At 60.2% G+C, this 114,448-nt stretch carries 107 protein-coding genes, 1 tRNA gene, 2 pseudogenes and 2 riboswitches (1 of these 112 running past the window's edge); of the genes and pseudogenes, 60 read left to right on the plus strand and 50 right to left on the minus strand.

Annotation, left to right across the window (positions count from 1 at the left end; all coding sequences use genetic code 11):
* The 4 genes in view from ilvA to GSQ77_RS22575 are tightly spaced (at most 40 nt apart) and all read left to right on the plus strand, a layout consistent with a single transcriptional unit that may run on beyond the window.
* Positions 1–753, plus strand: partial view of a threonine ammonia-lyase, biosynthetic gene (gene ilvA, locus GSQ77_RS22560; protein ID WP_158905008.1) — the final stretch only. The gene continues 768 nt to the left of window position 1, outside the view; only the last 753 of its 1,521 coding nucleotides appear in the window; the start codon falls outside the window, past its left edge; the stop codon is at positions 751–753.
* 40 nt (positions 754–793) lie between these two features.
* Positions 794–1,759, plus strand: coding sequence for a 5'-nucleotidase (locus GSQ77_RS22565; protein WP_158905010.1), 966 nt, complete (start codon positions 794–796; stop codon positions 1,757–1,759).
* A gap of 37 nt (positions 1,760–1,796) precedes the next feature.
* On the plus strand, positions 1,797–2,621 hold the full coding sequence (gene queF, locus GSQ77_RS22570; protein ID WP_158905012.1) for an NADPH-dependent 7-cyano-7-deazaguanine reductase QueF: 825 nt from the start codon (positions 1,797–1,799) through the stop codon (positions 2,619–2,621).
* Positions 2,622–2,633: 12 nt separating this feature from the next.
* On the plus strand, positions 2,634–3,917 hold the full coding sequence (locus GSQ77_RS22575; protein ID WP_158905014.1) for an amino acid deaminase: 1,284 nt from the start codon (positions 2,634–2,636) through the stop codon (positions 3,915–3,917).
* On the opposite strand, the gene GSQ77_RS22580 is transcribed toward GSQ77_RS22575, so the two are convergent.
* The 5 genes from GSQ77_RS22580 to GSQ77_RS22600 form a co-directional block, all read right to left on the minus strand.
* Positions 3,918–4,397, minus strand: a complete 480-nt coding sequence (locus GSQ77_RS22580; RefSeq protein WP_158905016.1) for a MarR family winged helix-turn-helix transcriptional regulator — start codon at positions 4,395–4,397, stop codon at positions 3,918–3,920.
* A 2-nt stretch (positions 4,398–4,399) separates the two neighbouring features.
* The gene (locus GSQ77_RS22585; RefSeq protein WP_158905018.1) at positions 4,400–6,010 is read right to left on the minus strand and encodes an MDR family MFS transporter; all 1,611 of its coding nucleotides are present in this window, start codon (positions 6,008–6,010) and stop codon (positions 4,400–4,402) included.
* 111 nt (positions 6,011–6,121) lie between these two features.
* On the minus strand, positions 6,122–7,141 hold the full coding sequence (locus GSQ77_RS22590; protein WP_158905020.1) for an alpha/beta hydrolase: 1,020 nt from the start codon (positions 7,139–7,141) through the stop codon (positions 6,122–6,124).
* Between the two features lie 23 nt (positions 7,142–7,164).
* Complete coding sequence (locus tag GSQ77_RS22595) at positions 7,165–8,031, minus strand: slipin family protein (protein ID WP_158905022.1); 867 nt, start codon at positions 8,029–8,031, stop codon at positions 7,165–7,167.
* Between the two features lie 259 nt (positions 8,032–8,290).
* On the minus strand, positions 8,291–8,722 hold the full coding sequence (locus GSQ77_RS22600) for a CHRD domain-containing protein (RefSeq protein WP_158905024.1): 432 nt from the start codon (positions 8,720–8,722) through the stop codon (positions 8,291–8,293).
* Between the two features lie 288 nt (positions 8,723–9,010).
* Here GSQ77_RS22600 and GSQ77_RS22605 point away from each other — a divergent pair, with 288 nt between their 5' ends.
* Complete coding sequence (locus GSQ77_RS22605; protein ID WP_158905026.1) at positions 9,011–9,835, plus strand: alpha/beta fold hydrolase; 825 nt, start codon at positions 9,011–9,013, stop codon at positions 9,833–9,835.
* Between the two features lie 106 nt (positions 9,836–9,941).
* Here GSQ77_RS22605 and GSQ77_RS22610 read toward each other — a convergent pair whose 3' ends face one another.
* From GSQ77_RS22610 to GSQ77_RS22625, 4 genes are all read right to left on the minus strand, one after another.
* Complete coding sequence (locus GSQ77_RS22610; RefSeq protein ID WP_158905028.1) at positions 9,942–10,691, minus strand: glycosyltransferase family 25 protein; 750 nt, start codon at positions 10,689–10,691, stop codon at positions 9,942–9,944.
* Between the two features lie 329 nt (positions 10,692–11,020).
* Positions 11,021–12,499: a monocarboxylate uptake permease MctP gene (gene mctP / locus GSQ77_RS22615; protein WP_158905030.1), complete on the minus strand. Its 1,479-nt coding sequence runs from the start codon at positions 12,497–12,499 to the stop codon at positions 11,021–11,023.
* Positions 12,499–12,702 carry a DUF3311 domain-containing protein gene (locus tag GSQ77_RS22620; protein WP_158905032.1) on the minus strand — a complete coding sequence of 68 codons (204 nt, stop codon included), beginning with the start codon at positions 12,700–12,702 and terminating at the stop codon, positions 12,499–12,501. The genes mctP and GSQ77_RS22620 overlap by 1 nt, the downstream gene beginning before the upstream one ends.
* Positions 12,703–13,067: 365 nt before the next feature.
* Complete coding sequence (locus tag GSQ77_RS22625; RefSeq protein WP_158905034.1) at positions 13,068–14,075, minus strand: sodium:calcium antiporter; 1,008 nt, start codon at positions 14,073–14,075, stop codon at positions 13,068–13,070.
* A gap of 81 nt (positions 14,076–14,156) precedes the next feature.
* Positions 14,157–14,336: riboswitch (yybP-ykoY riboswitch) on the minus strand.
* 415 nt (positions 14,337–14,751) lie between these two features.
* On the opposite strand from GSQ77_RS22625, the gene GSQ77_RS22630 reads away from it, so the two are divergent.
* Together GSQ77_RS22630 and GSQ77_RS22635 are read left to right on the plus strand one after the other, a co-directional pair.
* A complete protein-coding gene (locus GSQ77_RS22630; RefSeq protein WP_158905036.1) occupies positions 14,752–16,353 on the plus strand; it encodes a peptide chain release factor 3 in 1,602 nt (533 codons plus the stop codon).
* A 161-nt stretch (positions 16,354–16,514) separates the two neighbouring features.
* The gene (locus GSQ77_RS22635) at positions 16,515–17,723 is read left to right on the plus strand and encodes a glycosyltransferase family 87 protein (protein WP_158905038.1); all 1,209 of its coding nucleotides are present in this window, start codon (positions 16,515–16,517) and stop codon (positions 17,721–17,723) included.
* Positions 17,724–17,782: 59 nt separating this feature from the next.
* Here the strand turns inward: GSQ77_RS22635 and GSQ77_RS22640 are convergent, their stop codons facing one another.
* From GSQ77_RS22640 to GSQ77_RS22675, 8 genes are all read right to left on the minus strand, one after another.
* Entirely contained in the window at positions 17,783–19,342 is a 1,560-nt protein-coding gene (locus GSQ77_RS22640; RefSeq protein WP_158905040.1) for a sensor domain-containing diguanylate cyclase, read from the minus strand.
* A 158-nt stretch (positions 19,343–19,500) separates the two neighbouring features.
* Entirely contained in the window at positions 19,501–21,363 is a 1,863-nt protein-coding gene (gene atzF, locus GSQ77_RS22645) for an allophanate hydrolase (protein WP_158905042.1), read from the minus strand.
* A gap of 23 nt (positions 21,364–21,386) precedes the next feature.
* Positions 21,387–25,094 (minus strand): urea carboxylase, encoded by a 3,708-nt coding sequence (gene uca / locus GSQ77_RS22650; protein ID WP_158905044.1) that lies wholly within the window; start codon positions 25,092–25,094, stop codon positions 21,387–21,389.
* A gap of 170 nt (positions 25,095–25,264) precedes the next feature.
* Positions 25,265–25,918, minus strand: a complete 654-nt coding sequence (locus tag GSQ77_RS22655) for an urea amidolyase associated protein UAAP2 (RefSeq protein ID WP_158905046.1) — start codon at positions 25,916–25,918, stop codon at positions 25,265–25,267.
* Between the two features lie 15 nt (positions 25,919–25,933).
* Positions 25,934–26,644 carry an urea amidolyase associated protein UAAP1 gene (locus GSQ77_RS22660; RefSeq protein WP_158905048.1) on the minus strand — a complete coding sequence of 237 codons (711 nt, stop codon included), beginning with the start codon at positions 26,642–26,644 and terminating at the stop codon, positions 25,934–25,936.
* A 10-nt stretch (positions 26,645–26,654) separates the two neighbouring features.
* Positions 26,655–27,491, minus strand: a complete 837-nt coding sequence (locus tag GSQ77_RS22665) for an ABC transporter ATP-binding protein (protein WP_158905050.1) — start codon at positions 27,489–27,491, stop codon at positions 26,655–26,657.
* A complete protein-coding gene (locus tag GSQ77_RS22670; protein ID WP_158905052.1) occupies positions 27,491–28,306 on the minus strand; it encodes an ABC transporter permease in 816 nt (271 codons plus the stop codon). Before GSQ77_RS22670 ends, GSQ77_RS22665 begins: the two co-directional genes overlap by 1 nt.
* Before the next feature lie 29 nt (positions 28,307–28,335).
* On the minus strand, positions 28,336–29,406 hold the full coding sequence (locus tag GSQ77_RS22675; protein ID WP_158905054.1) for a putative urea ABC transporter substrate-binding protein: 1,071 nt from the start codon (positions 29,404–29,406) through the stop codon (positions 28,336–28,338).
* Positions 29,407–29,464: 58 nt separating this feature from the next.
* A riboswitch (guanidine-I (ykkC/yxkD leader) is annotated at positions 29,465–29,564 on the minus strand.
* 405 nt (positions 29,565–29,969) lie between these two features.
* Between GSQ77_RS22675 and GSQ77_RS22680 the strand changes: the two genes are divergently transcribed.
* The gene (locus GSQ77_RS22680) at positions 29,970–31,358 is read left to right on the plus strand and encodes an FAD-dependent oxidoreductase (RefSeq protein ID WP_158905056.1); all 1,389 of its coding nucleotides are present in this window, start codon (positions 29,970–29,972) and stop codon (positions 31,356–31,358) included.
* A gap of 45 nt (positions 31,359–31,403) precedes the next feature.
* On the opposite strand, the gene GSQ77_RS22685 is transcribed toward GSQ77_RS22680, so the two are convergent.
* Positions 31,404–31,730, minus strand: a complete 327-nt coding sequence (locus tag GSQ77_RS22685) for a YnfA family protein (protein WP_158905058.1) — start codon at positions 31,728–31,730, stop codon at positions 31,404–31,406.
* 174 nt (positions 31,731–31,904) lie between these two features.
* On the opposite strand from GSQ77_RS22685, the gene GSQ77_RS22690 reads away from it, so the two are divergent.
* From GSQ77_RS22690 to GSQ77_RS22700, 3 genes are all read left to right on the plus strand, one after another.
* Positions 31,905–33,056: a patatin-like phospholipase family protein gene (locus tag GSQ77_RS22690; protein ID WP_158905060.1), complete on the plus strand. Its 1,152-nt coding sequence runs from the start codon at positions 31,905–31,907 to the stop codon at positions 33,054–33,056.
* A 143-nt stretch (positions 33,057–33,199) separates the two neighbouring features.
* A complete protein-coding gene (locus tag GSQ77_RS22695) occupies positions 33,200–34,291 on the plus strand; it encodes an alpha/beta hydrolase (protein WP_158905062.1) in 1,092 nt (363 codons plus the stop codon).
* 91 nt (positions 34,292–34,382) lie between these two features.
* Positions 34,383–35,567 carry a DSD1 family PLP-dependent enzyme gene (locus tag GSQ77_RS22700; protein ID WP_158905064.1) on the plus strand — a complete coding sequence of 395 codons (1,185 nt, stop codon included), beginning with the start codon at positions 34,383–34,385 and terminating at the stop codon, positions 35,565–35,567.
* 80 nt (positions 35,568–35,647) lie between these two features.
* Here GSQ77_RS22700 and GSQ77_RS22705 read toward each other — a convergent pair whose 3' ends face one another.
* Positions 35,648–36,550, minus strand: coding sequence for an alpha/beta hydrolase (locus GSQ77_RS22705; RefSeq protein ID WP_158905066.1), 903 nt, complete (start codon positions 36,548–36,550; stop codon positions 35,648–35,650).
* 208 nt (positions 36,551–36,758) lie between these two features.
* Between GSQ77_RS22705 and GSQ77_RS22710 the strand changes: the two genes are divergently transcribed.
* Positions 36,759–37,691, plus strand: a complete 933-nt coding sequence (locus GSQ77_RS22710) for a LysR family transcriptional regulator (protein WP_158905068.1) — start codon at positions 36,759–36,761, stop codon at positions 37,689–37,691.
* Positions 37,692–37,708: 17 nt separating this feature from the next.
* Here the strand turns inward: GSQ77_RS22710 and GSQ77_RS22715 are convergent, their stop codons facing one another.
* The 9 genes from GSQ77_RS22715 to GSQ77_RS22755 all read right to left on the minus strand — a co-directional run bounded on the left by GSQ77_RS22715 (position 37,709) and on the right by GSQ77_RS22755 (position 48,108).
* Positions 37,709–38,728, minus strand: a complete 1,020-nt coding sequence (locus tag GSQ77_RS22715) for a LysR family transcriptional regulator (RefSeq protein ID WP_158905070.1) — start codon at positions 38,726–38,728, stop codon at positions 37,709–37,711.
* Positions 38,729–38,811: 83 nt separating this feature from the next.
* Positions 38,812–39,783, minus strand: coding sequence for an alpha/beta hydrolase (locus tag GSQ77_RS22720; RefSeq protein ID WP_158905072.1), 972 nt, complete (start codon positions 39,781–39,783; stop codon positions 38,812–38,814).
* A 7-nt stretch (positions 39,784–39,790) separates the two neighbouring features.
* Positions 39,791–41,029 (minus strand): NAD(P)/FAD-dependent oxidoreductase, encoded by a 1,239-nt coding sequence (locus GSQ77_RS22725; protein WP_158905074.1) that lies wholly within the window; start codon positions 41,027–41,029, stop codon positions 39,791–39,793.
* A 3-nt stretch (positions 41,030–41,032) separates the two neighbouring features.
* The gene (locus tag GSQ77_RS22730; RefSeq protein ID WP_158905076.1) at positions 41,033–41,416 is read right to left on the minus strand and encodes a VOC family protein; all 384 of its coding nucleotides are present in this window, start codon (positions 41,414–41,416) and stop codon (positions 41,033–41,035) included.
* Between the two features lie 200 nt (positions 41,417–41,616).
* Positions 41,617–42,648 carry a porin gene (locus tag GSQ77_RS22735; RefSeq protein ID WP_301951180.1) on the minus strand — a complete coding sequence of 344 codons (1,032 nt, stop codon included), beginning with the start codon at positions 42,646–42,648 and terminating at the stop codon, positions 41,617–41,619.
* Between the two features lie 115 nt (positions 42,649–42,763).
* Complete coding sequence (locus GSQ77_RS22740; protein ID WP_158905080.1) at positions 42,764–44,251, minus strand: SLC13 family permease; 1,488 nt, start codon at positions 44,249–44,251, stop codon at positions 42,764–42,766.
* Between the two features lie 278 nt (positions 44,252–44,529).
* Positions 44,530–45,240 (minus strand): response regulator transcription factor, encoded by a 711-nt coding sequence (locus GSQ77_RS22745; RefSeq protein WP_158905082.1) that lies wholly within the window; start codon positions 45,238–45,240, stop codon positions 44,530–44,532.
* A gap of 10 nt (positions 45,241–45,250) precedes the next feature.
* A complete protein-coding gene (locus GSQ77_RS22750) occupies positions 45,251–45,622 on the minus strand; it encodes a response regulator transcription factor (RefSeq protein ID WP_158905084.1) in 372 nt (123 codons plus the stop codon).
* A complete protein-coding gene (locus GSQ77_RS22755; protein ID WP_158905086.1) occupies positions 45,622–48,108 on the minus strand; it encodes a PAS domain-containing protein in 2,487 nt (828 codons plus the stop codon). The genes GSQ77_RS22750 and GSQ77_RS22755 overlap by 1 nt, the downstream gene beginning before the upstream one ends.
* A gap of 279 nt (positions 48,109–48,387) precedes the next feature.
* Between GSQ77_RS22755 and GSQ77_RS22760 the strand changes: the two genes are divergently transcribed.
* The 5 genes from GSQ77_RS22760 to GSQ77_RS22780 all read left to right on the plus strand — a co-directional run bounded on the left by GSQ77_RS22760 (position 48,388) and on the right by GSQ77_RS22780 (position 53,093).
* A complete protein-coding gene (locus GSQ77_RS22760) occupies positions 48,388–49,083 on the plus strand; it encodes a dienelactone hydrolase family protein (protein WP_158905088.1) in 696 nt (231 codons plus the stop codon).
* Between the two features lie 392 nt (positions 49,084–49,475).
* Positions 49,476–50,525 (plus strand): alpha/beta fold hydrolase, encoded by a 1,050-nt coding sequence (locus GSQ77_RS22765; protein ID WP_158905090.1) that lies wholly within the window; start codon positions 49,476–49,478, stop codon positions 50,523–50,525.
* 289 nt (positions 50,526–50,814) lie between these two features.
* A complete protein-coding gene (locus GSQ77_RS29995; protein ID WP_367889697.1) occupies positions 50,815–51,039 on the plus strand; it encodes a DUF4148 domain-containing protein in 225 nt (74 codons plus the stop codon).
* 273 nt (positions 51,040–51,312) lie between these two features.
* A complete protein-coding gene (locus GSQ77_RS22775; protein WP_158905094.1) occupies positions 51,313–51,732 on the plus strand; it encodes an organic hydroperoxide resistance protein in 420 nt (139 codons plus the stop codon).
* A 323-nt stretch (positions 51,733–52,055) separates the two neighbouring features.
* A complete protein-coding gene (locus GSQ77_RS22780; protein ID WP_158905096.1) occupies positions 52,056–53,093 on the plus strand; it encodes a D-cysteine desulfhydrase family protein in 1,038 nt (345 codons plus the stop codon).
* A 41-nt stretch (positions 53,094–53,134) separates the two neighbouring features.
* On the opposite strand, the gene GSQ77_RS22785 is transcribed toward GSQ77_RS22780, so the two are convergent.
* Entirely contained in the window at positions 53,135–53,692 is a 558-nt protein-coding gene (locus GSQ77_RS22785; protein WP_174246478.1) for a thioredoxin family protein, read from the minus strand.
* Between the two features lie 266 nt (positions 53,693–53,958).
* Here GSQ77_RS22785 and GSQ77_RS22790 point away from each other — a divergent pair, with 266 nt between their 5' ends.
* The 7 genes and pseudogenes from GSQ77_RS22790 to GSQ77_RS22815 all read left to right on the plus strand — a co-directional run bounded on the left by GSQ77_RS22790 (position 53,959) and on the right by GSQ77_RS22815 (position 58,577).
* Positions 53,959–54,330 carry a GFA family protein gene (locus GSQ77_RS22790; protein ID WP_158905098.1) on the plus strand — a complete coding sequence of 124 codons (372 nt, stop codon included), beginning with the start codon at positions 53,959–53,961 and terminating at the stop codon, positions 54,328–54,330.
* Between the two features lie 126 nt (positions 54,331–54,456).
* A complete protein-coding gene (locus tag GSQ77_RS22795; protein WP_158905100.1) occupies positions 54,457–55,197 on the plus strand; it encodes a response regulator in 741 nt (246 codons plus the stop codon).
* A complete protein-coding gene (locus GSQ77_RS22800) occupies positions 55,194–56,513 on the plus strand; it encodes a HAMP domain-containing sensor histidine kinase (protein ID WP_158905102.1) in 1,320 nt (439 codons plus the stop codon). The genes GSQ77_RS22795 and GSQ77_RS22800 overlap by 4 nt, the downstream gene beginning before the upstream one ends.
* Positions 56,514–56,525: 12 nt before the next feature.
* Positions 56,526–57,434 carry a cation diffusion facilitator family transporter gene (locus GSQ77_RS22805; protein ID WP_158905104.1) on the plus strand — a complete coding sequence of 303 codons (909 nt, stop codon included), beginning with the start codon at positions 56,526–56,528 and terminating at the stop codon, positions 57,432–57,434.
* A 202-nt stretch (positions 57,435–57,636) separates the two neighbouring features.
* A pseudogene (locus tag GSQ77_RS30000) lies at positions 57,637–57,723 on the plus strand (hypothetical protein); the annotation flags it as partial.
* Positions 57,724–57,748: 25 nt separating this feature from the next.
* Complete coding sequence (locus tag GSQ77_RS29645) at positions 57,749–58,036, plus strand: hypothetical protein (protein WP_254067743.1); 288 nt, start codon at positions 57,749–57,751, stop codon at positions 58,034–58,036.
* A gap of 109 nt (positions 58,037–58,145) precedes the next feature.
* Complete coding sequence (locus tag GSQ77_RS22815) at positions 58,146–58,577, plus strand: hypothetical protein (protein WP_216854928.1); 432 nt, start codon at positions 58,146–58,148, stop codon at positions 58,575–58,577.
* A gap of 126 nt (positions 58,578–58,703) precedes the next feature.
* Here GSQ77_RS22815 and GSQ77_RS22820 read toward each other — a convergent pair whose 3' ends face one another.
* The 3 genes from GSQ77_RS22820 to GSQ77_RS22830 all read right to left on the minus strand — a co-directional run bounded on the left by GSQ77_RS22820 (position 58,704) and on the right by GSQ77_RS22830 (position 62,096).
* The gene (locus GSQ77_RS22820) at positions 58,704–59,753 is read right to left on the minus strand and encodes a Fic family protein (protein ID WP_158905108.1); all 1,050 of its coding nucleotides are present in this window, start codon (positions 59,751–59,753) and stop codon (positions 58,704–58,706) included.
* 534 nt (positions 59,754–60,287) lie between these two features.
* On the minus strand, positions 60,288–60,800 hold the full coding sequence (locus GSQ77_RS22825; RefSeq protein WP_158905110.1) for a single-stranded DNA-binding protein: 513 nt from the start codon (positions 60,798–60,800) through the stop codon (positions 60,288–60,290).
* An 81-nt stretch (positions 60,801–60,881) separates the two neighbouring features.
* Positions 60,882–62,096, minus strand: a complete 1,215-nt coding sequence (locus tag GSQ77_RS22830; RefSeq protein WP_158905112.1) for an MFS transporter — start codon at positions 62,094–62,096, stop codon at positions 60,882–60,884.
* A gap of 245 nt (positions 62,097–62,341) precedes the next feature.
* Between GSQ77_RS22830 and uvrA the strand changes: the two genes are divergently transcribed.
* On the plus strand, positions 62,342–65,203 hold the full coding sequence (uvrA, locus tag GSQ77_RS22835) for an excinuclease ABC subunit UvrA (RefSeq protein WP_158905114.1): 2,862 nt from the start codon (positions 62,342–62,344) through the stop codon (positions 65,201–65,203).
* Positions 65,204–65,328: 125 nt separating this feature from the next.
* Positions 65,329–66,393: an AI-2E family transporter gene (locus GSQ77_RS22840; RefSeq protein ID WP_158905116.1), complete on the plus strand. Its 1,065-nt coding sequence runs from the start codon at positions 65,329–65,331 to the stop codon at positions 66,391–66,393.
* Positions 66,394–66,430: 37 nt separating this feature from the next.
* Here the strand turns inward: GSQ77_RS22840 and purU are convergent, their stop codons facing one another.
* Together purU and GSQ77_RS22850 are read right to left on the minus strand one after the other, a co-directional pair.
* Positions 66,431–67,345, minus strand: coding sequence for a formyltetrahydrofolate deformylase (gene purU, locus GSQ77_RS22845; protein ID WP_158905118.1), 915 nt, complete (start codon positions 67,343–67,345; stop codon positions 66,431–66,433).
* Between the two features lie 192 nt (positions 67,346–67,537).
* Positions 67,538–68,416 carry a DUF4743 domain-containing protein gene (locus GSQ77_RS22850; RefSeq protein WP_158905121.1) on the minus strand — a complete coding sequence of 293 codons (879 nt, stop codon included), beginning with the start codon at positions 68,414–68,416 and terminating at the stop codon, positions 67,538–67,540.
* A gap of 112 nt (positions 68,417–68,528) precedes the next feature.
* On the opposite strand from GSQ77_RS22850, the gene GSQ77_RS22855 reads away from it, so the two are divergent.
* Positions 68,529–68,993: a GNAT family N-acetyltransferase gene (locus tag GSQ77_RS22855; RefSeq protein WP_158905122.1), complete on the plus strand. Its 465-nt coding sequence runs from the start codon at positions 68,529–68,531 to the stop codon at positions 68,991–68,993.
* Positions 68,994–68,999: 6 nt separating this feature from the next.
* Here GSQ77_RS22855 and GSQ77_RS22860 read toward each other — a convergent pair whose 3' ends face one another.
* The 5 genes from GSQ77_RS22860 to phnF all read right to left on the minus strand — a co-directional run bounded on the left by GSQ77_RS22860 (position 69,000) and on the right by phnF (position 71,916).
* Complete coding sequence (locus tag GSQ77_RS22860) at positions 69,000–69,332, minus strand: type II toxin-antitoxin system HicB family antitoxin (protein ID WP_158905123.1); 333 nt, start codon at positions 69,330–69,332, stop codon at positions 69,000–69,002.
* Positions 69,329–69,583, minus strand: coding sequence for a type II toxin-antitoxin system HicA family toxin (locus GSQ77_RS22865; protein ID WP_158905124.1), 255 nt, complete (start codon positions 69,581–69,583; stop codon positions 69,329–69,331). The genes GSQ77_RS22860 and GSQ77_RS22865 overlap by 4 nt, the downstream gene beginning before the upstream one ends.
* A 114-nt stretch (positions 69,584–69,697) precedes the next feature.
* Positions 69,698–70,261, minus strand: a complete 564-nt coding sequence (phnN, locus tag GSQ77_RS22870; protein ID WP_158905125.1) for a phosphonate metabolism protein/1,5-bisphosphokinase (PRPP-forming) PhnN — start codon at positions 70,259–70,261, stop codon at positions 69,698–69,700.
* Entirely contained in the window at positions 70,258–71,019 is a 762-nt protein-coding gene (locus tag GSQ77_RS22875; RefSeq protein ID WP_158905126.1) for a DUF1045 domain-containing protein, read from the minus strand. Before GSQ77_RS22875 ends, phnN begins: the two co-directional genes overlap by 4 nt.
* 66 nt (positions 71,020–71,085) lie before the next feature.
* On the minus strand, positions 71,086–71,916 hold the full coding sequence (phnF, locus tag GSQ77_RS22880) for a phosphonate metabolism transcriptional regulator PhnF (protein WP_254067744.1): 831 nt from the start codon (positions 71,914–71,916) through the stop codon (positions 71,086–71,088).
* A gap of 148 nt (positions 71,917–72,064) precedes the next feature.
* Here phnF and phnG point away from each other — a divergent pair, with 148 nt between their 5' ends.
* The 7 genes from phnG (at position 72,065) to GSQ77_RS22915 (ending at position 78,262) form a co-directional block, all read left to right on the plus strand.
* Positions 72,065–72,574: a phosphonate C-P lyase system protein PhnG gene (phnG, locus tag GSQ77_RS22885; protein WP_158905127.1), complete on the plus strand. Its 510-nt coding sequence runs from the start codon at positions 72,065–72,067 to the stop codon at positions 72,572–72,574.
* Positions 72,574–73,206, plus strand: coding sequence for a phosphonate C-P lyase system protein PhnH (gene phnH / locus GSQ77_RS22890; RefSeq protein ID WP_158905128.1), 633 nt, complete (start codon positions 72,574–72,576; stop codon positions 73,204–73,206). The genes phnG and phnH overlap by 1 nt, the downstream gene beginning before the upstream one ends.
* Position 73,207: 1 nt before the next feature.
* A complete protein-coding gene (locus GSQ77_RS22895; protein ID WP_158905129.1) occupies positions 73,208–74,383 on the plus strand; it encodes a carbon-phosphorus lyase complex subunit PhnI in 1,176 nt (391 codons plus the stop codon).
* 35 nt (positions 74,384–74,418) lie between these two features.
* Complete coding sequence (locus GSQ77_RS22900) at positions 74,419–75,372, plus strand: alpha-D-ribose 1-methylphosphonate 5-phosphate C-P-lyase PhnJ (protein ID WP_158906493.1); 954 nt, start codon at positions 74,419–74,421, stop codon at positions 75,370–75,372.
* Positions 75,372–76,142: a phosphonate C-P lyase system protein PhnK gene (gene phnK / locus GSQ77_RS22905; RefSeq protein ID WP_158906495.1), complete on the plus strand. Its 771-nt coding sequence runs from the start codon at positions 75,372–75,374 to the stop codon at positions 76,140–76,142. The genes GSQ77_RS22900 and phnK overlap by 1 nt, the downstream gene beginning before the upstream one ends.
* 94 nt (positions 76,143–76,236) lie before the next feature.
* Positions 76,237–77,082 (plus strand): phosphonate C-P lyase system protein PhnL, encoded by an 846-nt coding sequence (locus tag GSQ77_RS22910; protein ID WP_254067825.1) that lies wholly within the window; start codon positions 76,237–76,239, stop codon positions 77,080–77,082.
* Between the two features lie 46 nt (positions 77,083–77,128).
* Complete coding sequence (locus tag GSQ77_RS22915) at positions 77,129–78,262, plus strand: alpha-D-ribose 1-methylphosphonate 5-triphosphate diphosphatase (protein ID WP_158905131.1); 1,134 nt, start codon at positions 77,129–77,131, stop codon at positions 78,260–78,262.
* 44 nt (positions 78,263–78,306) lie between these two features.
* Here GSQ77_RS22915 and GSQ77_RS22920 read toward each other — a convergent pair whose 3' ends face one another.
* Both GSQ77_RS22920 and GSQ77_RS22925 read right to left on the minus strand, forming a co-directional pair.
* Entirely contained in the window at positions 78,307–78,873 is a 567-nt protein-coding gene (locus tag GSQ77_RS22920; protein ID WP_158905132.1) for an adenine phosphoribosyltransferase, read from the minus strand.
* Positions 78,874–78,976: 103 nt separating this feature from the next.
* Entirely contained in the window at positions 78,977–80,977 is a 2,001-nt protein-coding gene (locus GSQ77_RS22925; protein ID WP_158905133.1) for a cation:proton antiporter, read from the minus strand.
* 253 nt (positions 80,978–81,230) lie between these two features.
* Between GSQ77_RS22925 and GSQ77_RS22930 the strand changes: the two genes are divergently transcribed.
* The 11 genes from GSQ77_RS22930 (at position 81,231) to GSQ77_RS22980 (ending at position 91,148) form a co-directional block, all read left to right on the plus strand.
* On the plus strand, positions 81,231–82,214 hold the full coding sequence (locus GSQ77_RS22930) for an SIS domain-containing protein (RefSeq protein ID WP_158905134.1): 984 nt from the start codon (positions 81,231–81,233) through the stop codon (positions 82,212–82,214).
* Positions 82,214–82,765 carry an HAD family hydrolase gene (locus GSQ77_RS22935; protein ID WP_158905136.1) on the plus strand — a complete coding sequence of 184 codons (552 nt, stop codon included), beginning with the start codon at positions 82,214–82,216 and terminating at the stop codon, positions 82,763–82,765. Before GSQ77_RS22930 ends, GSQ77_RS22935 begins: the two co-directional genes overlap by 1 nt.
* Before the next feature lie 13 nt (positions 82,766–82,778).
* Positions 82,779–83,384, plus strand: coding sequence for an LPS export ABC transporter periplasmic protein LptC (gene lptC, locus GSQ77_RS22940; protein ID WP_158906497.1), 606 nt, complete (start codon positions 82,779–82,781; stop codon positions 83,382–83,384).
* A 20-nt stretch (positions 83,385–83,404) separates the two neighbouring features.
* Positions 83,405–84,067, plus strand: coding sequence for a lipopolysaccharide transport periplasmic protein LptA (gene lptA, locus GSQ77_RS22945; RefSeq protein ID WP_158905137.1), 663 nt, complete (start codon positions 83,405–83,407; stop codon positions 84,065–84,067).
* Positions 84,068–84,165: 98 nt separating this feature from the next.
* Positions 84,166–84,906 carry an LPS export ABC transporter ATP-binding protein gene (gene lptB, locus GSQ77_RS22950; protein WP_254067826.1) on the plus strand — a complete coding sequence of 247 codons (741 nt, stop codon included), beginning with the start codon at positions 84,166–84,168 and terminating at the stop codon, positions 84,904–84,906.
* A 353-nt stretch (positions 84,907–85,259) separates the two neighbouring features.
* Entirely contained in the window at positions 85,260–86,789 is a 1,530-nt protein-coding gene (locus GSQ77_RS22955) for an RNA polymerase factor sigma-54 (RefSeq protein ID WP_158905139.1), read from the plus strand.
* Positions 86,790–86,980: 191 nt separating this feature from the next.
* The gene (gene raiA / locus GSQ77_RS22960; RefSeq protein ID WP_158905140.1) at positions 86,981–87,337 is read left to right on the plus strand and encodes a ribosome-associated translation inhibitor RaiA; all 357 of its coding nucleotides are present in this window, start codon (positions 86,981–86,983) and stop codon (positions 87,335–87,337) included.
* Positions 87,338–87,753: 416 nt separating this feature from the next.
* Positions 87,754–88,209 (plus strand): PTS sugar transporter subunit IIA, encoded by a 456-nt coding sequence (locus GSQ77_RS22965; RefSeq protein ID WP_158906499.1) that lies wholly within the window; start codon positions 87,754–87,756, stop codon positions 88,207–88,209.
* A 163-nt stretch (positions 88,210–88,372) separates the two neighbouring features.
* The gene (hprK, locus tag GSQ77_RS22970) at positions 88,373–89,341 is read left to right on the plus strand and encodes an HPr(Ser) kinase/phosphatase (protein ID WP_158905141.1); all 969 of its coding nucleotides are present in this window, start codon (positions 88,373–88,375) and stop codon (positions 89,339–89,341) included.
* 175 nt (positions 89,342–89,516) lie between these two features.
* A complete protein-coding gene (rapZ, locus tag GSQ77_RS22975) occupies positions 89,517–90,473 on the plus strand; it encodes an RNase adapter RapZ (RefSeq protein WP_158905142.1) in 957 nt (318 codons plus the stop codon).
* Positions 90,474–90,521: 48 nt separating this feature from the next.
* Positions 90,522–91,148, plus strand: a complete 627-nt coding sequence (locus GSQ77_RS22980) for an LON peptidase substrate-binding domain-containing protein (RefSeq protein WP_158905144.1) — start codon at positions 90,522–90,524, stop codon at positions 91,146–91,148.
* 11 nt (positions 91,149–91,159) lie between these two features.
* Here GSQ77_RS22980 and mutY read toward each other — a convergent pair whose 3' ends face one another.
* On the minus strand, positions 91,160–92,239 hold the full coding sequence (mutY, locus tag GSQ77_RS22985) for an A/G-specific adenine glycosylase (protein ID WP_158905145.1): 1,080 nt from the start codon (positions 92,237–92,239) through the stop codon (positions 91,160–91,162).
* 12 nt (positions 92,240–92,251) lie between these two features.
* A complete protein-coding gene (mutM, locus tag GSQ77_RS22990) occupies positions 92,252–93,082 on the minus strand; it encodes a bifunctional DNA-formamidopyrimidine glycosylase/DNA-(apurinic or apyrimidinic site) lyase (protein ID WP_158905147.1) in 831 nt (276 codons plus the stop codon).
* Positions 93,083–93,191: 109 nt separating this feature from the next.
* Between mutM and GSQ77_RS22995 the strand changes: the two genes are divergently transcribed.
* The 7 genes from GSQ77_RS22995 (at position 93,192) to pth (ending at position 99,330) form a co-directional block, all read left to right on the plus strand.
* The gene (locus GSQ77_RS22995) at positions 93,192–95,039 is read left to right on the plus strand and encodes a tetratricopeptide repeat protein (protein WP_158905149.1); all 1,848 of its coding nucleotides are present in this window, start codon (positions 93,192–93,194) and stop codon (positions 95,037–95,039) included.
* The gene (lolB, locus tag GSQ77_RS23000) at positions 95,039–95,668 is read left to right on the plus strand and encodes a lipoprotein insertase outer membrane protein LolB (protein WP_158905151.1); all 630 of its coding nucleotides are present in this window, start codon (positions 95,039–95,041) and stop codon (positions 95,666–95,668) included. Before GSQ77_RS22995 ends, lolB begins: the two co-directional genes overlap by 1 nt.
* Before the next feature lie 34 nt (positions 95,669–95,702).
* Positions 95,703–96,644, plus strand: coding sequence for a 4-(cytidine 5'-diphospho)-2-C-methyl-D-erythritol kinase (ispE, locus tag GSQ77_RS23005; protein ID WP_158905153.1), 942 nt, complete (start codon positions 95,703–95,705; stop codon positions 96,642–96,644).
* Between the two features lie 54 nt (positions 96,645–96,698).
* A tRNA-Gln gene (locus GSQ77_RS23010) sits at positions 96,699–96,775 on the plus strand.
* 68 nt (positions 96,776–96,843) lie between these two features.
* Positions 96,844–97,803 (plus strand): ribose-phosphate pyrophosphokinase, encoded by a 960-nt coding sequence (locus GSQ77_RS23015; protein ID WP_158905155.1) that lies wholly within the window; start codon positions 96,844–96,846, stop codon positions 97,801–97,803.
* 177 nt (positions 97,804–97,980) lie between these two features.
* Complete coding sequence (locus GSQ77_RS23020) at positions 97,981–98,604, plus strand: 50S ribosomal protein L25/general stress protein Ctc (RefSeq protein WP_158905157.1); 624 nt, start codon at positions 97,981–97,983, stop codon at positions 98,602–98,604.
* Positions 98,605–98,727: 123 nt separating this feature from the next.
* Positions 98,728–99,330 carry an aminoacyl-tRNA hydrolase gene (pth, locus tag GSQ77_RS23025; protein ID WP_158905159.1) on the plus strand — a complete coding sequence of 201 codons (603 nt, stop codon included), beginning with the start codon at positions 98,728–98,730 and terminating at the stop codon, positions 99,328–99,330.
* 68 nt (positions 99,331–99,398) lie between these two features.
* Here the strand turns inward: pth and GSQ77_RS23030 are convergent, their stop codons facing one another.
* The 3 genes from GSQ77_RS23030 to rsmD form a co-directional block, all read right to left on the minus strand.
* The gene (locus tag GSQ77_RS23030) at positions 99,399–99,653 is read right to left on the minus strand and encodes a YfhL family 4Fe-4S dicluster ferredoxin (RefSeq protein ID WP_158905161.1); all 255 of its coding nucleotides are present in this window, start codon (positions 99,651–99,653) and stop codon (positions 99,399–99,401) included.
* Between the two features lie 84 nt (positions 99,654–99,737).
* Positions 99,738–100,232 (minus strand): pantetheine-phosphate adenylyltransferase, encoded by a 495-nt coding sequence (coaD, locus tag GSQ77_RS23035; protein ID WP_158905163.1) that lies wholly within the window; start codon positions 100,230–100,232, stop codon positions 99,738–99,740.
* Between the two features lie 194 nt (positions 100,233–100,426).
* Positions 100,427–101,080 (minus strand): 16S rRNA (guanine(966)-N(2))-methyltransferase RsmD, encoded by a 654-nt coding sequence (rsmD, locus tag GSQ77_RS23040; RefSeq protein ID WP_254067827.1) that lies wholly within the window; start codon positions 101,078–101,080, stop codon positions 100,427–100,429.
* 612 nt (positions 101,081–101,692) lie between these two features.
* Here rsmD and ftsY point away from each other — a divergent pair.
* The 3 genes and pseudogenes from ftsY to tssC all read left to right on the plus strand — a co-directional run bounded on the left by ftsY (position 101,693) and on the right by tssC (position 105,925).
* Complete coding sequence (gene ftsY, locus GSQ77_RS23045; RefSeq protein WP_158905167.1) at positions 101,693–103,036, plus strand: signal recognition particle-docking protein FtsY; 1,344 nt, start codon at positions 101,693–101,695, stop codon at positions 103,034–103,036.
* A gap of 472 nt (positions 103,037–103,508) precedes the next feature.
* Positions 103,509–103,985: pseudogene (locus GSQ77_RS23050) on the plus strand (Clp protease N-terminal domain-containing protein); the annotation flags it as partial.
* Between the two features lie 149 nt (positions 103,986–104,134).
* Positions 104,135–105,925, plus strand: a complete 1,791-nt coding sequence (gene tssC, locus GSQ77_RS23055; RefSeq protein ID WP_174246481.1) for a type VI secretion system contractile sheath large subunit — start codon at positions 104,135–104,137, stop codon at positions 105,923–105,925.
* 36 nt (positions 105,926–105,961) lie between these two features.
* Here tssC and GSQ77_RS23060 read toward each other — a convergent pair whose 3' ends face one another.
* From GSQ77_RS23060 to GSQ77_RS23070, 3 genes are read right to left on the minus strand one after another with little or no spacing between them, the layout of a single operon-like run.
* Positions 105,962–106,591, minus strand: a complete 630-nt coding sequence (locus tag GSQ77_RS23060; protein WP_158905168.1) for a LysE/ArgO family amino acid transporter — start codon at positions 106,589–106,591, stop codon at positions 105,962–105,964.
* A gap of 12 nt (positions 106,592–106,603) precedes the next feature.
* Positions 106,604–107,248, minus strand: a complete 645-nt coding sequence (gene maiA / locus GSQ77_RS23065; RefSeq protein WP_158905170.1) for a maleylacetoacetate isomerase — start codon at positions 107,246–107,248, stop codon at positions 106,604–106,606.
* Positions 107,249–107,295: 47 nt separating this feature from the next.
* On the minus strand, positions 107,296–107,994 hold the full coding sequence (locus GSQ77_RS23070; RefSeq protein ID WP_158905172.1) for a fumarylacetoacetate hydrolase family protein: 699 nt from the start codon (positions 107,992–107,994) through the stop codon (positions 107,296–107,298).
* Between the two features lie 299 nt (positions 107,995–108,293).
* Between GSQ77_RS23070 and GSQ77_RS23075 the strand changes: the two genes are divergently transcribed.
* The 3 genes from GSQ77_RS23075 to ybiB all read left to right on the plus strand — a co-directional run bounded on the left by GSQ77_RS23075 (position 108,294) and on the right by ybiB (position 111,914).
* Positions 108,294–108,959: an ANTAR domain-containing response regulator gene (locus GSQ77_RS23075; RefSeq protein WP_158905174.1), complete on the plus strand. Its 666-nt coding sequence runs from the start codon at positions 108,294–108,296 to the stop codon at positions 108,957–108,959.
* A gap of 380 nt (positions 108,960–109,339) precedes the next feature.
* Positions 109,340–110,629, plus strand: coding sequence for a CmpA/NrtA family ABC transporter substrate-binding protein (locus GSQ77_RS23080; protein WP_158905176.1), 1,290 nt, complete (start codon positions 109,340–109,342; stop codon positions 110,627–110,629).
* Between the two features lie 298 nt (positions 110,630–110,927).
* Positions 110,928–111,914 carry a DNA-binding protein YbiB gene (ybiB, locus tag GSQ77_RS23085; RefSeq protein ID WP_158905178.1) on the plus strand — a complete coding sequence of 329 codons (987 nt, stop codon included), beginning with the start codon at positions 110,928–110,930 and terminating at the stop codon, positions 111,912–111,914.
* 41 nt (positions 111,915–111,955) lie between these two features.
* Here ybiB and GSQ77_RS23090 read toward each other — a convergent pair whose 3' ends face one another.
* A complete protein-coding gene (locus tag GSQ77_RS23090; protein WP_254067745.1) occupies positions 111,956–112,513 on the minus strand; it encodes an acyloxyacyl hydrolase in 558 nt (185 codons plus the stop codon).
* Positions 112,514–112,915: 402 nt separating this feature from the next.
* Here GSQ77_RS23090 and rpoH point away from each other — a divergent pair, with 402 nt between their 5' ends.
* Positions 112,916–113,815: an RNA polymerase sigma factor RpoH gene (gene rpoH, locus GSQ77_RS23095; protein WP_158906505.1), complete on the plus strand. Its 900-nt coding sequence runs from the start codon at positions 112,916–112,918 to the stop codon at positions 113,813–113,815.
* 312 nt (positions 113,816–114,127) lie between these two features.
* Entirely contained in the window at positions 114,128–114,292 is a 165-nt protein-coding gene (locus tag GSQ77_RS23100; protein ID WP_158905180.1) for a hypothetical protein, read from the plus strand.
* Positions 114,293–114,448: the final 156 nt, after the last annotated feature.

Genomic DNA, 114,448 nt, shown 5'->3' on the forward strand with positions numbered 1-114,448 from the left:
GTGCTCGTGGATACCGACGCGTTGTGCGCCGCGATCAAGGATATCTTCCAGGAAACGCGCAGCCTCGTGGAGCCGGCGGGTGCGCTGGCGGTGGCCGGTATCAAGGCTTACGTGGAGCGCGAGCAGGTGCAGGGCCGCACGTTTGTCGCGGTCACCTCAGGTGCCAACATGAACTTCGACCGCATGCGTTTCGTGGCCGAGCGTGCGGAAGTGGGTGAAGAAGGCGAAGCGGTATTTGCCGTCACGATCCCCGAAGAACGCGGGAGTTTCAAGCGTTTTTGCGAGCTGGTGGGCGAGCGCAGCGTAACCGAGTTCAGCTATCGGATTGCCGATGCGCAAAAAGCACACCTGTTCGTGGGCGTGCAAACCCGCAAGCGCGACGAAGATGCGGTGATTGCGGCCACCTTCGAGAAGCATGGCTTTGCCACGCTCGACTTGACGCACGACGAGCTGTCCAAACAGCATATCCGCTACATGGTGGGCGGGCGTTCGCCGCTCGCGCACGACGAACTGCTGTACCGCTTCGAATTCCCGGAACGCCCGGGCGCGCTGATGCGCTTTCTGTCGTCGATGGCGCCCAACTGGAATATCAGCCTGTTCCACTATCGCAACCAGGGCGCCGACTACAGCAACATCCTCGTCGGCATCCAGGTTCCGGAAAATGAACAAAGCGCCTTCGAACAATTCCTGAAGACGCTGGGCTATGCTTACTGGAACGAGAGCAACAATCCGGTCTATTCGCTGTTTCTATAGCCGCTCTTACTGTAATCATTTCTGGACGACCGCTGACCGTATGGCTTATTCGCTCGAAGACAAGCTGGTGGTAGCAATTTCCTCGCGTGCATTGTTCGACTTCGAGGCTGAAAACCGCGTCTTCGAGGAGGGCAACGACCGCGAATACCAAGCCCTGCAGCTCGAACGCATCGACGTGCCGGCCGCCCCTGGCGTGGCTTACCCGTTGATACGCAAGCTGCTCACGCTCAACGGGGTAGCTGCCGACAGCGAGCGGCGCGTCGAAGTGGTAATCCTGTCGCGCAACGATCCGGTCAGCGGCCTGCGCGCCTTCCACTCTTGCCGTGCGCTGGGGCTGAAAATCGAGCGCGGCGTGTTCACGGGAGGCCGCGCGCCGTTTCGTTATCTCGAATCGTTCCAGGCGGGACTGTTTCTGTCGGTAAATCCCGATGACGTCGGCAATGCGCTGGCCGCGGGCTTTCCGGCCGCTCGGGTCTACCCCGAGTCGGTCAAGATTGCGGAGAAGTATCCGAACGAAATCCGCATCGCCTTCGATGGCGACGCGGTGATTTTTTCCGACGAGGCCGAACGCGTTTTCAAAGCGCAGGGCTTGGACGCGTTCATCCAGCACGAGACCCGCAAGGTCAACCTGCCGCTCAAGGAAGGGCCGCTGAAGCCGTTGCTCGCCTCGCTGCATCGGCTGCAAAAAGCGGCTGATGCGACCACGCCCATGCGCATACGCACGGCGCTGGTTACCGCACGCTCGGCGCCGGCCCATGAACGCGCGATACGCACGCTCATGGAGTGGAACATCGAGATCGACGAAGCAATGTTCCTTGGTGGTCTGGACAAAGGCCGTTTCCTGCGCGAATTCGAACCCGACTTTTTCTTTGACGATCAGATCAGCCATTGCGAAGCCGCGCTCGGCGTGTCGCCGACCGGCCATGTGCCCAACGGCATTGCCAATATGGCGCCCGAATTTGATTCCCCGAGCTTGTTTGATACCCGAGTTGATACCTCGAGTTGATGCCTCGAATTTGATACCCCGAATTTAGTACTTGAAAATGACGCCTGATAATTCTCCGCTCGGACAATCCGTCCAATATCGCGATCAGTACGATCCCTCGTTGCTCTTTGCGATTGCGCGCAGGCCGGGGCGCGACGAGATCGGCGTGCCCGCCGCGCTGCCGTTTTTCGGCGCCGACATCTGGAATGCCTATGAACTGTCGTGGCTCACGCCGCGCGGCAAGCCGCAGATCGCGGTCGCGACCTTTATCGTGCCGGCCGACAGCGCTTTTATCGTCGAATCCAAATCGTTGAAGCTGTATCTGGGCTCGTTTGCGCAGACCCGTTTCGAATCGACCGAGCTGTTGCGCGACACCCTGCTGCGCGACTTGAGCGCGCTATGCGGCGCCTCGGTGCGCGTCACGCTCACGCAGCCATTCGAATTCGGCACGCTCACTCTTGAAGAACTGTCGGGTACCTCGCTCGACCGACTCGACCTGGACACTGAGATCTATCACCCCGATCCGGGCTTGCTGCGCGTGGACAGCACATCCGCACCGATGGATGAAACCGTCGTGTCCAACCTGCTCAAATCGAATTGCCCGGTGACGGGACAACCCGATTGGGCCAGCGTGCAGATCCGTTACGTGGGCGCACCGATAGACCACGCCGGGCTGCTGCGCTACATCATTTCGTATCGCAGCCACAGTGGCTTTCACGAACAGTGCGTTGAGCGTATTTTTATGGATATTGCGCGCACCTGCCACCCGCTCAAGTTGGCGGTCTACGCGCGCTACACGCGGCGCGGCGGCATCGATATCAACCCGTTTCGCACCAATTTCAACCTGCCGTTGCCCGACAACGCGCGCACGGCACGTCAATAGCCGGGGTACGCCGTGCAAACATTACAAACCCTTAGCGCAATCCGGCAACTCGATCCACTGGGCAAAGGGCTCGGCCCGCTACCAGCAAACTCAGTGCCGACCGGCGACGTCATTCATCTCCACTGGAACCTGCTGCGCGAAGACGTCTCGCTGCCCGCCGCAGTCCTCTATGCCGACCGGCTCGCGCACAATCTGCACTGGATGCAGCAGTTCGTTGCCGAATACGGCGTGCAATTGGCCCCTCACGGCAAAACCACCATGGCGCCGCGGCTGTTTCGCATGCAACTGGCAGCCGGCGCCTGGGGCATCACGCTCGCGACCGCGCCGCAGGTTCGAGCCGCTTATGACGGTGGCGTAAGACGCGTGCTGATGGCTAACCAACTGGTCGGTCGGCAAAACATGGCGTTGATCGCCGATCTATTGGTCAACCCCGGGTTCGAGTTCTTTTGCATCGTCGATTCCGCGGCCAATGTTGACCAGCTCGGCGCGTTTTTCCAGAAGGCGGGACGCTCGCTAAACGTGCTGCTCGAGATTGGGCTGCCCGGCGGGCGCTCGGGCGTGCGCGATCTCGCGCAACGCGACGACGTACTGGCTGCGCTGGCGCGCTGGCCGCGCGTGCTGAAACTGGCCGGCATCGAACTCTATGAAGCGGTGGTCGACGATGAGGCTGCCGTGCGCGCCGTATTGCGCCAGGCGGTCGCCTGGACCGGCGAGCTGATACACGCAGGGCGCTTCGCGCGCCAGCCGGCGCTGCTCTCGGGCGCGGGATCGGTCTGGTACGACGTGGTGGCGGAAGAATTCAAACGTGCGCACGCATGCGGTGCCGTAGAGATCGTGCTGCGCCCCGGCTGCTATCTGACTCACGATGCAGGGGTTTATCGCCAAGCGCAGGTGGGGGTCGAACAGCGCAGCGCCGTAGCGCGCCGCCTGGGCGCCGGCCTGCAGCCGGCATTGCAGGTTTGGGCTTATGTGCAATCGCGGCCGCAAGCCGATTGCGCGATCGTCGGTCTGGGACGGCGCGATGCCGGCAGCGCTTCAGGCCTGCCCTCGCCGGCACGCCAATACCGCCCAGGCGAAGCGGCGCCTCGCGATATCGACCCTGCGCTCGGTTGGGAAGTGTTCAAGATGATGGATCAGCACGCGTTCCTGAAGATCGCGCCGCACGACGATCTGCAGGTCGGCGACATGATCGCCTTCGACGTCTCGCACCCTTGCCTGACCTTCGACAAGTGGCGCCAGTTGCTGGTGGTGGATAGCACCTATCAGGTGACCGAAGTGATCGACACCTGCTTTTGACTAGCGCTTTTCAGTCGGCTGACGTTCGGAGCCAACAGGCGGAGTGCCGCCCGCGCTAGCCTCGACGATATGACGTTCCAGCAGATCCAGTCCTTGCGACAAGGATTTGAGCAAACTCTCGGGAAAATCATCGAGCACGGCGTCGAGAAAACGATTGCGCAGCGGCATCCCCTGCGCTACGACAGTGCGACCGGCGTCGGTCAGTTGGACATTGGTGACGCGGTTATCGCGCTCGTCGACGCTACGCGCGATCCAGCCCAGCGCTTCAATGGATTTCAACTGACGTGTCAACGCTCCTGCGTCGATCTGCAGTTTCTCGACCAGCAATTTCTGCGACACACGACCGCCATCCGACACGGCGAGCAAAATGCGCCAACGCGGCATCGGCTGCCCGACCTGGGCCTCGAATGCTGACAAAAAACTGCGATAGGTGCGACCGAATTGATGCACTACAGCGATCCTTTCCTGCTTATCGGACATCCCTACTCTCCGGCAGGCAAGCTTACAGGCGCGTCGCCCGCAGCCTGCCTGGTAAACGAAATCGGCGGCACGCGCCGCGACTGCCAAAGCCCCACGATGGCGACCACCACGGCCAGTGCCACGCCCAAATGGATTGCACTGACCAGTGTCTCACGAGCCGCTTCCAGCAGTGAGGCACCGTTATGCCCTTGGGTCGTCATTTGCGCCAACAGACCCGTTTGGGCGTCGTGGTTGATCAGAATTTGCGGATCGCTGAACTGTTCGCTCCACTGCGTTGCATGATCGGAGCGCAACGCAACGTTCACCCCGTGCGCATACTGGCGGGTAATCAGACTCCCCGTGATAGCGGCGCCGAACATGCCGCCTATCATCCGCATCGACTGCAATAGCGCCGTAGCGATACCCAAGTGCTCGCGCCCCGCCGATTGCTGCGCAAATACGGTCAGATTGGGCAGCACGAACCCTAGCCCGAGACCACCCGACAACATGAACACAAGCAACAGCGCGCGCGGCATCGAGCGCGTCGCCATCGAGAGCCCCAGACAGGCCAAAGCCAATAGGATAAAGCCAAGCTGCAGCATAATATTGGGATTGCGTACCCGCGTAATCACTCGGCTGTTGAAGATGCTACCCACCGTAATGAAAGCCACCAACGGCGTGATGAGCAGTCCAGCATCGCGCGGCGACAAGCCGAAGCCACCTTGCAACAGCAGCGGCGCATAAAAGAGTACGGAAAACATCGCGAAGCCGCTTAGCACGGCAAGCGTGAAGAGCGGTGCGAGCGCCGGGTTGCGGAACATCTCGAAAGGCAGCAAAGGCTGCGCGCATCGCTGCTCCCAGCGCCAAAGCGCATAACCGGCGACCAAACTGAATACCAGCAGCAGTGCGGTGACCGGCGTCACGCCATGCTTGGGCACCATCTCGACGAATAGTTGCAGACTACCCAAGGTCAGCGCAATCAGCGCCGCACCGGGCCAGTCGAGCCGCATCTTGAGCGCGGTTGCGGTGTGTCGCAAATGCGGCAAGAATCGCCCTACGAAAATAAGCGACAGCAAGCCGATAGGCAGGTTGACGTAAAACACCGAACGCCAACCGTAGTATTGCGTCAGCACGCCGCCCAGCGACGGCCCGACCGCGGTCGCGATACCGAATGCGGAGCTCATCATGACCTGCCAGCGCAGTCGCACACGCGGCTCCGGGAACAGGTCCGGAATGCACGCGAACGCGGTGCCCACCAGCATGCCGCCGCCGATGCCTTGCAAGGCGCGCGCTATCACCAGGAACAGCATGCTATTGGCCATTCCGCATAACACCGAGGCTGCGGTGAACACGACAATGGAGGCGATCACGAATGGCTTGCGCCCGTAAAAATCGCCGAGCCGGCCAAAGATCGGTACCGTGACGACGGAGGTCAACAGATACGACGTGGCGACCCAGGCGTATAGCTCAAAGCCCTTGAGCTCGGCCACCACGGTCGGCAGCGCCGTGCCCACGACGGTCTGGTCCAGGGCCACCAGCATGACCACGAATGAGATCCCGAACATCGCCATGAGCGATGCGCGAAACGGTAGGACCTGCCCGCTGGAGTGCGCTGCGGAAGTATGAACAGCCATGTTTGTCGGTACAACTATTGCCTTATCAACTAATAGTTTAACACGGCCGCGCGATGACTTCTACTCGGCGGACTGCAAAAACCAAGGTCGGCTCGCGTGCCCCCGCAAGAATCAGTTGGCGCGCCGCTTCTCTACGGTCGTCGAACTGGAACGCTCGGTCGAGCGTTTGATGAACGTGCAGGCGCGTCCGAGCGCCGTGCGCGCTTCCGGCAACCATTGCGCGAAAATCTGCCACGCGTGCGGCGTGTCGGGCCAGGTTTCCAATTGCACCTCCACCCCAGCTTCGCGCGCACGCTCGGCAAAACGCAACGCATCGTCGCGCAAGACTTCGCTATCGCTGGCCTGGATCAACAAAGGCGGCAGACCATGCAGATCGGCGTACAACGGCGAGGCGAGCGGATCCGTGGCGCTGGCGTCGCCCAGATAAATTTGCGCGGCCGGCCCGACGGACACGCCGTGGAACATGGCATCACGCTCAGTGTTACTGATCAGGGAATGTCCGGTGGCGGCCAGGTCCGTCCATGGCGAAAACACCACCGCGGCGGCCGGCAAAAGGTCGCCGGCGTCGCGCAGAGCGACCAGCGTCGCAAGCCCCAGGCCACCACCTGCGGAGTCTCCCGCCAACACAATGGACGTATGCGCGATGCCCTGCTCCAACAACGCCCGATAAGCGGCCAGCGCATCGTCGACGGCAGCCGGAAACGGGTGCTCCGGCGCTAACCGATAATCGAGCGCGAAGACGCGGGCTTGAGCCCCGGTGGCCAAGGCATAGGTAATTGGACGATGCGTGCGGGGCGAACAGAAGTAGTAGCCGCCGCCGTGCAGGTAAAGCACGGTCGGCCGTGTACCCGCAGAGGACTCAGGGTGGATGGGTTCTATCCATTCACCGCTGAGGGCTAAGCCCCCCCTGGAATCACCCCTGGAATCACCCCCGGAGTCATCGCCGGAGCCACTCACGCGATAGCCGTCGTGGCGCCGCCAGCCGGACGGTAACTTCGGAGAAGGGAAAAAGCCCTGGGCACGCTTCCTGAGAGCCGCGATGTCGATCGGGCCGCTGTTCGAGCGGGGTTTGGAATGAGGCTTAAAGCGGTGTCGCAAAAACCACGACAGCGCAGTATTTTGCCAGCTCATGGGTCAGCCCCCCTTGCTCGAATTTACAGTGTTCCCCCGCCGCCCTCCGGCGACTTCGACTTGGCGAGCGCCGCGATCGATAACGCGGATGCCGGATTCAGGCTGTCGACCATGGAGCTCGGGATCAGTATCGTCGTGCCGCGCTCTTTGGTCGTTTCGTAAATGATGTTCATCGCACGCAATTGCAAAGCGGCGGGATTATTGGCGTAAATATTCGCCGCCTCCACAAATTTCGAGGCGATGGCGGCTTCGGCCGAACCGAGAATCACGCGCGCCTCTTTTTCGCGTTCCGCCTGGGCTTGGCGCGACATCGCATCTTGCAGGGCGACCGGAATCGCGACATCACGGATTTCCACCGAACTGACCGAGACGCCCCACTTTGTGGTCTTTTCGCTAATGGTCTCGCGCAGCCGCGCGTCGGCCGCCTGGCGATCCGACAACAGCGCAGCCAGGTGCGAAGAGCCGATCATCTCGCGCAGCGAGGTTTGCGCCACGCGATCGATCGCCTGGCGATAGTCGGTGATCTGCAAAGCGGCACGCTCGGCGTCCTCGACGCGCCAGAAGATGATGGCGTCGACATTCACCGGCACGGTGTCGCGCGTCAACGCCTGCTCGGCGTTGAACGCCGTGGTCTGGATGCGCTCATCGATGATGGCTGCGACCCGATCGAGTACGGGAACGATCCAGAACAGGCCGGCGCCGCGCACGCTCTGCAATTTACCGGCGCGCAGGATGACGAAGCGCTCCCACGCGTTGGCCATTTTTAGCGACGTGGCAATGATCAGTGCCAGCACCACAAACAACGGCATCAGCAACGGACTGACAAGACGGCTCACCAGCGCACCGACCAGCAGTACCACGATGGTGAAAAACAGTGAGATCGGATTCATGATGGTTCTCTGTGCAACAGCCGCGACTCGACGCGCACACGCTGGCAAAAGCGGTGGGCCGGGGTGAACCGCGCAGATCGTCGCGAACACCGCGCGGGATTAATGCTCCGGAAATGCTCCGGATGATGCGTCGCGAGCGCCACGTCACGCAACCGAGGCGAGCGGGGGCACACAGGGTAATCACGCGCTTGAGTTCACATCCTTTAGTTCGCGCTCGTGCATCCCCGCTATCCGGCCCCCTTGCAGAAGTTCACCGCGTTCAGTTCGCTCCCACCACCTGGCCGCGAATTTCGCCGCCGGGGTTCTGCGCGGTGTGAACGTTGAAGTAGTACTTGCCGCTGAGCAAGTCCGCGGCCTGGTCAGCCGTGAGGGTAGCCGTACCGTCGATCGGGCTGACGATAGGCGACGTCGTGACCGGAACCTGAACCTTCGCGTTCACGCCTACCGCAGCCGGCCCATGGAAGTGAGCCATGGTGGCCGGACCGCTGAGCTGGCTGAACACCGCGTGGTACGTCAATACGTTGGTGGCGGTATCGAACGTGGCGGTCACGGTGCCGTGCCCTTTGCCTGAATGCGGCGGCACTTCGGACGAGGTCTTCATATTGGCGTGCAGCGAAATGGTCGCCGCTTGCGCGCCGAACGCGACCAAAGTCAATGCCGACGCTGCCACCAGGGTACGAATCAATTTCATCGAAAATCTCCAGAGAGTCATTAATCCGGTATCGCCCGCAATAACTTTGGCGTGGCCGGCCCTTACAGCGAGAGGCGGGAGCGCCCCAAAGGGATCGGTCCCTCACTTAGTCTAATTGAAATCCGACACGTGCGGGATTCTGCTTGGAGTCTGACGAAAAACCCGACTTGGGTACCGTGCAAGGCCTGTGACGTTTATTTCGACACTCCCGGGTATCTACGTGCCCTACCGGGTGCCGGTTCGCACGCGAATCGTGTAAGGTTCGGTTACACCGTCGCGGAGGTGCAGATGAATAGCCAATTTGCCGACTTGCCAGGACTCGGGCCCGCGGGCCGCCCGCTGCGTATCGAATACCGCTGGATCAACCCGGAGCGCCGCGATGCCCCTTTGCTCGTGTTCCTGCACGACGGGCTGGGCTCCATCGCAATGTGGAAAAGCTGGCCGCAAGATTTATGCGACGCCGGCGACTTTCGAGCTCTGATTTATTCACGCCCCGGCTACGGTCGCTCCACACCCCGTGCGCATGACCAACATTGGACGCCCGACTTTCTGCACCGTCACGCAGCCGATGTTTTCCCCGCGTTGCTGGAGCACCTGCGTATCGGCATGCACCGGCCTATCTGGCTGGTAGGACACAGCGACGGCGCATCGATCGCGCTATTGTTCGCGGCAGCTTTTCCCCATAAGGTGGCCGGCGTGATCGCACTGGCCCCGCACGTATTCATCGAAGATCATTCGCTAGAGGGCATCCGCGTCATGCGCGCGGCCTACCTCGAAAACAGTCTGCGCAACAAGCTGTCGCACTATCATGACGACGTCGATTCGGCATTCTGGGGCTGGACCAATCTCTGGCTGGATCCGGCATTCGGCAATTGGAGTATCGAGGAGGAGTTGTCCGCGATCCGTTGCCCACTGCTCGTCATTCAAGGCAAACGTGACGAATATGGCAGCGTCGCGCATCTGGAGCGCATCGTCCGGCGGCTACCGCATGCCAACGCGCTCGAACTGGACAATTGCGGACACTCGCCGCACCGCGACTGCTCGCGTCAGGTCAATTCCGCGATCCAGGACTTCATTCTCGAACATCGAAGCGCCGAGCGTCGCGCCGGCTAGAGATGCGCCGGACACGCGTTTGACATGGCTTTGACATTGGCTTGACACGGAATGCATCGGCCAACATATTGCGGCGTGCCCGATGTCGACTTCAGGCTGGTAAATCTCAGGAAAAACGCACGCGCAATTTGGCTAGCCAAGCGCGCAAGCGCCGACGTTGAAATCGATTCCAACGGTAACGCATCCGGTTATAGAACGGCGAATGCTTCAAGCGATGCTGGTCCAGCTTGCTGGCAAACATGCCGAACACACTGCCCTGCTCGACAATCGGCTCACGCAGCCAATATTGCGCGATGTCGCACGCGCGGTCGATCTGATTGATCAGATGATCCGCGGGCAACCGTACCCGGTGCTCAGCCAACCATGCCACACGTCTCCGCAGGGCAGTCGCGTCCGACAGGTAGCCTTCTGCGGTAGGCAGAGGCAGCGGAAATAGCGGACCGTCTGCGAGAAAGAAAGCATCCGGCACTTTGGTATCCGCACCACCAAGGAAGATGAGGTAACCAGGCTCGAGCTTTTCGGCAGCGGCTAGCGCCTGTGCGATGCCGTCCATGAAACGCGGCGCGAGCAGGACATCGTCTTCCAGCACCAGGATCCGTTGCTGACCGCGCGCGAGTGCCAGCTTCCAGGCCTGCGCATGCTTGAGTACCAGCGAGCGGTGCGGCAAGCCGAGTTCGCCCGGCTCGAATACCTGCGCCATATCGGCATCCTGCAATTCATTCGCATCGTGGTCGAAAATAAATTCAAATCCGATTTGATGGCGCCCCAATTCCTGCTTTATGTGCGCAATACGATCGGTGAAGGTTTTCACCGTCAGAACATATACCGCGTCGAGTCCTTGAATGCCCGTTTCCACGAAATCCCCGATTCGATGCGCCGCAGCGCTGTTATTCGAAAAAGCGAAACAGCTTATTGCGAGATTTGAACTTAAATCTTAAGGGGAAACCCTATAGTATTCTTCTTGCGAGAAGAGAGTTTTCCATCGAATGGAAATCTCCAATTTACAGCGCGGCCCTCGAGCCGCGCTTTTTTTTTGCCTGTGCGCTCTGGCTTCGCTCTTTGGCTCAGCGTTTTGCTTCAGCTTTTTGGTCACGCTCTCAGATGGCGCTTTTGGGTTCGCTTTCGGCTTATCAAGCGCCGGGACTCGCCCAGCGCCCATTCTCACCAACAACTACGCCCGCACGCTCACCGCGCCGCGAGCGCTGGCCGTGCCGGCAGCACCACCGACAGCGCCAACGTCAACACGATATTAAGCGCCAGCGCAATCAGCCCGATATACATCGGATAGCTCGCATCGCCCAGGTGCAGCACATAAATCGGCTTGAGCTCCTGCGCGAACGCAAGCGTCGTCCCTAAGCCTATCCCTGCGGCCCAACCGATAAACAGTGCCGGCAACTTCAACCAGCGTGTGTAAAGCGAAAACACCACGGCTGGGAACGTCTGCAAAATCCACACGCCGCCCAGCAACTGCAGGTCGATCGCAAACTTCGTCGGCAGCACAATGATAAACACCAGCGCGCCCAACTTGACCACCAGAGAGACGATCTTCGCGTTGCTCGCCTCTTGCGACGGCGTGATGTTGGGCTGAACCAGCGGCTTCCACAAGTTACGCGTGAACAGGTTGGCCGAGCCGATCGACATGATCGCCGCAGGCACCAGCGCGCTGATTGCGATCGCCGCCGCCGCAAACCCGACGAACCACGACGGGAACAGTTGCAGGAACAGCGTCGGCACCACATCGTTGTTGTTCGTGACCTTGACCCCGGCCGCAATCGCCATATAGCCGAGTAGCGCAATCAAACCGAGGAGCAGCGTGTAAGCCGGCAGGAAAATGGCGTTCTTCTTCACCGTCTTGGCGCTCGCCGAACTCAGCACGCCGGTCAACGTATGCGGATACATGAACGCCGCCATCGCCGAACCGAATGCCAGCGAAGCGTAAGCCGTGAACTGGCTAGGCTTGAGGATGATGCCGGTGGCGCCGCCTTTGGCGGTGAAGAAATGATCGGCCGCATCGAACACCGATGCGTAACCACCCAGCTTGCTCGGAATCAGCCAGATCGCCGCGATCACCACGATATAAATCATGATGTCCTTGACGAACGCGATCATCGCCGGCGCGCGCAGGCCGCTCGCGTACGTGTACACCGCGAGGATCAGGAACGCGATCACCAGCGGCGCCTCGCCCGATACGCCCAGGCTCTTGATCACCACCTGCATGCCCACCAGTTGCAAGGCGATATATGGCATCGTGGCAACGATACCGGTCAGCGCGATGGCAGCGGCAAACCAGCGGCCACCATATAGGCCTTGCACGAAGTCCGCCGCGGTAATGTGGTTACCCTTTTGGCATGCGGTCCAGAGTTTGGGCATGACCGCAAACACGAACGGATAGACGATGATCGTGTACGGCAGCGCAAAGAAACCGTAAGCGCCCACTGCATACACCAGCGCCGGCACGGCAATCACCGTGTAGGCCGTGTAGAAATCGCCGCCCACCAGGAACCAGGAAATCACGGTGCCGAACTGGCGACCGCCCAGACCCCATTCGTGCAGTTGCGTCATGTCGCCAGCCTTCCAGCGCGCAGCCACGAAACCGAGCACCGTCACCAGCGCGAAAAACCCGATAAATACTAGACCTGCGGTCCAATTAAATGTTGTTGGCATTATCGGACCCACCTATAAACGACGAACAAGATCAGCGAGGTCAGCGGCACCCACAAGAGCTGATACCAATAGAAGAACGGAAAGCCCATCAATGACGGGTGCACGTCGTTGTAAAACGGCAGCCACAGCAACGCCAGATAAGGGATCAATAACAGGAACTTGAGGGCTGAGCCTCGGGTCGGAGGAGTGTCGTCGGGTCTCATAGTCGGATCTTTTTGGGTCATCGGACGCCGCTTTGCAGATAGGCAAGACGGCTTCGTTGCAGGGGCGAGAAAATCAGCACCGGATCGGGCTGCCACCTGAACTCCATCGCGCCAGACTCGGTAACCGGGCCCGGCGCGACGCCGCCGGTTCTATCGACCGGCTAGCGGAGCCGGCCGAATTATGCAGGAAAAGTGACAACACTGCATTCCAAGGCTGTGCCCTGCAATTGCATGAATCATGCGCCTAGGTCGGCATTGGGGTTAGCCCACGAGTTGGCAACTTATTGGCCGGCTCGCTTACCACCACATTTACCACCACATTTACCACCGTATTTGCCACCTTAGCCACCTTATTTACCACCTTTTCAGCGCAGGAGCGTAATCGCCAAATAGGCGACGTAAAGCAGGCCGTTACCCATCAACGCCCACACCGCTATGCCCTTCGTCCTGGCGTTAAGACGCGTCCAGAACGCCGCAAGCAAGGTGACGATAATGCCGGTGGCGACCTCGATGCGCGGCTCCCACGGCGTGAGCAAGATACCGAGCGCCGGCAACAGCGTGCCCTGGAACACCATCGCCCCGGTAATGTTGCCAAAAGCCAGCGTATCTTTGCCGCGACGTATCCACAGTATGCTGTTGATCTTTTCGGGCAGCTCGGTCGCAATCGGAATGATCAGCAATGACAGCAACAATGCCGATACCCCGAACCGCTCCGAAACGCCGCGCACGCCTTCGATAAAGCCCTCGGCGCCCCATATCAGCAAGCCGACTGCCAGAATCAGCTGCACCGTGATAGTGAGCAAATTGGTCGGCACGCGCAGCCGCGAGAGCAGCATGATGCCCGGCGCTTCGGTACCGTGGCCGCCCGCCACTAGGCCGCGCGAAGCGCGTACAGTCATCACGATATAAGTGACATACAGGGCCACCAGACCCAGGCTGAACAAGGCACGCACGAATAAATGCTCGTGCGGCACATACATTGCGACGGCCGCCAGCACGAAGGCCGCCAGGAAGAAATTCAGATCGCGCCTGAAGCCCGTGGACTCGGGCTTCAACATGCCACCCGGCCCGCGCGATCGCAACACGGCCAACGCCATCAGGCAGGTTGACAGCGTCGAAAGCATCAAAGGCGCGCCGAGAATCGCGCCGACGCCGATCTCCTGATTCACACTGACCGCGCTACCGCCGGCGATCGCCAGCAAAGGCACGAGGGTTTCGGGCAAAGCCGTACCAACCGCCGCGAACAAGGAACCGGTAACGCCTTCGGAGATGCGCAAGCGCTCTCCCAAGTGTTCCAGGGCATTGGTGAACAGTTCGGCCGCGACCAGAATGATCAGCAGCATTGCAGCGAGTTCGAGCAGGTAGAGGGTCATGCAGCGCTCCACAGGACACCACAGCGCGGCGCCCCCTGAATCAGGCAGATCGGGAAGAAATACGACGGAAGCAACATCGGGGAATCTCCGGGGTCGGACGCAAGAACCATGACGCACCGCTCGCGTCCGACCCGGACCTCGGCAGTACGTCAATGGTCTCGCCAAACCGATCAGGTCGAACGCGCCATGGCACATGGGCCAGGGTATGTTGGCGCGCTCCCCTCCCAAGCAGGAGGAAGGCTACTCCCCAGTGACCGGCGAAGTTTAGCTTTATCCGGGCATTTGAACAAGGGCGGCACGGTGAGCGGAGCCGAACCGCTTGCGGCACTTGTTTGGATCATTCCCGGTGCTTGTTTGGGTCATTGACTGCGCTTGGGGCCTGCTCATTGAGCGTGTTCTTACCCCGAGATTCGCAACGAGCGGACGCGACCAGAGCAAACCCTGGGCCGTGTCGTGTAAACTGCCGGTCTTGCGCGCGTAAACCCAAGGGCCATCAAACAGATGCGCAAACACGACGCGCGCTACACGTAACGCAGAATCGCATCGCAGAATCGCAGGGGTGCGGCGCGCCAGGTTCGCCGGTATAAGTCGCATGCCGCAGCCGATCGCCTGGCCGTTCGCCCAAGCACAACTACGTGTGTATCGCTGCGTGTGTATTGCAGGTTACGGAGCAGGCATGTCTATTTCTGAAGCAAACCGACGCCGCACTTTTGCGGTGATCTCCCACCCTGACGCGGGCAAAACCACGCTGACCGAAAAGCTGCTGCTGTTTTCGGGCGCGATCCATATTGCCGGTACCGTCAAGGGCCGCAAGAGCAACCGCTACGCCACCTCCGACTGGATGGAGATCGAAAAGCAGCGCGGCATCTCGGTGGCGAGTTCGGTGATGCAGTTCGAATACGGCGATGCCGTCATCAACCTGCTCGACACCCCGGGTCACCAGGACTTTTCCGAAGATACCTATCGCGTGCTGACGGCGGTCGACGCGGCGGTCATGGTGATCGACGGCGCCAACGGTATCGAATCGCAAACGCTCAAACTGCTCGAAGTGTGTCGCAGCCGCAATACGCCCGTGCTGACCTTCATCAACAAGCTGGACCGCGATGTGCGCGAACCGCTGGAGCTGCTCAGCGAAGTCGAGGAACACCTCGGGGTGGCGGCGATTCCGTTTTCCTGGCCGATCGGCACCGGGAAAGACTTCAAGGGCGTGTACGACCTCACGCTCGACCAGGTACGCGTGTTCCGCCCCGGCGACAGCACGATGGGCGGCGAAGTCGAAACCCTGCACGGCCTGGACGATACGCAGGCGCTGGAACGCTTTGGCGAGGTTTGGTTGCGCGCCAAAGAGGAAATCGAACTGGTCAAGGGTGCTTCGCCCGCCTTCAGCCGCGAGGCGTTTCTGGCCGGAACCCAGTCGCCTGTGCTATTCGGCTCGGCAATTAACAACTTCGGCGTGAAGGAAATTCTCGATGCGCTGATCGAACTCGCGCCGCCCCCCACGGCGCGGATGACCACCGTGCGCGCCGTCGACCCGGCGGAGACTGCATTTACCGGCATGGTCTTCAAGGTGCAAGCCAACATGGATCGCGCTCACCGCGACCGCGTCGCCTTCATTCGGGTGTGCTCAGGTCACTTCGAGCGCGGCATGGCCTTGCAAGTGACACGCTCGGGCCAAAAACTGCGCGCCAACAATGTCGTGACCTTTCTGTCGCAGCGCCGAGAGACAGTGACCGAAGCGTATCCGGGCGACATCATCGGGATCCCGAACCACGGCAATCTGAGCCTGGGCGACACCCTGACCGAGGGCGAACCCCTGCAATTTATCGGGCTGCCGTTCTTTGCGCCGGAGATTTTCCAGAACGTCGAAGTGACCGATCCGATGCGCGCCAAGCAACTCGGCGAAGCGCTCAAGCAACTCGGCGAGGAAGGCGCCATCCAGGTGTTCAAGCCGGTCGGTGGCGGGATGATGCTGCTCGGCGCGGTGGGCGCACTGCAGTTTGAAGTGGTCGCGCATCGGCTAGCTGCTGAATATAAGGTGGAGGTGCGCATGTCGCCGTCACGCTATCGGATTTCACGCTGGGTCACGGCCAAGGATCCCGCGGCATTGAAACGCTTTATCGATTTCAATACCGCCCGCATTGCAACGGACGCGTCCAACGCGACCACCATGCTCGCGGTTCATCAAGGCGAAGTGGCTGCGGCCCAGGAAGCGTGGCCGGATATCACTTTCCATGAACTGCGCGAACATGCCGGATCGCCGTTCAGTAAGTCGAACTAGGCTTGGTCCGGTCTGGCCCGAGCCGTTCACACAGATTTCCAGCGAGAATGTATAGCGAAAAGCGATGAGGTGCCTGGAACACAGGCTTCGATCGCCGTAGTTGCGTCACGGCGTATGTCGGCAAAACATGGAATACGTGGTCTACATAAAATAATTTCCCTATGTCCGACTTCAAAGCACATTGGCTTAATGCGGCGCGTGTCCGAATTTACAGTGCGACGATTTTTATCGCATTGTTCATTTACGCGGCTCGCTGCGCGCGTCTCAATTGGAAATCGAGCGGCATGCCCAACGGCTTTGATTTTGTGACGTTTTGGGCCGCGTCGCACTTGAGTCTTGAGGGCCGGCCGCTACGTGCATATTCATTCGATGCGATCGTCAGCACCGCGAAGCTGATTTCCGTGAACATCGTGACGCCCGGCCCATGGTCCTACCCGCCTACTTTCCTGTTGGCGATACGGCCGCTAGCCCTGTTGCCCGCAGTCGTTTCCTACGCTCTGTTCGCCCTCGCCACCGGCACGCTGTTCGTGTGCTTGCTGCGCAGAATTTTGCCTATGTCCGCTGCATGGTTGCCGATCCTCGGATTTTCCGGGCTTTGGCTCAACTTGGCGCAGGGGCAAAATGGCTGCCTTACCGCAAGCTTGGCACTGGCGGCCTTGCTGCTCTTAAAACGCCGCCCCGCTCTCGCCGGCGTATGCATCGGTTTGTTGGCGATAAAACCTCATCTGGGTATTTTGTTCCCGCTGGCTCTCGCGTGCGCGGGTATGTGGGTCGCCTTTATGGCAGCGGCAGTGACCGTCGTACTCTTTACCGGCGTGTCGATCGCCGTCTATGGGATGCACAGCATCACATTATTTCTATCGAGTATCCAGGAAGCCAATTCTTACGTTGCGCAAGGCTTTCTTCCCTGGGAGCAGATGGCCAGCCTGTTTGCCATGCTGCGTCAAGCACACCTGGGCATCGAGCCGGCTTACGTGCTACAGGCCTGTTTCGCGCTTGTAGGCGCAGGAACAGTCGCCTGGGTATGGCGTAATTCGCAAGCGCTGGAGACCCGCGCCGCGGCACTGGTCGCTGGCACATTCATGGTCAGCCCCTACATTTTCAACTATGACGCGGTATGGCTGGGCATTCCGATTGCATTGCTCACTGTGAAAGGGCTGCGCGATGGTTGGTTGCGCTGGGAGCGGGAAATATTGATCGCTTGTTGGTTGTATCCGGTTTTGGGCGACCTTTCGGGCTTTCAGCTACACATCGGATTTGGCCCCCTCGTTTTTGTGGCCTTGCTGTTTGTCGCGGTACGACGCACCTCTTGGGAAAAGTCCATGTCGGACACCGCTCAGGGGACATTAAGCGTAGTACCCACGCGCTAGAAGAAGCGCGTGGTCACGGCGCGCAGACGCTGAGCCAGCGCGAGGTCGCGCGCACCACCTCACGCCATCCAAGGCGTGGGCGGCGCATCCAGTGGCGTCGAATCCGGTTCGCTCCATATCTCGATCCGGTTTCTGCCGCGCGCTTTCGCCTCATACACGGCTTGGTCGGCCGCATGAATCAGCGCATGGCCATCGAGCAAGGAATCGCGACCGCGCGTGGCAACCCCCAGACTGATCGTGATGCGGGCGTAGTCGCTGCCGGCATGCTCCATCGCCAGATCGCGCACGGCCTGCAGCATGCGTTGCGCGATCTTGTAGGCTGCCTTCGCGCCGGTTTCGGGCAGCAGGATCACGAACTCTTCGCCGCCGTAGCGGGTCGCAGCATCGTCAGGCCGCTGCAGACACTGACCTATGCAGCCTGCAACGGCCACCAGCACCCCATCGCCTGCGTGGTGCCCATACGTGTCGTTATAGGCCTTGAAATGATCGATATCGACAAAGATCATCGACAACTCCGTGCCGTCGCGCTTGGCCGCACGCCATGCGCGCCCAAGCAGCTCGTCGAGCGTGCGGCGATTGCTCAGTCCCGTCAGGCCATCCGTTTGCGCCAGCAGGCGCAACGCGTGCTCAGCGCCCAAGCGCTGCTTGATTTGCCTGACGAACATCACCGACAAACCGATAAACGTCAGGCCGAAAACGACGATCACCGTGCCTATCCACAGCGCGCGCTTTTGCCACGCCTCATAGATCGAAGAATAGGTCGTGCCTACGCTCAAGATCAGCGGCAGATTCGGAATTTTCTGGAAGACATAAAGGCGGTTCGCACCGTCCGTGCCGCTGAGTGCGGAAAAACTGCCTTGGTCGGCCAGTAGCAGGCGGCCGAGGTTTTGGCTCCTCAGCACCACCCGCCCCGTATCGCCACGGCGCGATGGCTCTCGCGCCATAAACATGCCCTGCGTATTGACCAAGGCAACAACGCTTTGCGCGCCTAGCGACAACCCCGAAAAAAGATCGTGAAAATACTGCAGCTTCACCGCGACAAAAACGACCCCGCCAAAGGAGCCGTCCGCATGCGACAACCTGCGGCTGAGTACGATGCAATCGTCTCCGACTTGCCACTGCGCGCTGAGCGGACGACTGACGTACAAGCCGGTGTCAGGATGATCGCGCTGCACCATGAAAAATTCACGATCGCCCACATAGGCGCCGACCGGCATTTTTCCGAGCGCATCGATGCGCATGCGCCCGTGCGTGTCAGCCACCACCATCGCGCCCAGATATTTGGCGGTAGCGGCGCGGTCGAACAGCACGGCACGCTGCAGATCGACGGGCAGTTTTTTCAGTTGCGGGTCATCGAACGTGTCGACGACTTGCTGCAGCGATAGCGCATACAGCTCGAAATTGCGCGTGATATCACGCTCGATCAGGGTGAGCGTGTTGCGCGACTCTTCTTGGCCGTGCTCATAAGCGTCCACGCGGCTTTCGAACAAAATGAAAATGCACAGGCTGATCATCGCCAGGGCGACGATTACGCCGCCGGCGATGATAAAGCGCGGCGAGTTCATGATCCAATCGATCAGGCGGTCGAGGCGCGATGTCGGAAGGGTGCTTTTGTCCACTCGGCAATCGTGGGTAGAGTCGACCTAGACCATACCCGAAGCGAGTGGGCGCGACCACTAGAGCTTCCCCCTCTTCCGTCAGAAAAGCAGAGCGCACTCAAAAATCGGTACTTGCCAGATAAGTGTGTGTGCGGCGCACTGCACGAAGTCCACGCGACTCACCGGGCTAGCCACGCACGCCAGCCGCCGAACTCGGTAATGTCGGTCGCTCCTTCGAGGCCATAGTCCTCGCAGACAAATCCCGTCTCCCAGGTTGCATCCGCCAGTTCGACCCGGCCCAAAGCAAGGGGAGCCGAAATACCGGTCAGGAACGAGCCGAGTTCCGCGCTCGGCAACTCCCAGACTTCGATGGCGATCGCGGCGCCCGCACGGGCCACGCGCTGCATACCCGGGCGCTGAACTTCGCCGGCGCCGCACGCCAGCACATGCAATCGATAGTTCGGTGCGGTCGCGCCGGAGGTGATCCATCGCGCGCCACGCCGCGTGAGTTGATGGTTGAGCGGCAGGCCATCGAGATGCGCGCCGCATACGACGATGCGCACGCGATCGTTACGCGCTTTCGCTTGCGCGGTCGGTGCGGTCGGTGCGGTCGGTGCGGTCGGTGCGGTCGGTGCGGTCGGTGCGGTCGGTGCGGTCGGTGCATCGAGCATGCCACCGCCCACGAGCGGCTGCGCCCTCACCCGCTGCAAGGTATCGGCGACGCTGAGCAAATACTGATCGGAAAATGCTCGGCCAAATACCGTTACACCCCATGGCAATCCGTTCGCCATGAACGCGCTCGGTACCGCCACCGCCGCGTAGTCCAGCAGATTCATGAAGTTCGTGTAATAGCCAAGTAACGAGTTGGGTCCGATCGGATCGCGTTCGAGTTCGGCCAGCGTCACAGGGCGCGGGTAGCTCGGCGTCAGCACGAAATCGAGCTGATCGAGCACCGCGTCGCAAAGCTTCTTGAGCGCCTGCAAACGATATTGCGCGCGAAACAGCCCTACTGCGGTCGTACCGGGCGCCTTCGCCAGTACATCGCGAATAACCGGCAGCACGGCGTCCGGCTGAGCCTCCATCAGCTCGCCCGCCACGCTGTAGCGCTCCGCTACCCAGGGTCCTTCATAGAGCAGTTTCGCGGCTTCGATAAACGGCGCGAGGTCGATTTCGACAGCCGTGCCGCCCGCCGCTTCGAGCGCCGCTCGCGCCTGCGCGAACAGCACGGGGCTTTCTTTGCAGCCGCCGAATTCAAGTGTCGTCGGTACGCCGAATTTAAATGCGCCCACTCGGCCGAACGCACTTGCGTCGTTCCATTGCGGGTTGGCGCGGCTATACGCATCATCGCGATCTTCCTGCGCAGTGAGCGCAAGCAACGTACTCGCATCGCGCGCAGTCACCGCAAGATAGGTCACGCAGTCGAGTGTACGGCATGCGGGCACGACGCCGGCGGTGGAGAGCAAACCTCGCGTACCTTTAAGCCCGACAAGATTATTCAACGCGGCAGGCACGCGCCCGGAGCCGGCGGTATCGGTGCCCAGCGCGAAACTTGCGACACCGAGCGCCACGGCCAGCGCCGATCCGGCGCTCGACCCACCCGACGGATAGTCGGGATGGACGCTGTTGCGGCATTTGCCGTATGGCGAACGCGTGCCATTCAGACCTGTCGCGAACTGATCGAGATTGGTCTTGCCCATAGGCACGGCGCCCAGCGCAACGAGCTGTGCAACAAGCGTGGCGGACGCGTCCGGCGTGTAGGCGAAAGCGGGACACGCAGCAGTGGTCGGTATGCCGGCCAGATCGATGTTGTCCTTGATCGCGAACGGCACGCCGTAAAGCGGCAGCGACTCGATATCCAACTGCTCCAACGCATCCAGATAAGGCGCCAACTCGGCCTCTGTGAGCAAATGGATAAACAGATGAAACTCAGGATTGAGCGCCGCGGCCTTCGCGCGCAGCTCGCCGATCAATTGCCGCGGCGTGGTCGCCCCCGACCGATACGCGGCGCGCAATGTAGACAAACGTAAATCGAATGAGGCCATAACAGTTTTCTCTAGTTGCTGATTCAGTTTCTATCGATGACGACCAGACGCTGGCCCGCGCGCACCGGCGAACCCGGCGCGACATGAAGCTCGCTGACCTTGCCGGCGCAAGGCGCGCATACGGCAATCTCCATCTTCATCGACTCGATGATGAGCAGCACATCCCCCGCTGCAACGCTCTGCCCGACCGATACGGGCACCTGCCATAGATTACCGGCGAGCTCGCTATCCACGGCGACCTGGCCATCCTGCAAAGGCGCGACTTCGCTGTCCACGACCGCGGGCGGCTCGAAGCTTTCTTCCAGTGCACCGGCCTCGCGCCAGCGCTCGCGCTCGGCCTGGAACGCCGCTTGCTGCTTCGTGCGGAATTGCTCGATGCCGTGTGCCTCGCGCTCGAGAAACGATTGATACTCGAACAGGGAAAGCTCGGTTTCCTCGATCTTCAGCGGATAACGACCGAGCGGGAAATCCGCGCGTATGCGCAGCAGTTCGTCCGCCGGCACTTCGTAGAAGCGAATCTGGTCGAAGAACCGCAGCAAATAGGGACGTCCAGCGAAGTCTGCGGTCTGCCGATAACGATTCCACATCTGCAACGTACGCCCGACGAATTGATAGCCGCCCGGACCTTCCATACCGTACACGCACAAATACGCGCCGCCGATGCCCACCGAATTTTCAGCGGTCCAGGTGCGCGCCGGGTTGTATTTGGTGGTGACCAGCCGATGACGCGGATCAAGCGGCGTCGCGACCGGCGCGCCGAGATACACGTCGCCCAGCCCCATCACCAGATAGCTGGCATCGAAGACGATCTGCTTGACCGCGTCGATTGAATCGAGATCGTTGATGCGCCGGATGAACTCGAGATTGCTCGGGCACCATGGCGCATCTTTGCGCACGGTGGTCATGTACTTGTCGATGGCGAGCCGGCAGGCCGGGTCGTCCCACGACAAAGGCAGATGGACGATCCGCGAAGGCACACGCAGGTCGCGTTGCTGTCGCACCTGTTGCCAGGCGCGTTCTATCGTTTCGAGCAGGGTCGCCAGTGGCAAGAGCTCCGGCTTGTAGTGAATCTGCAGGGACCTGATGCCCGGCGTGAGGTCGATCACTCCAGGCAGTGCCAGCGTTTCGAGCGCTTGCATCAGCGCGTGGCCTCTGAAGCGCAGTACAAGATCGAGTTCAGCGGGTCCGAGTTCGAGCAGCAAATGCGTGTCGCCGGACAACCGCGCGACGAGTCGATCATGATCGGCACCGCTGTCCAGCACGATCGGTGAATGTAGCGCTTGGTGAACTGCTGCGGTTGTTGCTGCGGTTGTTGCTGCGGTTATTGCTGCGGTCGAACCTGGCGCCGTGGAGGGTATCGGTTCTGCCGCCAACGTATCCTCTACGCCGGTAATCGACGTCCTCGCACCGCTTACCGTAAGCGTTTCGATTTCGCGCATACGTGCCACCGCTGCGGAGCGTGCCGTGTCAATATCCACCGGCTTGAAGCAGAGTTTGTCCCCGGCCTTCAGTTGCCCAATTTGCCAAAGGTCCGCTTCGATGATGGTCACGGGGCAAACGAAACCACCGAGGCTGGGCCCGTCTGGTCCAAGTATCACCGGCATGTCGCCGGTAAAATCGACCGCGCCGACCGCGTAAGGGTTGTCGTGAATATTCGAAGGATGCAGCCCAGCCTCGCCGCCATCCTCGCGAGCCCATTCCGGCTTGGGTCCAATCAAGCGCACACCGGTACGACTCGAATTGAAGTGCACCTCCCACTGCGTGTCGAGAAACTGTTCGATATAGCGAGCGCTGAAATATTCCGGTGCGCCGTGCGGTCCATAGATCACGCGCAACTCGCGCACCGTGTCCAGCACCGGCGTCAACGGCGTTGCAAGTACCTCACCGGCGTGCGTGCTCGTCAGCGTATGCAGATGCAGGATATCGCCCGCGCGCAGCGCACGTCCGCCGTGGCCGCCGAACTGGCCGAGCGTGAACGTGCTGCGACTGCCCAGATAGCTCGCAACGTCGAGACCGCCGCGCACGCAGACGTAGGCACGTGCGCCCGCGCCGCGGATCGTGCCCAACGCCAGGGTCGAACCCGCAGCGACGAACAGCGTCGTGTTCATCGGCTGCGCTACGTCGTTGAGCATCACCGGCAACGTCGCGCCCGTCACGGCGATCACCGCGTCGGTATTGAAGCGCAGCGTCGGACCGCTCATCGTGATTTCGATAGCGGCGGCATCTGCGTCGTTATCGAGCAGACGATTGCCCAGCCGCAGCGCGCGATCGTCCATCGGTCCGGACGGGGGGATACCCACAGCCCAATAGCCCAGACGCCCCGGGTAATCCTGCACGGTGGTCTGCGTGCCGCCGCTCACCACCTCGAGCGTGGTCGCGCGATAACGCAGGCCTTCGAGACAACGGGTCCACGGCTCGCCACTCGCGAACGGCACATCGTCGAGGATCTGCCGCAGATAGTCGCGGTTCGTCTCCACGCCATAGATGCGCGTGCCCGCCAGCGCATCACCGAGCGCGGCACGCGCGGCCTCGCGTGTCGGTTCCCAAGCGATCAATTTCGCGAGCATCGGGTCGAAGTACGGCGGCACCTCGCAACCGGCTTCAATCCAGGTATCGATGCGCAACGCGCGACCGTCGGCCGCAGGAAATGCGACATCGGTCAGCAAGCCCGGGCTAGGCTTGAAGTCACGGCCCGGATCCTCGGCATACAAGCGCGCCTGGATGGCATGTCCAACTGGCTTCAACCCCTGCGCAAGCTCATCGAGCGGCGCCAGCGTTCCTGCGGCGAGTTCGATCATCCACCGCACCAGGTCGACGCCCCACACCTGCTCCGTCACTCCATGCTCGACTTGCAAGCGCGTGTTGACTTCGAGGAAATAGAATTGCTGCGCACCGCTGTCGTACACGAACTCCACGGTGCCGGCTGATCGATAGTTCACAGCCTTCGCGAGCTGAAGCGCTGCTGCGCACAGCGCTTCGGCCATGCCCGCCGGAAGGTTAGGCGCAGGCGTTTCTTCAAGCACCTTCTGGTTGCGCCGCTGCACCGAGCAGTCGCGCACGCCCAACGCCAGCGCCCCGCCGCGACCGTCGCCGAAAACCTGCACTTCGAGATGCCGTGCGCGCTCGATATATTTCTCGAGAAACACACCGGCGTCGCTGAAATTGTTCTGGCCCAGGCGCTTGACGACTTCGAACTGCGCCGTCAATTCGGCGGCGTCGCGGCATACGCGCATGCCGATTCCGCCACCGCCCGCGGTGCTTTTGAGCATGACGGGATAACCGATACCGGAAGCGGCTTGCAATGCCGCGTCGAGATCGTCGAGCAACCCCGTGCCGGCCAGCATCGGCACGCCCTGCTCGGCCGCAATCGCGCGAGCGGTGTGCTTAAGCCCAAACGCGCGCAGCTGCGCCGGGGTCGGCCCCACGAAGGCGATGCCTGCGGCTTCGCACGCTTCGCCGAACTCCGCGTTCTCCGACAAAAAGCCGTAGCCCGGGTGTATCGCTTCGACGTTTTCCGCGCGGGCGATCGCGAGTATCTTCGCGATGTCGAGATAAGTCGCCGAGGCCGGCCCGTCACCCAGCCCATGCGCGACCGACGCCTCGCTGACGTGGCGGCTCGCCCGATCGGCTTCGCTATACACGGCGACACCCGCGATATCGAGCTCGCGCAAGGTTCTAAGGATGCGGCAAGCAATCGCGCCGCGGTTGGCAATCAGAACTTTCTCGAACATGAGAGGAGGCTAGCTGCGTGGGCGGGCCGTCCCGCCACGTGATAGATACATACCGCGGTCGTCCACGGCTGCACATTTTTTTAGTCATTCAGGCGCTATCGTTTGCCGGCCCGCGCGGCACCCAGACTAGCGTTCGTGCGGTGAAATCACAAGCCTGGCACGACGATGCATCAGTCCCATATCAACAATTCGGCGGGCGTTGGGTTATACGCGTTACAGGGATTGTTCAATTGCGGACAATTCGAAATCAACACGATCACATCCATTTCCGCGCGCAATTCGACGTACTTGCCCGGTGCCGAAATACCATCTTCGAAGGTCAAGCCGCCCGAGGCCGTAACCGGCACGTTCATGAAGAAATTCACGTTCGCACTGATATCGCGCTTCGAGAGCCGGCCGTCGTGCGCGCAGGCGCACAGGTAGTTATCGCGACAGCTATGCATATAGCGCTTTTCGAGCGCATACCGTACGACGTTGCTCTCCTGCGCACACGCGCCGCCCAATGTGTCATGCCGCCCGCAGGTATCGGCCACGATGGTCAGCATGGGATTGCCCAGGTTCGAATACAGCACCGTACCCGTGGTCAGGTAGATGTTCTGCTGGCGACGCAAAGTGCGCTGCACGTCATAGCGCTCGCGCGGCTCGGCGGCGCTGTAGAACAAAGTATCGACGGCCTGGTTGCCTTCGAGATCGTGGATGCGCAGCGTTTGGCCCGCTTTGAGTTCTTTCAGCCAGGGCTCGCCCGCGGCCAACGTTTCGCGATAGATCGCGAGTGCCGGATTTTTATCGCTGGCAGTAAGGGACTCGTTCAGAGAAAGATTCATTTTGACGAACTCCACTCAAAGAAAAAAGCGGTCGGTATTGATAAAACCGCGCACGTTTTCGTCGTGCGAAGTGCGGCAAACCTCGGCTACCTGCCGGTCCGCTGCGCTGAGCGTCAGCTTGACCGGCTTGGGTGCATATTCCGGGTTGGGGTCGAGCGGATGCTGGATCGCCGTGAGCACGACCAGCGTGTTCATCGGCGCGTAGAGTTCGACGTAGTCGCCCGCGCTCGAATTGCCCGCTACGAATTCAAGCCGGCCCGTATCGGTCACGTCGACCCGACTGAACAGGTTGAGCGTCATGAGCAGATCGCTCAGGCCCAAGCCCCATTTGCCGAGCTCGACCACCAGGTTATCGGTGCCGTTGCGGTAAAACGCGTTGCGCAGTTCCTGATAACGGCCGACGCCGTACTTCTCGGCAACCTCTTGCTGGTTCGATACACCGCCAAGGCTGTCGTGCCAACCGCAGGTATCGGCCACGATCGCGGCCAGTATGCGGCCCATGTCAGAATACAAACAATGACCGGTCGTCAGTTTGGCGGTGTGCTGGCATTTCAGCGTGTCGGGAAGATTCAGCCGCTCGGTCTTTTCCGCAGCGTTGAAAAGCATCAGGCTGACGTTGGCGCCGCCGCGCAGATCGGTCAGTCGCAGCAATTGGCCGCGCTTGACGATCAGCGACGCATGGCCGCCACCGGGGACGGTTTCGTCCAGAAGTAAAGATTCGTTCATGTCGGGTTTCTCATGTCGGGGCTTCGGATCGGATCGCTCGAGCCGCAACGGCGCGGTCTGTGCGACTGATTGCGCTTTGCGCCGCGCTATGTTCCGCGCTGTTGGCCAAAGCGGGCGCTATGGCCGAAGGGCCGCCGTGATTCAATGGAATGTTGTAGGTAATGCGCGCGCCATAAGCACCAGGCGCCTGCGGGTCGATGCGCACTTTATCGAAGACAAGTACGCGGCTACCCAGCGTGAAGCCTTCCTTCAGATCGTGCGTCACCATGAAAATGGTCAGGCCCGACTCGCGCCACAGTTTCAGTAAAAGGTCATGCATATCCTTGCGGATACCGGGGTCCAGCGCGCCGAACGGCTCGTCGAGCAGCAACACGCGTGGGCGCATCACGAGCGCCTGAGCGATCGCCAAGCGCTGTTGCATGCCGCCCGACAGTTGCTGCGGATATTTGTCGAGCACCGTGCCCAAGCCCACGCGCTCCAGCATCGCCACCGCGTCGTCGCGCGCTGCGCGGCGACGTGCACCGAACAGGCGCCCGAAGAGTTTGGCCTGCGGCAACTCGAAGCCGAGCAGCACGTTACCGATCACGCTCAAATGCTCGAACACGGAATAGCGTTGGAACACCACGCCGCGATGCGCATCGGGCTCGCCCGGCAACGGCTTGCCATCGAGCAAAATTTGACCGCGGGTCGCGCGCTCCTGGCCGAGCAGCAGACGCAGGAACGTGGACTTGCCGCAACCCGAAGCGCCGACCATCGAACAGAATTCGCCCTCTTCGATTTTCAGGTTCACGCGCTCAAGCACTACCTGCTCACCGTATTCCTTCCAGACGTTACGTACTTCGATCATCACCGGTCTCCTCCCACGTACCACGGGAAAGCCCAGCGCGTGAGCCGGCGCAGCGCTTCGTCGATCAGCCAGGCCAACAGCGTGATCCACATCACATACGGCAGGATCACGTCCATCGCCAGATAGCGGCGCACCAGGAAAATCCGGTAACCGAGGCCGTCGGTCGACGCGATCGCTTCAGCGGCAATCAGGAAGAGCCACGCGGAACCGAGCGAGAGCCGCATGGCGATCAGCAGACGCGGCAACAACTGCGGCACGATCATGCGCAAAATCAGCGTCCAACTGGTGGCGCCCAGCGTCTGCGCCTTCACCCACAGTTCGTTGGGAATTTCCCGCGTGCGTTGCTGCAGATCGCGGATGATCATCGGCGTAATGCCGACCACGATCAGCACCACCTTGGACAATTCGTCCAGGCCGAACACGATGAAAAGAATCGGTAGTACGGATAAAGGTGGAATCATCGATACCACCTTGATGAACGGCGAGAACACCGCGCCGATGAGCGGGATCGTACCGGTCGCGATCCCCACCACCAATGCGAGTGAAGCGCTCACGACCAGGCCTATGCCCAATCGTTTGAGACTTGCCTCGGTGTCGCTCCACAGCAGATATTCGCCGGTGCGCTTATCCTCGGTGAACGCGAACTCCTTGACGGCGTTGCCCATCTGCGTAGCACTGGGCAACAGCTTGTCCTCCGGGTTGACCGCAAGACGCAGCGACGAACTGGTGAAGTAGACCACCACCAGAACAATGAACGGCAGTAGCAGCAACATCAGCGAGCCGCCTGCGCTGGGGTGTCGATTGATAAGTCGCATAGTCTTGCGTCAAAAAGGTCCGGTTACGATTACAGCTTGCCTGCAGCGGCCATCCGAACGTAGGTCGGATCGAAGCGCAGCTTGACGTTGCTCTTGTTGCCGATCACTACGCCCTTGTCGAAAGTCATGCCGACGGCATCCGCGCTCGGGGCGCCTTGACCGAGCAAGCCATGATCGAACGAGAACTGCGCAACGTGCGTCATGATCTTCGGCAGGTCGGGGTTCGTCGCGAAATCGAGTGCGGCTTGCGGCGTATAGAACAGCGCGGTGGTCGAGAGCTGACCTTGGAAACCGGCGAGATCGGTGCCGGATGCTTTGGCCATCGACGTCAGGGCCGCGGTGCTGGCTGCGCTTTTCTCGTGCATCAACGCCATCATTTCAAACCAGGCACCCGTGAGTGCTTTGCCCAGTGCAGGGTTGTCTTTCAGCGTCTGGGTGTTGACTACCATGATGTCCATGATTTCTCCGGGGATCTTGCTGGAGTCGAATACTTCGCTCACTTTCGGCTGCGATTTCAGGTCGGCCAGCATCGGGTTCCAGGTCACGACCTGTTGCACGGCGGGGGTGGCGAACGCGGCCGAGATGTCAGCGTCCGACGTGTTCACGACCTTGAGATCGCGCTCGCTCATGCCAGCCGTTTCAAGCCCGCGTGCGAGCAGGTAATGCGATACCGAGAACTGTACCAGGTTGATCTGCTGGCCTTTCAGATCGGCGAGCGTCTTGCCCGTGCCCTTGATCAGGATGCCGTCGTTGCCGTTGGAGTAATCGCTCACGATCAGCGCAGTCGAATCGACGCCGCCTGCGGCCGGAATCGTCAGCGCATCCATGTTGGTCATCGCGCAGCCGTCGAACTTGCCGGCCGTGTACTGGTTGATCGATTCTACGTAGTCGTTCAGTTGCACGACATCGACGTTGATGCCGTATTTCTTGGCCCACTTCGAAACGATGCCTTGTGTTTTGGCTTCGCCCCACGGCATCCAGCCCGCGTATATGGTCCAGCAGACCTTGAAGTCTTTTTTACCCGCAGCGAAGCTCGGGGTTGAGGTCAGAGAGGCGAGGGAGACTACGGCGACGGCTAGGAGACGGTATAGCTTGCGCATAAAAATGACCTCTACGGATGGTTTATCGGCGGCAGGGAGCAGCGCGATCTCTCGCGTTCTCTCCCGGGCTTTTATCCCGCCGTGTAACCTCACCTGAGGTCGGCAACTCTCGGTCCAGCATCCGCATTGCGCAGACCGGAACCCTAGTCGCCTATTTCCAAATTGTGGCTTGAACCGAATACCGCACGGCTCCTTGCGAGCTTATCTAAGCGATAACTGTGCCACCCGCGTTAGTCGCCACGCTGGCCTTGATCTCGCAGCGCGCCGCGAACCATCGAGCACGGATTTGATGCATCGCAGCACCGAGATTGTGCATGCGCGCTCGCAAGCGGTGCTCGCGCCACATTGCGCCGCGGGCCTCTCTAACGCTCGACGCGTACCACCAGCCCCGCTCCATCCGCGATGGCAGCCCGATAGAGAATGAGAGCAACGAGCAATTTTATGTCTGCCCTGGACACTGCAATACCCAATTCCAACGACTAACATGAATCCATCAACACGCAGCATCGCGTCGCAGCAAGCAATGCGAGGTCTCAAAGCACTTTGGTTATTGGAGTATAAAAATGGCAACGACTGAACGGTTCGAATATGTGTTTCTCGGCGGCGGCAAAGGCGGCAAGACGCTCGCCACGGAATTGGCCAACGCAGGAAAGCGCGTCGCGGTGGTCGAGCGCGGCATGATAGGCGGGTCATGCATCAACGTCGCATGTATTCCGACGAAAGCGCTGATTCATAGCGCGCGGGTCGTTCATGCGGCAGCCGAGTCGCGCAACTATGGTGTGCCGGCCGACACGTCAGAGGTGGACATGCAAGGCGTGCAACGCCACGTGCGCAAGGTCGTCGACGAGTTGGTCGATATCAACTTCAACGCGTTTCGCGCATCGGGCCTGGAGCTGGTGTTGGGCAACGGACGGTTTGTCGCACCGCGCACGCTTGAGGTGGCGCTTGTCGAAGGCGGCACGCGCGTGATCGAAGGCGAACACGTCTTCATCAACACGGGCACACACGCCGCGATTCCTCCGGTTCCCGGTCTGGCCGATGCGCGGCCGATGACGCACGTGGAAGCACTGCGACTGGAACGGCGTCCGGAACACTTGATCGTTATCGGTGGCGGCTATGTCGGCTTGGAAATGGCACAAGCGTTTCGTCGCCTGGGCAGCCGCGTGACCTTGTTGCAAGACGGGCCGCGGGTCGCGAGCCGCGAAGACCAGGACGTCACGGACGCGATCGAAGCCGCGTTCGCGCAAGAGGGTATCGAGATCCGTACGGGCATCAAGATTCGCGAGGTCACGGGTGCTTCCGGCGAACGTGTCAACGTGGCGCTGGCCGACGGCACGGTGATCACCGCGACCGACATTCTCGTTGCCGCAGGGCGCACGCCGAACACGCGTGAGATCGGGCTGCATCTCGCCGGCGTCGAGGCCGACGCGCGAGGTTTCCTCAAGGTCGATGAGCATCTGGCGACCACTGCGCCGAACACCTGGGCAATCGGCGAAGTCGCCGGTACGCCGATGTTCACGCATGCATCATGGGACGACTACCGCGTGTTGCGCTCGCAGCTTAACGGCGGTGATCGGTCGACGAAGGGGCGGCTCGTGCCGTATGCGATGTTCATCGAACCCGAGTTGGGTCGAGTCGGCTTGAGTGAAATCGAAGCGGCTGCGTTGGGCATCGAGGTGCGTGTCGCAAAGATTCCGATGGCGGTAGTGCCGCGTGCTCGTACGATCGCGGATACGCGTGGCTTCATGAAGGCGTTGGTCGCAAAGGATACCGACGAGATTCTGGGCTTCACGATGCTGGGCAGCAATGCGGGCGAGGTGGTGGCGGTGGTGCAGATGGCGATGCTCGGCAAGCTGCCGTACACTGCAGTGCGCGATGCAATCATTGCGCACCCGACCATATCGGAAGGACTTAACTTGCTGTTCGGCAAAGTGCCGGCACGCACGGTTTAAGACGTCGGTGCACGGCGGCCTTCGGGCCGCCTGACTCTCTCGCTGCTAGGGCTGCAGTACGATAATGGCCATGCCCGTCAGTGCCATGCCCGCGCCGGCCAGGTCCCACCGCGTCAGCGCGACACCATCGACAAATCGCAGCCATAGAAGTGCAACGGTGATGTACATGCCTCCGTACGCGGCGTAGGTTCTGCCGGCCGCTGTCGGATGCAGCGTGAGCAGCCAGGCAAACACCGCGAAGGAAACGGCCGACGGCAGCAGTAGCCACGCGCTGCGTCCTTCCTTGAGCACGAGCCAGGGTAGATAACATCCGAGAATCTCGGTTACGGCGGTGAGCGCAAATAGCGCGCTTAATTTAAACAGTTCAACCATACGCCATTCCTTTTTAGTTGCAGCGCGAGCATACGCCGCTAGCCACACGTCTGCCAAAAAAAACGGCTATGCTCCACCAACACACTCGTGTATTGACGCGAGGCCACACGACGACGGTAATGGTTTCAGCGCAACGTGAGTCAGCGTTGAGTCGTTACGCGAAGGAAGGGAGAAATGGCAAACGCTCGCAGCAAATCGATCGCGAAGCATGATGCGAAATCGGCACCCAACAAAAAAGCAGCCACCGATCTGCCTGGGCAAGTGGTGCTCGTGCTGCAAGGCGGCGGCGCGCTGGGAGCCTATCAGGCCGGTGTGTATGAGGCACTCCACGAAGCGAACATCGAACCCGATTGGATCGTGGGGACTTCGATAGGCGCGATCAACGGCGCGCTGATTGCGGGCAACGCGCCGGAAAACCGCGTCGCGCGCCTGCGGCAGTTCTGGGAAATGGCGTCCAGTTCGACATGGTCCACGCAGTACTGGGATGCGCTCAATCTCGGCCGGCTGATTCCTAATCTGGGCACGGTGTCACAGGGCGTCCCGGGATTTTTCTCGCCGAAGTCGGGTGCCTGGTTCAGCTCGCACATGCCGGTAGGCGTGAGCGATGCGGCCTATTACACCACCGATCCGCTGCGTAACACGCTCAAGGAATTGGTGGACTTCGAACGCATCGCCAAGGCAGAAATGCGACTCACGCTCGGCGCCGTCAATGTTCGTTCCGGCGGCATGCGTTATTTCGACAGCCGCGATGAAATCGTGGGCGTGGACCACGTGATGGCTTCCGGCGCGCTGCCGCCCGCCTTTCCCGCGGTGATGATAGACGGCGAACCGTATTGGGACGGCGGCATCTACTCCAACACGCCGATCGAAGTGGTCATGAACGACAACCCGCGTCGCGATGCCATCATCTTTGCCGCCGAACTTTGGCAGCAGGAAAGCCTGGACCCGGATTCCATACTCGAAGTCATGGGCCGTCAAAAGGACATCCAGTACGCCAGCCAAGCCGAGAGCCACACGAAACGGCAACAGGAGATACACCATTTGCGCCATATCGTGCGCGAACTCGGCAAACTGCTGCCGGACGATGTTCGCAGCCGCAGCGAGACCCGCGAACTGCTCAGTTGGGGCTGCGGCACGCTGATGCACGTGGTGCCGCTGCGGGTGCCGGCCGTGAAAGGCGAAGATCACACCAAGGATATCGACTTCACACCTGCCGGTGTTCGCGCCCGCTGGGATGCGGGACGAGAGCAGACTCGGCGGGTGATTGCGCGAGCGCCCTGGAACGCAGCGATTGACCCGGCCATTGGCATCTTCGTGCACGCCTGATTCGTTGCCGGTTTGCGGCATGAGTTGCCCTCATCGCCGCAATCGCTCCCATACATCCCGCATATGGGAAATACATGAACTATGTATTTTACATTTAGCGAGTGCAGCCCTACGATCTGGACCACCGCATCGGAGCATGGTTCATGACCTTCAAGTTATCTCGCATCATCCGGATTCTGAGCGCGACACTTTGCGTGGCGCTTGGCGTGGCTACCTCGATGTCTGCATGGGCGCAACATCGCTACACGCCGAATCTGAAACCGGTTTCCGTCATCTCCGATACGCGGCTGACGATAGCCACGCCTGAGGGCCATGCGCAATTCCCGCTGTACCTGTCGAGCGACTGGAATGTTGCGCAACCGCAGATCGTGCGCGCGGTCATCGTGATTCACGGCAAGCTACGCAATGCCAATGTCTATTTCAACACCGCGCAGAAAGCGCGCGCGGCAGCGGACACCTTGACGGGCACCGATGCCAACGCCACGCTGCTGATCGCCCCGCAGTTCCTGGCCTCGATCGATACCGACGTGCATACGAGCCAGCCGGGCGACCTCTTGCGCTGGAATGACAACGCGTGGATGGGTGGCGAGACGGCTGAAGGCGGCGCGTCCATCAGCTCCTATACGGTGCTCGACGCCATCGTCGCCCGACTGGCCGATCGCCGCCTGTTCCCTAACTTGCAGCACATCGTGTTCGCCGGCCATTCGGGCGGTGCACAGGTGGTGCAACGCTATGCGGTGGCCGCCCGCGGCGTCAAGGAACTCGCCACCGAAGGCATCGACGTGCGCTACGTGGTATCGAGCCCGTCGACGTACGCCTATTTCGATGCGCAACGCCCCGACGCCAACGGCATGCCCGCGCCATTCGACGCGGCACGGTGCACCGACTTCAATGCATGGAAATACGGCATGCAAAGCCGGCCTGCCTATTTGAGCGATCGAACGCCGACGCAGCTTGAACAAGCGTATGTCGAGCGCCAAGTCGACTATCTCGTCGGCGCCAACGACAACGATCCTCAGAATGCCGCGCTCGACAAAAGTTGTCCCGCACAGGCCCAAGGCCCCGAGCGCGTCGCGCGAGCGCAGGGCTACTACCGGTATTTACAAATGCGCCATCCTGCCGGCCTGAACCAATCCTTCCATATCGTGCCAGGCGTGGGTCATAACGGCGCTCGTATGCTGACGTCTCCCTGTGCCCTTGCGGCAATGTTCGGCACGGACACCTGCAAGAACTGAGGTGGGTTGTCATGACGGTGGGTGTCATATGCGTCGATAGCGCCTGCGAAACCTTATAATTGGCGCAGGCACACTCACTACCGTTACCCTCATGACGCTCGACACTCTCGACACGCCCGCGGCGCTGATCGACATACCACGGATGGAAAAGAATATTGCGCTCATGCAAGAACGCATGAACGCGCTCGGCGTGAAATTTCGCCCGCACGTGAAGACCACCAAGTGCCTCGACGTGGTGCGTGCACAAATCGCGGCGGGCGCCAAAGGCATCACCGTTTCGACGTTGAAAGAAGCAGAAGAATTTTTCGCCGCCGGCGTGACCGATATTCTCTACGCCGTAAGCATCGTGCCCGCAAAACTACCGAGAGCAATGGCGCTGCTAAGCCAGGGGTGCGATCTGAAACTGGTGGTAGATAACACGATCGCGGCAACTGCGATTGCGCAATTCAGTCGCGAGCATGAACAGACCTTCGAGGTCTGGATCGAAGTCGATACCGACGGGCATCGATCGGGCATCACGCCGGAACAGGACACGCTGCTGCAGGTCGGCCGTATTCTGCATGACCATGGCGTGCGCGTCGGCGGCGTAATGACCCACGCGGGATCCAGCTATGACCTCGATACGCCGCAAGCCTTGGCCGCGCTGGCCGAGCAGGAACGCGCCGGGTGTGTGCACGCCGCGCAGCGTCTGCGCGCCGCCGGCATTCCCTGCGTGGGGGTCAGCGTCGGTTCGACGCCCACTGCCCTCGCTGTCGAGAAACTCGACGGCGTGACCGAAGTGCGGGCCGGCGTTTACGTCTTTTTCGATCTCGTGATGCACAACGTCGGCGTATGCGCGCTCGGTGACATCGCCTTGAGCGTACTTACCACTGTCATCGGCCACCAAGTCGAAAAGGGCTGGGCGATACTGGACGCGGGCTGGATGGCGATGAGCCGTGATCGCGGCACGTCGAAGCAGGGTCACGATTTTGGATATGGCCAACCGTGCGAGCTCGATGGCACGTTGCTGACCGACTACGTGCTGAGCGCGGCCAACCAGGAACATGGCATCCTCTCGCCACTGCATCCTGCGGTCGCGGGTGAATCGCATGCCGTCGCGACAGATGACCTCGCTGCTGCCGCGGCCGCCAACAACGTGGTCACGCGCTTTCCGATTGGAACGAAGTTGCGCATCTTGCCCAATCATGCCTGCTCAACAGGCGCTCAATTTCCCGAGTATCACGCTCTCTCGGCTCGTGGCGATGTCGCCGTTTGGAGGCGTTTCCACGGTTGGTGAGTCTGATGCCGGCGTGCCAGAATAGGCGGCACGCCGGGTCTAGCCGCCTCTTACCGGGTCTCACATAACTCGTCGTCAGCTCAATCCGACTGCAGCGGCATCTCCAGGAACGCCTTAAGCGCGTGATAGAACTTCTTGCGATACACGCCCATCATCGGATTGTGAGCGATGCCGGCGAGCGCAACGAATTGCTTGTCCTTGTTCGGCAGCCTGGCGAAAAAATCGAGTAGATCGGGCTCGGCTGCGATACCGTCGTACTCGCCTCGGATAATCATCACGGGGCACACGATCTGAGCCGGATCGACCGCTGGAAGATTGACACACATGTCCACATAGGTGCCGGTCGGTACTTCACTCACCAATGGCAACTCGGCCGCGGCGATCGCTTGCGGTACCAGCGCCTCACTCGTGCCAGGTTTGTCACGATTGAACATACCCTCGTAAAACGCCAGATTGACCTTACGGCGGGGGCTAGCCGAGTACTCGGGCAATTTCGTGCGACGCTGCTCCAGGGTCGGCGAACCCGCGCCCGTGTAGACCAACGCCGCCATGCCCAACCGGCTGACCTTTTCCGGGTTTCTCGTCGTGAACAGCGATGCACGCAACGCACCCGACGAAGAGCCGAACATCGACAAGGTGGAAACGCCCGTGGTCTCGAGCACGAAGGGCACTGCCAGTTGCAGATCGTCGGCGCCGGACTGTATGCCTGAGTTCGAGCCTTCGGTCCAGCCGGAGCGGCCGTAGCCGTCGTGGTCCATCGTCCACACGTCGTATCCCAGCGCCGCAAAATGGTCCATCACCGAGTAGTCGTCGCGCCCCGGCACCTGCAGGTCGTATGTGTTGCGACCCGACACGGTCGACCCGTGCACCAGGAACAAAACCGGCAGTGGCGCCTGGCCGGCAACCGGTGGCGTGGCGCGTTTGCGGTACACATAGAGTCGCACCGGACCTTTGTTGACGTAATATTCGGCATTCCAGTTCATATCGCTTCCTTGGTCGTATAGTCGCGCAGCCGCGTAGGCGGTACAGCGTGGTAAATGAGGCTATGAGATCGGGCTATGAGGCAATGGCCCAATCGTGAAGGCATAATGCCTACACGGCGTGGTTTGCATTATCGTCATTCGCCTCGATCGATTGAACCGCTTTTGATGAACAGACAATTCACCAACGTCACTCCCAGCCTGGCAACCCATGCGTGACCTGAATGCATTAGCGACCTTCGTGGCCGTTGTCGACCTGAATAGTTTTTCGCTGGCAGCCGAACGCTGTGGCATTTCGAAAGCGCTCGTCAGCAAGCATATCCAGACGCTCGAAGCGTCCATGGGCGTCAAGCTGTTGAACCGGACCACCCGTAAATTGGGGCTCACGCAAGCCGGCGAGCGGTTTTACGAGCGTTGCGCGCGGGTGATCGCCGACGCCGAGGATGCCGTGCGCGACCTTGAGGACGCCTCGCCCGATGCCCATGGCCTGATACGCGTAAGCACCGCGATGTCCTTCGGGCGGTTGCACTTGTTGCCGGCGATTGCCGACTTCCTGCGTGAACAGGCGTCGATACAAATCGACGTCACGCTGTCGGAACATTTTGTGGACCTGATCTCGGGCGGTGCGGATATTGTGGTGCGCATGGCCGATGAGCCGCGCCTGAGCAACCTCGTGGCGCGCAAACTGGCCCCTGTGCATCACGCGTTGGTGGCCTCCCCCTCGTACCTCGCATCGATCGGCATGCTGGCCTGCCCCGCCGACCTGCTGCGGTGCAATTGCCTGATCTATGCCGGCACCGGCAAGCGGGAATGGCAGTTGAGCGGGCCCGATGGCGAACATCGGATCAAAGTGTCGGGCAATTTTCGCGCGAACAACGGCGATGGGATCGCTGAGGCGGCGCTTGCCGGTTTGGGCGTGGGCATCTTGCCCTCGTTCATCGCGAGCCCTCATCTCGTCGCAGGCCGGTTGATCCACGTGCTACCGCAATATCGGCCGCCCCAGCGCACCTTGTATGCGGTGTTCCTGCCCGATCGACATTTGCCCAAGCGAATCCGGGAATTCGTGCGTTTCCTCAGTGAGCGCTTTGGGCCCGAGGCGTATTGGGACACTGCGCTGCGTGCTGCCGAGCACCAGCACCGATAGCCCGTCGCCGCGCCGACCTAGCCCTTGATCGGATCGACCTCCTGACCGACGGCTTGCAGATCCGGCAGGTCGTCGTCCAGCAAGGTAAACGCATCCGGCAGACCAGGCAGTAATGCGGCTACCCGGGGCACCAGTTCGTCGCGCAGCACGCGACGGAACAGAGTGGATAGCTGCGTCGCCACATTGGAAAATTCGCCCTTGCGGGTGATCAACGTAATGTTGCGGCTCAGCCCGGGCGCCGGGAATGGCAGCGTCTCGACCTGCCGATTGGGCCCCAGCGAATAAACCAACTGCGATGGCGCCACGACCGACCAGCCGTACCCCGCCGCAACCGCCGCGATCAAATCCTGGGGCGATTCGAATGCGAACTTCGACGTGATATCAAGCTGCAGCCGCCGGAAGTGGCGCTCGACGAGTTGGCCGGACTGGATCCGCGAGGTATAGCGGATATATGGCAACTTGCTTGCGATCACGCGCAGATCGGTGCTGCCCGCTGAGGTACCGCGTGGCAGCAGGACGATATATTGTTCGCGCACCAGTTCATGGCGTTCGATGCCTTCTTGCTGATAGAGCGCATCCGACGTCACGGCAATATCGATTTCGCGATTGATCAAATCCTGGATATGACTGCGCGAAACGCCCCGCATGATCGAAAGGGTCTGGACTGCCAGCGTGCCGGCATCGGACGCCGCGGTCAGCGCGGGCACCAGTGAGGCGGCCAATGTAGAGAACATGGCCACGCGCAAGTGCGGCAACAACATGTCGGAAGCTTGGCGCACCTCAGCCCACGTTTCCCTCGCATCCAGCACCAAGCGCCCGCCGCGCTGATACAGCGCGATGCCGGCCGCGGTAAGCACCAGAGGGCGGCTTTGTCGATCGAACAAAGCGGAACCGAACTCCGCTTCAAGCAATTTGATTTGCTGCGAAATCGCCGACTGCGTAACACCGAGCCGACGCGAGGCCGTCGTCATACTCCCGGCGTCTGCAACATTCAGAAAGACATCCAGCAGTTTGAGAATATCGAAGTTGGTTGTCACGCTAGTCCCGTCCCTTGCTGCGAGTCGACAGGATGACGATAGCACGATCTCCACACCTTTCATTAATGGCCGGGCCCGATCTCTCAACCGGCATCTAGCGATGGCGGCAGCTCCGCACGAGCGAGAATAAAGTCGCCTATCGAGCCGATGGCGACCTGCGACGCGGTGGACATCGGGTTCTTCGTAATGAATGTGTGACCTTCGTCCGGGTACTTCTCAAGTGTCACGTCTGCCGATGCGCACGAATATGCCGCGAAGAAGCGCTCTGCCATGTCAGGCGTCAGCACGATATCACGGCCTCCCTGGATGATCAGCAAGGGCGGCAGATGTGTGGCCTCACCTTGCTCCACGATGCGCTGCGGGCTACCTTCGGCCATCGCCGCCACGTCCGGCCAATAGGCATGATGGCTCTGGATGTGAACGTCCATCGCGCGTTCGAGCGCATAGCGATATCGCGCCAGCGGGTCCGATACGGGCCAGCACGCCACCAGATACGCCAGGCTCGCATTGACGCTGTCATCAGTTACATTGTCCACCTCGTCGTCGACCCCGCAGTCACGCTCGTCGCCACCGCCCTCGTCAACCCGGCCTTCAATCCGAGCATGAGCCCCGACTCTGTCGCAACCCGCTTGCAATTCCTCGACTGAATAGCGGGGGTCTTCGGGTAGCAACGCATTCAACAACAATTGATGGCCGCCGCTCGACGTGCCGATCCCACCTATTGCCGCGACGGCTACCTGGTAGTGCGCGGCGTGACGCTTGAACCAACGAATCGCAAGATTGATATCGCCCACAGGTAGCGGATAGCGTGCGGCCGGCGGCAACCGAAAGTCGATCGCCATCACGACGATACCTCGCTGTGCCAGCGCGCGGTCCAGCGCCTGATTGGTATATCGTGTCTCGGCACACCAGCGTCCACCGTGCACCGACACTACGCCCGGGAACGGACCGGGCCCCTCAGGACGATAGATGGTGGCAGCCAGCGGTATCCTGTCCGCGACGTGGTACGTCAGATCTTCGGTGGTAACGGCAAACGCTGTGCGTCGAATACTCATGGCAGGCCTAAAGAATCGCTTCCGCCTCGCGGATGCTGTTCAACAGCGAAGCGCGCAACATGAACTGGCGCGCCAGTTCCGGTTCCGACGCAGCGCGCCGTAGCTCGTCCTGGTTCTTGCGGCGCACAGCCGGGTCCTTCTCGGCGAGGATGCGTTTATTGCGCACTGTCTGGGCCTGAGTATGTTGAATGGCAATCTGGCGACGCTGTCGTTCATAGCGATCGAGTACGCTTTCGTCTGCCTCGTTTCGCGACAGCGCAATCAATTTATCCGCAAGATTGAACGCATCGTGGATGCCGCTGTTCATTCCCATCCCGCCGATCGGGCTGTTCACATGCGCGGCATCCCCTACGAGTATTGCGTTGCCAACCCGGAACTTGGCGGCTACACGCTGGTGCACCGTATATAAATTCGAGCCATGGATGTCGAACGGCACGCCGATGGGCAAAAACGCCTGCATACGCGCTTGCAACGCGGGCATCTTCACCAATTCCTCCGGATCCTCGTCCGGCAGCGTGGGAAAATGCACTCGCCAACGCGCTGGTGGACCGGCCCAATGAAACAGATTCGACCATTCGTCGGGGTCGGAAATATAGTTTCGATCGGCGTAACCATGCTTCTTGAAATCGTAGGCGACCTCGATGTTCAAGGTCCGGTCGGGATAGGTGAAGCCTTCGAACTCGATGCCCAGTTGCCGTCGCACCACGCTGCGCGCGCCTTCGGCACTGACGATGTAGCGGCCTTCGATGCGCTCGACAGCGCCGTCCTGATGAGTAATGCTGGCGACTACGCCGTGCGCGGTTTGCTCGAAGCTGTCGAACTGCGTACCCATACGCAAGTCGCATAACGGGTCCTCGACGACCATCTTCATCGCTTCCTCGACGATCTTGATGCGCTCGCATTGCAATACGTAAGGAAACGGCGTGTCGTCTTTCAGGTGTATATGGTCAAACTCGGCAATCAGCTCGGGCCCTTTAGGTCCCTTACGTTCCCAATAGTGAAAGACGGGGGCGATCAGTCCTCTCGGTTCGATTTTTTTGTATAGCCCAATGCGATCGAACATTTCCAGCGTAGGCGGATGATTCGTGCCCGCGCGCGGCACCTGGTCAAGAAAATTCTCCGGCGTCATGCTCTCGATCAAGGTGACTGGCAGCCCCGCTTGTGTCAGCGCCAGCGTCAAACAAAGACCCACGGGACCCGCGCCGATCACGATAACCGGTTTGTTCCTGCTTATCACGTCGCTCACGAGTTACTCCTTGACGCCAGGTTCTTTGACCGCACCCGCCCATCCCGAGTGGGTCATGTCGAAGACGATGCCGTTCGGGTCGCGATACTTCGTTTCATAATAAGAATTAGGCGAATCCGGTCGACCCGACAGATACGTCGCGCCTGCTGCTTGAACCTGCTTTTCCGCTTCATCGAGGTTGTCGACCCACATGCCGAAGTGGAACAAGCCGACCTTTTCTTTTTCAAGGTTGACGCGCAGCAAAGCGACATTCATCGTGCCATCGCTCATATAAATACCGCGACGTGCGGTACCGGAACGGGTCATGCCGAAGGCTTGTTCGAAGAATACCGCCGAGGCTTCCGGATCGGGAACGAGGATCGCGAGGTGGCGAAGTTTAGACGACATAGTGTCTCCAGTTAAATTGCTCAAGTGGCTAGTGGCGTGTGGCAAGTAGCGCGGGGCGTTTGACCCGCAGCACCATCGTCACGAACTTCTCATTACACCCGAACGAGGGTGTTTCGAGGGGATCTTTAAAAAGACTTACCGATACCATTAGTTTTACTAATTATGTAATATTGATGCATCATTCAAAAAATCGCATTTCCCTAGAATTTCTGCACCATACCGACGGTAAAGCCGGTCTGATTTGACTGTCCAGTTGGGTTGAGCGCCGTTATGCCCACGCCTCGGAAGGTCGTGTAATCGACCTCGCCATACAAGTCGGTGCGCTTGGATAGCGAATAAGTCAGACCGGCCGCAGACATGTTTTTCCCGTATCCACCAGTGTTCGGATTGTTGATGTTGGTGCGGTAGTTGGCGATTTGGAGTCGAAGCTGATAGTTGATTTCGTAGCTTATGCCGCCCCAGATATTTTGGCTTTTGATAGCTTGGAACGTACTGGCGCCCTTCTGATCTTCATCCGAATAACCGACGAATACCTTCACGGGACCGATCGCGTATGAGGTACCCGCAAGGTAGTAATTGTCTGCCGTATAGGTGGTACCGATCGCGAGCAAATTGCGATACCCGTACGCGCCCCCGACGCTGAACGGGCCGGTCGAATAACGCAGACCCAAGCTACGCGAAGCACCTTGAGCGAAATCTCCCGGAGTCCCCGCTATCGCGTTGTCCGCCACGACAGACAAACCGTTGAATAGCCCCGTATATTTGATGTCGTTGCTTACGCGCGTCCCATCAGAAAAGGCCGACAAGGGTAGAAACGGCGTGTAGGTCAGGCTGAACGGGTCATAGTAGTAGAGCACGTCATGAGCAACGGTCCATTGACGCCCCACGTCGACATAACCGTAGGCGCCACCGATCCCAACGTATGCCTGCCGCTGGAACAATTGGTTGGTGGTGTTATCCAGTGCCCCCGTGCCCAGATTGAAACCCGTCTCGAGCAAAAAGTGCGTATATAGACCCCCGCCAAGATCTTCAGTGCCGGCGAAGTCTATCCGGTTGTTGTTGTGGTAGCCGTTCGAACTCATGTTGATCTGCTCGCCGCCTTTTGCGGTGGCATGGTTTAGAAAGCGTACCCCGCCATCAAGCGCACCATACAACTCCACGCTGCTTTGCCCATGCGATTGAATAGAATATAAACTTAGTATTACAGAAGAAATGGCTATTTTTTTTAGCATGCTCTCTCGCTTGAGTATTTCGTGCAATTGAAAATTAGGTCGATTGGATCTGGCGATGCCTGGTTTCAACGTATAGCGCGCTCTGCCCTGCCCAGGTCGCGTTCGATTGTCACATCTAGTGGGCCATGATCCCGAGCATCGGCCAATAGAAAATCACGCTGAGCGCAAGCAGGAGAAATTCCACCAACGTCAGGATGGCCCCCATCTTGAACAGATCGATGGGGCGGAAGTAGCCATAGCTGTAGCCAAGGACCAGCACGGCAGATTGGTACGCGAACAGTTTGCCGCCGGAAGAAAACGACCAGATCATCCCTACCCAGGCCGGATTGAGCGCATGCGTTTTGCTGAACTCCATCAGGATAGGCATCGAGGTAGCAAGCATCGAAACCTCGCTGGCGGTGGCGAAGTGGTAAAGAAAGCCACCCCAGTAAAGCGTGCTCACGGCCGAAACGTTGCTGGTCAGTAGTGGCGTGATCGCACCCATGAATCCGTCGGTTAGGGCGGCCAGAGCGCCTGTTACTTTCAATACCTCACCCATGCCCAGGGCGGCGCCCACGAAGAAAAGCGGCAATAGATTGACCTGTCGGAAGTCTTTTTCGTCGAGCACGTCGATGTAGGGCAGCAGCGCGAACAGGCCGATCGCGAGCGCGACGATAGACGCCGACACATGGTGCAAGGAATCGGTCATCCAGAGCACCAATGCGAGTGCGCTCAACACCGCCGATTTGATCGCCATTGGCGTCCACGGCGTCTTGACGCGAAAGTGACTGCGAAATTCCTCTTCCCGACCGGCTAAGCTGGCAGCCTCGGGCGGAAATAGCTTCAGCGTGAGCCACCACGAAGCAAGTATCGTCAGAATCGACACCGGCAGGAAAGCCGCAAACCATATGCCCCAGGAAACGTCGACGTGTCCCGCTTTGGAAATAATCGCACGGGCAATAATGGACGCCGTGCCGGCGATGATCATCTTGTTGAAAATGCTGGTGGTATAGGTAATGACCAGAAACATGCCGCGCCCGATGTTCGAACCCCGTTCGACATTGAACAGCTTCATCAGGCCCATGGCGATCAGCGCCATGATGACGATGCAGGCCGCGCCCGATGGCACGATAAAGGTCAACAGAAAATCAATGATGATCAGTCCGAGCAGCAGCCGCGAATAAGTTACACCGACGTGCGATATGACCCAATTAGCGATTCGTTGCGGCAGGCCCGATTTGGAAACCATCGCACCGAGCAGCATCGCGCCCAGATAGAACCACGAGGCGTCGTTGACGAATCCACTGAAGATGACGGCGGGCTTGGCTACGTTGAACAGCCAGAACAGCATCAGCCCTATCAGGCCCGCCGCGGCGTATTCCATCACTTCGGTAATCCAGGCCATGATCATGAACGCCGAGATGGCCATCGCCACCGTAGCGGCATGCGAGTACGGCAGCGGCGCAAGCATGACGGCGAGTGGCGCCCCCAGGCACAACAGGACCTTGAGCAACCGGAGCCTCGCAGGCCATTTCTGCGTCAAGCGTGCGGGGCTCGCCGCCACTGGCGGCGAAGACGCCGAACTACTGGCCCCTTTATATACGTTTGCCTCATTCACGGACATGACATCTCCTGATCCCTCGATTTCCGCCAAAAATGACCTGCCGGCCGGCGCGCCTTCGTTGGATGGACATTAACAAGCCGAAAATAAAAAAAAAGTCTTTCCCGTGCTCATTACAAAAACTAATACTAGCCATTACCGATCTCGGGGCCGGTCCGGTCGGGTCGCTGCGGAGAAGCCGGGATATTGGAATAGCGTGTCGACACGGCTTATTTTTTCTATCTACATAGCATTACTTATTAATATAAGTAGAGAACGTAGAACGATTGATCGGCGTGGCGTCAGCCTTTCGACTCAGGCGCAACCGGGGGACCCAGTCTTGCGGCCATATTCACCAAGTCGGCAAGAGACCCCGCCTGCATCTTTCGCATCACCTGACCGCGATGCGCCTTCACCGTGATCTCGCTAATGCCGAGCTCGCCACCGACCTGTTTATTCAACAAGCCGGAGACGACCAAGGCCATGACTTCCCGTTCGCGGGGGGTGAGTGACGCATAGTTATCGCGCAGCACCTGCCTCTGCGCCTCGTGATCCAGGGCAGTGTGACTGCGTTCAATGGCGTGCCGGATCGCGTCCAACAGCACGTCGTCGCCGAACGGCTTCGTCAAGAACTCGACCGCTCCCGCCTTCATCGCCTGGACCGTCATCGGCACGTCGCCGTAACCGGTAATGAAAATGATCGGCATATCGATCCGATCAACGGCAATGCGTTTCTGCAGATCGAGGCCGTTGAGGTCCGGAAGATTCACGTCCAGTATCAGGCAGCTGGGTGCAAGGACTTGCTGGTAAGGCGGCTGCAGGTGGGATAGGAATTCTTGTGCGGAGGCGAATAGCTCCGGTTGCCAGCCTGCGCAGCGGATCAGCAGTTCCAGCGATTCGCGTACCGAGACGTCATCGTCGACAACGAACACGATGGGTGTAGTGCGCGATACTGCCAACGACCCCGATGCACAGTCAGAGGTATGCGTATATCGCCTGGGGTAAGAAATCATGGCGTATTCCTCAGCTCGCCCGCAGCGCAGTGCCGAGCGCTTCCAGCAAAGCCGCCTCGCTGAAGGGTTTGAACAGGCACTCCACGGCACCGAGTCTGATCAGGTGCGGACGCACGGTCACATCCCCGTGAGCGGTGATGAAAACAATCGGAATCGGTTGCTGGCGCAGCGTCAACTCCCGTTGCAGATCGGGTCCGGACATGCCCGGCATGGCGATGTCGAGGATCAAGCATTGGGTCTGGTCCACGTAATCGGATGCGAGAAACTCCTCCGCCGACGAGAACGCCTGCACCGCAAAGCCACACTCCCTCAGCAAGTCGGGTAGCGACTCGCGAACGGACTCGTCGTCATCAACCACCGAAACGAGCGAAGGGATGACCATCACGGATTCCTTATGACGTGCTGCTTCTGCGTATCGGTCACCCCGGTCACCCCGGTCGCCGCGAACGCCCGAATCGCGTCAAGACTGTGAGCGACCGATACGCCCTCGGGTCCGCAAGGAATGGAAAACGAAAACGCAGCGCCCGGACCTTCATTCGGCGCGGCCCATAGACGGCCATGATGACTCTCGATAATGGAGCGGCTCACGGATAGTCCGATTCCCATACCGCTGCTCTTGGTCGTGTAGAACGCTTCAAAGAGCTTATCCACACCTTGAGGTTCAACACCCACCCCCGCATCTTGTACGGTCAGGCGCACGCGATCACTGGCGTCTCGTTCGGTTCTGATCACCAATTGTCTCGGACGATCGTTGACTTCGCTCATCGCATCCGAGGCATTCAGCAGCAGGTTCAGGATGACCTGTTGAAGCTGCACACGATCGCCTGTGGCGGGAGGCAGATCGTCGGCCAGTTCCGGCCGCACGATGACCCCGCTGCGCTGAAGTTCTTTGCGCGACAGCGCAATCACCTCTCGCGCAGCCTCATTGAGATCGACCAATTCGGACGTGGCGCCCTTCTTGCTGAAGAGCGCGCGCAATCGCGTGATCACATCGGAGGCACGGTTGCCATCGCGTATCGTGCGCCGCGCAGTTTCGCGCGCGCCGTCGACGTTGGGCGGATCGGCGGCCAGCATCCGCAAGCAGGTGCTGGCGTTGGTGATGATGCCCGAGAGCGGCTGGTTGACCTCGTGCGCAATCGACGCCGTCAATGCGCCGAGGCTTGTCACCCTGGCCATGTACGCGAGCTCGGATTGGACGCGGCCCAATGCCTCTTCCGAAAGTCGGCGTTGCGTCACATCGTGAACCGCACCGATGTACTCCAGTTGACCATCCTGGTCCCGGGTTCCGTGAGCGACCGTATGCAGGTACTTGACCGAGCCGTTGGGCATCAGCAGCCGGTGCTCGTACTCGAAGTCCTTGCCCGCTCGCGCCCGTTCGATCATGTCACGCATCGACAGGACGTCTTCGGGATGATGGCGTGAACCGATCAGCTCCAGCGTCACGCGCGAATCCGGGTCTAGCTCGAAGATGCGATAAACCTGCTCCGACCAAGTGATTTCGTCTGTCGCCACATCGGTCGCCAGCCGCCACGAAAAACTGCCGGTCGAGCTGATGCGCTGAGCCTCCACGAGAAAGGCTTCACTGCGCCTAAGCGCTGCTTGACCTTGCGTACGCTCGATCGCAATGCTCGCGATGTGTGTGAATTGGTTGATCAGGGCTTGGTCCTTCGCCGTGGGTGTTCTGGGTTCGGCGTAGTAGATCGCGAACGCGCCCAACACCTTGCCGGCCGCGGACGAGATCGGCGTCGACCAGCACGAGCGCAACCCGTGCGCCAAGGCCATGGGGCACCACCTGGCTGCAGCCCAACGTGTCTCGGAGGCGATATCGATCGTAATCACTTGCCGGTTCAGGTAGGCCGCCGTCGCACAGGGCCCCGAATCGGTGCTGACAGGCCGGCCGTTAATGGCGTCGATGAAGCTGGCGGGAAGGCTGGGTGCGACACCGTGTTCGAGACGCGTCCCGCTGGGGTCGACCAGCATGACGCTGCAGTAGCAACCGGTGGCCGTGCTTTCGACAAGCTCACAGAGCGTTTCGAGTATGCCCGGCATCGAATAACCGTCCGCAACCATTTCCAGCAAGCGCTTTTCACCCGCGAGCAACGCTTCGGCCCGCTTGCGCTCGTCGACGTCGGTTTGCAAGAGGCACCACTGGACGATGCGCCCTCGCGCATCTCGCAACGGAAAGTGGCATAAGTGAAGCCAGCGGTAGACCCCATCAGCGCGGCGGCGGCGCGCGTCGATTTCGTACGGTTGGCCGCTTTTGAGCGCCGCCTTCCTCGCCGCAAGCACGCCGGGGCGGTCATCGGGATGACAGCTGTGGACAGCTCCGAGCGCTTTGAGCTCCTCGAGCGGTGCACCGAAATATTCCAGGTAGTGGCGGTTTGCATGATCGAGTGTCAGATCCGCCGTCGAAAGCGCAACGAGGGTCGGAAGACCATCCACGATCAAGCGAAAGCGGCGCTCGGTCTCGCGCAGGGCTTCCTCGGACCGCTTTCGGTCTTCGATATCCATGTTCATTCCGCACCATTTGACAATCCGTCCCGACGCATCGGCAAACGGACAAGTACGGATGAGAAACCAGCGATAGTCGCCATCGAAGCGCCGCAAGCGCGCTTCCGTCTCACCGGCCTCGCCGGCCGCCAGCATGGATCGCCAGCGTTCGAGCAGTCCGGGCAGGTCGTCGGGGTGAATCGCAGCTTGCCATCCCGTGCCATAGGCGTCGTCAGCGGCGAGGCCGGTGTATTCGTACCAGCGTCGATTGAAAAAATCGATGCTGAAGTCGATACCGAAGTCGAGCTGTCCCTCAGGCAGCGCAGTCCATACCAATCCGGGCAGCGCATCGATCACGCGGGTGAGTTCGCTCTGCATTCCGATCCTCCCCAGACAGGCGCCACCTCACGAGGATGCGCCATTACATGGGCGAGCACCTATCGTACTTTGGTGTCGGTCTGCGCTAGACAACGTCGCGCAATCGATTCGCCGCCCGACCCTCGAAAAAGTACTGTACACCTCCGCCACTCACACCGCGGCCAAGACGCGGTCCAAAGAGCCACGCAATGCATCGACGCGGACGGCGTAAGCTATACATATCGTAGGTGACCCCGAACACCTTTTCGATTGGATGCACAACCTCACCAGGAGAAGCGCATGAGCGAATACATCACTGTGACTACACGCGACGGTAATTTTTCGGCCTACGTGGCACGCCCGAAGGTGCTTCCGGCGCCAGCCATCGTCGTGATCCAGGAAATTTTCGGCGTGAACGCCGACCTGCGGGACAGCTGCGACGAACTCGCTGCGCAGGGATATCTGGCGGTCAGTCCGGATTTGTTCTGGCGGATGGAGCCGGGCGTCGACATGTCGGATCAATCCGAGGCTGAATGGAAAAAGGGGTTTGCCCTCTACACGGCCTTTGACTATGACGCCGGCGTCGCGGACATCGTCTCGACGATGGAGACTGCGCGCACCCTACCTGGCGCGAGCGGAAAGGTGGGATTGATGGGTTACTGCCTCGGCGGCCTGATGACCTTCATCACCACGGCTCGCAAGGGTGCCGATGCCTCTGTCGTCTATTACGGCGGCAGTACGGAAAAGCATTTGGACGAAGCCAACAACATCAAGAACCCGCTGTTGATGCATCTGGCCGAAGAGGACGAATACATTTCCAAGGATGCGCAAAAGGAAATCATCGCAGCGCTCAAGAACAACCTGTTTGCCCAAGTGTTCACGTACCCGGGTTGCAATCACGCGTTCGCCCGACATCGTGGCACACACTACAACAAGGACGCGGCCGCCCTGGCCAATGGCCGCACCGCCGACTTCTTCAAGTTGTACCTCAAGTAGAGCGGCCTTCCTCTTCCTTCACCCGCCAGCCGTGCGAGCAGCGCCCCATCTGAATGGGGCGCGATGAAGCGCTCCCGTCACGAGATAATTTGCGGCGTAATTCGCGGGTAGTGACAACACCGCGCGGTCTTTCCCCATCCCCCCCTTCCTCGCGCCGACCAATACCAAAGTATCGACCGATACCTTGGTGCAATCGATTCGCCCGCGTAAATCTGGTCTGATCGAAGCTGTGTCTGGCGTAGCGCATTCGACACAACGCTCCGGCCCTTTCGCATCGCCCCTGCGCAAGCCGCACTCGACGACCTTGACGGCGCGCATAACCCGCGCGCCGTGTTTTGACACACACGCATGCACCGACTGCAACTTCGACTGATCCAATAGGAGAGAAATAAATGTCAGAAGAAATCAACCACCGTCGCCGCCTGTTTGGCGCTGCGGCGATGACCCTGGCGGCTGCCCAGCTCGGTGTACCCGGTTCGGCCGCGGCGCAGTCCGGGAACACAAGCCCCGCAGCTGCGCCCCCCGTCAAGCCTGGGACGACCACGTCGTTCGCTGCGCTCAAGCAGATCAATGCCGGTCTGCTGAATATCGGCTACGCCGAAGCGGGCCCGGCAAACGGTCCCGTCGTCATTCTTCTGCACGGCTGGCCCTACGACATTTATAGCTTCGTCGACGCAACGCCTCTGTTGGCGTCCGCCGGTTATCGGGTGATCGTCCCCTATCTACGCGGCTATGGCACGACGCACTTTCTATCCAGCAAGACAATGCGCAACGGCCAGCAGTCGGTGGTCGCGGTCGACATCATCGCCTTGATGGATGCGCTCAAGATCCAGACCTCAGTTATCGCGGGTTTTGACTGGGGAGCGCGCACAGCCTGCATCATGGCGGTGCTATGGCCGCAGCGCTGCAAGGGGATAGTCTCCGTGAGCGGTTATCTGATAGGCAGCGTTGCAGACGGCAAGCTCCCGCTACCGCCCAAAGCCGAGCTCCAATGGTGGTATCAGTTCTACTTTGCCACGGAACGTGGCCGTGCCGGCTACGACAAAAATCGGCACGATTTTGCAAACCTCATTTGGCATCTTGCCTCGCCGAAGTGGGACTTCGATGACGCCACGTTCGATCGCAGCGCGGCGGCCCTCGGCAATCCGGACCAGGTCAGCATCGCGATTCATAACTACCGCTGGAGATTGGGCTTGGCTGCAGGCGAGGCGAAATACGATGCACTGGAAAAGCGGCTCTTCACGATGCCGCCAATTACCGTGCCGGCGATCACGCTTGAGGGCGATGCGAATGGTGCACCGCATCCACCTCCATCAGCCTATAGCAATAAGTTCACGGGCAAATATACGCACCGGAACATCGAGGGTGGCATCGGTCACAACCTGCCGCAGGAAGCACCAAAGGCCTTTGCTGACGCGGTCATTGAAGTTGCCGGGTATTGAGGCCCATGTCGCCGGTGCGAAGTGCCCGTGTCGCCGGGTGCTGAGCGCCTGTGTTGTCGGGTGCAGGGATATTTGTGTCGCAATGTATCTACAGATCACATGGATACACAACGTTGCACCGCCGAGCTTTCCCGACACAAGCCGGATACTGCGGCGCGTTTTAATGCATCAACGCCGGGATCTTCCTGTTCTGCGCATCGCAGGTTCCAGGCAGCACGCCAGATGCGCTGTTCGATGTCTGAGCTTCTATCCATCCGTTTAGATTCAGGAGAACACTATGAAAGCTTTAATGATCGCGGTGTCGTTCGCTGCTTGCGCTACAACCAGTCTCGCTTACGCCGCTGATTATGGGCAGGCGACCGACCAGAATTCGTCTGTCGCGAGCCCAGGACAACCGTCGCCCAACAGCAGCACGCAGCCTCTGTCTCGTGCGCAAGTGCGAGCACAACTGGTGCAAGCACAGAGGAGCGGCGAGCTTGCATACCTCAATAACACGTTCTATAGAGGGAATTGATCATCCTTCTGACGCCGTTCGCTTCATTATTTTTATGATTCGTATACCTAAATATTTATAGGGATCGATAAACATCGATTCAAATCTGCCTAAGCACACCTGCCTAAGCACACATAATTTAACGGAGATTTCACCATGAAGAAATATCTCATCGCCGCGATCCTCATCGCAGCCAGCGCCGCACTTACTGCTCCCGTCTATGCCAGCGTCAATGGCAACGACAATCAGTCGCTCTATTCACACCACTAAACCAAAATCAACAAGGGATACACCATGACTCAATCTGACAAAGTACTCTACACGGCCAAAACCCACACCTCCTCGGGCGGTCGCAACGGTACGTCGCGCAGCTCCGATGGCCACCTGGACATCAAGCTTTCGACCCCTGGCACTTCAGACAGCGGCACCAATCCCGAGCAACTGTTCGCGGCCGGTTGGTCGGCCTGCTTCATCGGCGCGATGGGGCTCGCGGCCGGCAAAATGAAGGTCACACTGCCGCCCGACTTGTTCGTTGATGCCGAAGTGGACTTGTGTAAAACGGACGGTGCCTTCTTCCTCCAGGCGCGCCTGAACGTGAGCTTGCCGGGTTTGGAGCCCGAAGTCGCCAAAGCCCTGACGGACGCTGCCCATCAGACGTGCCCATATTCCAAAGCGATACGCGGCAATGTCGACGTCGTGATCAATCTGATCTAAGCCGAAACGTCGTGGATCTAGCCAGTTCCTGTTTCGTCGAACCGGCTAGTTCCACTCATCTGCTGCAAGCAACCGCTGTACCCGCTCTTCGCTGCACCCGCCCTCATTACCAACCGCTGTCGCCCGTCTCTACCCTTCGTCTCTACCCTTCGTCTGCGTCCTTCGTCTGCCCACCGTCCATCTCGCCAACTTCCGCTTTTTTCGGCATGTCGATCGGGAACCCGCGATTTCAAAAAGCCCCGGAAGTAGTTTATTTATTTCGAATTAGCCCATAAAGTCTGGTTACCTCGCTATTCCCTCATTACTCGACATCCTCACTCGCCATGACCTCATCACTCGCCGATGCTTTGCAAGCGTTTCACCGTCTACCGTTACTGGACGGCCACACGCCGATTCAACGACTTGAACGCGTCGAACGTGCGCTCGGCGCGGCAGGCCACGCGGTGCGTATCTTTGCCAAGCGCGACGATCATATGGCCCTTGGCGGTGGCGGCAACAAGCTGCGCAAATTGGAGTTCCACCTGGGCGCGGCACTGGCAGATAAGGTGGACACCATTATTACCGTCGGCGGCCTGCAATCCAATCACGCCCGACTGACCGCTGCCGCGAGCGCCAAGCATGGCCTCGCCTGCGAGCTTTTCCTGACGAAGGTCGTCCCTCGCACCGACGCAGAATATGAGCGCAACGGCAATATCGTGCTGGACCGCCTGTTCGGCGCGCGTATCCATATACTGCCCGGCAACGCCAATGCGGTCGATGCCGCGATGGCACGGGCCGACGAATTACGCGCCTTGGGCCGCAAGGTCCTCGTCATTCCGACCGGAGGCTCGACATCGCCGGGTGGCCTCGGGTACGCCCGATGTGCAGGGGAAATTGCCGAACAGGAGACGGCACTCGGGCTAGTCTTTCGACAGGTCGTGGTCCCGAATGGCAGTTCAGGAACGCATGCGGGCCTGGCCGCAGGCTTCGCCATGCTGGGCCGTGGCGCCGCATTGGTGCGGTCCTATTCGGTGCTTGCCGATCTCGAACCCACCCTGCAAACGACTTTGCGCCTCACGCGCGAGACGCTCACGCTGCTTGGCCACAAGCATTTGCCCGAGGCCGGCGATATCGACATCGACCCGACTCAGCGCGGCGTAGGCTACGGCATACCGACTGATGAAATGATTGCGGCGGTACGTCTGCTGGCGCAACAAGAGGGGCTGTTGATCGATCCGGTGTATTCGGGCAAAGCCTTCGCGGGCTTGCTTGCCGACATACGCCACGGCAAGTATGCGGCAGGGGACAACGTGCTGTTCGTCATGACGGGCGGCACACCAGGTCTATACGCCTATCGCAGCGTGTTCGACTCTGTTGGCTGAGCGCTCAATGAGCGTGCAACCATGTAACGCCCTATCCCGCCTTATCCTTTTTGCGCCAGCAAGGCCTGGATCTGCGCCTCGGTCTGTGCGTAGTTGCCTTCGCCGAAATGCGTGTAGACCACCTTCCCTTGCTTATCGATCAGGTAGAACGCGGGCCAGTACTGGTTGTTATAGGCGCCCCACGTTGCATACTCATTGTCCTGTGCCACTGGGTAAGTGATGCCGAAGCGCTTGATGGCCTTCTCGACGTTGGTGGTATCGCGCTCGAACGGATACTCGGGTGTATGCACCCCGACCACCACCAGGCCCTGATCCTTGTATTTCTGATTCCAGTCCTTCACGTTGGACAGCGTGTTGATGCAGTTGCTGCAGGTATAGGTCCAGAAATCGACCAGCACCACCTTGCCGCGCAGCTGCTTGATGGTCAACGGCTCGCTGTTGAGCCATTTGTCGATACCGGTAAATTCCGGTGCGGGGCTGCTGTTCTTGAGCTGCCCCCCCATTTCGGCACCGCTGGTGGCCGTCGCTGCGGCGCCGACAGCGGCCGCCGATGCGGCGAATATCGCCACGGTAGTCATGGTCTTGAGTCGGGAAAACATGTCAGTGTCCTTACAAAGAGAGGAAGAAAGCGGTGAACGACGCGTTCGGTCGCGGGGTTCGGTCACGGCGTTGGGTTACGGGTTGGGTTGCGGGGTTGGGTCAATCCGGCATGTTTGTATTGGAACCCCTGCACGTATCTGGCTTGTGTCGTGCGTACTACCCGGCTGCAATGTTTTGTGTCTATGGGATGTCAGATACATTGCGACACAAAGTGGCGTGCGACCTGAGCTATAAAGCAAACATCGTTTATCGAGGAGAACCCCACATGACCACCGACCTGCTGCAAGGATCCTGCCACTGCGGGACCGTCAAATTTGAAGTCCGTACGGCCCTCACCCCTGCGACGCGTTGCAACTGCAGCTTGTGCCGGCGCAAGGGCGCGCTGATGACCCCGATGTTCGACGCGGGCGAGCTGAAGATCCTGCGCGGCGAAGAGGCGTTGACGGCGTATCAGTTCAATACGCGCGTGGCGAAACACTATTTCTGCAAGCACTGCGGCATTTATCCGTTCCACCAGACCCGCAAGGATGCGCAGCTCTGGCGGGTTAATATCGGTTGCCTGGAGGGTGTCGATCCGTATACGCTGGAAGCCGCTGTGGCCGATGGGGCGAGCCTTTCCGTGGTGGAGGAAGCATGAGACGGCTACTGGCGATCGTCGCCTTCCTCGCGGGCGGATTTGCAGCGGAAATGGCGCACCCGCTGCAGTGTTCGTTGGTCACGGCGAGCCGGGTGCAAGTAAAACGTCGAAAGGAGTGATCCCTTGATGGAAAGCATCGACCACGTACTGATCGTCGACGATGACCGTGGTATCCGCGAACTGCTCGCGACCTATCTCGAGAAGAACGGCCTGCGCGTGTCGCTGGCGGCCAATGGCCGCCAGATGCGCGCCGTCCTGGAGCAGGGAGCGCCCGACCTGATCGTGCTCGACCTGATGATGCCGGGCGAAGACGGCTTGGTGTTATGCCGGGAACTGCGTGCCGGCAAATTCCGCTCGGTACCGGTGTTGATGCTGACCGCCCGCAACGAGGAAGCCGATCGCATCGTCGGCCTGGAAATGGGCGCCGACGATTACCTGACCAAGCCGTTTGCCGTGCGGGAGCTGCTGGCACGGATACGCGCCGTGCTGCGCCGCGCTCGCATGTTGCCACCCGGCATGCAGGTGACAGAATCGGCGCAGATGCTGTGCTTTGGCGACTGGCGGCTCGATACTACGGCGCGCCACCTGCTCGATGCCGAAGGCACCATGGTGGCCCTGAGCGGCGCCGAATATCGCTTGCTGCGCGTATTCCTCGACCACCCGCAACGGGTACTGACGCGCGAGCAGTTGCTCAACCTGACCCAAGGTCGGCAGTCCGATCCGTTTGACCGATCGATCGACCTGCTGGTCAGCCGGTTGCGTCAGCGCCTGCAGGATGTTGCGCGCGAGCCGCGTTATATCAAGACGCTGCGCAGCGAAGGCTATGTGTTCTCCGCGGCCGTGACTACGCTCGAAGGCCTTCAATGAACCTGCGTTCCTTGCTGCACTGGCCGCGTACCTTATTCGCAAGACTGACCCTGATCCTGTGCATTGGCCTCGTGCTGGCACAAACGTTATCGTTCTGGCTCACCATGACAGAACGCGACCAGACCATGACCAACGTGATGGCGGGCTACGTCGAACGCGAGGTCGCCAGTTCGGTTGCGCTGCTCGATCATTTACCCGCGTCCGAGCGCGCGGCATGGCTGCCGCGGCTGGCACGGCGCAGTTACGAATTCATCCTGGGCCCCGGGCTTGCGGGCCAGCCGCCCGATGCACGATTGTCGGCACTGCTGGCCAGATCGATTTCCGACGGCATCGGCACCCGATATCCCCTGACCGCGAACGCGATTCCTGGCGACGCCGAGCGCTTGCAGGTCCATTTGCAATTGAGCGACGGTACGCCGCTGACCATCGACGTACGTCCGATGTCTAGCCTCCCGTTATCGCCCTGGCTGCCGCTGGTGCTTCTGTTGCAGTTGGCTGTGCTGGCCATCTGTTGCTGGCTGGCGGTACGGCTGTTGACTCGCCCGCTGCAGGACCTGGCGCTGGCAGCCGACACGCTCGGGCCCGACCTGAAGGCGGCCCGCTTGCCCGAAGACGGGCCGTCCGAAGTGGCGCGTGCAGCAAAGGCGTTCAACGCGATGCAGGACCGCATGGCGATGTACGTGACCGAGCGCATGCAGATCCTGGCGGCGATTTCGCACGACCTGCAAACACCGATCACCCGCATGCGCCTGCGCGTCGACGTCATGGATGACAGCGAGCAGCATGCGAAGCTGCGGCAGGATTTGCAGGAAATGGAAACCCTGGTAAAGGAAGGCGTCACCTATGCGCGCACGTTGCACGGTGCGACTGAAGTGCCTTGCCGCATCGATCCGGACGCCTTGTTCGACAGCCTGGTGTGCGACTATGTCGACGCCGGCAAAGAGGTCAGTCTGGAGGGGCGCGTCGCCATTGCGCTGATGACGCGTCCCCAGGCTCTGCGCCGAGTCCTGGGCAATCTGATCGATAACGCATTGAAGTTCGGTGGAGCGGCCGAGATCAACGTGGCGGCGTTGCCGGACGACCAAGTGACAATCTCGGTGCTCGACCGTGGACCCGGCATACCGGAGCAGTCGCTGGAAGCGGTGTTCGAACCGTTCTACCGGGTGGAAACATCGCGTAATCGCCACACCGGGGGCACCGGGCTGGGCCTGGCCATTGCGCGGCAACTCACGCTGGCGATGAATGCGACGCTGTCGCTGCATAACCGGCCTGGCGGCGGGCTGGAAGCCAGGTTGACCTTGAAAAACGTGCGCTAAAAACGACATAACATGCCGCTTGATTCGTCGAACCCAACCCTGCGCCGTCTGGCCTCGCAAGTCGCGCTCGCTGTTGCTGTCTTACTGATCGGGGTAAAAGCGTGGGCGTGGCTCGCCACGGGCTCGATCTCTCTACTCACGTCTGCAGCAGACGGGCTGGTCGACGTGCTCGCGTCGCTGGTCACGTTTGCCGGTGTGAGGTATGCCGGGCGTCCGCCCGACCAGGGGCACCGCTATGGGCACGGCAAGGCCGAGGCCGTCGCGGCCTTGATCCAATCGATTTTGCTGGCGGGCGCTGCCGTGGGCCTGGGTATCGAATCGGTCCAACGGCTTTTTGTGCCGCAACCACTGACCCAAATGGGGCTGGGCATATGGGTCATTATCGGTAGCACGGTGGCAGCCGCGAGCCTCGTCGCGATGCAGACCTACGTGGTGAAGCGTACCGGATCGACGGCTATTGCGGCCGACCGCGCACATTACGTGACCGACGTTGCGGTCAATATCGCCGTGCTGGTCGCGCTGATTCTCGAGCGGTTTCTTGCGTGGGGCCAAGCCGATTCCATCGGCGCGTTGGCAATCTCCTGCTACATGTTGTGGAATGCCCGAGGCATGGCTTTGCACGCGCTTGTTCAGTTGCTCGATAGCGAACTCGATATGTCCGAGCGCAAGCGTATCCAATCCGCAGTGCTCGGCTGCGACGGTGTGCAAGGGGTCCATGACATCCGCACGCGCGATGGCGGCGACCGCGTGTTCGTCGAATTTCATGTCGAAGTGGATGGGCATATATCGGTCGAGCACGGGCACGACATTGGAGACCGTTCGGAGCATGCGGTAAAAGCGTTGTTTCCCGCCGCCGATGTGATCGCGCACGTGGAGCCTGCGGGCATTCAAGATGAACGGCTCGATGATAGGGTCAAGTGAGAACAGGTCAGTCGATCTGTTTCACTGCGTGCAAAACGGTACACAATTCCTTTATCTCTTGTCAGGAGAACGCTACTTCAAACGGTGTAGCGGGATACTGACGGCGATCGACGAAGCTGAGGCACAGGCGGCAGATGTACACAAGCGACCGTCGGGCATATTGCGGATCCATGCGCTTGCCAGTTTCGGGTTGCACTATCTGATGCCGATGATCTCCAGCTATCGCAAGAAATATCCCGAGGTGGAGATCGAACTGACGCTGTCGCAACATACTCCGGATATTTTGCGCGAGGGTTTCGACGTCGCAGTCATCGATGGGGATAGGGATCCTGCCGATTTACACCGCGCTCGACGGGTTGAGCCGTGGGCTTTTTGTGCGGGTACTACCGGAGTATCAGATTCAAAAAACGAACGTGTACCAGGTCTATCTCTCTCGCCAGTTTGTCCAGGCCACCATAGGCACCTGGTTGCAACACGTGCGAGACGATTTCGAAGGGGCGCTGGCACGCGATGAGGATATGCTCGATGCGCATTCGGTTTCGTGGTCTGACGCATGCCGAGCATCGCTGAGTGGGCTCGGAGCAAGCATTCGCCAGAAATAGGGGGCAAATCTCCGGTTTTTCCAGGGTTTGGTAAGAAACGGTCAGGCGCATACTGCAAAAATCCCAAGGCACTCAACGCTGTCCGACCTCGCACAGGAGTCCGTTCGTCATGCACGTTTCCAACACCTCGCCGCTCATCGGTAACGCCGTCACTACCACCTCGTCAAATGCCGCGGGCAGCAGCAGCGCCCCGTCATCGTTCCAGTCGATGCTCAGCCAATTGACCGACTACGTGAACGAAACCCCCGCGCAGCGGATGGAAGCCTCGATCCTCGCTCAGCTTGGCATTACCCCGCAGCAGTTGGCAGCCATGTCGCCGGCAGATCGCGAGAAAGTGGAAACAGAGGTCAAGGAACTGATGAAAAAAGAGATGCAGGCTCAGGAACAGCAGCAGCAGGCACAGTCACAGGCCCAAATTCAACAGCAGGTACAGGCGGTACAGGTCCAACTGCAACTGCCGACATCGCAGGTGAATACGCAATCGGGTACGCAGTCAAATACGCAGTCGTCATCCAAGCACAATACGACGATAAGCCTCTAACTTCTGCGCTCGGCGCGGCTCATTGCGCACGTGATTTGGAGTTGTCCTGGGCGCTGCATGGTCAGATATCCTTCACGGGAAACGACCAACGGCAACTGATCCGAACTCCTAGCTGCGATAGCTGCGTCATTTCATGCCGTACCAGGCACCGCGCCCACTTCCGTGCGACTCAAGGTGCTGTCTTTCGACCAGGCCACGGAAATGTTGCTTCAAGGTGTTGCGGCTGCTACCGGTGAGCTTGATAGCTTCGGCCATCGTGATTCGTCCATGCTCGCGCGCGAACTCGATGATCTGTAAGGACAGCGCGGACAGAGACGCAAGCACGATTTGCTCGCGCTCAGCCTTTTTCTCAAGCCGTCGCACCTGTTCGGCAAGAGAGCGAAGAAAGAACATCAGCCACGGTTGCCAGTTCGGCTCACCGCTGCGGATGGTCCCCTGAGTCTGTCGCAAGGCCAGATAGTAGCCTTCCTTGTTCGCCTCGATCACGCTTTCCAGCGAGCTGTACGGCACATAGGCGTATCCGGCCTGAAGCAGCAGCAATGTGGTCAGCACGCGACTGAGCCGTCCGTTTCCATCTTGGAAGGGATGGATTTCCAGAAACACGACAACAAAGATGGCAACGATCAGCAGCGGATGCAGGCGCGCCTTTTCGCGCTCGTCGCTGACCCACAACATCAGTTCGCTCATCAAGCGCGGCGTGTCGAAGGGCGTAGCCGTTTCAAACACGACGCCGATGTGCCGGCCAGTTTCATCGAAAGCAGCGACGCTGTTGGTATTTGTCTTGTAGAGACCCCGGTGCCGTTCGTCCTTCAGGCTGTGCTGAAGAAGGATCTGATGGAGTTGCTTGATGTGGTTCTCGTTGAAGGGGATGTCTTGCCACGAACTGAACATCAGGTCCATGAGCTCGGCGTACCCGGCCACTTCCTGTTCATCTCTCGTTTCGAACTTCTGGATGGCCAGGTTGGACAGCAGTCGTTCAACTTCCCGGTCAGATAGCTTGCTACCTTCGATGCGGGTTGATGAGCCGATGCTCTCGATGGTTGCCACACGTCGAAGGGATGACAACCGGTCTGGCGCAAGGGTGCCCAGGGCACGCCATGCCCCTTTGAACTCGTCGATCCGAGCGACCAGGCTCAGGATCTCGAGTGTGATCTGCAGTGTGTGCGTTCTGAACATGAACCAATAATACACCCGTTTACACCCATTTAAGAAGAATGGGTGTAAACGGGTGTGCAAATGGGATTGCACGTTAGCAGGATGCGCCTGGAGCACTACTGACGTTTCGGTGAATGACCGATTAGACGGCGATGCGAAGTGACGGCCTACCGCACAGCACCTAATATTCTTGAGACCACGTCGCTGTCGGATTACCGCGCTGATTATCTACACCACGGTCACGTTCCTGGATGGTTCTCAGCCGTTTCGATTCTGTGCGGCAGGATCAAAGCGCACTCAGGCGTGTAAGACGAACATATCGTCTTACACGGCGCACCAGCACTTTACGCTGCGTCGCCTTGCTCTCCATCCAGGCCATCCTCTTTTCCCAATGCAATCTGTACCAAGGTCCCATCAGGGATGCTACCTGCCATTTTGATCAAGTAGTAATTGAAGAAAAACGCTACTAGAACAAAAATCAAAATGTGGGTAAAGAAAAAGCCTGCAACCAAATGGGTTACAGGCTTTTTATTTACGAATTAAAATAAGTGTCCGTTAGAACGGAATGTCGTCGTCCATCTCGTCGAAATTCCCGCCGGCCGCCGGAGCGCTCGGGCGGCTAGCACCCGCTGCCGGCCGCGCCGCGCCACCGCCACTTGCCGCACGTGCCGGACGTTCCGCCGGTTCACGCTGCTGGTAACCACCGCCCTCCTCGCCACCCATGCTCGCGCCGCCGCGGCCACCCAGCATCTGCATCTGTTCGCCGACGATTTCGGTCGAATACCGTTCCGCACCAGCCTGATCCGTCCACTTGCGCGTACGGATGCGCCCTTCGATATAAACCGACGAGCCTTTTTTCAAGTATTCCGCAGCGATCTCGGCCAGACGGCCAAAGAAAGCGACCCGGTGCCATTCGGTGGCTTCCTTCATCTCGCCGCTAGCCTTGTCCTTGTACCGGTCGGTCGTAGCCAGACGGATGTTGGATACCGCATCGCCGCTGGGCAAATAGCGGGTTTCGGGATCGGCGCCGAGGTTGCCGACGAGAATGACCTTGTTGACGGATGCCATGAAGTTCTCCAGTTATTCAGTGTGCGTGTTTCAAGCCTGCGCGCTCAGCTAGCCCATCAGGTAGCTCCGCGGGTTAGCCCATCAGGTAGCCCGTGCCGCAGTTGCGTGCGCCGGGCGTGGCGGCGGCTTCATCGTGGCGGCGATTATAAGCCACACCAGCACCAGCGCCGAGCAAGCCAGGAACACCGCCTGCTGGCCGGCACTTTTCAGCAACCAGCCACCCAGCGCGCCGCCCGAAAACAGCCCCAGCGCTTGTGTGGTGTTGTACACACCCATCGCCGCGCCCTTGCGCGCACCGGGCGCGAGCTTGGACACCAGCGAAGGTTGCGACGCCTCCAGCACGTTGAAGCCGGTGAAGTACACCAGCAGCATTGCCGCCATCCACCACAGGGTATGAGGAAACTCGGCCAGACACAACTGGCCGATTAGCACGGCCGCAATCGCGGCCAAAAGCACGCTTTTCATCTTGCCGCGCTTTTCAGCGACGATGATGGCCGGCACCATCAGGCAAAACGACAGCCCCATCACGGGCAAGTAGATCTTCCACGACGATTCGAGCGGCAGACCGCTGGACACCAGGATCTGCGGCACCACCACGAACAGCGCCGTTTGGGTGGCATGCAACGCGTAGACGCCAAAATTCAAGCGCAGCAACTCGGTGTTGTGCAGCACCTCGGAGAACGGCGCCTTCACATGCACGGGCGGCTTGGGCGCATCGGGCACCACCCAGATCACCACGCCGATCGCGACGATGGAGAGGATACCGACCGCACCGAACAGGCCGCTCATGCCGATCCAGCGAAACACAATGGGCGCCGCGATGATGGCGATCGCAAATGAAATACCGATGCTGCCGCCGACCATCGCCATGGCCTTGGTGCGGTTTTCCTCGCGCGTCAGGTCTGCGATGAACGCGGTAACGGCCGAGGAGATTGCGCCGGCGCCCTGGATCGCGCGGCCGATGATGATCCACTCCAGATTGTGCGCAAGCGCTGCCACCAGGCTACCCAGTGCGAACAACACCAGCCCGGCAATAATGACCGGTTTGCGCCCGAGCAGGTCCGAAGCCCAGCCATACGGGATATACAACAGCGACTGGGTCAAACCGTAGATGCCGATCGCCAGGCCGACCAGCGCGACGTTGTCGCCGCCGGGGACGGTTTTCGCATACACGGAAAAGACCGGCATGATCATGAACAAGCCCAGCATGCGCAACGCGAAGATCGCGGCCAGCGACACTGTGGCGCGCAACTCGGGGGCGCTCATGCGGGCGGAGGGTGCTCGGGTGTTCGACATCGGGTCAAGGATCCGGAAGGAAACTACATTGCAGCCAACGATAATGCAGCGCTGCGCACGCTATTGAGATATTCGGGATCAGCGGTTCTTGCTCAGCAGCGCTCAAAGGCCACTTGGAAGTTACCGCATGGCCGACGCACGCGGCCTGCGCACACCGTGGCTCGCCGCCTCTGGAGATACAGGTACGGCGCTCATCAAAAGTCGTTATAGTAGCAGGTTTGGCCTCCCCGCTTTTCGATAGGCTTATGGAAGAAATCCGCATACGTGGGGCTCGCACCCACAACCTGAAGAACATCAATCTGGACTTGCCGCGCCATAAACTGGTGGTCATTACCGGCCTGTCCGGTTCGGGCAAATCGTCGCTCGCCTTCGATACGCTGTACGCGGAAGGGCAGCGCCGCTACGTCGAAAGCTTGTCGGCCTACGCGCGCCAGTTCCTGCAATTGATGGAAAAACCCGATGTCGATTTGATCGAGGGGCTATCCCCGGCGATCTCGATCGAGCAAAAGGCCACTTCGCATAATCCGCGCTCGACGGTAGGCACCGTCACCGAGATTCACGACTACCTGCGGCTGCTGTACGCACGAGTGGGCACGCCCTATTGCCCCGACCATCATCTGCCGCTGGAAGCCAAGAGCGTTTCGCAGATGGTCGACATCGTGCTGGCCATGCCCGAAGACACGCGCCTGATGATCCTGGCGCCGGTGATCGCCAACCGCAAGGGTGAGCACACGGAGTTGTTCGAGGCCATGCAGGCCCAGGGTTTCATCCGCTTTCGGGTGCGCTCGGGTGGCGGCACGTCCAACGAAGGCGAAGCCAAGATCCATGAAGTCGAAAACCTGCCCAAGCTCAAGAAGAACGACAAACACACCATAGACGTGGTGGTCGACAGGCTCAAAGTGCGCGCCGACATGAAGCAGCGCCTGGCCGAGTCGTTCGAAACCGCGCTGCGCCTGGCCGACGGCCGCGCGATCGCGCTGGAAATGGATAGCGGCGTCGAGCAGCTGTTCAGCTCGAAGTTTGCCTGCCCGGTCTGCTCCTATTCGTTGCAGGAACTCGAGCCGCGCCTGTTCTCGTTCAATAATCCGATGGGCGCGTGTCCGGAATGTGATGGACTGGGCCAGATCACGTTCTTCGACGCGAAACGCGTGGTCGCGCACCCGTCGCTGTCGCTCGCGGCCGGCGCCGTCAAGGGATGGGACCGCCGCAACCAGTTCTACTTCCAGATGCTGCAAAGCCTGGCGGCGTTCTACGATTTCGACGTCGATACGCCGTTCGAGGAACTCCCCGACCGAATCCGCACCATCGTGCTGTTCGGCTCGGGTAAGCAAGCGATTCCGTTCGCCTACATGAACGAGCGCGGCCGCACGTCGATACGCGAACATGCGTTCGAAGGCATCATCCCGAGCCTGGAGCGCCGCTACCGTGAAACCGATTCGATGGCGGTGCGCGAAGAACTGGCGAAGTATCAGAACAACCAGCCCTGCCCGGCCTGCGAAGGCACGCGGCTGCGTCGCGAGGCGCGTCATGTGAAGATCGGCGAAGGCGAGAATGCACGCGCGATTTTCGAAGTCAGCGGTTGGCCGCTGCGCGACTGCCTGAGCTTTTTCATGACCTTGCGCCTGGAAGGCGCCAAGCGCGACATCGCCGATCGCGTCATCAAGGAAATTGTCTCGCGACTGACCTTCCTGAACGATGTCGGTCTCGATTACCTGGGCCTGGACCGCAGCGCCGATACGCTGTCCGGCGGCGAGGCACAGCGCATCCGCCTGGCCTCGCAGATCGGCTCCGGCCTGACCGGCGTCATGTATGTGCTCGATGAACCGTCGATCGGCCTGCACCAGCGCGATAACGACCGCCTCATCAAGACGCTCAAGCATCTGCGCGATATCGGCAATTCGGTGATCGTGGTCGAGCATGACGAAGACATGATCCGCATGGCCGACTACGTCGTGGACATGGGCCCCGGCGCCGGCGAACACGGCGGTATCGTGATCGCCCAAGGCACGCCGAAACAGATCGAAAATCACCCGGATTCGACCACCGGCGCCTATCTCTCGGGCCAGCGCCGCATCCCCATGCCCACCGACCGCAAGGTTCCCGATGAGCGCCGTCTGCGCATCACCGAGGCGTATGGCAACAACCTGAAGCGCGTTTCGCTCGATTTGCCGGTGGGCCTGTTGACCTGCGTGACCGGTGTTTCCGGTTCGGGCAAGTCAACGCTGATCAACGACACGCTCTATCACGCGGTCGCCAATCATCTGTACGGCTCGTCCACCGAGCCCGCGCCGTATGAATCGATCGAAGGGCTGGAGCATTTCGACAAGGTCATCAATGTCGACCAGTCGCCGATCGGGCGTACCCCGCGCTCGAACCCGGCCACCTATACCGGACTGTTTACGCCGATCCGCGAACTGTTTGCGGGCGTGCCGACCTCCAAGGAGCGCGGTTACGATCCCGGCCGTTTCTCGTTTAACGTGAAGGGCGGCCGTTGCGAGGCCTGCCAGGGCGATGGCGTAATAAAAGTGGAGATGCACTTTTTACCGGACGTGTACGTGCCGTGCGATGTCTGCCACGGCAAGCGCTACAACCGCGAAACGCTCGAGGTGCAGTACAAAGGCAAAAACGTGCATGAAGTGCTCGACCTGACGGTGGAGCAGGCTTACGAGTTCTTCAAGCCCGTTCCGGTCGTGGCGCGCAAGCTCAAAACCTTGCTCGACGTGGGCCTGGGCTATATCCGCCTGGGTCAGTCGGCCACGACGCTGTCCGGCGGCGAAGCGCAGCGAGTGAAATTATCGCTGGAACTTTCCAAGCGCGATACCGGCCGTACGTTATATATTCTGGACGAACCGACCACCGGGCTGCATTTTCACGACATCTCGCTGCTGCTCGAAGTCATTCATCGTTTGCGCAAACAGGGCAATACGGTGGTGATCATCGAGCATAATCTCGACGTGATCAAAACCGCCGATTGGGTCATCGATCTCGGACCCGAGGGTGGGGCCGGCGGTGGCCAGATCATCGCGCAAGGCACGCCGGAGCAGGTGGCCATGGCCAAAGCGAGTTTTACCGGTAAATATTTGGCGCCCCTATTAAAACGCAGTTAAACGTGCCGTAATAGCGTATAAGACAAACCGGGACACGGCTGTCGCTCCGAAATTTCGAGCAATAGCTGACAACGCACCGCGATACCACGCATACCGGACGATACCGCGCATTTTTTGGACGCATGATGGGTGACCCCAAGATCGAACCAAGTATTCCTGCGGCCGCCGCAAAAGCGGCCGGGACGGGCCTGAGCAAGCATCACTGGCTGCAGATCGCCAGCTTTGCGTGCGCCGGCGCGGCGCTTACGGCTGTCTTGCTGCTGCATTTGCTGGGTGGTTTGCTGGCCGGGCTGCTGGTTTATCAAATTGTGCAGACGCTCGCGCCGCCGCTCGCGCGTCGCCTATCCGATCGGCGCGCCAAGCTCGTCGCGGTATTCCTGCTGTCGGTTTTCATCGTCGGCACACTTAGCGGCGTCATCATCCTGGCCGTCGAGCATTTCCGCCAGGATGTGCCCAGCATCCAACTCATGTCCGGCCAGTTGCTGCAGTTTACCGACCAGATTCGCGAGCGCCTGCCTGAATCGCTGTCCAACTATTTCCCGGACGATACGGAAGATCTGCGCGAGGAAGCCAGCGCCTGGATCAACAGCCACCTCGGCATGATCCAGATTGCCGGACACGCCGCATTGCGGGCATTTGCGCATATCGTGATCGGCATGATCCTGGGCGCGTTCATTGCCATCGGCTCGATCAGGAAGATCCCGCAGCGTCCACTGGCTGCGGCGCTCGCCACGCGCGCTTATCGCTTCGCGGAATCGTTTCGACGCATTGTGTTTGCGCAGGTCAAGATTTCGCTGGTCAATGCGTCTTTTACGGCGATTTACCTGCTGATTGCGCTGCCGCAGTTCCACGCACGCTTGCCGCTGTCCAAATCGCTGATCACGCTCACGTTCGTGGTGGGCTTGTTGCCGGTGATCGGCAACTTGATTTCCAATACGGTGATCGTGCTGGTGTCGCTATCGGTCAGCTTGCCCGTCGCGATTGCCTCGCTGGTGTTCCTGGTGCTGGTGCACAAGTTCGAGTATTTCCTGAACGCGCGCATCGTCGGCGGAGAAATCGAGGCGCGCGCGTGGGAATTGCTGCTCGCGATGCTCATCATGGAGGCCGCATTCGGCATACCCGGGGTGATCGCGGCGCCGATCTTCTACGCTTATATCAAGCGCGAGTTGCTCGCCGCCAAGCTGGTCTAGCGCTGTTCCAGATCGCCACGCAGTCTCGTGCGCGGCTCTAGCGAAACACCACCGTCTTCGAGCCGTTGAGCAGCACGCGATGCTCAACGTGCCACTTCACTGCGCGCGCCAAGGTCACGCACTCGACGTCACGGCCGATCGCAGTCAAATGATCGGAGTCCATGCTGTGGTCCACGCGCTCCACTTCCTGCTCGATGATCGGACCTTCGTCGAGATCGGTCGTCACATAATGCGCGGTCGCGCCTATCAGCTTCACACCGCGGTCGAACGCCTGGTAATACGGCTTGGCGCCCTTGAAGCTGGGCAGGAACGAGTGGTGAATATTGATCGCCCGCCCGGCCAGCTTCTCGCATAAGCCCGGCGACAGGATTTGCATATAGCGCGCCAGCACGACCAGATCGATCTCATGCTGATCGACCACTGCGAGAATGCGCGCTTCCTGGGTCGCCTTTTCGGCCGGTGACGAACCGAGCAGCGGCAGGTGATGAAACGGGATGTTGTAGCTCGCCGCCAGTTGATAGAAATCCTTATGGTTCGACACGATCGCCGGAATCTCGATCTGCAATTGCCCGGTGCGATAGCGGAACAATAGATCGTTCAGGCAATGACCGATTTTCGACACCATGATCATTACGCGCGGTTTGACCGCTGCGTCGTGCAGCTCCCATTGCATCGAGAACGGCAACGCAAGTGCACCGAACGCAGTGCGCAGGGCGGCAAGATCGGCCTCCCCACCATGCTGAAAATGCACGCGCATGAAAAACTCACCGCGAGTGGGGTCGCCGGATTGGGCTGACGAGGGGGCCAATGAAGGCGCTGAGGCTTGAGCCGAAAACTGGGCCGAGTCGAGAATATTGCTGCCCCGCTCGTACAGAAAGCCCGACACGGCATGCACGATGCCGGGGCGATCAGGGCAGGACAGTTTCAGGATATAACTATGCTCGGTCGGCATGACCGCAACTCCTTTTGGCTGAGTGTCAATGATTTGACCCAGCGATTTGACTCAATAAGCTGAGTCAATAATTCGACTCAGTAACCCGATCCAGCAATGTAACTTCGCCAGCGATGTGACTTCGCGCTCTCAATCGAGCGAACGGATACGCAGCCTGGCATGACGTCGACCGATCACGTCGACCGAGCATGTCTAGTCAGGCAAACGATACAGCGCTTCCAGACCAGGGCAGTCCTGAGCGCTGAGCAGCTCCGCGCGCAACAGCGCATCGAGCATGGCCAAGCTCGCATCGACCGTCATTTCACCGGCCGCGATCCAGCCGCGCACTTCATCGATGCGGGCTAGCCGGTGTTCGCCGACTTCGCCGTCCTGGTTAGCCGGCGCAAAATCGGCCGGCACGTCGAGGTCGAACACGAAAATCTGTTCCGCCTGCGTGCCTTCCGGCAGCTCTTGCAGCACATGCAGCGTGCCGCCGGGCTTGGCCGTGCGCGCCAGCTCAGGTGGGATGCCCGACTCCTCCCAGCACTCCTTGATCAGCGTCTCGAACACCCCGTAGCCCCAGCCGATGCCGCCACCGACCAGATTGTCGAGCATGCCGGGATCGGTCTGCTTGCCCAGGCTGCGCCGTGCGATCCAGATCAAGGGCTGGGTTGCCGCCTGCCGCACGATGCCATTCAGGTGCGCCGCATAAGTCATCGTGCCGAAGAAACGCGAAGCGGCTCGTTCGATAAAGGCCAGCGGCGGCGCGTCGAACCGGTTGCGAATGGCATAGGTCTCGTCGCGCCATCCAGGAATATGACCTTGCGCGGCAAGCGCGCCGATCACCGATCCCAATGCCGCGCTGCGTAATTCAACTGTATCGAAATGCTCAAGCAGCGAAATCGCGCCGCCATCGTCGCGCAACACGTCGGGCCAGCGATGCAACAGCGGCAGATCGCGTTGCCGGATCCAGCCGACCTGCTCCGCGCCGATCAAAAACGGCACATGACGACTGGCGTCGAAACGTCGCGCGGCTGCAATACAAGGTAACTGCGCTGGTAACTGCGGCGGCAAGTACGACGATGAGTTCATACGCACTCCGGCGACAAAACCCCGGATTTTACCAACTAAAGCCGATACAAGCTGCACCGAACCGCGTGCTTGGTGGCAAAATCGGGGCGTTCGCACCAACAGAGGAACCCGAATGGAATGGAGAGCAGCCCGCGAAAGCGATCTCGATAGCGTAAGCGCTTGGGTCGTTACGGCACAACAGTGCCTGTTTTGGGCCGGCAAGCAGGTCGAGTTTCCGATCACATCATGGCAACTCGCCGAAGCGATCGAATTCGAGGCCGACAACTCTTGGTGCATTTCGCTGGACGGCGAGTTGATCGGCTTCGGTCAGTTGCTGCAGCGTTCGCAGCAACGTGTTCACCTTGCCCGCGTGATCATTGCGCCCGACCTGCGTGGATTGGGCTACGGCACGCTGTTATGCGAGAAATTGCTGGAGACGGCAGCCGACGCACTCGATGGGGAGATCGTCACGCTCAACGTATATCGGGCCAACATCGCCGCCCAGGCGCTTTATGCCAAGATGGGTTTCCGCCCGATCGAGCTGCCGGAATCGGTCGAGCGCGATCCGGAAGTGGTGTTGATGCTGCGCGCTCTCTAAAACAGCTCAGGCGTGTACGGCACCCTCGAGCACATCGACCGCCCATTGATTTAGGCTTTTGCCGGCCACTTCGGCCTGCATGGCAATGCGCGCATGCATGCCCTCCGATAGCCTCAAGACGAATTTGCCCGAGTGCGGTTTTTGCGGTGGGCGCCCCAACTTCTCGCAACTGGCCAGATAATCGTCGACGGCATCGATAAACGCGAGACGCAATACTGCCACCGAGTCGCCGTGAAAACCGACGACATCGTGTATGCCGGCGAGGTGCCCCACGAAGCACTGATCTTCGTCGCTATATTCAAGGCGGGCCGCGTAGCCCTTGTAATTCATCGGTTTCATGACTTGATCCCTGCTTCCTTGAGAAAGGCACGCGCATCGCGCACCTGATAACGCTTGGCTTCCTTCGCCGGATGCGGCCGGTGAAAAATGCCAACGACGTCATTAAGCATGAATCTCACCCGTGATCCGTCGCCCTCGACAATGCGAGCGCCAAGACTGAGGAACAATGTTTCGATACGCTGCCATTCCAGCGACCCCGAGACCGGCGTTGCGAAAATGGCTTCCAGCGTTTTGCGTTGAGTGGTATTCATGCCACCATGATACTAATATGCAGTATCACACAAAACTAGCCGAATGGGTAGAGATGTCGATGCTCGTTGCTAGCCGGCGTTTACTCGGGCGTTAAGCGGGGATCACTCTTGAGGTTATTCAGTGTCGAGCGCCGCATGAGCGCGCAACGCGGCCAGAAATGCCTCGCCGCCTTGCTCCAAGGTGCCGGAATTATCGATGCGGGTATGGCGCACCTGCGCGGTCAATTCGAAGGCCGGTTGACGCGCCAGCCGCGCCTCGATCGCCGCGGCGCTTTCGCGCCCGCGCGCGGCCAACCGTCGCGCCAGCACCTCCGGACGCGCCTCGATCACGACGACCGCCAAACCGGGATAGCGTTGCAAAGCCTGCGGCAAGTGCGCACGCGAGCCGTTGACAACAACACCGGCACCCAACTCAAGCCAGTTCTGAATTTCGTTTCCGATACCGTACTGCAGACCGTGGCTATTCCATTGCAGTGCGAACAAGCCCTTGGCTTGGCGCCAAGCGAACTCATCCGGTGTCAGCGCGATATGGTTTTCACCCCCCGCGTCCGCCGGGCGAGTGATGTAGCGATGCGCGAACAGAATCGCCGCAGCGCCGATGCGCTCGCGGGCATAGCCGAGCAGACTGTCTTTGCCCGCGCCCGAGGCGCCCATGATGTAAATCAACCGACCGCTCATTGCGCGACTTCCTGTGCAAAGGGCAAGCGCTGCCACAAAACGAAATCGTTTTGCGGCGCGGTTTGCACGAACAGCGCAGCGCCGTCCAGCGGAAGCGGGCCCAGCGCCGGCAGGCGTGCCTGCCACCATGACTGTATTGCGCGCGCGTCAGCGGATTCCACGCGATTGGACAACGTCATATGAAAACGGAACTCCTCGAACACAAAGGGATATCCCCATGTCAGCATCAACGCTTCCTGTCGCGCGCTGAGCTTCATGGTGCGGCGACGCTCGAGTTCAGCGGCCGTGGGCGGCGCACGCAACGCGGCACACGCGCGCACCGCATCGGCTGCTAGTGCACCGACGGCAGACTGAGCATCGGCACGATCCGCAGCATCCGCCGCTGCCGGCACGACGGCGATAAAACCGTCGAGCTGAGTCACCTGCACGGGCACATCAAAACGTTGCTGTCGAGCAGCCCAGGCGAGTACATGGGAGTGGAGCTGCGTCGCCGTCACACCGGGCGCGGCGCGAAACGGCGCAACCAGCGTGGCGTGCCAGCCGTAACGACGCGGCTCACGAGTCAATTCCGTCAGATTGCCGTTCAACCCGGGCACGCTCGGCGCCTCCAGCACCGCTTGTGTATGAGGATCGCGTTGCAGCCAACGGCACCCCTCGCGCCACCAATCGCTGGCCATGGGCGGTGCGTAATAAACCGCGAAGCGCGCTTCGGGACCCAACTGCTCGGCCGTCAACGTGACGGCATTCGTTTCGCTCATGTCGTTTCGCTCTTGTCGTTCCTCATGCTGCTCACCCCGGCGGCTCCGCCCGGTTGCTCACCCCGCTCACGGCTTGCGCGCCGCAAGATCCTTATCCGGTTCGACCAGCAACTGCACGCGGTCGCCGGCGAAGTGCGTGATGCCATACTTGACAGGTACGTCGTCGAGATCGGCGTCGATATTCTCAACCACCAAGGTGGGTTGCTGGCGGTTGATTCCAAGCCGCCGTGCCGTTTCGGCGTCCGGCAGCACACTGCCGATACGGCTCGACTGCCGCGTGTAGTCGTGCACGCCAAATTCGGCCAAAGCGGCCGTAGTACTGCCCAGACGTCGAAGCGTCTCCGGCATGTCGGGAAAGCGCATTGCAGGAAACCAGCTACGCGCGCAGGACAACGGCACGCCGTCGGCCGAATGCACTGTGTCGATCTGATATACCACCGTGCCGCTGCGCAATTTCAGCGCTTGCGCGACCACCGGCTCGGCCTTGATCTTGCATGCCACCAGCACCTCGTAGGTAATCTCGGCGCTGGTATCGCGCAAATTTTCAGTAAAACGCGTGCGACGCCCGATCGAGTAATCGATCGCGGCCGGCTGCACAAACGTGCCACGCCCCTGCTCGACGCTAACAAAACCGCGTGCCGCCAAACCCAGCATCGCGCGCCGGATAGTGTGGCGATTTACGCTAAAACGCTTCGCCAGTTCGGCCTCGCTAGGCAAGCGCCCATCATCGCCAAAACCCTGCGCAGCAATCTCTGCCGCCAAAATTTGTTCGATCTGCAGCCAGACCGCGACGCCCGCACCACGTTCGACCCCGCTGACTGCAGTGGACAACTCGGCAGTGGTCGACTCCACAGTGGGGTCGGCCGCAGCGGAATTTTCCATTGATGTCATAGCCATGTCATTGCTCTCGGATTTAATCATGGGCCAGATTGTAGGTTCGGATTGGCAAGCGCGGGGGATCCCTATTTTGCTGCAAATGCGTCTTGCACCGTCACCGGCCTTTCGTATAGTATAGACGTATAGACGTTTATACAAGGTGTCGCGAATGCAGCTCTCTCCTACTCCCGATCAGCACGCCAAGGCGCCCTTGAGCGACGCTCAACAAGCGCGGCGCGCCTGGCTCGCGGTACTTGCCCAGGCGCCGCGCGCCGATCTCGAACAAGCGTTGCAGGCCGCGCTACCCGATGGGCTACCGCCTTTCGACTGGTTGCGCGCTCCCGAAACCGGACTGGCGATGGTACGTGGCCGGGTCGGCGGCAGCGGCGATGCGTTCAATCTGGGCGAAGCGACCGTCACACGGGCCACGCTGCGCTTGCGTTCACAGGACTCACGCAGCGCAACGGTGGGCGTGGCCTATCAGCTTGGTCGCGACAAACGCTGCGCCGAATTGGCCGCCTTGAGCGATGCCTTGCTGCAACTGCCCGCGCTGCACGATCTGCTGTACCGGCGCGTGATTGCGCCGCTCGCCAAAGCCCGCACCGCGCAACACGATCAACAACGTCACGCGGCGGCGGCCACCCGGGTCGAATTCTTTACGATGGTCAGAGGCGATTGATGACTCTCTCTTCAACACTAGCCAGCACACCTGCAGCAATGCAATGGGACAGCTTGGCTCCCGGCTTTGCGGATCCGGTACACGATAGTCAAGCTACCTTCCGCATTTTGCTCGACGCTTTGGCGCGGCCCGGACGCATCCAGCACATCGACGTTGCGCTGGATGCGCAAGCGACCGGAACACCGCGTGCGGCCGTCGCAGCACTCTATGCGTTGTGCGATTTCGCCACGCCGGTGTGGCTTGCGCAAGAGAATCCCGCGTTCGCTTCGGCATTGCGCTTCCACACCGGTGCGCCGATCACCTCGAATCCAGCGCAAGCCGCATTTGCCTGGATCGCCGACGCGCTCAGCGTACCGTCGCTTGAGCAATTCGCGTTGGGAGACCCCGAAACACCGGAATATTCGACCACGCTGCTGATCCAGGTCGAGAGCCTGAGCAACGGGGCAAAGCTACGCTTGAGCGGACCTGGCATCGAACACACCGAGACGTTCGCGCCACGCGGTCTGCCCGATGGCTTCTGGCAGCAACGCGCCGCGCTCGCCGGGTTGTTCCCCTGCGGCATCGACCTGTACCTGGTTTGCGACGATGCGGTAGTGGGTGTACCGCGCACCACGCGCGTCGAGGAGATCTGACATGTACGTAGCTGTGAAAGGTGGCGAGCGCGCCATCGAACAATCGTGGCGCATGCTGGACAGCGCGCGCCGTGGCGACCCGGCACTACCCGAACTCACCGTCCAGCAGATCCGCCAGCAAATGCGGCTGGCCGTAGCGCGCGTGATGACAGAAGGTTCCGTGTACGACGAAGAACTCGCGGCGCTGGCCATCAAACAGGCTGCAGGCGACTTGGTCGAAGCGATTTTCCTGGTGCGCGCTTATCGCACGACGTTGCCACGCCTCGGTTACACCGTGCCGATCGATACGGAACAGATGCGAATTCAGCGACGCATTTCGTCGACGTTCAAGGATGTGCCGGGTGGACAGATCCTCGGGCCGACTTACGATTACACCCAGCGCCTGCTCGATTTTTCCTTGCTGGCAGCGGGAGATTCTCCGCAGGCCGCTCCAGTCGGTCCGCTGCCAGAGCCTGAGGCAATGCCGCGTGTGGTGGCCTTGCTCGACAAGGAAGGCCTGATCGAGCAGGAGCGCGTGTCGGTAAATCCGAGCGAGCCTGGCGACCTGTCGCGCGAGCCGTTGCGCATCCCGGCCGACCGCTCCACGCGGCTGCAGAATCTGGCGCGCGGCGACGAAGGGTTTTTGTTGGCGCTCGGCTATGCGACGCAACGCGGCTATGGCAACGCCCATCCGTTCGCGGGCGAGATTCGCCTCGGTCATGTGGCCGTCGAAATGGAGCTGGAAGAACTCGGCTTCGCTGTTGAGCTCGGCGAAATCGAAATTACCGAATGCCAGATGATCAACCAGTTCAGCGGCAACAGCATCACGCCGCCGGTATTCACCCAAGGCTACGGCCTGGCCTTCGGACATGCCGAACGCAAGACCATGGCGATGGCCTTGGTCGACCGCGCGCTGCGCGCTGAGGAGCTCGGCGAAACGGCGGAGTCGCCGGCGCAAGACCATGAGTTCGTGCTGTATCACAGTGACAACGTCGAGGCGTCCGGCTTTGTGCAGCATTTGAAACTGCCCCATTACGTCGACTTCCAGTCTGAACTGAATCTGGTGCGCCGTCTGCGCGAAAACCACCCTGCATTGCGACCGGAGCAATCCCATCCGCAGCCCGATGTGCAGGCCGGGATGCAGACCCGCATGCAGGCAAATGCGCCGCACAACGCACGCGAGGAGAACGCCGCATGAATTCCGCTTCCGCTCCTGTCACGGACGTGGCCGACATGTCCAGTGTCGTCGACATTGCCGACACCGTAACGCCCGCCCGCGCTGACGCCGCGCCGGAGATCACCGCTGGGTACAACTTTGCCTACCTCGACGAGCAGACCAAGCGGATGATCCGCCGCTCGCTGCTCAAGGCGGTTGCGATACCCGGTTACCAAGTGCCGTTCGGTTCGCGCGAAATGCCGCTGCCTTATGGCTGGGGTACCGGCGGCATCCAGGTCACCGCGGCCATCATCGGTCAGCACGATACGCTCAAGGTGATCGACCAGGGCTCCGACGAAACCACCAACGCGGTCAATATCCGTCGCTTCTTTGCGCGCACGGCCGGGGTAAAGACCACCCAGCGCACGGCCGAGGCCACGTTGATCCAAAGCCGTCACCGTATTCCCGAACGTCCGCTCACCGAAAAACAGATCATGGTGTATCAGGTGCCGATGCCTGAGCCCTTGTTCCGTCTCGAGCCGCGCGTATCGGAATGCCGCAAGCTGCACGCGCTGGCCGACTACGGCCTGATCAGCGTCAAGCTCTATGAAGATATCGTACGGCACGGCAGTATCGCGACCACCTACGACTATCCGGTGATCGTGAATAACCGTTATTTGTCGTCGCCGTCGCCGATTCCGAAATTCGACAATCCCAAGCTCAATATGAATCCTGCGCTGCAGTTGTTCGGCGCGGGCCGCGAACGGCGTCTGTACGCGATTCCGCCGTACACCCCGGTCAAGAGCCTGGACTTCGACGACCACCCCTTCGACATCGAACGCTGGCCTCATGCCTGCGCGTTGTGCGGTTCGCGCGACAGCTTTCTCGACGAGGTGATCGTCGACGACGCGGGCGGCCGCATGTTCGTGTGTTCTGACAGCGATTACTGCGGCGAACAGCGCGCAGCCCAAGAATCCGCTGCCGCTGCCGCAGGCCAGCAGGCCGCCGTTGCAGGCCAGGAGCATCCATGATGGAACCTTTACTGAAAGTCCGGCAACTAAGCAAAAGTTACGGCAGCCGCATCGGTTGCGAGAACGTCAGCTTCGACATGTACCCGGGCGAAGTGCTGTGCGTGGTGGGCGAATCGGGGTCGGGTAAGTCGACCTTGCTCAATACGCTCGCGCTGCGCACGCCGGCCGATGCCGGTTCGCTGCAATATGCCACCACCCAGGGGGACTGGCTCGATTTGTTGACGCTGTCGGAACCGCGTCGCCGGATGCTGATGCGTACCGAGTGGGGCTTCGTCGAGCAGAATCCGCGCGACGGCTTGCGCGCGGCGGTGTCGGCCGGCGCGAATATCGGCGAGCCACTGATGGCGGTCGGTGCGCGCCACTATGGACAGATCCGCGATACGGCGGCTCAGTGGATGGGCCGTGTCGAACTCGACACCACGCGCATCGACGAACTGCCTGCGGCGTTCTCCGGCGGCATGCAACAACGCCTGCAAATCGCGCGCAATCTCGTGACGAATCCGCGCCTGGTTTTCATGGATGAGCCGACCGCGGGCCTCGACGTGTCGGTGCAGGCCCGCTTGCTCGATTTGCTGCGCACCTTGACTTCGCAGTTGCATCTGTCGGCGCTGGTCGTTACGCATGATATCGGTGTAGCGCGCCTGCTCGCCCACCGCTTGATGGTGATGCAGCATGGCCAGGTCGTCGAAGCCGGCCTGACCGACCAGGTGTTGGATGATCCCCAGCATCCGTACACGCAGTTGCTGGTGTCGTCGGTATTGCCGGTCTAGGCATGACGAATTCGCTAACTTATCTCATAGGCGCCCTGACATGACCCTTACTGCAACCGGGACCGATACCTTAGGCAACGCAGGACAGCGCGAGATGGCACAGCGCGCCCAGCGCGATTTCGCCGCGAATGACGCGTTGATGCTGCGCGCGCTCGGTGTCTCCAAGACCTTTACCTTGCATCCGCAGGGCGGCGTGCAGATCCCCGCGCTGCATAAGGTCGATCTCGATGTTTCGCGCGGCGAATGCATCGTGCTGGTCGGCCCTTCCGGCGCTGGAAAAAGCAGTCTGTTACGTTGCCTGTATGGCAATTATTTGGCCAGCGCGGGCGCTATTTATGTGCGCGGCTCGGCTTTGAGTACGACTGGCGCTGTGGTTGGCGCTGTGGCTGCAAACCGAGGTGCGCCGGCAGATCAAAGCGCACCCGCGGATGAGCGCGCGCAGGATGGCCAGGGCACGGCGGTGTGCACGGAATTGACTCATGCGTCGCCGCATCAGGTGATCGCGTTGCGCCGGCAAACGCTCGGTTACGTCAGCCAATTCCTGCATGTGATTCCGCGCGTTTCGACGCTCTCGATCGTGGCCGAGCCACTGGTGCTGCGCGGCGTCGGTGCGCGCGAAGCGGAGGATCGCGCTCGCGCGCTGCTCTCACGGCTGATGGTGCCGCAACGTTTGTGGACCTTGCCGCCGGCGACGTTCTCCGGCGGCGAACAGCAGCGCGTCAACATCGCGCGCGGGCTGATTGCCGAGCATCCGATTCTGTTGCTCGATGAGCCTACCGCGTCGCTGGACGCCGAGAATCGCGACGTAGTGGCCGAATTGATCGTCGAAGCGCGCGAGCGCGGCGCGGCCATCGTCGGCATTTTTCATGATGAAGAAACCCGCAACAAGGTTGCCACGCGCCGCCTCGAACTCAAACCCGTACTGCGCGCTGTGGCCTGAACAAGTCCAGCCGCCCTACCCCGTTAAGCTTGATGGAGCATCACGCATGTTGATCAAAAACGCCCGGATCGTGACCCTGGACGAAGAATTCATTGGCGTCGTCGCTGTACAAGACGGCGTGATCCGCGAGATCGCGCGCGGCACCACCAGCGCGTCCGACGCGCAGGATTGGCACGGCGATTATCTGCTGCCGGGCCTGGTCGAGCTGCACACCGACAATCTCGAGAAGCACCTCGCGCCGCGCCCCAGCGTGATGTGGAATACCGAAGCCGCATTTGTGATCCACGACGCGCAAGTGGCCGCAGCCGGCATTACCACGGTGTTCGATGCGCTCGCGATCGGCGACCGCAGCAACGTCGGCATCCGTGGGCGCGCATTGCAGATCGAATGCGCGAAGGCCATGCAGAAATTTCACGATCACGACCTGTTGCGAGCCGAGCATCTGCTGCATTTGCGCTGCGAAATCGCTACCGAAGATGTGGTTGACGCATTCGATGAGTTGCGCGACCACGCTCTGCTACGTCTGGTCTCGGTGATGGACCACACGCCGGGCCAGCGTCAGTGGCAAGACCCGGATAAGTGGCGTGAGTATCAGGAGCGTCACGGCAAGTGGAGCGACGAGAAAATGAGTAATGCGCTGACCGACCTACGCGACGAACAACAGCGCTACGCCGACGCGCATCGGCGTGCGATCGTGGAGCGCTGCCGCACGTTGAGTCTGCCGCTCGCGAGCCACGACGACACGTTGCTTGAACACGTGCATGAAGCGGCTGCCGAGGGTATTTCGATTTCCGAATTCCCTACGACGATGGTTGCGGCCACCGCCGCACGCGAGCATGGCATGAGCATCATCATGGGCGCACCGAACGTGGTGCGCGGCGGCTCGCACTCGGGCAATGTGCCTGCGGCCGAATTGGCGAGTCACAACCTGTTGGATATTCTGTCGTCGGACTACGTGCCGTCGAGCTTGCTGCATGCGGCGTTTGAATTGCCGCGCGTGTGCGGCTGGACGCTGCCGCGCGCGGTCGCCACGGTATCGGCAAATCCAGCACGCTCGGTGGGCCTCAATGAGCGCGGCAACATCGGCGTCGGACAGCGAGCCGATCTGGTGCGTGTGCGCTTGAACGGCTACTTGCCGGTGCCGGTTTCGACGTATCGCCAGGGTGAGCGCGTCGCTTAGGGTAAACGGGTTCTTGAGAGGGATTGGGGGCCTTCCCCCCAATCCTAGTCCCCTTCGAAGTCGCACACCGTAAACAGCCGCACGCCGTTCTCCCGCAGGCGCTTCGAGCCGCCCAAATCCGGCAGATCGATAATTGCCGCGGCTTCCACGACCTCTCCCCCCAAGCGCTCAAGCAAATTTCTGCCGGCCAGCATCGTGCCGCCCGTTGCGATCAAATCGTCGATCAAAATAATCCGGTCGCCGGCCTTGCAAGCGTCCGAATGCACCTCCACCGTCGCACTGCCGTATTCCAGACCATAGGACTCTGAAACCGTCTCGTACGGCAGCTTGCCCTTCTTGCGAATCGGAATAAAACCCAAATTCAATTCATACGCAATAATCGGCCCGATGATGAACCCACGCGCATCCATCCCGGCGATGTAATCAAGCGGCGTATCGATATAGCGCTGGACAAACACATCGATCATCACCCGCAGCGCTTTACGGTTTTGAAACAGCGGCGTGATATCGCGAAACATCACCCCGGGCTGCGGCCAATTGGGAACAGTACGTATCGTCGCTCTCAAAAAATCGGCCGGATTGAACGGATGCTCGACTGGTGCGCTCGACATAAAACAACTCCTGATAACGGTTTGACCCTCAAAATCGGATGACGGTTGCCGCCTCGGTTTTAGCCTGTTGCGGCCTGGGTGGCGGCCTGCGTTGCCACTTATCTCATTCCGGCACGGCGCGACGCACTTTGGAAAGCGACTCTTCCGCTTTTGCCAATGAGTCCGGCAAACCGCGCAGCACGGCAATGTCGTTGGCGCGCAGTTTGGTTTCGGGGCCCGGCTCCACGCCTCGAATGCCATGCCGGCGTATTGCAGTGACTTCAACGCCGAGCTGGTCCAGGCCAAGTTCGCCTAGCGTACGCCCGACAGCGTCTGCGCGCTCGCCGATCGGCACCGATTGCAGACGGGCCTGCTCGTGGTCCATGTCGTCGTCACTATCGTCCGCGCCGCGAAAATACCCGCGCAACATGCTGTAGCGCGCGTCGCGCATTTCCTCGACGCGCCGCACCACGCGCCGCATCGGCACGCCCATCAGCACCAGCGTATGCGAGGCCAGCATCAGGCTGCCCTCGACGATCTCCGGGATCACCTCGGTGGCGCCCGCGGCGAGCAATTTTTCGAGGTCGGAATCGTCGACGGTCCGCACGATCACCGGCAGCGTCGGTTCGAGCAAGTGGATATTGTTTAGGATTTTCAGCGAAGCCGGGGTGCTGTCTGCGGTAATCGCCACGGCCGCGGCGCGATGGATACCGGCGGCCACCAGCGATTCGCGCCGCACCGCGTCGCCGAACACCACCGATTCGCCGGCCGACGCCGCCGCGCTGACCCGATCCGGGTCGAGGTCGAGCGCGACATACGACAAGCCCTCCTGCTCCAGCATGCGTGCCAGATTCTGGCCGCTACGGCCATACCCGCAAATAATTACGTGGCCGGTGGTCTTGATGCTTTGCGTCGCGATGCGGGTCATTTGCAGCGACTGCCGCATCCATTCGGTCGAGGATACGCGCATCACCAGCCGGTCGGCATTCTGGATCAGGAACGGCGCAGCCAGCATCGAAAGCAGCATCGAGGCAATGATGACCTGGACCAGTTCCGGGTCGACCAGCGCGCGGGTGGAAATCAGGTTCAGCAACACGAAACCGAACTCGCCGGCTTGCGCGAGCCCCAGGCCGGTGCGGATCGCGACGCCCGACGAGGCGCCGAACGCGCGAGCCAGGCCGGTAATGAGCGTGAGCTTGAACAGCATCGGTCCAAGCAGCATCAGCAACACCAAGATCGGGTGATGCACCAGCACCATGGGGTCGAGCAGCATGCCCGTGGTAATGAAGAACAGCCCGAGCAGCACGTCGCGAAACGGCTTGATGTCCTCCTCCACCTGATGCCGGTATGGCGTCTCGGCGATCAGCATGCCTGCGATAAACGAGCCGAGCGCCATCGACAGGCCCAGGCGCTGGGTAATCGAGGCGGCGCCCAAGGTCACCAGCAGCAGGTTGAGCATAAAGAGCTCTTGCGAACGCCGCCGCGCAACGATGTCGAACCATTTGCTCATCAAGCGCTGCCCGACGAACAGCAGCAGCACCAGTGCGACCGATATCTTGAGCGCGGCGAACCCGAGCTCCGCGACCAGATCCTGCGGATTCTTTTGCAGCGCAGAGATGATAATGAGCAGCGGCACCACCGCCAGATCCTGGAACAACAGCACGCCTATGATGTTGCGCCCGTGTTCGGATTCCAGCTCCAGCCGTTCGGCCAGCATTTTGCTGACGATCGCTGTGGACGACATGGCCATCGCGGCACCGAGCGCAAAACTGGCTTGCCAACCCAGCGACGGCACGAACGCACGTATGGCGATCCCGACCAGCACCGACGCGATGATGGTAAAAACGACCTGCGAAAATCCCAGCCCGAACACGATGCGCTTCATCGAGCGCAAATGGCCGAGTGAAAACTCCAGCCCGATCGAGAACATCAGGAACACGATGCCGAATTCGGCCAGATACTGCACGCTCGAGGAGTCGTTCACCACCCCGCCCGCGTGCGGCCCGATCACGATGCCGGTGCACAGATAGCCGAGCATCGGGGGTAAATTGAGCACGCGAAAAATCACCACGCCGACCACGGCGGCAAGCAGCAGAAACAGGGTGAGTTCGAGCGGTGAAGTCATGCGTGCGGAAATCCCTATCTAGTGTGCCAAAAACAGCGGAAAACGGTACTGGCAAAGGTACAGACGAGGTGCTGCGAAGGTGCCAACTAAGGTGCTAACCAAGGTGCTGATGAAGATGCCAAGCAAAGTGCCAACGAAGGTGCTGATCAATGCGCAACAGCAGTGCAGCAAAGTGTAACCGTTACCTCGTTGCTCGACGGCCTAGCCAGGAAGGCTTGGGGCAAATGAAAGGGCACTTTGTTATACTCCGCGCATGATAGCGAAAATCAATGGCGACCGGGCGCTTACCCTCGGGCGCGAGGTACTTCAGATAGAAGCCGACGCGGTTCGCGCGCTGATCAACCGGATCGATCAGAGCTTTGTCACCGCCGTGGAACTGCTGCTCCATTGTCAGGGCCGAGTCGTGGTTTCGGGCATCGGAAAATCCGGACATATCGCGCGCAAGCTGGCGGCAACGCTTGCGAGCACCGGCACACCCGCTTTTTTTGTCCATCCTGCCGAAGCCAGTCATGGCGATCTGGGCATGATCACCCGCGACGATGTCTTTATTGCGATGTCGAATTCGGGCGAGACCGAGGAACTGGTGAACATCATCCAGCTCGTCAAACGGACCGCCGGGCATGTGATCGCCATCACCGGGCGCGCGCAGTCCAGTATCGCCAGGGTAGCGGACGTGCACCTCGATGCGCGAGTCGAAAAGGAAGCCTGCCCGATGGAGTTGGCGCCAACCGCCAGCACCACCGCTGCGCTCGCGCTAACCGATGCACTGGCGATGGCCGTGCTGGACGCGCGCGGCTTCGGACCCGACGATTTTGCGCGCTCCCACCCCGGCGGTGCGCTAGGCCGGCGCTTATTGACCTATGTGCGCGACATCATGCGCACGGGCGACGCCGTGCCGCAGGTCGGGCTGGACGCGACCGTGAGCGACGCCTTGATGGAAATCACGTCCAAGCGCATGGGTATGACGGCCGTAGTGAGCGCCAATGCGCACGTCGAAGGCATTTTTACTGACGGCGATTTGCGTCGCGTGCTGGCCAAGCCGGGCGACTTCCGCATACTCAAGCTCAGCGACGTGATGTCGAAAAAACCTCGCACGATAGGTGCAGACCATTTGGCCGTTGCGGCGGTCGAACTGATGGAACGCCACAAGATCGGCCAGATCCTGGTGACCGACGACGAGGGCGCGCTGATCGGTGCGCTCAACACTTACGATTTGCTCGAAGCCAAGGTCATTTGATGACAACCGCAGCGCTTTCGACCCCGCTTTCGACCGTGGAGCGTGCTCAACGGGTACGCTTGGTCATTTTTGACGTCGACGGCGTACTGACCGACGCGCGTCTGTACTACGGCGCCCAGGGCGAAATGCTCAAAGCGTTCAACACGCTGGATGGCCACGGCATCAAGTTGCTCGCGTCGGTAGGCATCGCGAGCGCCATCATCACCGGACGCCAATCGGAAATCGTGGCCTCACGAGCCAAGGAGCTCGGGATCGCTCATCTTTACCAGGGCGTGCACGACAAAACCACCGCATTCGCGCAACTGCTTGAAGTCACGGGCCTTGCCGCCGGCAACTGCGCCTACATGGGCGACGACTGGCCCGATCTGGCTGTGATGACGCGCGTCGGTTTTGCCGCGGCGCCGGCCAATGCTCATCCCGAGGTGATTGCCCGCGCGCACTGGGTGGCGCAAGCCCAGGGGGGCCAGGGCGCCGTGCGCGAAATGTGCGATACCCTGCTGCGCGCCCAGCATCATTACGACGCACTGCTTGCCAGTGCCTGCGGGATCTGACGCGATGGCCATCGTGACGATGCGCGAAAGAGTCTTGGCGATCCTGCCCGTGATCGCGCTGGCCGCGCTCGCCGCAGGCAGCTATTACCTGCTGCAGCTCAATTTGCCGGTTGCCGACGATGCGCCCGTCAAACCCAAGACGCATACCCCGGACTCCTTCGCCACCAACTTTACGGTCACGATGCTCGACCCCACGGGCTCGACCCAGTACCGGCTGAACGCGGCCACCATGCTGCACTTCGAGGACGATTCGACCTCGGACGTGACCTTGCCGGCAATCCGCGCGTTCTCGCCGGGGCAGCCCGACGTCACGAGCTTTTCCAAGCGCGGCACGATGAACGGTGACCAGTCGATCATCGATTTATACGACCAGGCCCGCCTGCTGCGCGACCCCGGCACGGGCGACCCGGCAATGGAGGCCGATTCTCAACATTTCCGGTTCTTCGTCAACGACGATGTGATCCAGACGGAAAAGCCGGTTAAACTGCAACGCGGCCTGTCGGTGCTTTATGCCGACGGCATGACCTATTACAACGCGACCCGCAGGATGTTCCTGAAGGGTAAAGTGCACGGCCAGATAGCCGCATCCGAACCCGCGGCGGCCGCGCCTTCCAAATAATTCAGACTACACTTGACTGCATGAAACACTCGCTTCATAGCCTCGATCCGGTGCGTCGCGCGGCGCCCCTGCTGGCGATACTGCTGGCCGCGCTGCTTGGCGCTCCGCTCGCGCTATTGCCCGTGCCGGCGCACGCCGAGCGTGCCGACCGCGACAAGCCGCTGAATGTGGAATCCGACAACCTGAATTACGACGATCTGAAGCAGACCAATATTTTTACCGGTCACGTGATCCTGACCAAGGGCACGATCATCATCAAGGCCGACCGGGTCGAAGTGCATCAGGATCCTCAGGGTTATCAGTACGCGGTTGCCACTTCCAGCGGCAGCCCGCTTGCGTATTTCCGCCAGAAACGCGATGTCGGCGATGAATACGTGCAAGGCAATGCGCTACGTATCGATTACGACGGGAAAAACGATGTCACCGTGTTGACCGGCCGCGCGTTGGTACAGCGGCTGCAGGGCCTGGCACTGGTGGTCGATGAAGTGCACGGCAGCAAGATCACCTATGACGGGCACAGCGATTTTTATACCGCCAGTTCGGGCAAGGACGCGATTGGTCCCGGCAACGCGACCGGCCGCGTGCACACGATGCTGCTTCCGCAAAGCGCGGCAAGCGCGACGGCTGCGAGCGGCGCCACACCGCTGACCGCGTCGCCGAAGATCGATGGAGCGCCGCAGTGACCGAACCTGTCCTTACGCCGGCCGCGACCGGAGCGCAGAGCGCGGCACAAAGTGCCAACAGTAACGCGGCGCTCCCGAACCGCAATCCCGCCGGCACCATCAATACACTGACGGTGCGCAACCTCGAAAAACGTTACGGTAAGCGTACTGTCGTCAAAGACGTCTCGCTTGACGTCAAAAGCGGCGAAGTGGTTGGATTGCTGGGCCCTAACGGTGCGGGCAAGACCACGTCGTTTTATATGATAGTGGGGCTGGTCGCGCTCGATGCGGGAACGATTACGCTCAATGACGCGTCTATCAGCACCATGCCGATCCACGAACGCGCTCGGCTGGGTTTGTCCTATTTGCCGCAGGAAGCGTCGGTTTTTCGCAAGTTGACGGTCGATGAGAACATTCGGGCCGTGTTGGAATTGCAACTGGGTCCGGACGGGAAGGCACTGACGAAAGACGAAGTCATGGAGCGCGCCGAGGCGCTGATGGAGGAACTGCAGATCCTGCATCTGCGCTCCAATCCTGCCCTGTCGTTGTCGGGTGGCGAACGGCGTCGGGTGGAAATTGCACGGGCATTGGCGACTAATCCGAGCTTTATTTTGCTCGACGAGCCGTTCGCCGGAGTCGATCCGATCGCCGTGCTCGAAATTCAGAAAATTGTCCGCTTCCTGAAAGAACGTAATATCGGGGTATTGATAACCGATCACAACGTGCGGGAAACGCTGGGCATCTGTAACCACGCCTACATCATCAGCGATGGCAGCGTGCTGGCCGCCGGCGCCCCCGCCGAGATCGTGGAAAACGAACATGTGCGGCGTGTTTATTTGGGCGAACATTTCCGCATGTGAAGGAATATTCCCGCATGCCGGCGAACATTCCGCATGGGGAGTATTTCTGCATCCAGGAGAACATTCCGCATGCCAAGGGAACATTTCCGTAGGCAACCGCGAATCACCCCATGATCGGCCCCTTTGATCGCAGGGGCGGCCAAGCTGCTTAAGCTACGTAAGCAGCCCATGCGCTTGGGGCTTAGGCCGCGCCCACGGATCGACAGCGGCGGTGGCCGAGAGCGATCGAGCGGCCGGTGTTGCCCGGCAAACAACGAAACGCGCACGCAACACGCGCATTCCGAGATAATCCATATGCCAACCTGCGACGCGTGCGTCGCCGGCCTTGTCTTCACGATGCGCAGCTCTTTGCTATGAAAGCCAGTCTTCAACTCCGTTTCTCGCAGCATCTTGCGCTCACTCCCCAGCTGCAGCAGTCGATTCGTCTGCTGCAACTGTCCACGCTCGAGCTTCAGCAAGAGGTGGCAACGGCGATCGCGCAAAATCCGCTGCTCGAGAACGAAGACGATTGGACTACCAGTGCATTAAGAGTCGCGCCCGACGGCTCGCTGATTTCGACCACGCCACAAACGAGTGCGCCCGACACGATGGAGCGCACGCGCACGTCCGACAGCTCAGAGCGCAACACCGACAGCGAGCCGAACGGCGCCGACGATTTCAGCGGCATGAACCATGGCAGCGACCAAAGCGATACTGGTGGCGAAGGCGACGACGCCTCCAGCTGGAACCTCGACGACTACGCCCGACCGGGCAGCAGCAACGAAGAGGACGACGCACCGGCCTTGCAGTTACACGGCTCGCAAACGAGTTTGCGCGACCATCTGCTTGCACAATTGCGCATGACCAAGGCAAGCCTGCGCGATCGCGCGCTCGTGACCTTCCTGATCGAATCGCTGGACGACGATGGCTACCTTGCCAGCCCGCTCGAAGAGGTGATGGCCGATCTGCCGGCAGAGCTCGATATCGATCTCGACGAGATCAACGCCGCGTTGGCCCTCCTCCACAGCTTCGATCCGCCCGGCGTGGGCGCACGCTCGGCCGCCGAATGCCTGAAGTTGCAATTGTTGCGGCTGCCGGCGTCGCCGGTGCGCAAGTTGGCGCTGGAGATCGTCACGCATCATCTGGAGCTGCTGGCCGCGCGCGATTTTACGCGTTTGCGCAAACAGTTAAAGACCGATGACGACGCGTTGCGCGATGCTCACGCACTGATCCGCTCACTGGAGCCGTTTCCCGGCGCCGCGTTCGGACAGTCCGAGGCCGACTACGTGGTACCGGACGTGCTGGTGCGCAAAACCGCCACCGGCTGGCGCGCCGAACTCAACCCCGAGGTCGTGCCGCGCTTGCGCATCAACAGCCTGTACGCAAATATTCTGCGCAACAACCGCTCCGATCCCAACTGCGGATCGCTGCGGCAACAATTGCAGGAAGCGCGCTGGCTGATCAAAAATATCCAGCAACGCTTCGAGACCATCCTGCGGGTGGCGCAAGCGATCGTCGAGCGTCAGAAGCAATTTTTTGCCCATGGCGAAATCGCTATGCGTCCCTTGGTTTTACGGGAAATTGCTGATACGCTAGGTTTGCACGAGTCGACCGTATCGCGAGTCACGACAGGTAAGTACTTGCTTACACCTTTCGGCACGCTTGAATTTAAATACTTCTTCGGCTCGCACGTTTCAACCGACACCGGTGGCGCCGCATCTTCAACCGCAATTCGCGCGTTGATCCGGCAACTGATAGGAGCCGAAGAGCCCAAAACTCCTCTTTCCGATAGCCGCATTGCAGAACTTCTGGCTGAGCAGGGTTTTGTCGTAGCGCGCCGCACGGTCGCCAAATACCGCGAAGCGCTCCGGATCCCCGCAGTCAACTTGCGCAAGTCCTTGTAGCCCGTTGCATCTCGCGGCGGGCGATAACCGGCCGCGACGTGTTTCACGTGTCATGAGCTGGCCGAACGGGATGCAAGGTTCGAGTACCGCCCACGCATGTCACGCGCAGCGCTATGCTCGATTCCTTGTCCGCCTCGACCGATACCGCCCATGCGCGTCGTGCACCACGGCCCTGAGTACGGAGAGCAGCTATGAATCTGAAAATCAGTGGACATCATCTCGAAGTAACGCCTGCGTTGCGTGAGTATGTGATCACCAAGCTAGAACGGGTGATACGCCATTTCGACCAGGTCATTGATGGCACTGTGCTTCTGGCAGTCGACAACCAAAAGGAAAAGGAAAAGCGCCAGAAGGCTGAAATTACGTTGCACGTGAAAGGAAAGGAGATTTTTGTGGAAAGCGCCGATACCGATCTCTATGCGGCCATCGATCTGCTGATCGACAAGCTGGATCGCCAGGTAATCCGGCACAAGGATCGTCTGCAAGGACATCAGCATGAAGCGATCAAGTATCAGCCCGAGCCCATCATCGGCGAAGCCCTGCCTTGATTGACTGCAAGGCCGCACCGAACCGCGGCCATCTGCCCAAACCAAAGCCGCCCGCATCCCGGGCGGTTTATTTTGAGCAGATTCTTAGACCGTGCTGCCGGTGACCCCATCAGCTGATCGGCTGATCTATAATAAAGCCGAAACTTCCTGTTTATAAACCGGAACTTCCCGTCCATAAGCGGGGACTTTCCCTTCATAAGCTGGGACTTCTCGTTCATAAAGCGGGAGCTTCCCGTTTCCGGGGCGCAGGCTGGCTCGCGGAACATCGGAATCAGAGCATTCGGGGCTGAAGCAAGCTAGGGCAGCGAACATTGTCGGCAACAAGCACATAAACACCGATAAGTCCGCCGGAGCGCTTCGGATAATTCTTGCAAGGTGTTTTTAAAACCGGGACTCACACGCTTTTGCGTGTCAACATGAATCGTTTAGCAAAACTTCTTCCTCTCGATAAAGTTGTACTCGGGCTATCGGTCACCAGCAAAAAACGTGTGTTTGAGCAAGCCGGCCTCATTTTTGAGAACAATAATGGGATCGCTCGCAGCGTCGTCACGGATAATCTGTTCGCCCGCGAGCGCCTGGGCTCGACCGGTTTGGGTGAGGGAGTTGCTATTCCGCATGGTCGGATCAAAGGACTCAAACAGCCGCTCGCCGCGTTCGTGCGATTGGCCGAGCCGATTCCTTTCGAGTCGCCCGATGGGCAACCGGTCGGGTTGCTGATTTTTCTTCTCGTCCCCGAACAAGCGACCCAGCAGCATCTGGAGATACTCTCCGAGATCGCGCAACTGCTCTCAGACCGTGACGCGCGCGACCATCTCAACACCGAGCCCGACGCGCTTTCGATCCACTCGTTCCTGACGCAGTGGGAGCCCTGACCGCAGTGGGAATCCTGATCGGTGCGGGAACCCTGATTCGATTCCCGCAGCGCGGTATTCTCGCTTCTGAGGCTCTTTTTCAGCCCGTTTTTTAGTTCGTTTTTTGGCCCGCTTTTAGCCCTTTTCTCGGCCCCTTTCAGCGTAGTTCAGGAGTGACCCCTCGATGGATACCTCGAGCATTAACGCGCAAAGCATTTTCGACGACAATGCCTCGTCGTTGAAGCTTTCCTGGCTGACCGGCCACGAAGGCTGGGAACGTGGATTTTCGGCGGAAACCGTCGCCAATGCGACGTCGTCGGCCGATCTGGTCGGTCACTTGAACCTGATACACCCGAACCGGATACAGGTGCTGGGGGACGCCGAGCTCGACTACTATCTGCGCCAGTCCGACGACGACCGCAAGCGCAACATGGCTGAACTGATGGCCTTGGAGCCGCCGTTCCTGGTGGTCGCCGGTGGCGTCGAAACCCCGGCCGATCTCGTGCTGCGCTGTACTCGTTCATCGACACCCTTGTTCACGACGCCGATGTCGGCTGCCGCCGTGATCGATAGCTTGCGCCTTTACATGTCGCGCATACTCGCGCCTCGCTCGACCATGCACGGGGTGTTTCTGGATATTCTGGGCATGGGCGTGCTGCTCACCGGCGACTCGGGGCTGGGCAAGAGCGAACTCGGCTTGGAGCTGATCAGCCGTGGACACGGTCTGGTCGCCGACGATGCCGTCGATATCGTGCGGCTTGGGCCCGATTTCATCGAAGGGCGCTGCCCGCCTTTGCTGCAGAATTTGCTCGAGGTGCGCGGCCTGGGACTGCTCGATATCAAGACCATTTTCGGCGAAACTGCGGTACGCCGTAAGATGAAGCTCAAACTGATCGTGCAATTGGTCAAGCGTCCCGATGGCGAATTTCAGCGCCTGCCGCTCGAATCGCAGACGGTCGACGTGCTCGGCCTGCCGATCAGCAAGGTCACGCTGCAAGTGGCGGCCGGACGAAATCTCGCGGTGCTCGTCGAGGCGGCCGTACGCAATACCATTTTGCAGTTACGCGGCATCGATACCCTACGCGACTTCATGGACCGGCAACGGCTCGCGATGCAAGATCCGGAAGGCCAGTTTCCCGGCAAGATGATCTGAGCTCGCTTGGGCTTGCCTGCGTCCGGCTTGAGTGCGGCTTGAGCCCGCTTTTAAGCCCACTCTAGCGCGCAATCGACATAAATCTGACCGCGTGTGGCGCTACAATGGCTGTTCGGCATCGACTGACGCATAGGCAGATCGATAACACCTCCCAACAGCAACGGGTCGCTTTTTTATGCGCATCATTCTGATTACCGGCATTTCCGGCTCGGGCAAATCGGTGGCACTCAATGCGCTGGAAGACGCCGGCTACTACTGCGTCGACAACCTTCCTCCGCGCTTCTTGCCCGATCTTGCCGACTTCCTTGCCAGCGACGGCCATGACCGGCTTGCCGTCGCAATCGACGCGCGCTCCGGCAGTTCGCTGCCCGATCTACCGTTCGTCATCGCCGGGCTCAAAGCCAAGCATTCGGTACACCTGCTGTTCCTGACCTCCAGCACGCAGGCGCTGATCCAGCGGTTTTCAGAAACGCGCCGCCGCCACCCGCTGTCGGGGCGACGCCGTGGTCAACACAGCGTCGATGGTCTAGACTCGGAACCCGATACCTCGCAAGCGTCGCTGGCCGATGCGATCGAACACGAACGCGAGTTGGTGTCCGGGCTGGCCGAGTTCGGTCACCAGATCGATACCAGCAACCTGCGCGCCAACACGCTGCGCGCCTGGATCAAGAAATTCGTGGAGCATGAACATGGCGGCCTGACGCTGATGTTCGAATCCTTTGGCTTCAAACGTGGCTTGCCGCTGGACGCCGACTTGGTGTTCGATGTGCGCACGCTGCCCAACCCCTATTACGACCATGCGCTACGTCCGTTGACAGGACTGGACCAGCCTGTCATCGATTTCCTGGTCGAACAGCCCGATGTCCGCGAGATGGTCGAAGATCTATCGGCTTACATCCACAAGTGGCTGCCGCGCTTTCGCGACGATAACCGCAGCTACCTGACGGTCGCGATCGGCTGCACCGGCGGTCAGCATCGCTCGGTCTATATTGCCGAAACATTGGGCGCGCGCTTTGCCAAGGAAGCCAATGTACTGGTCCGGCATCGCGAGATTGCCCCGCCAGAGGCGCCCGCCGCGACGGGCAGGCTTACTCAAGCGACGCCGGCCGCTGCTCACCTTCATTCCGATTGACTGCAGGACCGCGCCCCTGGCAGGCGCTCTCCACCGAGGGACAACACCATGTCCGACCTCCTCGCCGACTTGCCGCTCTTCCCGCTTAATACCGTACTGTTCCCCGGCGGCCTGCTGCCGCTCAAGGTGTTCGAAGCACGGTATATCGACATGGTACGAACCTGTCTGCGCGACGAGTCGCCGTTCGGTGTCTGCCTGCTGCATAGCGGCGCGGAGGTTGCCCAGCCCGGCATGCCGAGCACGCCCGAAACCATCGGCTGCCTGGCAGAGATTATCGAGATATCCATCGAACAGTTCGGCTTGATGTCGTTGCGCACGCGTGGCACGAACCGCTTCAGGCTGCTTGAGTGGCACGCCGAAAGCGATGGCCTGTTGCGTGGCAATGGGAGCTTGATCGCAGCAGATCCGCCGGTGCATGGCGACGCGCATCTCGACCGCCTGGGTATATGCGCCGAAGTGTTGGAGCGCATCATCACCACGTTCGGCGAGCGCGACCCCGATAGCCTATCGTTTCTGGAGCCCTTCGAGTTGAGCGATCCGGCATGGGTCAGCAATCGAATCGGCGAAATTCTGCCGATTTCACTGCGTGCCCGCCAGAAGTTGATGGAATTGGAAGACGCCGCGGCAAGACTCGAAGTGGTGCATCACTACATGCTGCAGCATGGCATGCTTTGACGCCTGAGGCGCTACAGCAAGGTGCCGTTCAGTCCATCGAGCAAGCGTCGCACCGGCGCCGGAAGCCCATAGTTGTCGATCTCGTGTAGCGCCACCCATGCATGGCTAGCATCGTCCTCGGCGCGCACGTTCGGGTGCTCAAGCTGGGCAAGACGCGGCTCGATTTCGAGCTTGAAGTGGGTGAACACGTGCGTAAGCGGTGTCAGCTTCGACCAAGGGCCTTGGCGCCCGAAGCGTTGCGCATAGATCGCGAGCGAGGCTTCGTCGGCCGCTTGCGGCAAACTCCACAAGCCGCCCCAGATGCCCGTGGGCGGCCTTTTTTCGAGCAGGACGGTATCGGCGTGGCGCAAGATCAGCATAAGCGTCTGTCGCACCGGCACGAGTTTTTTCGGACGCGGCTGTGGCAACACGCGCTGCCGATTGCTCAGGCGCGCCTCGCAATCCGCCTCGAAAGGACAACGTCCGCAGGCCGGCTGACCTCGTGTGCATAGCGTCGCGCCTAAATCCATCAAACCCTGGGTATAAGCGCTCATGTCGGCCTCACACTGGGCTAGCGTCGCGGCCGGCGCGGGCAATAGGTTTTCGGCCAACGCCCACAGCGTGTTCTCAACCTTTTTCTCGCCGGGGAAGCCTTCGATGCCGTAGGCTCGCGTGAGTACGCGTTTCACGTTGCCATCAAGAATCGCGGTACGCGCGCCGAACGCGAACGACGCGATGGCGGCCGCCGTCGAGCGGCCGATGCCGGGCAATTCAGCCAAGGCTTGCGCCGATGGCGGGAACGCGCCGCCATGCGCGGACATCACCTGCTGCGCGCAACTGTGCAGATTGCGCGCGCGCGAGTAATAGCCCAGGCCGCTCCACAGCGCCATCACGTCGTCCAGCGGCGCGCGGGCCAGCGTTGCGACGTCGGGAAACCTGCCAAGGAAACGTTGGTAATACGGAATCACGCTGGCGACCTGGGTCTGCTGCAACATGATTTCGGAGAGCCAGACGCGATACGGATCGCGGGTGCCTTGCCAGGGAAGGTCATGCCGGCCGTGTTCGCGCTGCCAGGCGATCAGGCGATGGGCAAATTCAGCAACAGGAATCATTTGAATCCAAAATCAACGTTGGCAACTGGGGCAAAAATAGGTCGACCGCTGACCTTGCACGATTTGTTTGATCGGAGTGCCACACACTCGACACGGTAGACCGGCGCGATTGTAGGCGAAATATTCGAGTTGGAAATAGCCGCTTTCGCCGTCACCGCCGACGAAATCGCGCAAGGTGCTCCCACCCTTCTCGATGGCCGCGGCCAGCGTCGCACGAATTTCTTGGGCGAGCAGCTCGTAGCGGGCCAGCGAGACGCGTCCCGCCGCGGTGGTCGGCCGGATACCGGCGCGGAACAAGGTTTCCGAGGCGTAGATATTCCCCACGCCCACCACGATATCGCCCGCCAGCAGCGCTTGTTTGACCGATATACTGCGCCCACGGGTACGTTCGTACAGCAAAACGCCGTCGAATTCGGGAGAAAACGGTTCGACACCGAGCCCGGCGAGCAGCACATGTTGGAGCACGTCGCCTTCGCTGCGCGGATGCCAAAGGACGGCGCCAAAGCGTCGCGGGTCACGTAGGCGCAATACGTTATCCTCGAAAACCCAGTCGACATGATCGTGTTTGCCCGGCACGTGGGGCGCCGTGGCCGCCGGCATGATCCGCAGTGTGCCGCTCATGCCGAGGTGAACGATCACCCAGCCTGTATCACATTCGAGTAGTAAATATTTGCCGCGTCGCCCGACGCGTTCGATCACGCGCTGTCCGAGCAACGCCGGTAGGCCCGGCGGTAACGGCCAGCGCAACTTGGGAGTGCGGACTTCGACGCGTTCTACGCGTCTACCTGCGATGTGCGGCTCAATGCCGCGTCGAATAACTTCAACTTCTGGCAACTCTGGCATGTCTGGTCTGTCTAGTATTTCTATCGTTGAGTGGGTTCGGATCGGCCAGGGTGCGCGCCCGTAATTCCGGCCGTCGCGTTACAATCATTTAAACCTAACCCGGACATCCATGAATTTCCCCTCCGTGAAGCTCTTTTCGTCGTCGTCGACTGCCCTCGTATTGCGGGCAATTCCTTTCGCAGCGTGCTTGTTGTGGGCCGTGGCCAGTCACCAGGCCAACGCCCAGCCAACGACGCCGGCCGCGCCGTCAGCCACGCCCGAAGTGATTGCACCGGCACCCCAAGCTGCATCATCGCCCGCTGTGGACGATGAGACGAAGGATCTGCCCAAGCGAGCACTGGACAGCCAGATCATGTTCCAGGTGCTGGCGGCCGAAATGGCGTTGCAGCGCGGCCAGCCTGCGCCCGCTTACCAAACGTATCTAGCGCTCACGCGCGATACGCATGATCCTCGCATGGCCGAGCGCGCCGCCGAAATCGCGTTGCGGGCGCAGAGCCCGGCCGATGCATTGGTTGCAGCGCGACTGTGGCATCAGTATGCGCCGAATTCCCAACGCGCCGATCAGCTCGACGCGTCGCTGCTCGTGCTCACCGGCAGTCTCGATGAAGCCCAGCCGCTACTGGCGGCTCAGCTCGCCGCCACGCCCGCCACCGGCGACGGCACCGCGCGCGACGAAGCCATTGTGTCATTGCAGACCCTGATCGGACAATCCCCGAACCGCGCGGGTGGCCTGCAATTGCTGCAAACGCTGCTCAAGGATGACATGCAGCGCCCCGCCGCGCTGCTCGCCATCGCCCGCCAGCAGCTGCTCACAGGCGACGAGCACGCGGCGAGCCTATCGTTGCAGGCGGCCTTGCAAATCAAACCCGACTTCGAACCCGCGGCGCTGATGCTGGCGCAACTCGGACCGTCGGAGCGTACCGAATCGATCGCGGTGCTCAATACCTACGTCGCGAAAAATCCGAATTCACGCAACGGGCACATCGCGCTCGCGCAACTATACGTGAATGCAGGGCTGTTCGCGGACGCGCAGAAACAGTTCGAAGCGATTCGCAAAAACACTCCGGACGATCCCGCACCGCTGTTGGCCTTGGCCATGCTGCAAGTCCAGCAATCCCATTTCGACGAAGCCAAACGGGATCTCGAAAAATACTCTGAATTGGCGGAAAAGCAGCACGGCAATGCCGACCCATCGCTCGGCTACCTGTATCTGGCACAAATTTCCGTCGACCAGAAAGAGATTCCCGCGGCGCTCAAATGGCTGAACAAGATTGATCCGGCAAGCCCGCAGTATCTGCAGGCACAGGTCACGCGCGCTCAACTGCTGGCCAAAGAGGACAAGCTCGATGACGCCCGCAAGTTGCTGGCATCGCTCTCGCCGATCGACCCGCGGGATCAACTGCTGGTGATCCGCACAGACGCCGCGCTGCTCGAGGAGGCCAAGCAGTACCCGCAAGCACAAGCTCGTTACGCTGACGCCGACCGGCAATTTCCGCTGGTCCCGGGCTTGATGTACGACTACGCGATGGCTTGCGAAAAAAACCAGCAATATCAGCAAATGGAAACGGTGCTGCGTCAGTTGATCAAGATCGATCCGAATAATCCGAATGCCTATAACGCACTCGGGTACTCGCTCGCCGATCGCAGCGAAAACCTGGATGAAGCCAGCAAGTTGCTGCAGAAGGCTGCCGATCTGTCGCCTAACGACGCATTTATCCAGGACAGTCTGGGCTGGGTGAAGTATCGCACCGGCGACAAGCAAGACGCGGCGACCATCTTGCGCCACGCATTCGAAATGCAGCCCAATGCCGAAATCGGCGCCCATCTTGGCGAGGTATTGTGGTCGCTGGGCCAGCAAGATGACGCGCGAGTGGCTTGGCGTGCGGCGCTCAAGGTCGACCCCACCAACACGACGCTGATAGCCACGCTCAAGCGCTTTCAGGTCGAGCATCCTTAATGACTGAACGTTTCGAGGCCACGCGCCGGATCTTGCGTCGCGTGGCGGCAGGCGCTCTACTGGCAGCGCTCGCTGCCTGCGCGGGGCTGAAGCCGGCGCCGAACGCGCCCGCGGCAAACTCTGCAGGGATGCAAACGAATGCGCTCCAAACGAACGCCAGCTACCACGGCCGATTCGCGGTGCGCTACACCGACAGCAACGGCGTGCAGCGCAACGCCTACGGCAACTTCGACCTGCAACAGCAAGGCGAAAACGCCACCTTGCAACTGCTCAACCCGCTAGGCCAGACGATGGCACGCGTAGTGGCATCGCCTTCCGGCGCGACGCTGGAACTGCCGGATCGTCCGACGCAAACGGCACCGGACGTCCAGGGCCTGATGCAGCGCGCGCTCGGTTTCCCTCTGCCGATAGACGGCTTGCGATACTGGCTCAAACCGGCGATCTCCCCGGATAGCCCCGCGCGCACGCAAACCGATCCCGCCACGGGCCGCATGAGACAGATCGAGCAAGACGGATGGACCATCGATTACGTGGCGTACGCCGACGATGCGCAGACCGCGCTGATCAAACGCGTCAATTTGAGTCGCGCCGACCCGGCACTCGACGTCAAGCTGGTGCTCGACCGATAATCACTCTTTTGCGCACCTTTTCGATCGCCCCTGCATGACTGCCTCTCCCACGACTGCCGCACCCAATGCGCTGCGCGACTGCCTCGCGCCCGCCAAGTTGAACCTGTTCTTGCATATCACCGGTCGACGCGCCGACGGCTATCACGCGCTGCAAACCGTGTTCCAGTTACTCGATTGGGGCGATACGCTGCACTTCACGCGTCGCGATGACGGACAGGTTACGCGGGTCAACGCCGTCGCAGGCGTGCCGGCCGAACAGGATCTGACCGTGCGCGCCGCGCGCTTGCTGCAAACCCACACGGGCTGCCGGCTCGGCGTCGAGATCGAAATCGACAAGCGCATCCCGATGGGGGGTGGCCTGGGCGGCGGCAGCTCCGACGCGGCCACCACGTTGCTGGCGCTGAACCGGCTTTGGCAACTCGACATACCGCGTGCGCAATTGCAAACACTGGCCCTGCAACTGGGCGCCGACGTGCCCGTGTTCATATTCGGGCAGAACGCATTTGCCGAGGGCGTGGGCGAAGCACTGCAGGCGGTCGAGCTGCCTGAGCGGCATTTCCTGATCGTGACGCCCGCGTGTCATGTGCCGACCGCCGAAATATTTAGCGCTCAGGAATTGACAAGGGACTCGGAAGTGGTCAGAATTATGGACTTTCTTGGACAGCAAAACGCAGACAGCGTGTGGCCTCTGAAGTTCGGTCGCAACGATATGCAGGCTGTGGTCGTGAAGAAATATCAGGAAGTCGCACAGGTGCTCGACTGGTTTGAAAAAGTCGATAAAATGGCACCGGCGCGCATGACCGGATCGGGAGCGAGTGTTTTTGCCGCTTTTGAAAGTCGTGCCGCAGCGATCTCGGCGCAAGCCAGATTGCAGTCCGATGGATTGTTGGCAGGTCCCAGCGATTCGCTGAACAAGTGGAAAAGCGTCGTGGCAAGTGGTATTCTCCGCCACCCCCTTTTCGCTTTTGTAGCATAAGTTTTTTTTATTTGTCGGGTAGTACTGCAAACCCGGCAAATTCTCGGTCAGTGTAGGGGAGTCGCCAAGTTGGTCAAGGCACCGGATTTTGATTCCGGCATGCGAGGGTTCGAGTCCTTCCTCCCCTGCCAAATTTCTCGCTCTATCTCAGGCCCCACGTCCGGTGAGGGTCACCGCAGAGTCCAGACACAGGTGCAAGATGAGCAGCAATGACGGCCTAATGGTGTTTACCGGCAACGCGAATCCCGCGCTTGCCCAGGAAGTCGTCAAGGCGCTCGGAATTGCGCTGGGCAAGGCGATGGTCAGCCGGTTCTCGGACGGCGAAATCCAGGTTGAAATCCAGGAGAACGTGCGCGGCAAAGACGTGTTCGTGCTGCAATCGACCTGCGCGCCGACCAACGACAACCTGATGGAACTGATGATCATGGTCGATGCGCTCAAGCGCGCATCGGCAGGTCGCATCACCGCAGCGATACCGTATTTCGGTTACGCGCGCCAGGATCGCCGCCCACGCTCTGCACGGGTCGCCATCTCCGCCAAAGTCGTCGCAAACATGCTGCAGATCGCGGGCGTAGACCGCATCATCACGATGGACCTGCACGCCGACCAGATTCAAGGCTTCTTCGATATTCCGGTCGACAATATTTACGCCACGCCGATTCTGCTGGGTGACCTGCGCAAGCAGAATTACGAGAACCTGCTGATCGTGTCGCCGGACGTTGGTGGCGTGGTGCGGGCCCGCGCGCTGGCCAAGCAAATGAATACCGATCTGGCGATCATCGACAAGCGCCGGCCCAAAGCGAACGTCGCCGAAGTGATGAATATCATCGGTGAAGTGGAAGGCCGGACCTGCGTCATCATGGATGACATGGTCGATACCGCCGGCACGTTGTGCAAGGCGGCGCAGGTCCTGAAGGAGCGCGGTGCGCGGCAGGTGTTTGCCTACACGACGCACCCGGTACTGTCGGGCGGTGCTGGCGCCCGCATCGCTGCGTCCGAGCTCGATGAACTGGTGGTCACCGATACGATTCCGCTGGGCGACGAAGCCCGCGCGTGCGCGAAGATTCGTCAGTTGTCGAGCGCCAGCCTGCTGGCCGAGACATTCTCGCGGATCCGCCGTGGCGACTCCGTGATCTCGCTGTTCGCCGAAGAAAACTGATTTCCGATTCACGGCTTGCCGCTCAAGGGCGGCGAGCCGGAAAAACGATGCAGCAAGACGAATTCTGCATCGCTGCAGTCAGCAGCAAACCAGGCCAGATTGTGGCGCCGACATTGCTCGGTGCCGCGACATGGCCTTTTTAACTACCTGGTCGCGGGTAGTCATAGGGAGAAGAAAATGAAAGTTATCGCTTTCGAGCGTAGTCTGCAGGGAACGGGTGCGAGCCGCCGTCTGCGCAATGCCGGGAAAACCCCGGCTATCGTGTATGGCGCTGGCAGTGAACCCCAATCGATTGAAATCGATCACAACGCGCTCTATCACGCGTTGAAGAAAGAAGCATTTCACGCATCGATTCTGGATCTGGAAATTGCCGGCAAGACAGAACAAGTTTTGTTGCGCGATGTGCAATATCACCCGTTCAAGCAACTGGTGCTGCACGTCGACTTCCAGCGTGTCGATGCCAAGCAGAAGCTGCACATCAAGGTGCCGCTGCACTTCTTGAACCCGGAATTGTCGCCGGCTGTGAAGCTGTCGGCTGGTATCGTCAGCCACGTGATCACCGAACTCGAAATCGTTTGTCTGCCGGCCGATCTGCCGGAATTCATCGAAATCGACCTTTCGAAACTGGAAGTCGGCCATTCGATCCACGCCAAAGACATCACCTTGCCCAAGGGTGTCGAATTGGTCCAGCATCTCGACTTGGAAAACCCGGTCGTGGTGTCGGCTTCGATCCCGGCTGGCAAAGCCTCTGACGAAGAAGCGCCTGCTGCTGAGGCACCGAAAGACGCACCGGCTGCCTGATACCGCTGCGGATCCGAGCGCGGTGTGCCTAGGCATGACGCGCGACAGGTCGAAAAACCCGCCGCGGCTCGCCCGGCGGGTTTTTTTATGCGGCATCTAACCCATTAGAGAGATCGGACTGCGATGATCAAACTGATTGTCGGCCTCGGCAACCCTGGCGCGGAGTATGCGGCCACTCGCCATAATGCGGGATTTTGGTTAGTCGATGCGCTGGCGCGCGATGCCGGCGCCACGCTGCGCCACGAAAGCCGCTTCAATGGCGTGCTCGCGCGCGCACGTCTATATGGCGAAGAGGTATGGCTGTTGCAGCCGCAGACCTTCATGAATCGATCGGGACTGTCCGTCGTGGCGCTGGCGCATTTCTACAAGATCTTGCCGGACCAGATTCTCGTGGCGCATGACGAGCTCGATTTACCGCCCGGCGCCGTGAAGCTCAAACTCGGCGGCGGCAGCGGCGGCCATAACGGCCTCAAGGACATCAGCGCGCATCTGACGACGCAACAGTACTGGCGCCTGCGCATAGGCATAGGCCATCCGCGCGATCTGCTGCCGGAAAGCGCGAAAGCGGGCGCACGCCCCGATGTGGCGAACTTCGTACTGAAACCGCCGCGCAGGGAAGAACAGGAAATCATCGACGCGTCGCTGGAACGCGCGACTACCGTGATGCCACACGTGGTCAAAGGGGAGTTGGAACGGGCGATGATGTTGCTGCACCGGCCGGCTTAGTTGCAGCGCTGGCAGTGGCCTTCCGTCCGCCAGCTTAATCGGCGATGTAAACCACCGATGAGTCGCTGTTAGCCCTTATTGGCAGTCAAATGCTGATATTTGATGAGCAGCTCGCTCTGACTTTCGACGTGCTCGGGATTCAGCGGTATGCATTCCACCGGGCAGACCTGACGGCACTGCGGTTCGTCAAAATGTCCCACGCACTCTGTGCATTTGCTCGGCTCGATCACGTAGATCTCGGTGCCCATTGAAATAGCATCGTTCGGGCATTCCGGCTCGCATACGTCGCAATTAATGCATTCATCGGTAATCATCAGGGCCATGCTTTACTCTCTACTACTGAATGTGCCGCAGTGCTGTGACCGCAGGCACGTCGCTAGTCGGCTGTGCAGCGACGATACAAGCGGCTAAGGAAGCGGCTGGGGTTGCGCGACCTTGTCGTTAAGCCATTTCTCGACCGACGGAAACACGAACTTACTGACATCTCCGCCCAATTGGGCGATTTCGCGCACGATCGTACCCGAAATGAACTGATACTGATCCGATGGCGTCATGAACATCGTTTCTACGTCGGGTAGCAGGTAGCGGTTCATGCCAGCCATCTGAAACTCATACTCGAAATCCGATACCGCGCGCAAACCGCGCACGATCACGCGCGCATTGTTATTGCGCACAAAATCCTTTAACAGCCCGGTAAAACTCTCTACTTGCACGTTGGGGTAATGCCCCAACACCTCACGGGCAATCGTCAGGCGCTCTTCGAGATCGAAAAACGGCTTCTTATTGCGGCTATCGGCCACGCCGACCACGAGTCGATCGAAAATACTCGATGCGCGCCGCACCAAATCCTCGTGTCCACGCGTCAATGGATCGAACGTGCCCGGATACACTGCGATAACCATGGACTTCTCCTCGCTCTCTAGTCGAGTCTGCTCAGTCTTAGCTCGATTCATTGGATCCACCTTGTCGACCAACTGCTTACGATGATGTGCACGCCAACGGCCGCGTCAGCTTGCGAGATATGCCCGTGCGGCCACCCATCTTACCGCGTCGGACGGCGACGCACGCAGCTATGCCCGCGTCGACGGAATGCGCATTATTCCTCATTTTTGCGGCGCAGCAAATGATAATGCACCGCGCCGGCGCGCCCCTCTCGGCTCACCTGCCAATCCGACAGTGGCGGAAACAAGGTGCCGCCACGCAGCGCAACGTCTTCGGGCTGGTTCTCGGCCAGTCGCGCGAGCGGCAATGAAGCCTCCACGTAGACAGCACCGCTAGCGTTGACCAGTGGCAAACAGAGCACCAACGCGCGCGCCAGCAAATCGCCTTCGAACGGGGGGTCGAGAAAAACCACATCGAACGTGCCGGGCCGCAGCCCAGCCGCCAGCCTCAGCGCATCAGCCTGCGCCACCTCAACCGCGCGAGCCGCCAGCTTGTCCTGCGTGGCGCGCAATTGCTGCGCAGCGTGGCCATCGCGCTCGACCATCACCACGCGCGCAGCGCCCCGCGAGGCGGCTTCGAAGCCGAGTGCGCCGCTTCCCGCAAACAGGTCGAGGCAGCTCTGGCCGGTCATATCCTGCCCCAGCCAATTGAATAGCGTCTCGCGCACACGGTCGGGCGTGGGCCGCAGGCCTTCGAGATCGACCACGGTCAGCGGCGTACGCTTCCACTCCCCACCGATAATTCGGATCTGGTGAGGCGCGTTGCGCGTTGCGCGCTTTTGCGCATCGCTAGGTGTGTGGCGAATAATAGGACGTGGCATGAAGCGATCGGTAGGAGTAAGCCGGCATTGAAGCCGACGGTGAAGTCAGGTGTGAGAAGCGCGGGCGCATCGATACCACCGGCGAACCGGCGCGGCACGTAAAACCGGAAACATACCATGCTAGTACCCGGTTGCGTGCATACAGCTTGCCCGACCCGCTCGCATGGCCCGTTCGCACGAGCCCTTACCGAGTTCCGCGGGGCAACGTAGGTTCCGTGGGCGGGCTGCATGTAGGTTCCGGCGGATCAGTGAGCAGGTTGGGCGCGGGATGCGCGAGGGGTCTGGTAAACTGGTGCCCGCCATGTCGGTTCCGATGCATAGATTTCGTTGGTGCCGATGCTTCGGTAGCAAGGCTTCAATTCGGATGTCTTGACGGGTGTCTTGATTTAGCCGCGACCACCGCGCCGCGTTAATTGAACACATCGCGAACACATCGGTATCGATATTGGCGGTATCGGCTTGCGCCGTGTTCCAACGGCATCGGCGCGCCGTTACGCTTCTTTTTGAAAACATGGCATGCCCGCTAGATAGTGCGTGTCCCCGGTCTCAGACCTGGCGCAGCCGACACGCTGCGTCTCGACGAATTCGAGCTTTTGCATAATGTTCAGTTTTTTCAAGCGATTTAAGGGCAATCAGCCTGAATCGGCCCCGCCTACGGATGCACAGCGGGTTACGCCGATCGTGAACGATTCCGGCTCGCCCTCTTCCTCCGGCGTCCCTGCCCCCGGGCCTGATGTGTCTACCGGAGCAGCGGATCAGCCGCGTGCGCTGGAGCCACGCTTGCCTGAGCCACAGCCACACACGCTGCAGCCACACGCGCAGCAACCACGCTCAGACCTACCGAGCGCAGATATCGCGCCCGCGCCTACCCCCACTGAGCCGCCCGCGTTTGCGCCGCGCGCCCCCCTCAACCCTGTCGAGATCGGTACGAAAATCGCCACGCCTACCGGCTCAGACTCCGATCGTGCTGCATCATCCAAGCCGCTGGGTTTTGACACGACGGAATTCGACACGATCGTGCCGCCGCCGCCTCCCGAACCGGCGGCTCGTAGCTCGTGGCTGGCGCGATTGCGCAGCGGCCTGTCAAAAACGAGTGCCGGGCTCACCGGTATCTTTGTCGGCGTCAAGATCGACGAGGCGCTATTCGAGGAGCTCGAAACCGCGTTGCTGATGTCCGATGCCGGCGTCGACGCCACCGAATATCTGCTAGGCGAGTTGCGCCTCAAGATCAAATCCGATCGCCTGACAGAAGGGGCGCAAGTCAAAGCCGCCCTGCGCACAATGCTGGTCGAGTTGCTCAAGCCGCTCGAAAAATCGCTGGTGCTCGGGCGAGCCAAGCCCTTGGTCATCATGATTGCCGGTGTCAACGGCGCCGGCAAGACCACCAGCATCGGCAAGCTGGCCAAACATCTGCAGCACTACGGGCAATCCGTGCTGCTCGCAGCCGGTGACACCTTTCGCGCAGCCGCTCGCGAACAATTGGCGATCTGGGGCGAACGCAATCAGGTGACCGTAATCTCGCAGGACGGCGGCGATCCGGCCGCCGTAATCTTCGACGCAGTGGGCGCCGCGCGAGCGCGCAATATCGATGTGCTGATGGCCGACACGGCTGGGCGCCTGCCGACGCAACTGCATCTGATGGAAGAGCTGCGCAAGGTCAAGCGGGTTACCGCCAAAGCCATGGACGGTGCACCGCACGAAGTGTTGCTGGTGATCGACGCCAACACGGGACAAAACGCGCTGGCCCAGGTGAAGGCCTTCGACGATGCGCTCGGCCTGACGGGTCTCATCGTGACCAAGCTGGACGGCACGGCCAAAGGCGGCATCCTCGCCGCGATCGCGCGACAACGTCCGATACCCGTCTATTTTATTGGGGTAGGCGAAAAAGTCGAGGATCTGCAGCCGTTTTCCGCTACGGAATTCGCCGACGCGCTGCTCGGCTAAGTGCCGTGAAATCGGGTCAAAGATAGCTGCGGATTATTTGCACGCGCCCCGCTGCGTTAGCAACTCTGCAGCGATGAACTATGCCAGCTCTGCGTAGCGTCGGCCGACGGGCCGTTCCAAGCGCTCGATCAGCAACGCAGCCGGGGCCGCTTGGCTCATGCCAATCCGGCTCGCCACCAAGATGGCTTGGGTTATATCCGGCCCGTGCAAGCACATATAATTCATCGTTATCCTAATTAATACCCACTAAATCCACACGTTCCCGCACCGATAAATTGGGCGAGAGTCTCGAAATCTCGTTGCCGAACTTTTAGATAGGACGAAACCACCTCCGTCGCGAAGGCGCATCGCGCCTCAAAAACATTCTAACGTGCCCAAAACTTGCTTGATTGTGCAAATCGAATCCTTTTTGCTTTATAAATTCGAGCATGACATTCACATCATGCAACGCCATCATCATTGGGCATATTTCATGACCATTTCAAGACAAGCATTGTTTGGCAAGCTCGGGGGCACCCTTTTTGTAAGCATCGAATCTGCCGCCGACTTTTGCAAACTGCGCGGCAATTCGCACGTTGATCTCGCGCACTGGCTGCATCAACTTTTGCAATTGCCCGACAGCGATTTGCACCGCATTCTGCGTCATGCGGGAGTGGACCGCACCCTGCTCGATCGCGACATAGCGCGCGCATTGACGACATTGCCTTGCGGCGCCACGTCCGTCGGCGACTTTTCACCTCATCTCCAATTAGGCATCGAGCGCGCATGGGTGCTGGCCACCCTGACCTTCCGCGATCGCCGCATCCGCAGCGCGTGGTTGATCGCGGCGCTCATCAAGACGCCGGAATTGCGGCGCGTATTGCTAGACATTTCGCCGAGCTTGCGAGCGATTCCGGTTGACGGCCTGGCGCACCATTTCCCCTTGTGGATTGCCAGCTCGCCAGAGGCCGACGAGCCACACTGCGCTGACACCGCTTTTTCGCGGGACCGATGCGCGGCCGCATGTGCCCGCTGCCTGATGTAACGGCCACGCATAACGACCAATCGCAACAACATATCCTTTCCTTACCGGCAACCTACATCGTCTACGGAGCCAAAATGTCCGTTTCCCATGGTATGAAAAAAATCGTCGAGCACAATCGCGCGCCCCGTCTGCAGATCGAATACGACATCGAGGTCCACGGCGCGAATAAGACGGTCGAGAAAGTCGAGCTGCCGTTCGTGATGGGCGTGCTTGCGGACCTTTCGGGCAAACCGATCGAAGCATTGCCGCCTGTCTCGCAGCGTACGTTCATCGACGTCGACCTCGAAAACTTCGATCAGTGGATGAAAACCATTGGGCCGCGTGTCGCGTTCACAGTCCCGAACACCCTGTCCGAAGGCGTGCAGCTGCGGTTCGAGATGAGCTTCGAGAGTATCGATGATTTCTCACCGACCGCCGTCGCGCGTCGGGTCGACTCGCTCTCGCACTTACTGGATGCACGCACGCAGTTGGCGAAGCAAACGGCGGTGCAAAGGCTAGCCGAGCAGCCAGGACAGCAGCCCAACACTCTTTGCCACGACGCCGACAAGAGCATTGAAGCCACCATCGCAGAGATGGACCGCAAGTTGTCGAATCAGATCAATCTAATCCTGCATCACAGCGAATTTCAGAAGCTCGAATCGGCTTGGCGCGGTGCATATCATCTCGTCTCGAACACCGAAACCGATGAAAAACTCAAGATCCGTTTCATGGATGTCTCGAAGGACGAACTGCGTCGCACAATGCGACGCTACAAGGGTCTCGCATGGAAACGCAGCCCCTTGTTCAAAAAAGTCTACGAAGAAAAATATGGGCAGGTGGCCGGCGAGCCATACGGCTGCCTGATCGCCGACTATTACTTCGACCACACGCCGCCCGATGTCGATCTGCTAGGGGCGCTCGCCAAGTTGGCGGCCGCAGCGCACGCGCCGATCATATCGGGCGCGTCTGCGTCGTTATTGGAAATGGAGTCCTGGCAGGAGCTGACCCACTCACATGACCTGACCCAGATTTTCACACAGCATCGCCAATACGCATCGTGGAACTCCCTGCGCAATACTGAGTGCGCGCGCTATGTCGGCCTGGCCATGCCTCGATTTCTTGCGCGTTTGCCCTATGGCGCCAAAACAAAACCGGTCGACGAATTCGATTTCGAAGAGGACGCCAACGGCGACGATCATCGGCAGCGCGCCTGGATCAATGCCGCCTATGCGATGGGCGTCAATATCAATCGTTCTTTCAAGTTGTACGGTTGGGGCTCCCCGATTGGAGGTATCGAATCGGGCGGTACGGTAGAGGACGGGCCGTGCCACACCTTCTCGACCGACGGCGGCGCCGTGGATGTGGCATGCCTAACCGAGATTGCGATTTCAAGCCGACGCGAAGCGGAGTTGACGCGTAGTGGTTTCATCCCGCTGATCCGCCGCAAGAACACCGCTCACGCCACCTTCGTCACTGCGCAGGCGCAACAAAAGGCTGCCGAAGTCCACGGCGCCTGCGACGCCGCTACAACTGCCAATGCCAACGCGTCCGCGCGGCTGACGCAGATGTTTGCGTGCTCGCGTTTTGCGCACTATCTCAAGTGCATCGTGCGCGACGAGTTCGGCACACTCAAGGGGCGCGAGGACATGCAGAGCTGGCTCAACGAATGGATCATGAATTACGTTGACGCGGATTCGGCCCATTCGTCGCAAGAAACCAAGGCGCGCCGGCCGTTGGCCGCCGCCGCAGTGACGCTCGAGGATGTGGAGGGCAAGCCCGGTTACTACCGGGCCAAGCTCGTCGTGCGTCCGCACTTTCAGCTCGAAGGTTTGACGATTTCGCTGCGGCTTGTGGCCAAGCGGTCGCCGATCAAGGAAGCGGCCTGAGGAATCGGCCCGAGCGAGCGACGTGGGACAGCGCCGTCACAGCACCAACGACAGCGCAATTCCCCACATCACCACGCCGATCACCGCATCCAGCACCCGCCACGCCATATCGCGCGAGAACAGCGGGATCAACAAACGCGCGCCATAACCGAGCACAGTGAACCAAACCACCGACGCCGTCATCGCTCCCAGCGCAAACCACCGGCTGGTAGGTTGCCCATATCCCGCGCCGATCGAACCCAGCAACACAACGGTATCGAGATAAACGTGGGGATTGAGCAAAGACAACGCCAGCACCGTCAACGCGGCCGTGCGGGCGGACTGGCTCACCTGCTCGGCCGCCTCCAAATGCCCCGCACCCCGCCACGCGGCGCGGAACGCTCGCGCCCCATACAAGGCCAAAAACACCACACCGGCCCAACGAATCACGGCAAGCAGCTTGGGCATGGCCCCAAGTAACGCCCCCATCCCACCGACGCCGAGCGCAATCAGCGAGACATCGACCGCAATGCAGATCGCCACGCTTAGTCCCACATGCTCACGGCGCAAACCCTGTCTCAACACATAAGCGTTCTGCGCACCGATCGCGATGATCAAGCTGGCGCCCAGCCCCAAGCCCGCGGCAAACGCCCCTCCCGAGACGCCCAGCCCCGTCAAACCAGTCATCGAAAACCCCATTTATTCAGCGTCTGGTTGTGCCGCGGGTGCAGCGCGTGCAAACGCGTCCAACGTCCCCGCGTGCTCGTAGATACGTTGCAGCGTCGGAAATGCAACCATATCGACCTTGAACCGATGCGCGTTAAAAATCTGCGGGACCAGGCAGGCATCCGCCATCGTAGGCGTATCGCCCAAGGCAAACAATCCCGTGCGAGCGCTCTTCGCCAGCCGCGTTTCAAGCGATGCGAAGCCGACCTCTATCCAGTGCCGATACCAGGCGTTGCGCGCTTCGTCGTCGACCCCGAGGCGTTTCAGATAACCCAACACGCGCAAGTTGTCGATCGGATGAATATCGCAAGCAACGTGCTGCGCGATCCCGCGCACATACGCGCGGTCCAACGCTGTACCTGGCAGCAGCGAGGGCGTGGGATGGACCTCTTCGAGATACTCGATCATCGCCAGCGACTGGTGCAGCACTGTGCCGTCATCGAGCGTCATCGTCGGCACCAGCGCATCCGGATTGCGTTCCGTGTAGTCCGGCGCGCAATGCTGGCCACCGTCCCTAAGCAAATGCACAGGCAAGATGTCGTAAGGCAGCCCCTTCAGATTCAATGCGATCCGAACGCGATAGGCGGCTGAACTGCGAAAATAGCTATACAGCTTCAAATTATGTCTCCTCGGCTAATTCTCTCGCCCCCCCCCAACCCACCCTCTCAGCTAATCTTGACAGTGATCTCGCCCAAACCCTGCACGCCGCCCACCATCAGGTCGCCGCGCACGATCGGGCCCACGCCTTCCGGTGTGCCGCTGTAAATCAAGTCGCCCGGGAACAATTCGAACAAGGTCGACAGATAGGCGATGGTCTCGGGCACCGACCAGATCAATTGCGAAATGTCCGAACGCTGACGGTCCACGCCGTTCACCTTCAACCAGATCGCGCCTTCGCTCGGGTGCCCCACGGCGCTAACCGGATAGATAGGCCCCAGCGGCGCGGAGTAATCGAAGCCCTTGGCGATATCCCACGGACGACCCATTTTCTTCATCTGCGCCTGCAGATCGCGGCGCGTCATGTCCAGGCCCAGCGCATAACCATAGACGTGGTCCAAGGCGCTCTCAACCGAAATGTCCTTGCCCTGCTTACCGATCGCGACAACCATTTCCATTTCGTAGTGCACGTCCTGCGACTGCGACGGATAGGGAAAGTTGGCCGTCTCGCCAGTTGCCGCGTACACCACCGCATCAGCCGGCTTGCAAAAGAAAAACGGCGGCTCGCGATCGGGATCATGTCCCATCTCCCGCGCATGCGCTTCATAATTACGGCCGACGCAGTAAATCCGGCGAACCGCGAATTGCTGCTCCGATCCGACGACGGGAACCGCAGCCGCAGGGGCGGGGGGGAAAACGAAAGTCATTTGGGTCTCTCCAGGGGCTAACTCGGGCGCCCGCCACCAAGCGTGCGCATTGAATGGGTTTCGTGCCGCGAGCCATAAATAGGTCCGGTGCAGCGGCGCTTATTATGTTCCCTGCGTTGCCTTCCTAGCAATATGGTTATATTCGGGGCACGCGCTCAAATTAGTCGATTTGCCGATCGACCCACGGCTAAACTCCTGCCCTATCTTGATCGCCGGGGATATCAATCGGAATATTTCAGGCGTAAAACTTGCTGTATCTTCCGGGGGACGCGACACCGCATTCCCTTGCCGGAACTTTGATGAAAAAACCGTCTTCCGCACCCGCTACAGCCCTCGGGGCCAGCGATTCCGCAGAACCCGCCGCGACGGCACCCGTGCCGTTGCGTATCCTGCTCGTGCGCGATCCCTTCAATTCTCATGAAGACGATGTCAGCGCGATCCGCTCCGGCCTGGCCGACGCGGGGTATGAACTTGTCAGCGTGGCGGACGCCGATTTGGATCTGCCGCGTCTGATCGAAGCGAGTCAGCCGGATTTGTTGATCATCGAATCGGAAGCCGCGGCCCGCGACCTGGTCGAGCACGTGTGCGTGAGCACGCAGCACGCACCCCGTCCTATCGTGCTGTTTACCGACAACACGGACAATGACCGGATACGCAGCTCGATTGCCGCCGGCATCACCGCTTACATCGTCGACGGCATCAAGCCGGATCGTGTCAAACCGGTGCTCGACGTTGCCTACGCACGCTTCCAGTTCGAACAGCAGTTGCGCAGCGAGTTGGCCGAGACGCGCAACAAGCTCGCCGAACGTAAAGTGGTGGAGCGCGCCAAGGGCTTGTTGATGCAGCAGCTCCAGGTGACCGAAGACGAGGCCTACCGGCGCCTGCGCAAACTTGCGATGGAAAAGAACATCCGCATCGCCGAGGCCGCGCAGCGCATTATCGACATTTCCGCTGCACTCAGTTAAAGCGCGCCGACGACACACCCGCGGCAGCACTCGCATGGTGCAATGCACCACAAAAGGAGCACCATTTGCGAATAGACCCGCACCGCGAGATCGAACCGGTCACACAGCGCGCCTACCCATCTGCCAACTTACTTTCCCCATTCCTTCTCGACGGGATCCCCGCCCACTGGCGCTCAAGCTTGCCGACCCAGCCTCGCTTTATCCATTGGCACGCGGCTTGCCTATATTCGCCGGAGGCCAATGGTGGTCTTGATAAATTCGGTGCGCCCAATGACGGGTACACTAATGGGATGACGGCGTCCCGAAACGTAACGATGCACAGCGACTGCGCTGCGCACACGCACGTTTCGGGACGCTTTTTTTATCGCGGAGAAAGCACTATGACGCAAACGAGCCGGCCGGCTTCGAACCTGTTGCATGCCTCGCAAAACCCGCAGCGACGTAAATTGCTGTCGGGTGCGGCGCAAGCCGCCGCAGGCGTCAGCACTCTGAGCATGGTCGATCCGCGCGTGCGCGCTGGCGCCTGGGCAGCAGGCTCGGACGCACCGGAAAAGCCGGAGGTCAAGATCGGCTTTATTCCGCTGACGGATTGCGCTTCGGTGGTCATGGCGTCCACATTGGGCTTCGACAAGAAATACGGCATCAAGATCACGCCCAGCAAGGAAGCGTCATGGGCCGGCGTGCGCGACAAACTAGTCAACGGCGACCTCGATGCGTCACATGTGCTGTACGGATTGATCTATGGTGTGCAGCTCGGAATCGGCGGCCCGAAGAAAGACATGGCCGCGCTGATGACCCTCAACCACAACGGCCAAGCCATCACGCTATCGAGCCAGTTGGCGCAAAAAGGCGTGACTGACGGCACGACGCTGGCCGCGCTTATGAAGCGCGAGAAGCGCGAATACACGTTTGCGCAGACGTTCCCGACCGGCACGCACGCCATGTGGCTCTACTACTGGCTGGCCGCCAACGGCATCAACCCGATGACCGATGCGCGTTCGATCACGGTACCGCCGCCACAGATGGTGGCGAATATGCGAGTCGGCAACATGGACGGCTTTTGCGTCGGCGAGCCGTGGAATGCGCGTGCGATCGCGGATAAGATCGGCTTCACCGCCGTGACCACGCAAGACATCTGGAAAGACCATCCCGAAAAGGTGCTGGGCACCACGGCCGAATTTGTCGAGCGCTATCCCAATACCTCGCGCGCCATGGTGGCCGCCGTATTGGAGGCCTCCCGCTTTATCGATGCCTCGATTTCGAACCGGCAAAAAACGGCCATGACGATAGCCGCCGAGCCCTATGTCGACACGGACGAAGACGTGATCGTCGACCGCATGCTCGGACGCTATTCCAATGGCTTGGGCAAGACCTGGGACGATGCCAATCCGATGCGCTTTTTTGAAGACGGCGCGGTCAATTTCCCGTACCTGTCGGATGGCATGTGGTTTCTGACCCAGCAAAAACGCTGGGGCCTGCTCAAAGACCATCCGGATTATCTGGCGGTCGCCAAGCAAGTCAACCGCATCGACGTCTATAAGCAGGCGGCAGCCGCTGCGAGCGTCGCGTTGCCTAAAACGGACATGCGCGGCGCGACCCTGATCGACGGCGTGGTGTGGGATCCGAGCGAGCCCAAGGCGTACGCCGACGGCTTCACGATACACGCGTAATCGAGGAGCTACCCATGAGTGTTGGCGCCTAACCCTTAGGCGGCACACCGACGCTGGCTCTGGCATCGCTCGATGTGCAAGAGAGTCGCGCAGCAAAACGATTTGACTATGTCTCGGAGTGAGCGAAAATGCGATCGGCAGTTGGCTCGCGGCGCGCTCATCCGACACATGTGGCACCGCTGCGCAGCTCGCTGGATTGCAAGACGCGCTCAAATGCGGCATTCAATGCGGGTCGTGTTTGCCGGAACTTAGGCGCATGATTGCGCATGCGGCAGCCCTTCCCACTTCCTGAATACACATGACTGAATCTGTTTTTCGCTGCGCTCCGTTTCTCAAGGAAATCGGGCGCGGCCCTAATGGCGCCCGAGCGCTGTCGAGTACCGACGCGGGTGCGCTCTACGAGGCGATGTTGGCCGGCGAGGTGAGCGACGTCGAGTTGGGCGCCGTATTGATCGCCTACCGGCTCAAAGGCGAAACGCCGGCCGAGCTGGCGGGCATGCTGGCCTCGGCCCATGCCACATTGACCCCACTGGCAGCGCCCCAGACGGCGTTCCGGCCGGTTTCCATTCCCACGTATAACGGCGCGCGCAAGCAGGCGAATTTGACGCCCTTGCTGGCGCTGCTGCTCGCGCGCGAAGGCGTGCCGGTGCTGGTTCACGGCGTGACCGACGACCCGGGGCGCGTAACCAGCGCGGAAATCTTCTCTTATCTGGGCATCGAACAATCGCGCAACAGCACCGATATCGAAGCGGCGCTCAAGACCCGCCTGATCGCGTTCGCGCCGATCGATACGCTCTCGCCGCCCATGGCGCGGTTGCTCGCCTTGCGCCGAGTGCTGGGGGTGCGCAATTCGACTCACACCTTGGTGAAGCTATTGCAGCCCTTTAGCTATCCAAAACTCGGTCATCCCAAGGGCGGTCACGCGTTGCGGCTGGTCAACTACACTCACCCGGAATATCGCGAGAACCTTGCGGAACTGTTCAAGGCGCACCCCGAGATCGGTGTTGGCGGTGCGCTGCTTGCGCGTGGTACTGAAGGCGAAGCGGTCGCCGACACGCGCCGGCAGGTTCAGATCGACTGGCTTCATGACGCCCGGATCGAGACGGTGGTCGCGGCGGAGCATCGGGCCGCCGAGGCTCCCTTGCCGGCTCTGCCGGCCAGCCGCGACGCCGATACTACCGCGCAGTGGATCGACGACGTGCTGGCCGGCAAGATTGCCGTGCCCGAGCAGATCACCCGGCAAGTGAACGTGATTCTGCGCATAGTCTCGGCACAGGCGGCCTGAGCTGCGCGGCTGCGTGGTCGCACGGCTGCGCAGTCGCACGGTCAGAAATTGTATTGCACGTACACTTCGTGGAAATTGACGCCGGGGTTAGGCTTTTTGATATCGGCGTTGGATATATGCTGGAACCGATACCCGAGCTGGTATTGACCACGCTGCCCGAACATCAGACCGACGCCCGCTATTTCCGTAAATTGAAATCCGGTGGAAAGGCTGTAATCGGTCGCGATAACCGCATGCGATAAGCCGCGCAACCCCACACCACCCTCGATGTAAGGCCGGATATCCCCGCCGTTCTTGACGAACCGGACGATAGGATTCAGACCAAATTCGGTAATGCTCGCGTTGACATTTCCCTCATCGGTATGCCACTGCGCGACGTGCCCCTCGGCGAGCGCCGTAAAGTGCCAATTGCCGGTGTCCCACCACGTAATATTGGGATCCCAAACGAATCCCAGATCGCCTTTTTTGATGCCCCGATCGCCCGTCCCCGCACCCAATTGAAGGCCGAACTGATCGGCGCTGGCGTGGGTGGAAATCGCCGCCAGCAATGCCATGGCCATGTAGCGCAACCAATGTGTTCTTGTTTGAACGTTGTACATTGATCTTCCCCTCCAAAATCAAAAAAACGGACTGGCCTTAAGCCACGTTTAAAGAGAATGGTGTCTACTGCAGCTAAGGGCATTCAGCGTCATATCGGATTTTGCCCCAATAGCTCGGATCCGTCCGAGAGGCGGGCACCTTGCGGCGTAAAAAATGCCCTATTAGGCGCATACATCACAATATAGTTACTTCTATGACTGGTCATCGGACGAAAAATCCCAAAAACCAGACAAAAAAGTTGATCTCAATTTTAAGGGGTTGACGTGGCTCTTAGCACTCCGCGCAAGTGAGTGCTAAAATCACCGCGATGTATGTTGCAATGCAAGACGAAAAGGAGTTTGAACGTGAACCAGGACATGACCTTACCCGCCATCGCCAGCTTGAACGAAGCAGGCGTGGGTATGCGTAAGTCAGGCGCGCCGGCTGCCAGGTCCGGTACTCTCGTCGCGGCAAACAGCCTCTTGGGGCCCGTGGGTAACATTGACGCCTATATCCAGGCCGTCAACCGGGTTCCGTTGCTGACCGCCGCCGAGGAGCAGCGGCTGGCCATCGAATACCGCGACCGCAACGATTTGGACGCAGCTCGCCAACTGGTGCTCTCGCACCTGCGGCTGGTGGTGTCGATCGCCCGGAATTATCTGGGCTACGGTTTGCCCCATGCCGACCTGATCCAGGAAGGCAATATCGGTTTGATGAAAGCCGTGAAGCGCTTCGATCCGCAACAGAATGTGCGGCTGGTGTCCTACGCCATGCATTGGATCAAGGCCGAGATCCATGAGTACATCTTGCGCAACTGGCGCATGGTCAAGGTTGCGACGACCAAGGCGCAGCGCAAGCTGTTCTTTAACCTGCGCAGCCACAAGCAGGGCATACACGCGTTCACGCCCGATGAAATCGAAGGGCTCGCGAAGGAACTGAACGTCAAGCGCGAAGAAGTCGCCGAGATGGAAACGCGCTTGTCCGGTGGCGATATCGCCCTGGAAGGTCAAGTCGAAGATGGCGAGGAAGCGTTCGCGCCGATCGGATACCTGACCGACACGCATGACGAGCCCACCGAAGTGCTGGCCGCGCGCCAGTTTGACCGCTTGCAAAGCGACGGGCTGGGCAGCGCGCTGGAGTCGCTCGACGCGCGCAGCCGCCGCATTATCGAAGCGCGCTGGCTGCAGGTGTCCGACGATGGCTCGGGCGGCGCCACCTTGCACGATCTGGCGGACGAGTTTGGCGTATCGGCCGAGCGCATCCGGCAAATCGAGGTCAGCGCGATGAAGAAAATGCGCTCCGCCTTGCACGATTACACCTGACGGATGTGCCGGGCTATTATTCGTAACACTTTCTTGCATTTTTGCGCAATCGTGTACTGAAGGCTCTCGACACGCGTAGCGCCCCAGTGCACGGGCCTCGCAAGCGGGGTCAGACGTATCCGGCGCTGTAATTTGGCGGCTCGAACCCAGTAAAACGCGGCATATGTTTTTTGTTTTGCCGTTATAGTGTTATCTGAGGAACGGGAATTTCGTTTAGGCGTTCGTTCATGCGGCCAGACTGCTTTGCAGCCGAGCTACTTGCAACGCCCGATCCACCGCAATATTGAAGTCATGCTTTATTTGGAGTGCGCCATGTTGGATACGAACTGGATCCTGGCTTTGGGCCTGTTGTTGGCATTTGGCACGCTGGGTGTCGCGATCGTCAGCGGAATTCGCCAGATGGCGGAACAGGAAGCGCGCAAGCGTCTGATCCCCATCCGCATCCGTGCGTCGGACTATTCAAGCCGTCAACGCTAGTTTTGCGATGGGACCGTGCGACTGCGGGTCGTACCTTGCAGTAGCTGGCCCCGTTTGGTAGGTCCGGCTTATTTAAGTTGATCAACACGCATGGGATCGTCCCTTGCGTGAGATTTGTGTAGGTTCCACGCGGCTCGCTCTCACGCCAGCTCTGCT

It is taken from the genome of Burkholderia sp. L27(2015), assembly GCF_009765705.1.
Lineage (GTDB): Bacteria > Pseudomonadota > Gammaproteobacteria > Burkholderiales > Burkholderiaceae > LMUX01.

Excerpts from the sequence above, each read along its gene's own strand:
- GSQ77_RS22565 (WP_158905010.1), top strand. The coding sequence starts at position 794 with ATGGCTTATTCGCTCGAAGACAAGCTGGTGGTAGCAATTTCCTCGCGT.
- queF (WP_158905012.1), top strand. The coding sequence starts at position 1,797 with ATGACGCCTGATAATTCTCCGCTCGGACAATCCGTCCAATATCGCGAT.
- GSQ77_RS22580 (WP_158905016.1), bottom strand. The coding sequence starts at position 4,397 with ATGTCCGATAAGCAGGAAAGGATCGCTGTAGTGCATCAATTCGGTCGC.
- GSQ77_RS22585 (WP_158905018.1), bottom strand. The coding sequence starts at position 6,010 with ATGGCTGTTCATACTTCCGCAGCGCACTCCAGCGGGCAGGTCCTACCG.
- GSQ77_RS22590 (WP_158905020.1), bottom strand. The coding sequence starts at position 7,141 with ATGAGCTGGCAAAATACTGCGCTGTCGTGGTTTTTGCGACACCGCTTT.
- GSQ77_RS22595 (WP_158905022.1), bottom strand. The coding sequence starts at position 8,031 with ATGAATCCGATCTCACTGTTTTTCACCATCGTGGTACTGCTGGTCGGT.
- GSQ77_RS22600 (WP_158905024.1), bottom strand. The coding sequence starts at position 8,722 with ATGAAATTGATTCGTACCCTGGTGGCAGCGTCGGCATTGACTTTGGTC.
- GSQ77_RS22605 (WP_158905026.1), top strand. The coding sequence starts at position 9,011 with ATGAATAGCCAATTTGCCGACTTGCCAGGACTCGGGCCCGCGGGCCGC.
- mctP (WP_158905030.1), bottom strand. The coding sequence starts at position 12,499 with ATGCCAACAACATTTAATTGGACCGCAGGTCTAGTATTTATCGGGTTT.
- GSQ77_RS22620 (WP_158905032.1), bottom strand. The coding sequence starts at position 12,702 with ATGAGACCCGACGACACTCCTCCGACCCGAGGCTCAGCCCTCAAGTTC.
- GSQ77_RS22625 (WP_158905034.1), bottom strand. The coding sequence starts at position 14,075 with ATGACCCTCTACCTGCTCGAACTCGCTGCAATGCTGCTGATCATTCTG.
- GSQ77_RS22630 (WP_158905036.1), top strand. The coding sequence starts at position 14,752 with ATGTCTATTTCTGAAGCAAACCGACGCCGCACTTTTGCGGTGATCTCC.
- GSQ77_RS22635 (WP_158905038.1), top strand. The coding sequence starts at position 16,515 with ATGTCCGACTTCAAAGCACATTGGCTTAATGCGGCGCGTGTCCGAATT.
- atzF (WP_158905042.1), bottom strand. The coding sequence starts at position 21,363 with ATGGCCTCATTCGATTTACGTTTGTCTACATTGCGCGCCGCGTATCGG.
- uca (WP_158905044.1), bottom strand. The coding sequence starts at position 25,094 with ATGTTCGAGAAAGTTCTGATTGCCAACCGCGGCGCGATTGCTTGCCGC.
- GSQ77_RS22655 (WP_158905046.1), bottom strand. The coding sequence starts at position 25,918 with ATGAATCTTTCTCTGAACGAGTCCCTTACTGCCAGCGATAAAAATCCG.
- GSQ77_RS22660 (WP_158905048.1), bottom strand. The coding sequence starts at position 26,644 with ATGAACGAATCTTTACTTCTGGACGAAACCGTCCCCGGTGGCGGCCAT.
- GSQ77_RS22665 (WP_158905050.1), bottom strand. The coding sequence starts at position 27,491 with ATGATCGAAGTACGTAACGTCTGGAAGGAATACGGTGAGCAGGTAGTG.
- GSQ77_RS22670 (WP_158905052.1), bottom strand. The coding sequence starts at position 28,306 with ATGCGACTTATCAATCGACACCCCAGCGCAGGCGGCTCGCTGATGTTG.
- GSQ77_RS22675 (WP_158905054.1), bottom strand. The coding sequence starts at position 29,406 with ATGCGCAAGCTATACCGTCTCCTAGCCGTCGCCGTAGTCTCCCTCGCC.
- GSQ77_RS22680 (WP_158905056.1), top strand. The coding sequence starts at position 29,970 with ATGGCAACGACTGAACGGTTCGAATATGTGTTTCTCGGCGGCGGCAAA.
- GSQ77_RS22685 (WP_158905058.1), bottom strand. The coding sequence starts at position 31,730 with ATGGTTGAACTGTTTAAATTAAGCGCGCTATTTGCGCTCACCGCCGTA.
- GSQ77_RS22690 (WP_158905060.1), top strand. The coding sequence starts at position 31,905 with ATGGCAAACGCTCGCAGCAAATCGATCGCGAAGCATGATGCGAAATCG.
- GSQ77_RS22695 (WP_158905062.1), top strand. The coding sequence starts at position 33,200 with ATGACCTTCAAGTTATCTCGCATCATCCGGATTCTGAGCGCGACACTT.
- GSQ77_RS22700 (WP_158905064.1), top strand. The coding sequence starts at position 34,383 with ATGACGCTCGACACTCTCGACACGCCCGCGGCGCTGATCGACATACCA.
- GSQ77_RS22705 (WP_158905066.1), bottom strand. The coding sequence starts at position 36,550 with ATGAACTGGAATGCCGAATATTACGTCAACAAAGGTCCGGTGCGACTC.
- GSQ77_RS22710 (WP_158905068.1), top strand. The coding sequence starts at position 36,759 with ATGCGTGACCTGAATGCATTAGCGACCTTCGTGGCCGTTGTCGACCTG.
- GSQ77_RS22720 (WP_158905072.1), bottom strand. The coding sequence starts at position 39,783 with ATGAGTATTCGACGCACAGCGTTTGCCGTTACCACCGAAGATCTGACG.
- GSQ77_RS22730 (WP_158905076.1), bottom strand. The coding sequence starts at position 41,416 with ATGTCGTCTAAACTTCGCCACCTCGCGATCCTCGTTCCCGATCCGGAA.
- GSQ77_RS22735 (WP_301951180.1), bottom strand. The coding sequence starts at position 42,648 with ATGCTAAAAAAAATAGCCATTTCTTCTGTAATACTAAGTTTATATTCT.
- GSQ77_RS22740 (WP_158905080.1), bottom strand. The coding sequence starts at position 44,251 with ATGTCCGTGAATGAGGCAAACGTATATAAAGGGGCCAGTAGTTCGGCG.
- GSQ77_RS22745 (WP_158905082.1), bottom strand. The coding sequence starts at position 45,240 with ATGATTTCTTACCCCAGGCGATATACGCATACCTCTGACTGTGCATCG.
- GSQ77_RS22750 (WP_158905084.1), bottom strand. The coding sequence starts at position 45,622 with ATGGTCATCCCTTCGCTCGTTTCGGTGGTTGATGACGACGAGTCCGTT.
- GSQ77_RS22755 (WP_158905086.1), bottom strand. The coding sequence starts at position 48,108 with ATGCAGAGCGAACTCACCCGCGTGATCGATGCGCTGCCCGGATTGGTA.
- GSQ77_RS22760 (WP_158905088.1), top strand. The coding sequence starts at position 48,388 with ATGAGCGAATACATCACTGTGACTACACGCGACGGTAATTTTTCGGCC.
- GSQ77_RS22765 (WP_158905090.1), top strand. The coding sequence starts at position 49,476 with ATGTCAGAAGAAATCAACCACCGTCGCCGCCTGTTTGGCGCTGCGGCG.
- GSQ77_RS29995 (WP_367889697.1), top strand. The coding sequence starts at position 50,815 with ATGATCGCGGTGTCGTTCGCTGCTTGCGCTACAACCAGTCTCGCTTAC.
- GSQ77_RS22775 (WP_158905094.1), top strand. The coding sequence starts at position 51,313 with ATGACTCAATCTGACAAAGTACTCTACACGGCCAAAACCCACACCTCC.
- GSQ77_RS22780 (WP_158905096.1), top strand. The coding sequence starts at position 52,056 with ATGACCTCATCACTCGCCGATGCTTTGCAAGCGTTTCACCGTCTACCG.
- GSQ77_RS22785 (WP_174246478.1), bottom strand. The coding sequence starts at position 53,692 with ATGTTTTCCCGACTCAAGACCATGACTACCGTGGCGATATTCGCCGCA.
- GSQ77_RS22790 (WP_158905098.1), top strand. The coding sequence starts at position 53,959 with ATGACCACCGACCTGCTGCAAGGATCCTGCCACTGCGGGACCGTCAAA.
- GSQ77_RS22795 (WP_158905100.1), top strand. The coding sequence starts at position 54,457 with ATGGAAAGCATCGACCACGTACTGATCGTCGACGATGACCGTGGTATC.
- GSQ77_RS22800 (WP_158905102.1), top strand. The coding sequence starts at position 55,194 with ATGAACCTGCGTTCCTTGCTGCACTGGCCGCGTACCTTATTCGCAAGA.
- GSQ77_RS22805 (WP_158905104.1), top strand. The coding sequence starts at position 56,526 with ATGCCGCTTGATTCGTCGAACCCAACCCTGCGCCGTCTGGCCTCGCAA.
- GSQ77_RS29645 (WP_254067743.1), top strand. The coding sequence starts at position 57,749 with ATGGGGATAGGGATCCTGCCGATTTACACCGCGCTCGACGGGTTGAGC.
- GSQ77_RS22815 (WP_216854928.1), top strand. The coding sequence starts at position 58,146 with ATGCACGTTTCCAACACCTCGCCGCTCATCGGTAACGCCGTCACTACC.
- GSQ77_RS22820 (WP_158905108.1), bottom strand. The coding sequence starts at position 59,753 with ATGTTCAGAACGCACACACTGCAGATCACACTCGAGATCCTGAGCCTG.
- GSQ77_RS22825 (WP_158905110.1), bottom strand. The coding sequence starts at position 60,800 with ATGGCATCCGTCAACAAGGTCATTCTCGTCGGCAACCTCGGCGCCGAT.
- GSQ77_RS22830 (WP_158905112.1), bottom strand. The coding sequence starts at position 62,096 with ATGTCGAACACCCGAGCACCCTCCGCCCGCATGAGCGCCCCCGAGTTG.
- uvrA (WP_158905114.1), top strand. The coding sequence starts at position 62,342 with ATGGAAGAAATCCGCATACGTGGGGCTCGCACCCACAACCTGAAGAAC.
- GSQ77_RS22840 (WP_158905116.1), top strand. The coding sequence starts at position 65,329 with ATGGGTGACCCCAAGATCGAACCAAGTATTCCTGCGGCCGCCGCAAAA.
- purU (WP_158905118.1), bottom strand. The coding sequence starts at position 67,345 with ATGCCGACCGAGCATAGTTATATCCTGAAACTGTCCTGCCCTGATCGC.
- GSQ77_RS22850 (WP_158905121.1), bottom strand. The coding sequence starts at position 68,416 with ATGAACTCATCGTCGTACTTGCCGCCGCAGTTACCAGCGCAGTTACCT.
- GSQ77_RS22855 (WP_158905122.1), top strand. The coding sequence starts at position 68,529 with ATGGAATGGAGAGCAGCCCGCGAAAGCGATCTCGATAGCGTAAGCGCT.
- GSQ77_RS22860 (WP_158905123.1), bottom strand. The coding sequence starts at position 69,332 with ATGAAACCGATGAATTACAAGGGCTACGCGGCCCGCCTTGAATATAGC.
- GSQ77_RS22865 (WP_158905124.1), bottom strand. The coding sequence starts at position 69,583 with ATGAATACCACTCAACGCAAAACGCTGGAAGCCATTTTCGCAACGCCG.
- phnN (WP_158905125.1), bottom strand. The coding sequence starts at position 70,261 with ATGAGCGGTCGGTTGATTTACATCATGGGCGCCTCGGGCGCGGGCAAA.
- GSQ77_RS22875 (WP_158905126.1), bottom strand. The coding sequence starts at position 71,019 with ATGAGCGAAACGAATGCCGTCACGTTGACGGCCGAGCAGTTGGGTCCC.
- phnF (WP_254067744.1), bottom strand. The coding sequence starts at position 71,916 with ATGGCTATGACATCAATGGAAAATTCCGCTGCGGCCGACCCCACTGTG.
- phnG (WP_158905127.1), top strand. The coding sequence starts at position 72,065 with ATGCAGCTCTCTCCTACTCCCGATCAGCACGCCAAGGCGCCCTTGAGC.
- phnH (WP_158905128.1), top strand. The coding sequence starts at position 72,574 with ATGACTCTCTCTTCAACACTAGCCAGCACACCTGCAGCAATGCAATGG.
- GSQ77_RS22895 (WP_158905129.1), top strand. The coding sequence starts at position 73,208 with ATGTACGTAGCTGTGAAAGGTGGCGAGCGCGCCATCGAACAATCGTGG.
- GSQ77_RS22900 (WP_158906493.1), top strand. The coding sequence starts at position 74,419 with ATGTCCAGTGTCGTCGACATTGCCGACACCGTAACGCCCGCCCGCGCT.
- phnK (WP_158906495.1), top strand. The coding sequence starts at position 75,372 with ATGGAACCTTTACTGAAAGTCCGGCAACTAAGCAAAAGTTACGGCAGC.
- GSQ77_RS22910 (WP_254067825.1), top strand. The coding sequence starts at position 76,237 with ATGGCACAGCGCGCCCAGCGCGATTTCGCCGCGAATGACGCGTTGATG.
- GSQ77_RS22915 (WP_158905131.1), top strand. The coding sequence starts at position 77,129 with ATGTTGATCAAAAACGCCCGGATCGTGACCCTGGACGAAGAATTCATT.
- GSQ77_RS22920 (WP_158905132.1), bottom strand. The coding sequence starts at position 78,873 with ATGTCGAGCGCACCAGTCGAGCATCCGTTCAATCCGGCCGATTTTTTG.
- GSQ77_RS22925 (WP_158905133.1), bottom strand. The coding sequence starts at position 80,977 with ATGACTTCACCGCTCGAACTCACCCTGTTTCTGCTGCTTGCCGCCGTG.
- GSQ77_RS22930 (WP_158905134.1), top strand. The coding sequence starts at position 81,231 with ATGATAGCGAAAATCAATGGCGACCGGGCGCTTACCCTCGGGCGCGAG.
- GSQ77_RS22935 (WP_158905136.1), top strand. The coding sequence starts at position 82,214 with ATGACAACCGCAGCGCTTTCGACCCCGCTTTCGACCGTGGAGCGTGCT.
- lptA (WP_158905137.1), top strand. The coding sequence starts at position 83,405 with ATGAAACACTCGCTTCATAGCCTCGATCCGGTGCGTCGCGCGGCGCCC.
- GSQ77_RS22955 (WP_158905139.1), top strand. The coding sequence starts at position 85,260 with ATGAAAGCCAGTCTTCAACTCCGTTTCTCGCAGCATCTTGCGCTCACT.
- raiA (WP_158905140.1), top strand. The coding sequence starts at position 86,981 with ATGAATCTGAAAATCAGTGGACATCATCTCGAAGTAACGCCTGCGTTG.
- GSQ77_RS22965 (WP_158906499.1), top strand. The coding sequence starts at position 87,754 with ATGAATCGTTTAGCAAAACTTCTTCCTCTCGATAAAGTTGTACTCGGG.
- hprK (WP_158905141.1), top strand. The coding sequence starts at position 88,373 with ATGGATACCTCGAGCATTAACGCGCAAAGCATTTTCGACGACAATGCC.
- rapZ (WP_158905142.1), top strand. The coding sequence starts at position 89,517 with ATGCGCATCATTCTGATTACCGGCATTTCCGGCTCGGGCAAATCGGTG.
- GSQ77_RS22980 (WP_158905144.1), top strand. The coding sequence starts at position 90,522 with ATGTCCGACCTCCTCGCCGACTTGCCGCTCTTCCCGCTTAATACCGTA.
- mutY (WP_158905145.1), bottom strand. The coding sequence starts at position 92,239 with ATGATTCCTGTTGCTGAATTTGCCCATCGCCTGATCGCCTGGCAGCGC.
- mutM (WP_158905147.1), bottom strand. The coding sequence starts at position 93,082 with ATGCCAGAGTTGCCAGAAGTTGAAGTTATTCGACGCGGCATTGAGCCG.
- GSQ77_RS22995 (WP_158905149.1), top strand. The coding sequence starts at position 93,192 with ATGAATTTCCCCTCCGTGAAGCTCTTTTCGTCGTCGTCGACTGCCCTC.
- lolB (WP_158905151.1), top strand. The coding sequence starts at position 95,039 with ATGACTGAACGTTTCGAGGCCACGCGCCGGATCTTGCGTCGCGTGGCG.
- ispE (WP_158905153.1), top strand. The coding sequence starts at position 95,703 with ATGACTGCCTCTCCCACGACTGCCGCACCCAATGCGCTGCGCGACTGC.
- GSQ77_RS23015 (WP_158905155.1), top strand. The coding sequence starts at position 96,844 with ATGAGCAGCAATGACGGCCTAATGGTGTTTACCGGCAACGCGAATCCC.
- GSQ77_RS23020 (WP_158905157.1), top strand. The coding sequence starts at position 97,981 with ATGAAAGTTATCGCTTTCGAGCGTAGTCTGCAGGGAACGGGTGCGAGC.
- pth (WP_158905159.1), top strand. The coding sequence starts at position 98,728 with ATGATCAAACTGATTGTCGGCCTCGGCAACCCTGGCGCGGAGTATGCG.
- GSQ77_RS23030 (WP_158905161.1), bottom strand. The coding sequence starts at position 99,653 with ATGGCCCTGATGATTACCGATGAATGCATTAATTGCGACGTATGCGAG.
- coaD (WP_158905163.1), bottom strand. The coding sequence starts at position 100,232 with ATGGTTATCGCAGTGTATCCGGGCACGTTCGATCCATTGACGCGTGGA.
- ftsY (WP_158905167.1), top strand. The coding sequence starts at position 101,693 with ATGTTCAGTTTTTTCAAGCGATTTAAGGGCAATCAGCCTGAATCGGCC.
- tssC (WP_174246481.1), top strand. The coding sequence starts at position 104,135 with ATGTCCGTTTCCCATGGTATGAAAAAAATCGTCGAGCACAATCGCGCG.
- GSQ77_RS23060 (WP_158905168.1), bottom strand. The coding sequence starts at position 106,591 with ATGACTGGTTTGACGGGGCTGGGCGTCTCGGGAGGGGCGTTTGCCGCG.
- GSQ77_RS23070 (WP_158905172.1), bottom strand. The coding sequence starts at position 107,994 with ATGACTTTCGTTTTCCCCCCCGCCCCTGCGGCTGCGGTTCCCGTCGTC.
- GSQ77_RS23075 (WP_158905174.1), top strand. The coding sequence starts at position 108,294 with ATGAAAAAACCGTCTTCCGCACCCGCTACAGCCCTCGGGGCCAGCGAT.
- GSQ77_RS23080 (WP_158905176.1), top strand. The coding sequence starts at position 109,340 with ATGACGCAAACGAGCCGGCCGGCTTCGAACCTGTTGCATGCCTCGCAA.
- ybiB (WP_158905178.1), top strand. The coding sequence starts at position 110,928 with ATGACTGAATCTGTTTTTCGCTGCGCTCCGTTTCTCAAGGAAATCGGG.
- GSQ77_RS23090 (WP_254067745.1), bottom strand. The coding sequence starts at position 112,513 with ATGTACAACGTTCAAACAAGAACACATTGGTTGCGCTACATGGCCATG.
- rpoH (WP_158906505.1), top strand. The coding sequence starts at position 112,916 with ATGCGTAAGTCAGGCGCGCCGGCTGCCAGGTCCGGTACTCTCGTCGCG.
- GSQ77_RS23100 (WP_158905180.1), top strand. The coding sequence starts at position 114,128 with ATGTTGGATACGAACTGGATCCTGGCTTTGGGCCTGTTGTTGGCATTT.